Raw genomic sequence first — 112,539 nt, forward strand, 5'->3', positions numbered from 1 at the left:
GTTGCTCCTGGTCAGCGCGCTGATGGTGGTGCCCGTGGCGACGAGCCAGCAGCTCACCCGGGGGTTCATGAGCACGATGTTCCTGTCCATGGTCTTCGGGATGATCGCCACCGTCGGCGGCCTGACCTCCTCCTTCTACGTCGAGGTCCCGCCGGGTGCGATCATTGTGGTCGTCGCCCTGGTGGGATTCGTCCTCGCCCTCGGGCTCGGTAGATTCGTACGGCGAAGCCGACCTCAGGAGTCCAGCCCATGAGCAACAGACGTGATGCCGTCCACGCGGTCCTCCGCCAGAGCGAGGGTTTCCGTAGCGCGCAGGACGTCTACGCGGAGATGCGCGCGGAAGGCGCCAAGATCGGACTGACCACCGTCTACCGGGCGTTGCAGGCGCTCGCCGACACCGGCCGCGTGGACACGCTGAGGACCGACGACGGTGAGTCGGTCTACCGGGCCTGCGCCAGCGGTGACCACCATCACCACCTGGTCTGCCGCGTCTGCGGCCGTACGGTCGAGGTGGCCGGGCCCGCGGTGGAGCGGTGGGCCGAGACGATCGGCTCCGAGCACGGCTTCACCGACGTCACCCACACCGTGGAGATCTTCGGCACCTGCGCCTCGTGCTCGGCCGCCACCGCCGGGCAGGCCCGGACCCCGAGCCGCGCCTGAGGGCCCCGCTCCCGCCCGGGATCGCGCGAGGCGTGGGACGGGCGTGGGCGGGAGGTGGACGGGGGGTGACGCGCGAGAGGGCGCCACGGGTCCGCCGGGGATATACGCTTCCGACACGGCGAGCCGCCGTACGCGTCCTCACGTCGCGCCCGTCCTCTACTGGAGGCAACATGCCATTCGGACATGACATGGTGCACTCACTCGCCACCGCGGTCGACCTGGTCAACACCTCCCCCTCCACCGGGGGCCGGGACACCCTGACCGACCTGCGAGAACTCGGTGACTTCGTGGCACGCTGGGAGATCAGCGGGGTCGGTGAGGTGAGCGCCGCCGACCTCGGCGAGGTGTGCGCCCTGCGCGAGGCCTTCCACAAGGTCTTCACCGCCCCCGACCAGCCCACCGCGGTCGTCCGGCTGAACAGCCTGCTCAGCCGGACCCGCATCACCCCGCGCCTGACCGAGCACGACGGCCATCCCCTGCACGTCCACTACTTCGCTCCGGACGCCTCGCTCCACGACCACCTGGCGGCCGACATCGGGGTCGCCCTGGCCCACCTGCTGGTCGAGAACGAGTGGGAACGCCTGCGCACCTGCTCGGCCCCCGACTGCGAGCACGTCTTCGTGGACGAGTCCCGCAACCGCTCGCGGGTCTACTGCGACAGCCGCACCTGCGGCAACCGGATGCACGTCGCCGCCTACCGGGCGCGACGGCGGGTCTGAGCCCGCCCGCGGGAAGAACCGGCCCCGCGGTCCCCGGCGCCGGGACACGGGGCCCCGCAGGATCACGGGCCCGCAGGACCGGCGGGACCCGGCGGGTCACCGGTCTCCACGGGTTCTTCGGGTTCCACGGGTCCTTACGGGGCCGCCGGGCCCGGCAGGTCACGGGGCCCGTCGTCGGGCAGCGTGTTGGGCACGGCGCCGCCGTACCTGCGGTCGCGCTTGGCGAAGGTCTCGCAGGCCTCCCACAGGTCACGGCGGTCGAAGTCGGGCCAGAGGCGGTTGAGGAAGACCATCTCGGCGTACGCCGTCTGCCAGATCAGGAAGTTGGAGATGCGCTGCTCCCCCGAGGAGCGCACGAACAGGTCCACGTCGGGGATCTGCGGCTCGTCCAGGTAGCGGGCGAAGGTCTCCTCGCGGACCCGTCCCGGCTTGACCCGCCCGTCGGCGATGTCCTGGGCCAGGCGCAGGGCGGCGTCGACGATCTCGGCGCGGCCGCCGTAGTTGACGCAGAACTGCAGGGTCAGCGTGGAGTTGCGCTCGGTCATCTCCTCGGCGTCGCGCAGCTCCTGGATGACGCTCCGCCACAGCCGCCCGGGGCGGCCCGCCCAGCGCACCCGTACGCCCATCGCGTGCAGCTCGTCCCTGCGGCGGCGGATCACGTCGCGGTTGAAGCCCATCAGGAAGCGGACCTCGTCCGGGGAGCGCTTCCAGTTCTCGGTGGAGAAGGCGTAGGCCGACAGGTAGGGGATGCCCAGCTCGATCGCGCCCTCGATCACGTCGAACAGCGACGCCTCGCCCGCCTTGTGGCCCTCGGTGCGGGGCAGGCCGCGCTGCTTGGCCCACCTGCCGTTGCCGTCCATCACGATCGCCACGTGCCGGGGCACGAGATCCCTCGGGATCGGGGGTGGGACGGCGCCGGAGGGGTGCGGGGCGGGCGGGCGGACGTTCACGTTACGGGCTCCCTTTCTACGTGTCGAAGAGAGCGTATGCCGTGTTCGAGGTGCCACTGGAGATAGGCGGCGACCAGGCCGCTGCACTCGGCGCGGTGCCGGCCGCGGGAGGCGTCGGCGGTGGCCCAGTCGCCCCGCAGCAGCGCCGCCATCAGGGCCAGGGTCTCCCCCTCGGGCACGGCCGCGCCCGCGGGACGGCACGTCCCGCACACCACGCCGCCGGCCACGATGGCGAAGGCCCGTACCGAGACGGCCCTGCACCGGGCGCACGCCTCCAGGGCGGGGGCGTAGCCGGCCACGGCCAGGGAGCGCAGGAAGTAGGCGTCCAGCACGAGCCTGGCCTCGTGCTCCCCCGAGCCGAGGGTGCGCAGGCCGCCGACGAGCAGCAGGAACTGGCGCAGCGCCGGCTCCTTCTCCCCCATGATCAGGCGGTCGGCGGTCTCCAGCATCGCGGTGCCGGCCGTGTAGCGCGGGTAGTCGGTCACCAGCGGCCCGCCGTAGGACCGGATGGTCTCGGCCTGGGTGATCACGTCGAGCGTGCGGCCGGTGTGCAGCTGGAGGTCGACGTGGGTGAACGGTTCGAGACGGGCACCGAATCGTGACATGGTGCGCCGGACGCCCTTGGCGACACCACGGATCTTTCCCGTCCGCCGGGTCAGCACGGTGACGATGCGATCGGCCTCTCCCAGCTTGTGGGTGCGCAGCACGATGCCGTCATCACGGTACAGACTCACCCGCACAGTGTAGTGGGGTCGCCGGGCCGGCAGAGGTGGAAGCATGGTCGAACGACACGGTCGGATCACCGGTGCGTGTTGTTCACCCAAAACTCACTAAACTTTGGCCTCTGGCGAAATGCCACCCCCGGTACACCGCCTCACACCCGTCTCCGCACGAAAGGGTGCCATGCCCCGCGTGGTCCTGCTGGGCTCTTCGCCCGGCCCCGATACCGCTCCCGGTCAGGCGACGCCGCCCGCCGCGTCGACCCTGCCCGCGCTGCCCGGCTGCCCCACGGTGATCGGCAGGCTGCACGGCCAGCTCGCCTCACTCGACCCCGAGCCGGTGACGATCGTCCGCGCCGGCGACGCCCCCGCCCACCGGGGATTCCCCGGTCTCCTGGTGGAGACCGCCGACCTGGCGGGCGACCTGCGCGCCATCGCCGACGCGGTCGAGGGCGCCACCGAGAACCTGCTGTTCCTGCCGACGAACTCGCTGATCCACGACGAGCTGATCTACCAGATCACCAAGTCGAAGCGCGGCGCCCTGGCCCTGATCACCAAGGAGCCCCGGGAGGAGGACGAGAACGGCGACGTCATCGTGGCCGACGTCCCGATCGAGGAGGCTCAGCCGGAGATCGGCGACCGCTGGCTGGAGGGCCTGCCCGTCCGGGTCCGCGCCCGCAGGTCCCGGGTCATCTCGGTGGGCTCGGCCTTCCACGCGGTGACCCGGCCCAACGCGGTCCTGCTCGGCCCGCTGCACCTGCACCACAGGCACGCGCCGGTCCTCGCCGAGGCCGCCCGCGAGCTGGCCGACATGGCCCACCTGCTGGGGCCCGAGGACGACCTGGTCCAGCTGCTGGTCCTGGGCCTGGTTCGCAAGGGCGTCTCGGTCGGCATCCGAGGCCGCCGCGACCTGTTCTTCCGCCGGGTGTACGAGCCCGCGCAGGCCGCCGAGGCCGTGGCCGAGATGTCCACCTTCGACGAGGACCGGGCCCGGCTGAACAACGCGGTCAAGGGCGCCGACGGCTTCTTCACCACCTACTTCGTCAGCACCTACTCCCGGTTCATCGCCCGCTGGGCGGCCCGCAGGGGGCTGACCCCCAACCAGGTCACGCTGATCTCGATCGCGCTGGGCGTGGCGGCGGCGCTCTGCTTCGCCACCGGCGAGCGGGTCTGGATGGTCGCGGGCGGTGTGCTGATCTACTTCGCGTTCGTGTTCGACTGCGTGGACGGCCAGGTCGCGCGGTACGCCCGCAAGTTCGGCGTGCTCGGGGCGTGGCTGGACGCCACCTTCGACCGCTTCAAGGAGTACGTGGTCTTCGCCGGCCTCGCGGTCGGCGCGGCGGTCTCCGGGGTGGGCGACGTCTGGACGCTGGCGTTGATCGCGATCGGCCTGCAGTCCATCAAGCACCTGCTGGACTTCTCCTACGGCGCGGCCAACCGGCGGAAGGCCCCGTCCCCGCTGCCCTCGGTGTCGCTGTCGGTCAGCGCCGACACCGGCCTGCGCCAGGCGCTGGAGCAGCGCAAGAGCGCCCCGGTCGGCGCGGTCCGCAGCCTGCTGAGGATGTGGGGCAGGGCCGGCAGGTACCGGGCCGTGCACTGGGCCCGGAAGATGATCGTGTTCCCCATCGGTGAGCGGTTCGCCGCCATCGCGATCGTCAGCGCCCTGTTCGACGCCAGGATCACCTTCCTGACCCTGATCATCTGGGGCGGCATCGGCGCCGCCTACTCGCTCACCGGACGCCTGATGAGGTCTTTCGCATGATCACCCAGCCACAGACCGTCCCCGCTCCGGACCCGTACGAGGAGCGGCTGCGCATGCAGACCGCGCGGCTGCTCGCCTACCGCGACGACGGCCCGCTGGTGACGCTGCTGCGCGGCAGGGTCGGGCCCGGCCTGCCCGCGGTGCCCGCCTCGCTCGCCGCGCTGGTCGCGGTCGTCGCCATGGCGGTGACCGGGATGCTCGACGACGGGCCGATCCTGCTCGCCCCGGTGCTGGTCATGATCGTCCTGGTGCTGCCCACCGCCGCCCGCGACCACCTGGGCAGGCTCGACTGGCTGGTGCCGCCGCTGATCCGCGGGACCGAGTTCCTCACGATCATCCTGATCGGCCTGGCGGCCGAGGCGCCCAAGTGGCTGCTGTACGTGCTGATCTACGTGATCGGCTACCACACCTACGACACGGTGTACCGGACGCGGCAGAGCATCTGGCCGGCCGCCTGGGTGTTCCGGGCGGGCCTGGGCTGGGAGCTGAGGCTCCTGATCATCGGTGCGGGTGCCGCGCTGGGCGTGCTCACGTGGGTGCTGGCCGCGCTCACGCTCTACCTGGGCGTGCTGTTCGCGGTCGAGAGCATCACGAGCTGGGTCGGCCTGGACAAGCAGACCGCGCTCGCCCAGGCGGGCGACGACCTGGAGGCCTCCCCCGAGGAGGCGCAGGAGCAGGCCACCGGCGAGGCCGAGCGGACCTGATCCCCGCTCCCCCGAGCCCGTGAAGGCCGCCGGACGGATCATCCGTCCGGCGGCCTTCGCCGTCCCGGGCCGGTGACCGCACGGTCCGGAGCCCGTTGGCTGTATACAGGTCTGCGTGGAACTGGACAGGCTTGATCGCGACATCATCGGGGCACTCGTCGAGGACGCCCGCGCCACGTACGCGGAGATCGGGCAGCGGGTGGGTCTGTCGGCGTCGGCGGTGAAACGCCGGGTGGACCGGTTGCGCGAGACCGGGGCCATCACCGGTTTCACCGCCCGGGTGGAGCCCGCGGCGCTCGGCTGGACCACCGAGGCGTACGTGGAGCTGTTCTGCGCGGGCAAGACGTCCCCTTCGGAGATAGGGGTCGCGATCGGCCGTCATCCCGAGGTGGTGTCGGCGTGCACGATCACCGGGGAGGCCGACGCCCTGCTGCACATCAGGGCGACCGACGTGCGGCACGTGGAGCGGGTGATCGAGCGCATCGCGGCCGAGCCGTTCGTGGTGCGGACCAAGAGCTCCATCGTGCTCTCCCGGCTGATCGAGGCGCCGCTGGTGACCTCCCGCGGTGAGCCGTTCGTCGCCCCGCACAACGAATCGCCGTTCTTCGCCTGACAGACGCGGCAATCCTGTGGTGTGACGCAAGAACGCCCCCTTGGCCTGCGGTAACGCCGTTCCTAGGCTGATGACGCCGCCGCCGGGGATCCGGCGGCGCCCGCCACCACGACCTTTCGTAACGGGGTTATCGATGACGAGGCATTACCTGATGTGCCGGCCCGACCACTTCGCGGTCGAGTACGCGATCAATCCGTGGATGCACCCGGAGGCCGGTGCCGACCGCGCGACGGCGATCAGGCAGTGGGAGACGCTCAGGGACGTCTACCTCGACCTCGGGCACCGCGTCAGCCTGATCGAGCCGCTCGAAGGCCTGCCGGACATGGTCTTCTCCGCCAACGGCGCGCTGGTCGTGGACGGGCGGGTCTACGGCGCGCGGTTCGCCTATCCCCAGCGCGAGGCCGAGGGACCCGCGTACCTGAGGTGGTTCACCGAAAACGGCTACGAGCGGGTGCACGAGGCGGCCTTCGTCAACGAGGGCGAGGGCGACTTCCTCACCCTGGACCACCTGGTGCTGGCCGGGACCGGTTTCCGTACCAACATCACCGCCCACAAGGAGGCGCAGGAGTTCCTGGGCCGGCCGGTGGTGACGCTGCAGCTGGTGGACCCGCGGTTCTACCACCTGGACACGGCACTCTTCCCGCTGAACGGACATAACGTGGCATACTTCCCGGAGGCGTTCTCCCCGGGGAGCCGGGAGGTCCTGCGGAACCTCTTCCCCGACGCCGTCCTGGCGAGCGAGGAGGACGCGGTCACGTTCGGCCTCAACTCGGTCAGCGACGGCGTCAACGTGGTGATCAGCGCCGAGGCCGGGGGCCTGCAGCTGGAGCTCAAGCGCCGCGGCTTCGAGGTCGTCCCGGTGGACCTGTCGGAACTGCGCAAGGCCGGCGGCGGACCCAAGTGCTGCACGCTGGAGATCAGGGAGCGCGTCGCGGGCGCGACGGTCCCGGGCCCGGAAGGGGTGGACGCATGACCGGCACGAACGAGTTCATCGAGCTGAGCGAGCGCCGGAGCGCGCACAACTACCACCCCCTGCCCGTCGTGATCAGCGAGGCGCAGGGCGCCTGGGTGGTCGACGTGGAGGGCCGGCGGTTCCTGGACTGCCTGTCGGGCTACTCGTCGCTGAACTTCGGGCACGGCAACCCCCAGATCGTCGCCGCCGCGCAGGAGCAGCTCTCCCGGCTCACCCTCACCAGCCGCGCCTTCTTCCACGACCGCTTCGCCGACTTCGCCGCCAGGCTGGGCGACCTCACCGGCAAGGACATGGTCCTGCCGATGAACACCGGTGCCGAGGCCGTGGAGACCGCGATCAAGGTGGCCCGCAAGTGGGGGTACGACGTCAAGGGCGTGACCCCCGGCCGGGCCAACATCGTCGTGATGGAGGACAACTTCCACGGCCGGACCACCACGATCGTCGGCTTCTCCACCGACCCCGACGCCCGCGGCGGCTTCGGCCCGTACACCCCCGGCTTCCGGATCGTGAAGTACGGGTCGGCCGAGGCGGTCCGCGAGGCGATCGACGCCGACACGGTCGCGGTGCTGCTGGAGCCCATCCAGGGGGAGGCCGGGGTGCTGGTCCCGCCGGACGGCTACCTCACCCAGGTCCGCGAGCTGTGCACCGCGGAGAACGTGCTGATGATCGCCGACGAGATCCAGTCGGGCCTCGGCCGTACCGGCGAGACCTTCGCGTGCGACCACGAGGGCGTCGTCCCCGACGTCTACGTGCTGGGCAAGGCGCTGGGCGGCGGCGTGGTGCCGGTCTCGGCGATCACCGCGAACGCGGACGTGCTCGGCGTGATCGGTCCGGGCCAGCACGGCTCCACCTTCGGCGGCAACCCGCTGGCCTGCGCGGTCGCGAGCACGGTCGTCGGGATGCTCGCCACCGGCGAGTACCAGGCCCGCGCCAGGGAGCTCGGCGCGGTCATGCACGAGGAGCTGCGGGCCCTGATCGGCCACGGCGTGGTGGCCGTGCGCGGGCGCGGCCTGTGGGCCGGTGTCGACATCGACCCGTCCCTGGCGAGCGGGCGGGAGATCTCCGAGGCGCTGATGGCCCACGGCGTGCTGGCCAAGGACACCCACGGCTCGACCGTCCGTCTCGCCCCGCCGCTGGTCGTCTCCGAGGACGACCTGCGGTGGGCGATCGGCAGGCTCGGCGCCGTCCTGGAGGAGCTCGCGCGGTGATCCCGCAGGCGCCCGGCCGATCCGGGACCGGGCGCGCCGGCCCGGGGCCGGGTGCCGGAGAGCGAGCGCCCGCCGGGCGGCGGGCGGCCGCCGTCCGCCGGGGACGGTGCTCCCCGGCGGGTGCCGGGGAGCTCTAGCTCGCGACGCGCCCGGCCTCACGGGGCCGCGCCCGGTGGGCCGGGGTGTCGTCCTCCAGCTCCACCGTGGTGATCTCGGTGATCTCGGTGCCGGTGGCGGTGTCCCACCGGACCGAGACCGGGGAGGTGTCCAGGCACAGGACGGCCACCGCGTTGGAGAACCACGGGCCGTTGGTGATGCGCCACTTGAAGGGCGGCCTGGGGATCTTCACCGTCCGGGAGAGCAGGCGGCCGACCAGGCTGGCGATGCCGAACTGGGCGAAGATGTTGGCCAGCCGGAGGGTACGGCTCAGCGGGTTGCGGATCGGGGAGCAGACCAGCTGGTGGATGGGCAGCTCACGGGCCTTGGCGACGTAGGAGTAGTGCACGTCGCCGGAGAGCACGATCACCGGCTTGCCCAGCCCGGCCAGCAGCCTGGAAAGGTCCTCGAAGGAGCGGCGGAAGGCCGCCCAGTGCTCCAGGTCGACGGCCTGGCGCAGCATCTCCGACACGCGCGCCACGCCCTTGCCCCAGGCCCCCTGGGCCAGCGCCTCGTTCCAGTTCTGGATGTGGTGGATGCCCGCGGGCAGCAGGAACGGCACCGACGAGCCGATCACGAAACGTTCCGCGCCCTCCCTGCGCAGCTGCTCGGTGAGCCACTCCCACTCCACCGGGTCGAGCATGCGCCGGTCGCCCGGGTCGAGCTGCCGGGAGCACCGGGAGTCGAGCATGATCAGGCGGGTGGACCCGAGGTCGCGGGCGTAGCTCCACCGGCTGTCGGCGGGCACGTCGTAGGCGTGCTCGGCGAACGCGTCCAGGATCTCGGCCCCGTCCCCCTCGGCCGCGCACACCTTGCTCAGCACCTCGTCCACGGCGCGGTCCTGCGGCGACATGTTGCCCAGGTGCTGGTAGACCCAGTAGGCGCCGAGCCCGGAGATCACCCGGTGCCGCCACCACGGGACCTTCTCCATCGCCGTACGCCAGGAGATGGAGGTGTTGAAGTCGTCGCGCAGGTCGTGGTCATCGAAGATCATCGCGGTGGGCACGGTGGAGAGGATCCAGCGGATCTCCGGGTCGGTCCACGCGATCCGGTACAGCTCGGCGTACTCCTCGAAGTCGGCGATCTCCTTCTTGGGGTCGCTGTCCCTGCGGTTCGCGATGAACTCCAGCATCTCCGAGGACGGCTCGTCGGCGTAGACCTGGTCGCCCAGGAGCAGCACCATGTCGGGCCAGCGCTCCTCGGGGGCCTCCATCAGCGTGCAGCCGTACGCGCGCAGCACGTCCACCCCGTGGGAGATCGTGTGCAGGGTGTCGTGCGGCACGCTGGTGCGGCAGGAGCTGAACATCACCTTCTGCGGCCCGTCGGGGCCGAGCAGGCGGATCCGGCTCGGCGGGTGGTCCGGCAGCGGCCAGACCGTCGTGCCGTCCAGGCGTACCTCGTAGGTCCCGCCGTCGCGGACGTCCACGATCGCGTAGTGGTGACCGTGGACGGTGAACGTCCGGGCCTCCGAACGCACGCCGGCGACCTCGACCGTCACCTCGCACGGCTCGCTCGTCTCCATCCACACCGACGCGCTCACCTCGTCGACGTAGCGCAGCATCGGTCCGACCACAAGTTCCGGCACGTTCATCCCCTCAGTCACTACGGGACGGCAGGCGTCCCTCGTCGGACCCTGCCAGATCTGCGCGTTCCTCCACGATTGCCCGAAGACGCCGGTCGATAACAACGTATCTCCCGGTAGGGGGGTCGCGACGCGCCAGAGAATCGGTCATGAGCATGTGACACCGGCCGTCACGGGGAGCCTCCTCACGGGCGGGGGAACCGCTTCCGGGCCGATCACGCCCGCTCCCGGTCCGATCACACCCGTTCTCGCGGCCGACCGGCCGGACCGTGGCCCGCGTGCCATGCCCACCACTCCTCGCCGTTCGCCGGCTCGGCCCCGGCCCGCCGGGGGGCGGCCGGATGGACGCCGTCCAGGGTTTCCGGGTGCACCACAACACTACCCGCGACCTGGCGAAGCGTGACATCCGCACTCGTCTCCCCGCACTCCCTCCCACGCCCGTACGAACCCCTCCAAGGTCACCCGCCGGGTGTCCGCGGGACCCACCGGCCGCGTCCCCGGCTCGGCGGACGGCTCCGCCTCCCGCCGATGATCCATGTCGGCTTTAAGGTATTTTAGGGCTTTTGCCCCTTTGATTCGTTTCTTCCGTGTTTTTAGAGGTATGGCAGTGAGGGAGCCAACAGGGGGAGAAAACGAATGATTACCCAAGAGCAGATCCCGATGGTGATCGACCACCAGCTGTACGACTCGGCAGGCCAGAAGGTCGGCGAGATCAAGCACGTCTACCTCGACGACAGCACCGGCAAGCCCGAGTGGCTGTGCGTGAAGACCGGACTGTTCGGGATGAAGGAGACCTTCGTCCCCATCCAGCGGGCGTCCGTCGTCGGCGACCACGTGGAGGTCGAGTACGACAAGGCCCACATCAAGGACGCTCCCAACGTCGACGTCGAGTCCGGCGGGCACCTGTCCCAGGACGAGGAGCACAGGCTCTACGAGTACTACGGCGTCAGCTGGGGCGGGAACGACAGACCCGGCCAGGGCGACCGCACCCACGCGGGCATGCAGGGGAACACCGGACGCGCGCCGGCTCCCGGCCCGGGTCCGCGCCCGGGGCCCCGTCCGGGGGCCGACCGTCCGATGACCGGCTCGCAGGGACACACCCGGCACGACGACGACGCGATGACCCGTTCCGAGGAGAGGCTCAACGTCGACACCCGCTCCCAGGAGACGGGCCGGGCACGGCTGCGCAAGTACGTGGTCACCGAGGAGGAGCAGGTCACCGTACCCGTCACCCGCGAGGAGGTGCGCATCGAGCGTGAGCCCATCACCGACGCCAACCGCGCCGACGCGATGAGCGGCCCCGACATCACCGAGGCCGAGCACGAGGTCATCCTGCACGCGGAGCGGCCGGTCGTCACCACCGAGGCGGTGCCGGTCGAGCAGATCCGCATGAGCAAGGAGCAGGTGACCGAGCAGGAGAGGGTCTCCGGCAAGGTCCGCAAGGAGCACGTGGAGGTCGACCTCGACGACGAGGGCGACGGCCGGCCGGGCCGCGACCACTGACGGAAGCCGCCGTCCCGGACCTGGAGACCGGGACGGCGTGACCCGGACCGTCGCGGCCGGCCGCGACGCCTCGCCCCGCCCGTCCGTCAGGTCGCGGCGGCGACGACATCCTCGCAGATCGCGTGGGTGACCAGCGCGTCACCGGCGTCCACGACGGTGCCGGAACCGACCGCGTCGAGGAACTCCCGGCAGACCTGCTCGATGCCCCGCTGCCGGGAGACCGGGGTCCAGTCGCCCCGCCGGGTCAGGGTCTCGCCTCCGGAGTGGTCGAGCACCTCCGCCAGGTTGACCACCCGGCGCCTGGTGCCGCCTCCGGTCACCTCCACGGTCTCCTCGGCCGAGCCGCTCATCCTGCTCATGATGCCGAAGGCGGTGAAGCCGTCCCCGGAGAGTTCCAGCGTCACGTGCTCCAGCAGCCCGTCCACGACCCGGACGCGGATGCCGGTCTCCTCGACCTCGCCGGGCACCAGGAACCTGAGCGTGTCCACGACATGGATGAAGTCGTCGTAGACGACGGTCCGCGGGTCGGCCGGGTGGCGGGCCCGGTGTTTCTGCATCACCACCAGATCGCGGGGAAGGTCCCGCAGGGCGGCGTAGCCCGGTGCCCTGCGCCGGTTGAAACCGACGAGCAGCGACCGCCCGTTCTCCCGGGCCAGCCCCACCAGCCGTTCGGACTCGGCGAGGGTGTGGGCGATCGGCTTGTCCAGGTAGACGTGGACGCCCGCGCGCAGCAGTGGCTCGACGACCTCCGGGTGTGCCGCGGTCGCCACGTGCACGAAGGCCGCCTCGACGCCCGCGTCGATCACCTCCCCCACCGAGGAGAACCGCCGCCCGATCCGGTAGGCGTCGCCGAGCCGGTCGAGCCTGGCGCGGTCGCGGGTGCACAGGTGCAGGTCGAGGCCCGGGGTCGCGCCGAGGACGGGCAGGTACGCCTTCTCCGCGATGTCCCCGAGGCCGATGACGGCGATCTTCATGCTCAGAGGGTACGGGGTGCGCCTTCCGGCACCGCGGCGGCCGGTCACGCGCTCCCGCGTCACCGCGGCCGCTCACGCGCGGGCCCACGTCACGGCGGCCGGTCACGCGCCGTCCTACGCCGCGGCGGCCAGGCGCGCGCGCCACCACGCCAGCGTCGCGGTCAACGCCTCGTCCATCGGGGTCGGCTCGATCCCGAACGCCTCCCGGGTCGCGGTGGAGTCGAGGACGAACGGGCGGACGAACTGGTAGCGCAGCTCCTCCAGCTCCCTGAGCATCGGCGAGAAGACCCCGGCGGCGCGCAGGAGCAGGTGGGGCATGGCCCTGACCCCCGGGTCGGGGACCCCGGCGAGCGCGCACAGGCGCGCGGCGACCTCGCGTGCCGTCATCGGCTCGTTCGTCGGGACGTGCCACGCGCGGCCCCAGGCACGGTCGCCCTCGCCCGCCGCGATCAGCGTCCGCGCGACGTCGGGCACGTAGGTCCAGCTGTGCGGCTGGGAGGGGTCCCCGGCGAAGCGGACGGGCCTGCCGGACAGCAGGGCGGGGACGAACCTCTCCCCCAGGTGCGACTGGTCGAGGCAGCCGGGGCCGAAGTAGTCGGAGCCGCGCACCTCGGTGACCCTGGAACGGCCCGCCTCGTGCGAGGCCAGGGCCTGTCGCCACACCCGGGCCCGGATCACGCCCTTGGCGCTGGGTGCCTCCAGCGGGTCGTCCTCGCGCATCGGCCGGTCGGGGGCCGCGTAGACGTAGAGGTTGCCGAGGATGACGTACCCGGCACCGGTGGTCTCGGCGGCTCCCAGCAGCGACGCGGCGAGCGGCGGCCAGTCGCGCGCCCACTCGTGGTAACGCGGGTTGACGCAGTTGTAGAGGACCATGGCGCCCTGAGTCAGGGCGGTCAGCCGCTCGCGGTCGCTCACGTCGGCGGCGACCCTGCAGACGCCCGGAAGGTCGGGACCCGAACCCGAGCGGCTGAGAAGGACGACCTCGTGTCCCTGCCCGGCCAGCAGCCGGGCGACCTCCGAGCCGACCTGACCGGCTCCGGCGATGACGTGCTTGGCCATGATGCCTCTTTCCTCACTGATGATCGGCGGTGCGGGCCCACCGGGTCCGGACGAGCCGGGGACGGCTTCTTCAGAGATTGGTGTTCCGTTCTGTGAGCAATGCTCTCCCAAAAGAGCATGGTTCGTCAAGAGCACTGCTCTCGTTTCTTTCGGGTGCTCTGATATGGTCGGGGCATGAGTTCGAGTCGCACCGCGCGAGAGAGGGTCAGGGCCGAGCTGACCCGCGAGATCGCCGACGTCGCCCGCAGGCACCTGGCCGTCGACGGCGCGAGCGGCCTGTCGCTGCGCGCCGTCGCCCGCGAGATGGGCATGGCCTCCTCGGCGATCTACCGCTACTTCCCCTCACGGGACGACCTGCTCACGGCCCTGATCATCGACGGCTACAACGCCCTCGGCGAGGCCGTGGAGAACGCCGACGCGGCCGTGCCGCGCGAGGACCACGCCGGCAGGTGGACGGCGGTCTGTCACGCCGTACGGGACTGGGCGCTGGCCCGTCCGCACGAGTACGCCCTGCTGTACGGCTCCCCCGTCCCCGGCTACAAGGCGCCGCAGGACACCGTCTCCGCCGCGATCCGCGACACCGTCGTCTACGGTCGGATCGTCTCCGACGCCCATCGGGCCGGGGCCCTGAACCCCCCGGACGAAGACCAGCCGCCCGTTCCCGCGTCCTTCCACGACGACGCGGCACGCGTGCGCGAGCTCATGCCCGGCGTGCCCGACGACGTGATCGTCCGCAGCCTGATCGCCTGGACCGGGCTCTTCGGCTGGGTCAGCTTCGAGATGTTCGGCCAGTTCGACAACACGATCCTCGACCGGTCGGCCGCCTTCGACCACGTCATGCGCCTCCAGGCGCGCACGCTGGGACTGCCCGCCTGATACGTCACGATGTCGTCGCGACGGGCAGCACGTACGCGTCCGCCGTGACACATGAGACGGGCGGCTCCCGGACGAGCCGTCCTTCCGGCCCGCGACCGAACGCTTCTGGCCCGCCGCTGGGGGCGCGGCTGGCGGCCCTGGCGGCCGTGGTGGCGGCACCGCTCGGGCTCAGCGCGCCGACCTGGCGTCTCGTGGAGGCTCCCGCGCAACGACTGGGCAGGCGCCTGGCGTCGCGTACGGACGAGACGGGCAGGCCCGTCCCCGATCGTCGTCCGTGACCCGGGACGCCCGGGCGGGCATGGCCCTCCCCTGTCCGGGAGAGCCATGCCGTTCCGATCGAGGGTGGCCCGGTACGGCCGGGTGTCCGCCCGCGGCCCCTCGCCCTACTTGGTGAACGTCTTGCGTATGACACCCCGGAGGACCTCGCCGGGCCGCTGCTGCTCCCCGTGCAGGGAGGTCAGGACGAGAAGCGTCCCCGTGACGGCCGGGATGACCCACTGCATGACGCGCAGCTGCTGCTGTGCCTTGGCGACGTCCTGCGGGGTCTCCTTCTCGGGCTTGACCCCGCTCTCCGCCGGTACGTCGCCCGCGTTCTCCAGCTTGGTGCCGAGCGCCCCGCTGTAGGCGGTCGCGGCCAGCGCCGCGACGGTCAGTGCCCCCTTGACCGCGGTGCTCGCCCCCACCCCCTTCTGGTGCGCCACCCGGCTGCTGTTGGCCCCGAGCAGGCCGACGGCGCCGACCAGGTGCAGGCCGATTCCCAGTGCGTTCACCGGCTTCCACCGCATCCAGCCGGAGTTCGCCACCCGCAGCCGCTCGTTCCTGTCGCTGACCACACCGGAGGCGCCGTTGAGGCCCACCGCGCCCATCAGCGAGCCTCCGAACCAGGCGGCCAGTCCGACGTCGTGCATCGCCCGCACGACGGTATTGCGTTTCATGCGTTTCCCCCTCGTCACACGTGTTCGTTCGCGATCTCTATGGTGGATATCGCGCTGTTACCACCGTGATGGGAGTTAGCTACCCGAATCTGCTCATGCGATCCGCTGATGCGCCGATGCGCAGATCAAGGTTGTGGCTGTGACCGGTCAGGAACCGGTGAACCCGGTCGCCGGTCGACGGCTGCCGACCGGGGTGCCGGGCCGATCCCGCGGGGATCACCGCCTCCCGGCACCCTCCCTCAGGAGGGGACGTCCCCCGCGAAGAGGTGATCGTTCAGGAACGGGTTGCGGAACTTGCCCGCGGGGTCGAGGTCGGCGGCCAGCTTCCGGAAGTCGGGCAGCCGCTCGTACAGGGAGGCCAGACGGCCGGGGGGCGTGAGGAAGAGCTTGCCCCAGTGCGGGCGGGCCTCGAACGGCTCCAGCGCCTCCTCGACGACGGCGAGCACCCGGCGCACCGCGGGCCAGTCCTGCTTCCAGGTGAAGTGGACGGCGACGACCTCCCGTCCGTACGAGGGGCTCAGCCAGAGATCGTCGGCGGCGACGGTGCGGATCTCCGAGATCTGCAGGACGGGGGCCACCGTCTCCCTGATCCCGTCCAGCGCGCGCAGCGCGGCGAGCGCGTACCGGCGCGGCAGGAGGTACTCCGACTGGAGCTCCTCCCCGCTGCTCGGCGTGAACCCCAGGCGGAAGTGCGGCAGCCGGTCGTACCAGGGGCCGGGCACGCCCATCTGCGCGGTGCAGTTGACCGCGGACATGTCCGGCAGGGGGTGCCGGTCGGCCGGGGCGGCCACGGCGCCGAGCCAGCGCGGCGAGGGCTCCCACGACCCCGTCCCGCCGTCGCGCCGCTTCACCCAGACCTGGTCGATCACGCGGTCGTTCCACCCGGTGAACATGCTCACGCTGTACGCGGCCGAGGTGATCTCCTCGAAGTGCTCCTCCAGGGAGGCCCAGGGCAGGTTCTCGTAGACGTACTGCCGCACCTCGAAGGCGGGGACGACGTCGAGGACCACCCGGGTGACGACGCCCAGGGCGCCGAGCCCGACGACCGCGCCGGCGAAGCGGTCGCCGTCCCGCCGCCGGTCCAGAACGGTGATCTCACCGTCCGCGGTGACCAGTTCCAGGCCGGACACCGCCGTGGCCAGGTTGCCGTTGGCGTCACCGGAGCCGTGCGTGGCCGTGGCGCAGGCGCCGGCGACCGAGATGTGCGGCAGGGAGCCGAGGTTGTGCAGCGCGTACCCCTCGCCGTGCAGCCACCGGCTCAGCTCCCCGTACCGCACGCCGGCGCCGACCGTGACCGTGCCGCGTGCCGGGTCGAGTTCCGGGGTGCCGGGCAGGTCCTCCAGGGAGACGAGGTCCCCGCCGGGACGGTCGGCGATCTCGTTGAAGGAGTGCCGGGTGCCGAGCGCCCGGATCGCGTCGCTCGAGGCGACCAGCTCCTGGAGCCGCTCGACGGTCGCCGGGCGGTGGAACCGCGCCGCCCCGTAGGTGATGTTGCCCGCCCAGTTCGTCGGCCGCCCGGTCAAGATGTGCCCTCCCTACGACTCAGGCAAGGCTATGCGCCCCCGGCCGGTGCCGCGAGCGCGGGGGGGTGCCCCGGGAGGTGGTCCGGGAGTCCCCGGGACCCCGCGGCCCGCCTGACGTGCACGGGGCCCCCGGGCGCGTCTGCGAGGGGCCGGTCAGCGTCCGCGTCCCGCGCACCGGATGCAGGTGCGCGCGACCGGGCGGGCCCGCAGGCGCTCCGGCGCGATGGGCCGCCCGCAGCCGTCGCACACGCCGTAGGTGCCGCGGCGGAGCCGCTCGGTCATCTCGTCGAGCTCGCCGAGGTGGGCGTGGGCCCGGTCGAGCAGGGCCTGCAGGTGGGAGCGCTCGAAGGCTATCGTCGCCCCCTCGGGGTCGTGCTCGTCGTCGTTGGCCACCATCGCCGACGCGGCGACGAGATCGTCCCAGTCGCGGGTCAGCGCCGCGATCTGGGAGAGCGTGCTCTCCCGCTCGGCGGCCAGCAGCTCGCCCATGGCGGCCTGTTCCGCGGGCGACAGCGCGGCTTCGAAAGGAGGTTCGCCCATCGCCGTCCCGTCCCGTCCGATCCCGATGCGGATCCGATTCCCTGGGGAACCGGCCCGGCTCCGATGAAAAGCCGCTGACCTGCGGCTCCCTGCAGTTTACGAGGTTTCGAGGGACATCGCGGTCCACGGAACCGACATGGTCCGGGATCATCCGGGACCGAGCAGGCGGTCGAAGACGGCCCGCTGCTCGTCGAGGTAGGCGGCGTCCGCGAGGTACTGGACGTGGTGCCCGTCGGCCAGGTGGTCCGCGAAGGCCGCGTCACCGGCGTCGGCCCGGGCCCGCATGAAGTCCACCAGGGCGTGCAGGCGGGCGATGACGGTGTCGACCAGGCCGCCCCGGCCGGCCGCGTCGAGCCCGTAGCGGTCGCAGAACAGGCGTGCGCGGCGGGCCTGTTCCACCGCGGTGCCGAAGCCGTCGGTGTTGGCGGGCGCGGTGACGGGGGCCCAGCGGTAGACGGCGTAGGCGACGTCCCAGAGCCGGGGGCCGGGGTGGGCGGTGTCGAAGTCGATGATCCCGACCACCCTGTCGCCGTCGAGGACGCAGTTGTGCGGGGCGTAGTCGCCGTGGCAGACGACCTCGACGGGCGCGCGGGCGGGCAGCATCCAGCCGCCGGTCACGTCGCGGGCGTGATCCACGGTGGCGTCGTGGTAGGAGCGCAGCAGCTCGGCGGCGCTCTCCAGTGCCTCGGTGGACGCGGCCGCGGGGGTGACCGGGTAGTTGCTGACCTCACCCGGCAGGAAGTCGAGGATCTCGAAGCCGTCGTCGGTCACCCCGTGGACCGCGGGCGACGCGGTGAAGCCCCGCGCCCGCAGGTGCCGCAGGAGACCGTGGACCGCGGGTGACCACGGCCCGGTCGGACGGCGCACGGTCGTGCCGATCCTCACCACCTCGTTGACGCCACCGCCGGTCAGAACCTCCCGATCGGACATCCGCCGCCTTCCCCCGTGTTTCCTCGCTTTTCGCGTACACGGATGATTCTGCAGCAACCAGACCGATCACGCCGGGCACCCGCGGGCGCACCGGGCACCCGCGGGACCGCACGCGGCCGGCCCTTCGCAAAGAAGGCCGTCGCGGAGAAGGCCGTCGCGGAGAAGGGGAGTCCCGCCACCGCGACGGCCCGATCACCGGCGAGCCGGTGTCAGAAGGCGAAGACCGGTCCGGTCGCGGCGTACAGCTCGCACCGGTTGCTGAACGTCCTGGAGTAACGGACGTGGCGGCCGTTCCAGACGCCGGTCGCGGTCGCCGTCACGGCGTCGTAGTACTGCGGGCATCCCCGCCAGGGAAGCCGGATGAGGGCCGGGTCACCCTGGGCACGGCTCAGCACCCCGCACGCGTCGGCCGCGCGGGGATGCGTGCCGTAGATCGGCGCGCACCCGAGCCTGGCGCGTCGCGTCCTGCCCATCTCCGAGACGGTGAGCGCGAGCTCCCTCCGGTACGGTCCCACGATCGGCAGGTCACCCGGCGGGACGACGATGGGCGGGACGACGATGGGCGGAACCGGGCGCGGGGGCCACGGGTCGCGCGGAGGCCACGGCGACCACGGCGGCCTCGGGCGGGGCGGGGGCGGCTGGCCCCACGGTGGCCCGGGGTCGGGACGGGGCGGCCACGGAGGCGGGCCCGAGGTCGGCGGGACCGGCCGCACCCACGGCGGCTCCGTCGGACGCTCGGGGTCAGGACGCGGTGGCCAGGTCGGTGGGACCGGCCGCACCCAGGGCGGCTCCGACGTCGGAGGGCCGGGGTCCGGACGGGGCGGGCGGGGCGGCCACGGCGGCCACGGAGGCGGGCCCGAGGTCGGCGGGGTCGGCCGCACCCACGACGGCTCCGTCGGCCGCTCGGGGTCGGAAGGGGGCTGCCAGGACCGGTCGGGGGGCGGGGTCGGCCGGCCCCGGGACGGTTCGGACGGCGGCGGTTCGGGGGCGGGGCGTGGCGGCCACGGCAGGGGCGGCGGTGGGATCCGGACGGCCGGCAGGGCGGTGGCCCGGGCGAGCGGCGCGTCGCTCCCGTCGTCCGGTGGCCGCATGTCCGCGACGGCCGTACCGCCGGAGAGAAGGAGCCCGGCCGCGGCGGCCAGGCCAAGGATACGGTGCATAAGTTTCCCCGATAGATAGAAATATCGTAAATAACCGAAAATAAGGATTTCGGATTATTCGAGGGGAGTGACTTATGTCCTGAACTGCAATGATGCTATGACCGGGACCGGGGAATGTCCCGCAGCGACTCACCACGGGATGCCACGGCCGGTCGGCCCTCGGGGGCGCGGACGATTCACCGGGGAAAGGCCTCGCCGACGGTCTCCGGCCGGCCGTCCTTTCGGCGGGGAGAACCCTCGCAGGCCCCCGCCCTCGCACCGCGGGAGGGACCCGCCGCACGGGTGGGACCGTGAACGCGGGGCGTGTGACCGCCCCGCGCCCGGATCACACGGATCGGCGCCCGGTGCCCCCGCCCCGTGCCCGGATCACACGGATCGGCCGGTGACCTCGCCCCGCCCGCGACCGGCGCGGTTGACCGCGGAGATGACGGCCTTGAGCGCGGCGGCCGTGGTGTTCACGTCGATGCCGGCGCCCCAGAGGGTCTGGCCGCCGATCTCGCACTCGACGTAGGAGGCGGCCTTGGCGTCGGTGCCGGAGCTCATGGCGTGCTCGGCGTAGTCCAGGACGCGTACGCCGATGCCGATCGTGGACAACGCGTCGCAGAACGCGGAGATCGGGCCGTTGCCGACCCCCTCGATCTCGAGGATCTCACCGTCCACGCGCAGGTCGGCGCCGATGGCGTCCTTCCCGTCGCCCCGGGAGGCGGTGCGGTGGGCCAGCAGGCCCAGACGACCCCAGGAGGCGGCCGGGTTGGGCAGGTACTCGTCGGTGAAGACCTCCCACATCTGCGCCGCGTTCACCTCGCCGCCGAGCGCGTCGGTGCGGGCCTGCACGGCGCGGGAGAACTCGATCTGCAGGCGGCGCGGCAGGTCCAGGTGGTGGTCGGCCTTCATGATGTAGGCGACCCCGCCCTTGCCCGACTGGCTGTTGACCCGGATGACCGCCTCGTAGGTGCGGCCGATGTCCTTGGGGTCGATCGGCAGGTACGGGACGGCCCAGGCGAACTCCTCGACCGGCACCCCCGCCGCGGCCGCGTCGCGCTCCAGGTGCTCGAAGCCCTTCTTGATGGCGTCCTGGTGGGAGCCGGAGAAGGCGGTGTAGACCAGCTCGCCGCCCCAGGGGTGGCGCGGGTGGACCGGCAGCTGGTTGCAGTACTCGGTGACCCGGCGGACCTCGTCGATGTCGGAGAGGTCGATCTCCGGGTCCACGCCCTGGGAGAACAGGTTCATGCCCAGCGTGACCAGGCAGACGTTGCCGGTGCGCTCGCCGTTGCCGAACAGGCAGCCCTCGATCCGGTCGGCCCCGGCCATGTAGCCCAGCTCGGCGGCGGCGACGGCGGTGCCGCGGTCGTTGTGGGGGTGCAGGGAGAGCACGATCGAGTCGCGGTAGGCCAGGTTGCGGTGCATCCACTCGATCTGGTCGGCGTAGACGTTGGGCGTGGCCATCTCGACGGTCGCGGGCAGGTTGACGATCACCTTGCGGTCGGGCGTGGGCTGCCAGACGTCGTTGACCGCGTCGCAGACCTCCACGGCGTACTCCAGCTCGGTGCCGGTGAAGGACTCCGGGGAGTACTGGAAGTAGATCTCCGTGTCCTCCATGTCGTCGGCCAGCTTCTTGCAGAGCCTGGCGCCCTCGACCGCGATCGCGGTGATGCCCTCGCGGTCCTGGCCGAAGACGACCCGGCGCTGCAGGGTGGAGGTGGAGTTGTACAGGTGGACGATGGCCTGCCGGGCCCCGCGTACCGACTCGAAGGTCCGCTCGATCAGCTCGGGCCTGGCCTGGGTCAGGACCTGGATCACCACGTCGTCGGGGATCAGGTCCTCTTCGATGATCTGCCGTACGAAGTCGAAGTCGGTCTGGGAGGCGGCGGGGAAGCCGACCTCGATCTCCTTGTAGCCCATCTTCACCAGCAGCTGGAACATCTTGAGCTTGCGCTGGGGGTCCATGGGGTCGATCAGCGCCTGGTTGCCGTCACGCAGGTCGACGGCGCACCAGCGCGGGGCCCGGTCGATGACCTTGTCGGGCCAGGTGCGGTCGGTCAACCGGATCGGTTCGAAAGGCCGGTAGCGACCGAACGGCATGGGACTGGGCTGCTGCTGCGGGTACATGCAAGGCTCCTCGACTGGGAAAACAATCGTGGCCGACGCGCATGGCTCGCTCCGCGACGAGGGAGCCGGCCCCTACAGGCCCTCGTCGCGGCAGCTAAGAAGCAGGCCGCGCAGCATGCACAGCACGTTAGCAGACTGTCCGGAATGCGGGGGCCTTGGTCTCAGCAGGCGGGACGCCGGATTCCGCTCGCACCGCCGTACCCGCCGGGACCTGCGACGATACGGCCTTTTCCTGATCGGATACAGTCCGAAGGGACGTCGACAGGGACAGTACGGGGGTACGGCCATGAAGGACGGCGACATTCTCGCCCACATCAACGAGCTCATCGCCGAGGAGAAGGAGCTTCGCGAGAGGCTCTCCGCGCACTCGATCTCCTCGGGCGAGGAGAACACCCGGATCAGGCACCTGGAGGAGGCCCTCGACCAGGCGTGGGACCTGCTCAGACAGCGCCGGGCGCGCCGCGAGTTCGGCGAGGACCCCGACTCCGCGGCCCCCCGCCCGATCGACGAGGTCGAGGACTACCGTCAGTGACCCGACCGCGGCCCGCGGACGGCCTGATCACGGACTGCGGACCACCGGCCCGCGAGCCGATCACGACCGACGGACGCCCGGCACGCGGTGGCCGGCCCGGCCCCGGCCGGGCCGGAGCGGCCCTGTACGGTTCCGCGGTGTGGAACGAGAACTGGCGGGCCGGGGACGGACGTGCTCATCCTTGGGGATGAGCGACCCTTTGCACGAGCGTGACCAGGCGGCGGCCGCGCTGGAGGCGGTGGCCCTGGCCGCCGGACCCTATCTCGACTCCCTGGACGACCGTCCCGTCCACGACCACGGGGCCGACGATCTCATAGAGCTGCTCGACCATCCCCTCCCCGAGCACGGCGAGGGCACCATGGACACCGTCCGGCGGCTGCTGCACGTCGGCACCGGCGCGGCCACGCATTCCTCGGGCCCGCGGTTCTTCCACTTCATCGTCGGAGGCTCGACCCCGGCGGCCCAGGCGGGCGACTGGACGACCTCGCTGCTGGACCAGGCCGGGGGGCTCTGGCTGACCTCGCCGTTCGCCACCCGCGCGGAGACCGTCGTCCTGGGATGGCTGAAGGACCTGTTCGGGCTGCCCGCCTCGTACGGCGGGGTGCTGACCCCCAGCGCCACGTTCGCCAACCTCACCGGCCTGGCCTGCGCCCGGCAGTGGTGGGGGGAGCGGCACGGCGCCGACGTGGGGGCCGACGGGCTGGCGGGGCTGCCGAGGATGCCCGTGCTGGCCGGGGGGTACCTGCACCCCAGCAGCCGCAAGGCGCTGCAGATCCTCGGCTGCGGGCGCGACGCCGCGCGGATCCTGGCCGCGGACGAGACGGGACGGGTCGACCTGGCGGCCATGGACCGGGCGCTCGGCGAGATCGACGGCCCCGCGGTGATCATCGCGAACGCGGGCGAGGTGAACGCCGGGGACTTCGACCCCATCGACGACATGGCCGACCTGGCCGAGCGGCACGGCGCCTGGCTGCACGTGGACGGGGCCTTCGGGCTGTTCGCCGCGGCCTCCCCGCGCCTGTCGCACCTGGTCAGGGGGGTGGAGCGGGCCCACTCGGTCACCTCGGACGGGCACAAGTGGCTGAACGTGCCCTACGAGAGCGGCTTCGCCTTCGTCCGCGAGCCGGAGCTGATGGCCAGGTCGTTCGGCGCGTGGGGCGCCGCCTACCTGCCCCCCGGTGACGATCCGCACGTCAACTACAACGTGCTGGGCCCGGAGTCCTCCCGGCGGGCGAGGGCGCTGCCCATCTGGGCGACCCTGCGGGCGTACGGCAGGCAGGGGTACCGGCAGATGGTCGAGCGCCATCACGACCTGGCCCTGCGCCTCGGTGACGTCGTGGAGAAGGCCGACGATCTCGAACTGCTGGCTCCGGTACGGCTGAGCGTGGTCTGCTTCCGCTACCGGCCGCCGGGCGTCGGCGAGGAGGAGCTGGACGCGCTGAACGCGTGGATCGGCGCGGAACTGCTCGCCGACGGCCGCGTCTACGCCGGGACCACCACCTACCGGGGGGTCAAGGCGCTGCGACCGGCCATCTTCAACTGGCGGACCACCGAGGCCGACGTGGACCTGCTGGCCTCGATCGTCCGGGAGATCATCGAGCGCCGCCCGGCCTGATCCTCTCGCCGTCCGGGGCCGGGCGGCCCTGGCAGCGCGGGTCGTCCGGGGTCCGGACGGAGGCCGGGGCCAGCCAGGAGATCATGCTCTGCTCGACGTACCAGCCGTACAGGTTCACCCACGTCCTGGGCACCTCCCCCGGGTCGGGGCAGAGCACCTTCGAGCGCAGCCGGTCGTTGCGGATGAAACTGACCGCGCCGTCGCGGCCCAGCACGGTGGACATCTGGTCGTCGGTGGCGACCAGATGTCCCACCACCACCTCGGTGGTGCCGCCCTCGTCGAACTGCACGGCGACCAGCGGGAGGATCGGCGCCCGCATCACGACCACCCCGACCAGGAGCGGCGTGAACACCGCCGTCGCGATCGCGATGCCGTGGGTCAGCACCCTGGCGGGCGCCGCGGGCACCGGGCCGGTCAGCAGCGCCGCCAGCCCCGGCGGGAGCGTCAGCAGCAGCGCGGTCGCCACGTCCCGCTGGGCGAACGCGGCGACGATGGCCGGCCAGAGCAGCACGTACGACAGCACGCCCGCGATCACCGGGAGGCCGTAGCAGACCGCGGTGCGCAGCCCGTCGTGGCCGGGGAGGCGGTCGCGCACGGTCACGCCCGCGAGGGCGAGCGAGAGCATCATCAGGGTCGGCAGGAAACGCAGCTGCCAGGTGCACACGCCCACCACGACGGTCAGGACCACCACCCAGCCGGGCAGCCGCCGCGCCGCGTGCACCAGCCACGAGGAGCGGCCCGTGCTGATCCAGTAGAGGGTGCCGAGCAACCGGCCGCCGACGCAGGCGACGGGCAGCACCCACAGCGTGGTCAGCAGGACCGCGCTCAGCAGTCCCAGCGGGCTGATGGTCTGCACGAGCAGCAGCAGCGTCTGGGTGTCCTGCCTGCTGGCGTACCAGAGCCGCATCACCAGCAGGACGATCGGGAAGACCGGCAGCAGCGTGAGGAACCACTCCTGGTTCCTCGGCGCGTCCCCGACCCGTGCCTCGTTCTTCAACGGGACGGGCAGTCCTGGACGGGCAGGGACCGCTCCCAGGGCCAGCGGCGCACCGGCGGGGGCAGCGCGCACGGCTGCTCGGCCTGGGCCACGTTCACCCGGGGGCTGGCCGACAGCAGCGGGTCGATGTGGTCGCGGTACGCGTTCTCCCAGCGGTGGTCCTGCGGGTCGGCGTAGGAGCGGTACAGCGCGAGATCGACCAGGGTGCGCAGGGCCGCGTTGGACCCGGCGTTGACCGCCCACATCTCGGTCTTCTCCAGCGCGATGTCGTGGTGGCGCAGCTTCCCGCCGGAGCGGGCGACGAACCCGGCCAGCAGGGCCGCGTCGGTGGTCACCGCGTCGAAGTCGCCGTCCAGCAGGCCGCTCACGCAGTCGCTGATCAGGTTCTTGCCGGTGACGTCGGCCCTCGTCGCCCTGGCCAGCTCGCTCTCGGAGGTCGAGGTGCCGAGCGTGCAGACCTTCTTGCCCCCCAGCTGGCCCAGGGAGGTGATCGAGCCGGGGTACTCGGTCCTGGTCACCACCGACTGCTCGGTGAACAGGTACGGGGTGGAGAAGCCGACCGAGGGGTCGGCCTTGCGGGAGGGGGTCACGCTGAAGGTCGCGACCACCAGGTCGACCTTGACGAACCGGCCGTCGTCGTCCAGGGCCTGCATGCGCGCCCTGTCCTCGGTCTCGATCGCCAGGAACTCGACCTGGGCCGGCAGGTAGCCCAGGTCGGCCGCGATCATGTAGGCGATGTCGATGTCGAAGCCCTTGAAGGTGCGCCTTCCGGTCTGCTCCTGCAGGGCGATGCCGGGGGTGTCGACCTTCACGCCGACCCGGAGCCTGTCCCGGTCGAACAGGCCCGCCTTCTCGCGCAGCTCGGCCTCGGTGGGAGGGCCGTTCACCCAGGCGACGGACGCGGCGACCACGGCGGCGGCGAGCACCACCGCGATCCAGGCGATCATGCGGAAACGCCGGAACCGCCGGACCCGGGGAGGTCCCGGCGGAGGCCCGGCGTACCCCTCCGCGGAGGCGCCGGGGTCGTCCGGATCGCCGGGGCCACCGGGCCCGCCGGAGGCCGCGTGATCATCGGGGTCACCGGGCCCGCCGGGGACGCCCCCGGCGAGACGGTCGTCGTCACCGGCGTGAACGGCGCCGTCCCGGTCGTGCCGCTCCGCGGGGGGCCGCATCCCCCGCGGCCGCTCTCCCCCGTCCGCAGGTCTCTCCGCCATCACACCCCCGGACTCCCTTTTTCCGAGTAGGTTATGCCGCCGTCATGCGCGGCGGGCGTACCTTCACCAAGAAGAGATCAAACGCCTTTCTTCCGGAAGGGGGCCCGGCGGGAAATCCCCGGTGGGGCCGGGGAAATCCCCGGCCGGGGGTCATGGGGAAAAGGACGGGGTTCAGACGGCGAGAAGGCGGTGAATTCCCTCCTCGCGCAGATCCGCGGCCGCTCCGGAATGGACGACGTGCCCGGCGTCGAGAATGACGAACCGGTCGGCCAGCCGCAGCGCCAGGTCCAGGTACTGCTCGACCAGCAGCACCGACAGCCCCGTCGCGTGCAGCCGTTCGATCGCCTCCTCGATCTCGATGACGATCGACGGCTGGATGCCCTCGGTGGGCTCGTCCAGGATGAGCAGCTTCGGCCGGGTGACCAGGGCCCTGGCGATGGCGAGCTGCTGCTGCTGGCCGCCGGACAGGAACCCGGCGCGCCGCTTGAGCAGCGGCTTGAGCCGGGGGAAGGTCTCCAGTGCCTCCTCCAGCGCCTCCCTGGGCCCCCTGGCGGCCTCCAGCGTCACCTGGAGGTTCCCGAGCACGCTGAGCTGCGGGAAGGTCTCGTGGCCCTGGGGGACGTACGCCATGCCCAGGCGCACCCGCTCGTGCGGCGGCAGGCGCGTCACGTCGCGGCCGTCGAGGACGACCGTGCCCGCGGTGGCGGGCAGCACGCCCGTCACGGTGTTGAGCAGGGTGGTCTTGCCCACCCCGTTGCGGCCCATCACGCACATCAGCTGCCCGGGTTCGACCTCCAGGGACACCCCGAACAGCACCCGGGCCCTGCCGTACCCGGCGTCAAGTTCCCGTACCGACAGCATCGCTCCGCCTCCTTCCGAGGTAGACCTCCTGCACGCGCGGATCGTCGCGGACCTGGTCCACCGACCCCTCGATCAGCACCCTGCCCTCGTGCAGGACCGTGACCTGCGAGGCGTACCTGCGCAGGAACTCCATGTCGTGCTCGATCACGATCACCGTGTGGTCGCGCGCCACGGACGTCAGGAGCTCGCCGGTGCGCTCCCGCTCGTCCTTGGACATCCCGGCCACCGGCTCGTCCAGCAGCAGCAGCTTGGGCCGCTGGGTGAGCAGCATGCCGATCTCCAGCCACTGCCGCTGCCCGTGGGATAGCACCCCGGCCGGGCGTCCGGCCAGGTCCTTCAGCCCGGTGGTCTCCAGCGCCTCGGCGACGGCGTCGGAGGTGCCGCGCCTGCGGCGGGCCAGCGACCACAGCGGGCGGCGGAAGGAGGCGGCCAGGTCGAGGTTCTCCTCCACGGTGAGCTCCTCGAAGACCACCGAGGTCTGGAAGGTCCGCCCGACGCCGAGCCGGACGATCCTGTGCTCGCGCAGGCCGGCCAGGTCGCGGCCGTCGAAGAGGACCTCGCCGGTGGTGGGACGGGTCAGGCCGGTGATCACGTCGATGAGCGTGGTCTTGCCGGCCCCGTTGGGACCGATCAGGAAGCGCAGCTCGCCCTCCCGCACGGTCAGGTCGACGCCGTCGACGGCCCGGAAGCCGTCGAAGACCACGCTCAGCCCGCGTACTTCTAACATCGGGCTCATCGGACCTCCTCCATGACCCTGTCACCGGAGGCGTCCACGGGCGGGACCTCCGGGGACGGCGGGCGCTTCGACCGGCGGGCCAGGGCGTCGCGGGCCGAGGACGCCAGGCCCCAGATCCCCCTCGGCGCCAGCGTCATGACCAGGATGAACAGCGCGCCCTGCAGGTAGAGCCAGCCGTCGGCGAACTGCTCGCTGAAGGTCGTCTTGGCGTACCCCATGACGACCGCGCCGAGGACCGCCCCGGCCAGCGCGTACCTGCCGCCCACCGCGACGGCGACGACGAGCTCCAGGGAGGGCACCACGCCCAGCAGCGCGGGCGAGATGATCCCGACGACCGGCACGAACAGGGCCCCGGCGAGCCCGGCCATGCCCGCCGACAGCGCGAAGACGACGGTCTTGACCCGGGCCGGGTCGTAGCCGAGGAACCTGACGCGGTCCTCGCCGTCCCTGATCGCGACGAGCAGCCGCCCGAAGCGGCTGTTGGTCAGGTGGCGGGCGCCCAGGTAGAGCAGGCCGGTGACGACCGCGACCACGATGTACAGCCCGCGCTGGGTGGAGTCGGCGGCCAGGTCCTGGCCGAACAGGTCGTAGAAGTTGGTCAGGCCGTTGGTGCCGCCGGTCAGGCCCTGCCGGCCGATGAGCAGGATGACGAACGCGGCGGCGAGCGCCTGGGTGAGGATCGCGAAGTAGGCGCCGCGCACCCGCTGGCGGAAGACCAGCAGGCCCAGCACGGTGGCGATCAGCATGGGCCCGAGCACGACCATGGCCAGCGCGAACACCGGGTTCGTGAACGGCCTCCACAGGGCGGGGAGCTGCTCGACGCCGCTCCAGACCATGAAGTCGGGCAGGTCGCCCCGGGCGTCCACGAGCTTCAGGTGCATGCCCATGGCGTAGCCGCCGAGGCCGAAGAACACGCCCTGGCCCAGGACGAGCATGCCGCCCTGTCCCCAGGCCAGGCCGATGCCCAGGGCGACGATCGCGAAGCAGAGGTACTTGGCCAGCAGGCCGAGGCGGAAGGGTTCCAGCAGGAGCGGCGCGACGACCAGGGCGGCCACGGCCACCGCCGCGAAGACCCCCGGCCCCCTGAGGCGTGCGAGATTCACGTGAGTGCCCTCGATCGGAGTACGAACAGGCCCTGCGGCCTGAACTGGAGGAAGGCGATGACGGCGGCGAACACGATGACCTTCGCCAGGCTGGCGTCGGTCCAGAACTCGGCGTAGGAGTTGAGCAGCCCGAGCCCGGCGGCGGCGATCACGGCGCCGCGGAGCCGGCCGAGCCCTCCGGCGACGACCACCAGGAAGGCGTCGACGATGTAGTAGGTGCCCAGGGCGGGCCCGACCGGGCCGATGAGCGTGAGGGCCACCCCGGCGACCCCGGCCAGGCCGGAGCCGATGAAGAACGTGCGCTGGTCCACGTGGGCGGTGTCGATGCCGCTGACCGCGGCGAGCTGCCGGTTCTGCATCACGGCCTGCATCCGGCGGCCCTGGCCGGTGCGGCTCATGTACGCCCAGACGCCGACCACGGTGGCGATCGCCAGGCCGAAGATGAACAGCCGGTTGTAGGGCAGGGAGGCGATGCCGCCCTGCAGCCAGGCGGGCGCCTGGACCTGCACGTTGGGCGCCCCGAACAGGTCGCGGGCGAGTTGCTGGAGCACCAGGCTGACGCCCCAGGTGAGCAGCAGGGTGTCGAGCGGGCGGCCGTAGAAGTGCCGGATCGCGAGCCGCTCCAGGAGGAGTCCCATCAGCCCGGCCACCAGGAAGGCGACGGGCAGTGCGACGATCACGGCCATCCGGCCGGTGAGGTCCTGGAGCAGGTAGGCGGTGTACGCCCCGGCCATGATGAACTCGCCGTGGGCCATGTTGATCACGCCCATCTGGCCGAACGTGAACGTCAGGCCGATGGCGATGAGGAGCAGCACGGCGCCGATGGACAGGCCGATCGGGAGCTGGTTGAGAAACGCCTCCACCGGAGGTCCCCTTCCTGCGGGTCTCTGGCTCCGGGCCGGGCCGCGCCGCGGTGTGGGCGCGTCACGGTGCCGTCCGTGATCTGGTCACGGCCCGGTCCGGAGCCGGTCTGTGGGGATCAGCCGTCGGCCAGGCCGCTCGCCCAGGGGTAGCCCTTGAGGTAGGGGTCGGGCTTGATCGGCTCACCGGAGTTCCAGACCTCCTTGATGAGGCCGTCGGGCTGGATCACCCCGATGCGGGCGGTCTTGTACATGTGCTGGTTCTCGCCGTCGATGGTGACCAGGCCCTCGGGGCGCTCCAGGGCGATGCCCCCGGCGGCCTTCCTGACGGCCTCGACCTCGACGGTCCCGGCCTTCTTCGCGGCCTCGGCCCACAGGTAGACGGCGTTGTAGCCGGCCTCCATCGGGTCGGAGGTGACCTTGTCGGCGCCGTACTTGGCCTTGAAGGCGGCGACGAACTTCTCGTTCGCCGGGGTCTCGGTGGTCTGGTAGTAGTTCCAGGCGACCGGGTGGCCGGCGATGTTGTCGACGCCGATGCCCTTGACCTCCTCCTCGGCGACGCTCACCGAGAGCACGGGCATGTCCTTCGCGGTGACCCCGGCGCTGGCGAGCTGCTTGAAGAAGGCGACGTTGCTGTCGCCGTTGAGGGTGTTGAAGACGGCGTCGGGCCTGGCCTGGACGACCTTGTTGGTCAGCGTGCTGTACTCGGTGTGGCCCAGCGGGGTGTACTCCTCGCCGAGGACCTCCATGCCGTTCGCGGCCGCGTACGCCTTGATGATCTTGTTGGCGGTGCGCGGGAAGACGTAGTCGCTGCCGACCAGGAAGATCTTCTTCTTGCCCTGCTCCTTGAGGTAGTCCAGGCCCGGGATGATCTGCTGGTTGGTGGTGGCCCCGGTGTAGAAGATGTAGGGCGAGCTCTCCAGGCCCTCGTACTGCACCGGGTACCACAGCAGGGCCTTGCTCCGCTCGAAGACCGGGAGCATCGCCTTGCGGCTGGCCGAGGTCCACCCGCCGAAGGTGGTGGCGACCTTGTCCTGGCGGATGAGCTTGGTGGCCTTCTCCGCGAAGGTGGGCCAGTCGGAGGCGCCGTCCTCCACCACCGGGATCAGCTTCTTGCCGAGCACTCCCCCGGCGGCGTTGATCTCCTCGACGGCGAGCAGCTCGGCGTCCCTGACCGTCACCTCGCTGATGGCCATGGTGCCGCTCAGCGAGTGCAGGATGCCGACCTTGATGCCGTCCGCGTCGCCGCCTCCGACGGAGGCGGCGTTCCTGTCCGCGGGGGCCTCACCGCCGCAGGCGGTCAGGGCTGTGGCCAGCGCGGCGACGAGCGCCGCGGAACGCCATGCTGTGTTCCTCATTGACTTTCCTCCTTGGCCGGTACGGCCCCCGCACCGATCTATCTGCCGCCAAGGTGACGGAGTGAGGTTTCCCGGTGAGTTCGCGGTTGTTAATTGCGGATGGCCGGGATTTCACCGGCGTGACAGGAGATGGCGGCGCGGAATTCACCCCGCCCGTTCCGCCGGTTCCGCCGTTTCGTGATATCTACGTCGACAGATGCGGCGAGCCCTTCCGCGGAGGGGTCCCGGAAGGCGGTTCCCCCCGGTTCGGGAGGGTCGCGGCACCTGGAAACCGGCACGACATCGACGTGCAACACCATGGAAACCGCCGGTTCCTATGGTCCGGGAATGCGGCTCACACCACACGAGCAGGAACGCCTGCTCATCCACGTCGCCGCCGGGGTCGCCCGCGACCGCAGGTCACGTGGTCTCCGGCTCAACCATCCCGAGGCCACGGCGATCATCGCGTCCTTCCTGATGGAGGGGGCGAGGGACGGGCGCAGCGTCGCCGAGCTGATGGAGGCGGGACGCACGGTGCTCTCCCGTGACGACGTCATGGAGGGGGTGCCCGAGATGCTGCCGTCGGTGCAGATCGAGGCCACCTTCCCCGACGGCACCAAGCTCGTCACCGTCCACCGGCCGATCCCGTGAACACCGGCCGTCCCGCGGACGCGGGCCACCCGGTGGACGCGGCCGTGAACGCCGGCGATCACCCGAGCGCCGGCCGACCCCGCGACCCGAGGAGCGGTGAGCCCCGATGACACCCGGCGAGATCCTGTACGGCGACGCGCCCGTCCCGCTCAACCCGGGACGCGAGCGGATCGTCGTCCGCGTCGTCAACACCGCCGACCGGCCCGTCCAGGTCGGCTCGCACTACCACTTCGCCGCGTGCAACCCCGGCCTGGAGTTCGACCGCCGGGCGGCCTGGGGCACCCGGCTGGACGTACCGGCCGGGACCGCGGTGCGTTTCGAGCCCGGCGTGGAGCGCGACGTGACCCTGGTGCCGATCGGCGGGTCGCGGATCGTCCCCGGCCTCCGCCCCGAGTGGGCCGGACCTCTCGACGGGAGCCCCCGTGTTCATTGACCGATCCCGCTACGCCGCGCTCTACGGCCCCACCGTCGGGGACCGGATCAGGCTGGCCGACACCGACCTGCTCGTCGAGGTCACCGAGGACCTGTCGACGGGCCCGGCCGGGGCGGGCGACGAGGCCGTCTTCGGCGGCGGCAAGGTGATCCGGGAGTCGATGGGACAGGCCAGGACCACCAGGGCGGAGGGCTCCCCCGACCTGGTGATCACCGGCGCGGTGATCCTGGACCACTGGGGCGTGGTCAAGGCCGACATCGGGATCAGGGACGGGCGGATCGTCGCCCTCGGCAAGGCCGGGAACCCCGACACCATGGACGGCGTCCACCCCGACCTGGTCATCGGCCCCTCGACGGAGATCCTCGCGGGCAACGGGAAGATCGTGACCGCCGGGGCGATCGACTCCCACGTCCACCTGATCTGCCCGCAGATCCTCGACGAGGCCCTCGCCGCGGGGGTCACGACCATCGTGGGCGGCGGCACCGGACCCGCCGAGGGCACCAAGGCCACCACCGTCACCGGCACCTGGTACCTGGCCCGGATGCTGGAGTCGCTCGACTCCTACCCGATCAACGTCGCGCTCCTGGGCAAGGGCAACACGGTCAGCGGCGAGGGACTGCTCGAACAGCTCCGCGCCGGGGCGTCGGGCTTCAAGCTGCACGAGGACTGGGGCACCACCCCGGCCGCCATCGACGCCTGCCTGTCGGTCGCCGACGCCACCGGCACCCAGGTCACGATCCACACCGACACCCTCAACGAGGCCGGGTTCGTGGAGTCGACGCTGGCCGCCATCGGGGACCGGACGATCCACGCGTACCACACCGAGGGCGCCGGGGGCGGTCACGCGCCGGACATCATCCGGGTCGCCTCCTACGGCAACATCCTGCCGTCCTCGACGAACCCGACCCGCCCGCACACCGTCAACACGCTCGACGAGCACCTCGACATGCTGATGGTCTGCCACCACCTCAACCCGTCCATCCCCGAGGACCTGGCCTTCGCCGAGTCCCGGATCCGGCCCTCCACGATGGCCGCCGAGGACGTCCTGCACGACATGGGCGCGATCTCGATGATCGGCTCGGACTCGCAGGCGATGGGCCGGGTGGGCGAGACGATCATCCGGACCTGGCAGACCGCGCACGTGATGAAGCGCCGCCGGGGCGCGCTGCCCGGCGACGGCCCCGCCGACAACCTCCGCGCCCGCCGCTACGTGGCCAAGTACACGATCTGCCCGGCCGTGGCCCACGGCCTGGACGACGAGGTCGGCTCGGTGGAGCCGGGCAAGCTGGCCGACCTGGTGCTGTGGGACGCGGCGTTCTTCGGCGTCAAGCCGGACCTGGTGGTCAAGGGCGGGGTCATCGCCTACGCGCAGATGGGCGACGCCAACGCCTCCATCCCGACCCCGCAGCCGGTGATGCCGCGCCCGATGTTCGGCGCGGCCCCGGTCACCGCAGCGGCCACGTCGGTCCACTTCGTCGCCCCGCTGGCCATCGAGGACGGCCTCGCCGACCGCCTGGCCGTGCGCAGGCGCCTGCTGCCGGTGGCCGACGTGCGCCGCCGGGGCAAGGAGAGCATGCCGCTCAACGACGCCATGCCCAGGATCGAGGTGGACCCCGACACCTTCGCGGTCAGCGTCGACGGGGACCTGGTCGAACCCGCCCCGGCGGAGACCCTGCCGATGACCCAGCGCTACTTCCTGTTCTGACCGCACCACCCGTCACGTCGAAGGAGGACCCGGAGCATGAACGCCGCCCTGCTGCTCCTGGCCGACTCCCGGCTGCCCGCGGGAGGTCACGGGCACTCGGGAGGGGTGGAGGAGGCGGTCAGGATCGGCGCGGTCGGGGACCTGCCCGGCCTGGCCGCCTTCCTGCGGGGCCGCCTGGCCACCGCGGGCCTGGTGACGGCCGCCCTGGCCGCCGCGGCCTGCGAGTTCGCCGCCCACCTGGCCTCGGGCCCCGCGGACGCCGCGCGTCCGGACGGCGTTCCTCCCGATGCCGCGCACCTCCCTCCCGACGCCGCGCACCTCGCCGCCGATCCCCCGGGCGCCGCTTCCGGCGCGCCCGCGGCGGACGGTGCCGGGTGGACGCGGCTGGACGCCGAGGCCGACGCCAGGATCTCCTCGCCCGCCCAGCGGGAGGCGAGCCGCACCCAGGGCAGGCTGCTGCTGCGGACCTCCCGGAGGATCTGGCCGTCACCGGTGCTCGACGCGCAGGCCGGGGCCGTACCCCGGGGCGTCCACCACCCCCTCGCGCTCGGCGCGGTGGCGGCGGTGGCCGGATGCTCCCCGGCCGAGGCCGCCCTGGCGGCGGCGTACACCTCGGTCACCGCGCCCGCCACCGCGGCGGTCCGGCTGCTGGGCCTCGACCCGGTGGCCGTCCACCGGCTGCTCGCCGACCTCGCCCCCGCCCTGGAACGGGTCGCGGCCACCGTCACCCCGGGTCCCCGCAACCCCTGTGACCCCTGTGACCCCCGCGACCCCCGTGCCCGCCACGGCCCGGAGGGCTGGGAGGCGTTGCCCGCGCACGCCGCCCCGGTCCTCGACCTGCTCGCCGAACGCCATGTCCGCGCGGATCTACGGCTTTTCGTCTCCTGACGACCATCTGGAAGGACGGTGACCCCCGTGGGCGCCAACCATGACGACCATCACCACGCGGCCGACCCGCACGGCCGCGCCCTGCGCCTGGGGATCGGGGGCCCGGTCGGCAGCGGCAAGACCGCGCTGACCGCGGCGCTGTGCCGCACCCTCGGCCCGGCCATGCGCCTGGGCGTGGTGACCAACGACATCTACACCACCGAGGACGCCGACTTCCTGCGCAGGGCCGGGGTGCTCGACCCGGAACGGATCGCCGCCGTGCAGACGGGCTGCTGCCCGCACACCGCGATCCGCGACGACATCGCGGCCAACCTCGACGCGGTGGAGACCCTGGAGGAGCGCTTCGGCCCGCTGGACCTGGTGATCGTGGAGAGCGGCGGCGACAACCTCACGGCCACCTTCAGCCGGGGCCTGGCCGACCGGCAGATCTTCGTGCTGGACGTGTCCGGTGGCGACAAGGTCCCCCGCAAGGGCGGTCCCGGCGTGACCACGGCCGACCTGCTGGTGGTCAACAAGACCGATCTGGCCCCCATGGTCGGCGCCGACCTCACGGTCATGTCACGCGACGCGGCGGCCGTACGGGAGGGCAGGCCCGTACTGTTCACCTCGATCCGGGAGGATCCGAACGCGTACGCGGTCTCCGAGTGGGTCAGCGGCCTCGTCGAGTCCTGGGCCCACGAGCACTCGCACGCCTGATCCCGTGTCCGCCCTCGACCCCGGCTCCCTCACCTTCCGCGTCCCGTCCTCCGCGACGCTCCCCACGCCCGGCCGCACCCCCGGCCGGGTCCCCGACCCCGGCCCCGGCCGCGCCCCCGCCCCGCAGAGCCCCGCCGCGCAAACCCCTCCCGCGCAAGGTCCTCTTTCGCAGGGTCTTCTTTCGCAGGGTCCCCCTTCGCCGGGTCCTGCCGCGCAGGGCCCTCACCCTCCGGTGGCCGGGCGGCCGGGACGGCGGTCGATGAGGGCGCGCGCGGCGATCGTCACCGCCCGGGACACCGGCGGCCGGACCGTCCTTGCGACCATGCGGTCCAGCCCGCCGATCACGGTACGGAGCACCGCGCCGGGCCGGGTCCACCTGGTCTCCACCGCGGCGGGCCCGCTGGGCGGGGACGACCTGGCCCTCGACATCGAGGTCGCGCCGGGCACCGCGCTGGAGGTGCGGTCGGTGGCGAGCACGCTGGTGCTGCCCGGCTCCACGGACGCCGAGTCCGTGACGACGGTCACCGCCCGGGTCGGCGCCGGTGCCCGCCTGCTGTTCGCGCCCGAGCCGACGGTTCTCGCCGCGGGCTGCCGGCACCGCCTGGTCGTCCGGCTGGAGCTGGCCGAGGACGCCCGGGTGCACTGGCGCGAGGAGATCGTCTTCGGCCGGTACGGCGAGCGGCCCGGCCGCTGTCACTCGCGCTTCGACGCCGTCCTCGGCGGGGTTCCGCTGCTCCGGCAGGAGTTCGTGGTGGGCGACCCGGAGATCGACGGCAGTTCCGCCGTCTACGGCGACGCCCGGTGCGTGGGGAGCACCCTGATCACCGGCAGGGCACCGGAGGCCGTGACCGGGGACGGCTGGGCCGTCCTCCCGCTGGCCGGTCCCGGCACCCTGGTCTCCGCCCTGGGCCGGGACGCGGTCGAGCTGCGACGGCGGCTGGAGGAGGGAGAGGGGAAGGTCAACGGCCACGGCTGAGCGTGGCGGCCCGCGCCTCGAAACGACGTTCGGGGACGGCACCCGGCGTACGGCACGACGGCCCGGCGCCCGGAGACCGCGGCCCGCGCCGTGAGACGGCGGCCGGTGCCCGCCGGGACGGCGCCCGGGGACGATGCCCGGTCCGTCAGTCGTAGAAGCCCAGGCGGCGGAGCTGCTTGGGGTCGCGCTGCCAGTCCTTGGCGACGCTGATCCGCAGGTCGAGGTAGACGCGGGTGCCCAGAAGCGCCTCGATCTGCGTCCGGGCACGGCTGCCGACGTCCTTGAGCCGTGACCCCTTGTGCCCGATCACGATGGCCTTCTGGGACGGCCGCTCGACGAACATGTGGGCGTAGATGTCCAGCAGGTCGTCACGCCCCTCCCTGGGCAGCATCTCGTCGACGACGACCGCGATCGAGTGCGGCAGCTCGTCGCGGACGCCCTCCAGCGCCGCCTCCCGGATCAGCTCGCCCACCAGGACCTGCTCGGGTTCGTCGGTGAGCTGCCCGCCCTCGTACAGGGGCGGGCTCTGCGGCAGACGCCGGACCAGCACGTCGGCCAGCACGTCGAGCTGCTCGCCGGAGCGCCCGGAGACCGGGACGATGTCGTCGAAGTCGGCGAGCCCGGAGACCGCGAGCAGCTGCTCGGCGATCTGTTCCCGGGTCGCCAGGTCGCACTTGGTGACCACGGCGACCACCGGGGTCTTCTTGATGCCCGCGAGCTTCTCCGCGATGAACCGGTCCCCCTTGCCGACGGGCTCGTTGGCGGGCACGCAGAAGCCGATCACGTCGACCTCGGTGAGGGTGGACAGCACCAGGCTGTCCAGCCGCTCGCCCAGGAGCGTGCGGGGCCGGTGCAGGCCCGGCGTGTCGACGATGATGAGCTGGGAGTCGGGGCGGTGCACGATGCCGCGGATGGCCCGGCGGGTCGTCTGGGGCTTGGAGGAGGTGATCGCCACCTTCGTGCCGACCAACGCGTTCATCAGCGTGGACTTGCCGACGTTGGGCCGGCCGACGAAGCAGGCGAAACCGGCATGGAAATCAACAGCTGAGGAACTCACGTCAACCATTGTCCCCGATGCCGGACTCAGCTCTGACGCGGCGTTCCGTCCAGGCCGGCCACCAGCACGGTCCGGCCGCCGAGCTCGCGGACCACCCGGCCGTCGGCCTCGGAGGGCCCCTCGCCCGCGGTGACCAGGGCTGCGGCCTCCAGCGACTCCGCCCCGCTGGACACCGCCATCGCCACGGCGACCTGGAGCGCCGACAGCGTCAGCGACGGCAGCGCCACGTTGGTCGCCGCGTAGGTCCTGCCGGTCTCGTCCCGTACGGCCGCGCCCTCGGCGGCGCCGTTACGGGCGCGGGCGGAACGGGCCAGCACGATGATCTTGTTGTCCTCGGGGTCGAGGGTCGCGTCGCTCACGGCACAAGGGTATTCAGCCCCCGGCGTCCGGGCGACACGGGACCGCCCCGGCCCCGTCGCGACCACCGGGATCAGGCGGCGACCTCGTCGACCAGCAGGCCGGCCAGCTCGCGGGTGCGCGCGGCGTCGACGTCCCGGACCCCGGCGTGCACCAGGGAGACCAGCGTGCGACCGCTGACCGCGAAGACCAGGTGGATCTCGTACGGGTAACCGTTCAGCCTGCCGCTCAGCCTCCTGGCCTGGATCTCGCCGTCGACCCCCTCCAGGTCCAGGCCGGAGACGCGCAGGGCGGTGCTCCTGCCCGCCATCCGGGCGCGCGCCACCGGGCAGCCGGCCAGCGCGTCGGTGAGCGCGTCGAAGTGGCTCGCGGCGTCGTCGCCCCCGTAGGAGGCCAGCGCGAACCCGGCCAGCTCCCCGAGCCCGTCCCCCTGGTAGGCCACGGCCGCACGCGCCCCGAGCGCCCGCTCCGGCGGCCTTCCCGCGGCGGCGTCGAGGACGAGGCGGCAGTCCTCGTCGAGCGGCCGGAACGGGGCCTGCCAGCCGTCACGCGGGCGGGTCGAGAACCCCTCCGGCAGGTCCCTGGCCTCGTCGAGCAGCGCCCGCAGCCGCCTCAGCTCCACGGCGCCGTCCGCGGCGCCCTCCTGTGATCCGGCGCAGCCGGCCGTCACCCCGCCGACGAGCCCGTACAGGACCGCGAAAACCGCGATGCGCATCCCCCGCGTCATGACCGTTCCCCCGAATGTCATGTGCGGAGTGTCTCCGTCCCCGCCGACTGGCTTCCTTCCCCGTCGGCAAAAGCGGCAATCCTTAGGAAACACCTAAGGGTGTCCTCAACCGTATTTCACGGTCGAGAACACCCTCAAGCGAGCCGCGCAGAGCAGCCTCGGAGCACTGCGCGACTCTTCTCCCCCGGGGCCGTCCTCGACGCCGCGAACCCCTCCGGGCACCGGGACGTCCCCCCGCCGACTCCCGCGCGACCGGGTGCCGTGTGAGAAGCATCCCGCGCGCGACTTGCAGAACGGTTGTCGGTGACTTGAGAGTGCGGCCGGCGCGCGGACCGTCACTGGTCGGCGGGTGCCGGGACCGCCTCGTCCTCCGCGGGCACGAACCTGGTCACCAGGACCGTGCCGATCCGGTTGCGCCGTCCGGCCAGGCTCTCGGCCGTCAGGCTGAGCCCCCCGACCACGGCCTGGGAACCGGCGATCGGCACCCTGCCCAGGGCGTGGGCCAGCAGGCCGCCGACGGTCTCGACGTCGTCGACCTCCAGCTCGATGCCGAACAGGTCCTCCAGGTCGCCGACCGGGAGCCTGGCGGTCACCCGCACCGCCCCGTCCTCCAGCGGCTCGACCCGGGGGGCCTCCTGGTCGTACTCGTCGGCGATCTCCCCGACGATCTCCTCCAGGATGTCCTCGATGGTGACCAGACCGGCCGTGCCGCCGTACTCGTCGATGACGATGGCCTGGTGGATCTGCCGCGCCTGCATCTCGCGCAGCAGCTGGTCGATCGGCTTGCTCTCCGGCACGTAGGTGGCCGGGCGCATCAGCGACTCCACCGGTTCGGCGCGGCCCTCGTCGCCGGTGTCCTGCACCCGGCGCGCGATGTCCTTGAGGTAGGCGATGCCGATGACGTCGTCCTCGTTCTCGCCGACCACCGGGATCCGGGAGAAGCCGCTGCGCAGGGCGAGCGAGAGCGCCTGGTTCAGCGTCTTGCCGCGCTCGATGAACACCATGTCGGTACGGGGCACCATGACCTCGCGGACCAGGGTGTCCCCGAGCTCGAAGACCGAGTGGATCATCTCCCGCTCGTCGGGCTCGATGACCCTGCGCTCCTCGGCCAGGTCGACCAGGTCGCGCAGCTCGGCCTCGGAGGTGAAGGGCCCCTCGCGGAAGCCCTTGCCGGGCGTCACCGCGTTGCCGAGCAGGATCAGCAGCTTGGGCAGGGGACCGAAGATCCGGGTCAGCCCGTACACCAGGGGCGCGCTGGCGAGCGCGATCGGCTCGGCGTGCTGGCGGCCCAGCGTGCGGGGCGAGACCCCGACGATCACGTAGCTGACGACGATCATGACGGCCGCGGCCGCGGTGTAGGCCCAGCCCTGGTCGCCGAGCCAGTCGATGAAGAGCAGCGTGGCGATCACCGTGGCGATCAGCTCGCAGCTCAGCCGGAGCAGCAGCAGCAGGTTCAGGTAGCGCGGCGGGTCGGCGACGATGGCCTGCAGGCGCACCGCGCCCCGCCGGCCCTCGCGGACGAACTCCTCCGCGCGGACCCGTGAGATGCGGGTCAGGGCCGTCTCCGCGCTGGCGATCAGCCCGCCGACCACGACGAGCAGGATCGCCGAGAACAACCACCCGTTGGCGAGGTTCACCGCTGGGTGCGCACCTCCCGCCATGACTCCAGAAGCTCTCCCTGCAGGGAGAACATCTCCTTGTGCTCCTCGGGCTCGGCGTGGTCGTAACCGAGCAGGTGCAGGATGCCGTGCGTGCACAGCAGCTCCAGCTCGGCCTCGGTACCGTGACCGGCCTCGGCCGCCTGCTTGGCGGCCACCTGCGGGCAGAGCACCACGTCGCCCAGGAGCGCCGGGTCGGTGGGCGCGTCGCCCTCCTGCCGGGCGCCCGCGCCCGGGCCGGGGCGCAGCTCGTCCATCGGGAAGGCGAGCACGTCCGTGGGCCCCGGCTCGCCCATCCACTGCTCGTGCAGCACGGACATGGCCTCCTCGTCGACCACCAGGATCGACAGCTCGGCCAGCGGGTTGATGCCCATCCGCTCCAGCACGTACCCGGCCAGCGAGACGATGCCGCCCTCGTCGATCTCGACGCCGGACTCGTTGTTGACCTCGACGCTCATCGGCCGTCTCCCGCTGCCCGGCCGCCGCGCCCCCCGGGGACGGGCGCGAGCGCCCTCATGTCCTCTCCCGGGGACGCTGCTTGCCGGCCATTCCCTTGATCTGCGGCGCGCTCTGGCGCTGCGCCTCGTCGTAGCGCCCGTAGGCGTCCACGATGTCGCCCACCAGCTTGTGCCGCACCACGTCGGCGCTGGTCAGGCGGGAGAAGTGGATGTCGTGGACGCCGTCGAGGATGTCCTGGACGACCCGCAGGCCGCTCTGCGTGCCCCCGGGAAGGTCGACCTGGGTGACGTCGCCGGTGACGACGATCTTCGAGTTGAAGCCGAGCCGGGTCAGGAACATCTTCATCTGCTCCGGCGAGGTGTTCTGCGCCTCGTCCAGGATGATGTAGGCGTCGTTGAGCGTACGGCCGCGCATGTAGGCCAGGGGCGCGACCTCGATCGTGCCCGCGGCCATCAGCCGGGGGATCGAGTCGGGGTCGAGCATGTCGTGCAGCGCGTCGTACAGCGGCCGGAGGTAGGGGTCGATCTTCTCGTAGAGCGTGCCGGGCAGGAAGCCCAGCCGCTCGCCCGCCTCCACCGCGGGACGGGTGAGGATGATCCGGTTGACCTTCTTCTCCTGGAGGGCCCTCACGGCCTTCGCCATGGCGAGGTAGGTCTTGCCGGTGCCCGCCGGGCCGATCCCGAAGACGATGGTGTACTTGTCGATCGCGTCGACGTAGCGCTTCTGGTTCACGGTCTTCGGGCGGATGGTCCGGCCCCGCGAGGAGATGATGTCCAGCGAGAGCACCTCGGCGGGACGGTCGGAGGTCATCCGCAGCATGGCGATGCTGCGCTCGACCGCGTCCGCCGTCAGCTGCGCGCCTCCCCGGACGAGCTCGGACATCTCCTCGAAGAGCCGCACCACGGTGCTGCTCTCCTCGGGGCTTCCGGTGATCGTGATCTCGTTGCCCCGGACGTGGACGTCGGCGCGGAAGGCGCCCTCGATGACGCGCAACAGCTCGTCGCGCGAGCCCAGCAGGCTGACCATCGACTGATCGTCCGGAATCACCACCTTCGCCTGGGTGCGGCCGGAGCCCCTGGACTTGGACGGCGTTCTGCTGGAATCGTTTGTCTCGGACATGAGCGGGCCTTACGGCCTGTTCGCCTCCAGATATAGGCGCGGAACTTCACCGCCATGGTATCCGCCATCGCGGCGATCGCGCCTATCGGTTTTCAGCCGGGCGGCCAGTTCAGCCCGCGCCCGCCGATCACGTGTCCGTGCACGTGGAAGACGGTCTGACCGGCCTCGGGACCGGTGTTGAACACCAGCCGGTAGCCCGTCTCGGCGACGCCCTCCAGCCGGGCGACCTCGTGCGCGGCGGCGAGGACCTCCTCGGCCAGGCCGCCACCGGCGGCGGCCAGGGCCGCGACGGTCGGATGGTGGTCCCTGGGGATCACCAGCACGTGGGTCGGCGCCTGGGGATCGACGTCACGGAAGGCCACGGTGCGGTCGGTCTCGTGGACGATCTTCGCGGGGATCTCCCCGGCCACGATCCGGCAGAACAGGCAGTCGGCTTCGCTCACCATGCAGGCACCTTACCGCCGAGGACGTTGCGAATCGGTGATGGTTCCGGTCGGCAAACAAAGATCCACCCGGATATGGTGGATGTGCAAAACTTCAACCACGACAGCCCTTTGCGCGCAGCACCATATGGCCGCCTGGCGAGGACACGACTGGGTCATGCCCCCTAATGAACCGGAAGAGCGTAAACCCTCTGGGAAGGCCAAGCGTCCCACTGATGTGACCACCGAGACCCTCGTGGCCGACAGGTCGCTCGGGGCGGTGCCCGTCGGATGGGATGCCGACATGGCCGTTACCGCGCTCTACAGCGCGCACTACCGGTCTCTTGTCCGGCTCGCCGTCCTGCTCGTCCGCGACATGGCAACCGCGGAGGAGGTCGTGCAGGACGCGTTCGTCGCCATCCATGGCGCCTGGCGCCGACTGCGCGACACCGACAAGGCACTGGCCTACCTGCGACAGTCGGTCGTGAACCGATCACGTTCGGTGCTTCGGCACCGGGCGGTCGTCGAGAAGTACGCGCCCAAGGGCATGCCCGACGCGCCGAGCGCGGAGAACGGCGCGATCGGCGAGTTCGAACGATCCGCCGTCATCGAGGCGCTGCGCGGGCTGCCCGCACGCCAGCGGGAGGCCCTGGTCCTGCGTTACTACGGAGATCTGTCCGAGGCTCAGATCGCCCACGCGATGGGCATCAGCAAGGGCGCGGTCAAGAGCCACACGGCTCGCGGCATGGCCGCCCTACGAACCTCACTGGAGCAACTGTCATGACCGACTCCCCGGATGAGTACGGCGAGCTCCTTCGCCGTGCGCTCAACGCGGAGGCGAACTCGGTCGTTCCCTCCCCGGACGGGCTGGAGATCATCCGCGCCCGTATCGAACGGCGCGGGATCCGCGGGCTGATGTGGTGGCGCGCCGGGGTGTCCGTCGCGGGCGCCGTCCTCGTCGCGTCCACCGTCGTCATGGTGGTGCCCGAGCTCCGCGAGCGGGTGATCCCCTCGGTGGACGCCGGGCAGGTCAACTTCACCGAGTCGACCCCTCCCGACGGGTCGGCCACCTCGCGTCCCCCGGCCCCCTCGACACCGGCCGCCTCGAACCCGGCCCCGCTCCCGATCGTCTCCCGGTCGGCGACCCCGCCCGCGCCGGAGCCCACGTCCTCCAGGAGCGCCACCGCGAGCCCGAAACCGTCCGCCAGGCCGACCTCGACGACGGCGAAGCCCCGGCCCACGCCGACGCCCCCCTGCCCCACCCCGCTGGACGGCGAGCCCGTCGAGGGCGGAGAGGGCGGAGAGCCCCCCGAGTGGTGCGAGGAGGCCTCGGCGACGGCCACGCCGACGCCCACGCAGAGCCCTTGCTCGACGGAGGACTGCTCGCCGGGCAACGAGGTGTCGCCCCCGACGCCGACCGAGCCGGCCACCCCCGTCCCGACCCCGTCCGGCACCTAGCCGTCGTCACCGGGCCGGTCCTGGCCGTCCCTTCCGACCGCTTCACCGGCCGGCCGGTGAAGCGGCGAGCCGGTGTCGTCGGCGGGCCGGTGAAGCGGCGGGTGCCGTCCGGCGTGCGTCGCGGGGCGGCGGCCCGGGTCACCAGCGGCCGGTGCGGGCCTGGAGCACCGCCGCCGCGACGACCCCGGCCGTCGAGGTGCGCAGCACCGTCGGGCCGAGCAGCACCGGGGACGCCTCGGCCTCCCGGAACGCGGCGATCTCCTCCGGGGAGATCCCGCCCTCCGGGCCGACCACCACGACGATGTCGCCCCCCGCGGGGAGCGCGAGGCCGGACAGCGCAAGGGCCGCCTCCTCGTGCAGGACGACGCCCAGCGCCGCGGCCGAGAGCAGACCGGCGACCTTCGCTGTGGTCGCGAGCTCCGTCACCTCCGGCAGGTGGAAGCGGCGGGACTGCTTGCCCGCCTCGCGGGCGGTGGAGCGCCAGCGGGCCAGCGCCTTGGCCGCGCGCTCGCCCTTCCACTGGGTGACGCACCTGGCGGCGGCCCAGGGGACGATCACGTCGACCCCGGCCTCCGTCATCATCTCCACGGCCAGCTCGCCCCTGTCGCCCTTGGGCAGCCCCTGGACCACGACCAGCCGCGGGGAGGGCGCCGGCAGGTCGTGGCGGCGCAGCACCTCGACCCGGAGCGAGTCCTTGCCGGCCTCGACCACCACGCATTCGGCGACGAGGCCCGCCCCGTCGGTCAGGTCGAGCCGCTCCCCGGCCCGCAGCCGCCGTACGGCCGCCGCGTGGCGCCCCTCGGGGCCGCCGAGCACGAACTCCGTCCCGGCCGCCCCGGCGAGGTCGGCGCGCTCGGCCAGGAAGACCGGAACGCTCACGACGCGCCGGGCCGGGCCCGCCCGGCCGGTCCGGCCGGCCGGACCGGCCACCGAGGGGACAGGGTCCGGGTCGGTGGGAGCGGTGGGAGCGGTGGGAGCGGTGGGAGCGGTGGGAGCGCTGTCCGGGTCATCTCGTCAGCGGCCGTTGAAGGCGTCCCGCAGGCGGGAGAAGAAGCTCTGCTGGCCGGGCGCGAACTTGCCCGGCGGGCGCTCCTCGCCGCGGAGCCTGGCGAGCTCCTTCAGGAGCTCCTCCTGGGCCGCGTCCAGGCGGGTGGGGGTCTCCACGTTGACGTGGATCAGCAGGTCGCCGCGGCCGGTCTCGTTCAGGCGCTGCACCCCGCGGCCGTAGAGCGGGATCGTCTGCCCCGACTGCGTGCCGGGTCGGATGTCCAGCTCCTCGGCGCCGTCCAGCGTCTCCATGGTCAGGATGGTGCCGAGCGCCGCCGCGGCCATCGGGATCTGCACGGTGCAGTGCAGGTCGTCGCCACGCCGCTCGAAGGTCTCGTGGGGGCGCTCGACGATCTCCAGGAACAGGTCGCCGGGGGGGCCGCCACCGGGACCGACCTCGCCCTCACCGGCGAGCTGGATGTGGGTGCCGTCCTCGACGCCGGCCGGGATGCGGACCTTGATGGTCCGCCGGGTGCGGACCCGGCCGTCGCCCGAGCACTCCTGGCAGGGGTTGCGGATGATCGAGCCGAAGCCGCCGCACTGGGGGCAGGGACGCGACGTCATGACCTGGCCGAGGAAGGACCGGGTGACCTGGGAGACCTCACCGCGTCCGTGACACATGTCACAGGTGTCGGGGTGGGTCCCGGCGGCGGCACCGGAGCCGGTGCAGACCTTGCAGACCACCGCGGTGTCGACGACCAGCTCGCGGGTCGTGCCGAAGCCCGACTCCTGCAGGTCCAGCTCGACCCGGATGGTGGCGTTACGTCCGCGGCGGGCGCGCGAACGGGGCCCCCGGCCGCCTCCGGCACCGGCGGCGCCGAAGAAGGCGTCCATGATGTCGCTGAACGGGAACCCCGCGCCGAAGCCTCCGGCCCCCGGGCCGCCCGAGGAGAACGGGTCGCCGCCCATGTCGTACATCTGGCGCTTACCGGAGTCGGAGAGGACCTCGTAGGCCTGCGTGATCTCCTTGAACCGCTCCTGGGTCTCAGGGTCGGGGTTGACGTCGGGATGCAGCTCTCGCGCCAGGCGGCGATACGCCTTCTTGATCTCTTCCGCACTGGCGTCACGGCGCACCCCGAGGGTGCCGTAGTAGTCGCTCTTAGCCACTTTTCGTTGACCTCTTAGGATGCAGCCAGAATCTGGCTGACGTAGCGTGCCACCGCGCGCACCGCGCCCATCGTGACCGGGTAGTCCATACGCGTCGGGCCCAGCACACCGAGCCGGGCCAGTTGCTTGTCCCCAGAACCGTATCCGGCGGCGACGATGGACGTGCCCTGGAGTCCGGTATAGGGGTTCTCCGAGCCGATCCGCACGGTCAGCGCCGACAGGTCGGAGGTCTCACCGAGCAGCCGCATGAGCACGACCTGCTCCTCCAGGGCCTCCAGCACGTCGCGGAGGCCGACCGTGAAGTCGGCTCCCGCCAGGTTGGCGGCCCCGGCAAAAACGATCTTCTCATCGTGCTTCTCCACCAGCGACTCCAGCAGCACCGACAGGATCGTGGCCGCGAGCGGCCGATCCTCGGGCGACAGCCGCTCGGGCAGGTCGGCGACCCTGTCGGGGACGCCGCTGAGCCCGCACCCGTCCAGGGAGGTGTTGAGCACCGCGCGCAGGTGGGCCACCCGCTGCTCGTCGGCGACCTCGGGCAGCTCGACCACCCGCTGCTCGACCCGGCCGGTGTTGGTGATCAGCACGAACATCAGCCGATGCTCGCTCAGCGGCACCAGCTCGACGTGGCGGACCGCCGAGTTGGTCAGCGTCGGGTACTGCACCACGGCGACCTGGCGGGTCAGCTGGGCCAGCAGCCGCACCGTCCGCATGACCACGTCGTCGATGTCCACGGCCCCGGCCAGGAAGCTCTCGATGGCCTTGCGCTCGGCACTGGAGAGCGGTTTCACCTGGGACAGCCGGTCGACGAAGAGCCGGTACCCCTTGTCGGTGGGCACCCGGCCGGCGCTGGTGTGGGGCTGGGCGATGTACCCCTGTTCCTCCAGCACGGCCATGTCGTTACGGATCGTCGCCGGTGAGACCCCCAGGTTGTGCCGGTCCGCCAGCGCCTTGGAACCCACCGGCTCGTTGGTGGACACGTAGTCCTCGACGATGGCGCGTAGCACCGCGAGCTTCCGGTCGTCGACCAACGTGGTCACCTCCCTGCCTGCGTCCGAGGGAAACACGAGGTCTGGCACTCTGTGTTCCCGAGTGCCAAGTGTACGGCCCCGGCGCGAAAGGCGCGATAAGCAAGAGCTGCGGATGGTCCCGCCAAGCCGTTGTTAAGTCAACTGCTATCGCGATCCAAGGCGAAGCCACCACAATCCGTATATGTCCAAAGATTTTGGTTCTTTCCCGGGGGGCGCGGCCGGTGACCCCGGTCACGGTGCCTCCCAGCAGCCATATGTCCCACCCGGCGGGCAACCGTACGGACAGCCCGGCTACGGGGGCGGGCCCGGCCGGCCGGGCCCGCAGCCGTACGGCCAGCCGGGCCAGCCGGGCCAGCCGGGACAGCAGCCCTACGGCCAGCCCGGGCAGCCGGGTCAGCCCGGGCAGCAGCCCTACTACCAGGGCGGGCAGGGCCACCCGTCGTACCCGGGCGGGCAGCAGCCCTACCAGGGGGACCCCTCCTACGGTCACGCGCCTCCCGGGTACGGCGCCCCGCAGGGACCGTCGTCCACCGGGAAGATCAAGCCCGGCATCGGGTGGATCGTCGGGGCCTGGCTGGTCGCCGCGCTCAGCGTCATCGTCGGCATCGCCGGGTTCGCCGGTGGTCTCTCCGACGCGGCCGAGTCCGCCCCCAAGACGTCGTTCGTCCCCGGCCAGGAGACGACGGTCAGGCTCGACCCCGCCGACAGGCCCGCCCTCTACGTCTCCACCGCGGGCCCCACCCGGTTCGAGTGCTCCCTCAGGGGCGGCACCGGCACCCCGCGGCTGCAGAAGCCGGCCGGGCGGACGACCGTCTCCGGGGCGAACGGCATCTCCTGGGAGCTGGGCCTGCGGATCGGCGTGGACCGGGCGGGCGACTACCGGATGACCTGCACCGCCGACCCGGACGAGGGCACCAGGTTCGGCGTGGGCCAGGAGTTCGCCACCGGAGCGCTGGTGGGCGGGGTGGTCGCCCTGTTCGCGGTGCCCGGCGTCGGCATCCTGCTGGCCATCCTCGTGACGATCGTCGTCCTGGTGAAGCGGGGCAACGCCCGCAAGCGCCAGGCGTCCGCCGCGGCGTCGGCGGCGGCGGGACAGTGGGCGGCATCGGGACCGTACGGCAGGTGACGGTGGCTTTTGCTAGCGTCCCACGTGATCCCGGCGAGAGAGGGTGGACGGTCGTTGATGTACGAGCGTGACGTTCTGGCGGAAGACTGGCGGCGCCCCCGCCGGGGGACGATCCCCCAGGTCCCCGCCGAGCTCGACCTGGTCGTCGAGGACGCCGACGGCGGCTTCTGCGGCGCCGTGGTGGCCTGCGACAAGGAGGCCGTCACCCTGGAGGACCGGTTCGGGCGCCGGCGGGTCTTCCCGCTGGAACCGGCCGCGTTCCTGCTGGAGGGCAAGGTGGTGACCCTGGTGCGGCCGGCCACCGCGCCGCGCGGCCCGCGGCGGAGCGCCTCGGGGTCCATCGCGGTGGAGGGGCTGCGGGCCCAGGTCGCCCGGGAGAGCCGGATCTACGTCGAGGGCGTGCACGACGCCGCCCTCGTGGAGAAGGTCTGGGGGCACGACCTGCGGGTCGAGGGCGTGGTCGTGGAGTACCTGGAGGGGGTCGACCACCTGCCCTCCATCGTCGAGGAGTTCGCTCCGGGGCCCGGCCGCCGGCTGGGGGTGCTCGTCGACCACCTGGTCCCCGGCTCCAAGGAGAGCCGGATCGCCGCCCAGGTCTCCTCACCGCACGTGCTGGTCGTCGGGCATCCCTTCGTGGACGTCTGGCAGGCGGTCAGGCCGCAGGTGCTGCGGATCCCCGCCTGGCCCTCGGTGCCGCGCGGCGTGCCCTGGAAGGAGGGCGTCGTGGCCGCGCTGGGCTGGAACGTCGAGACCGGCGAGGCGTGGCGCCGTATCCTCGGATCGGTCACGACCTACGCCGACCTGGAACCCGACCTGCTGGGGCCGGTCGAGGAACTCATCGACTTCGTGACGGTTCCCGGCGAGGATGGGCAGGCCGTCGACCCCCGGGAGGGGACATGAACGAGAACGCCGAGGATCGGCCCGGCGACGACCGGACGCGGCGCATGGACGACCCCGCGGCATGGACCGGTGGATCCGGTGGGGTCGGTGGGCCCGGTGGATCCGGCGGGCCTGGTGGAACCGGTGGGCCCGGCCGGGACGCGCCGCACCAGGGGTACGGGCCGGACGACCGGGACCGCACCGGGCCGGGGCGCGGCCACGAGCCGACGGAACCGGGGTACGGATGGCCCCAGGGGCACGACCGGGGACCGGGATACGGCCAGGAGTACGGCCTGGGATACGGCGGAGGACAGGGATACGAGCAGGGATACGGCCAGGGGTACGGTCACCCGTCCGGCTCCCCGTACCGGCCCGCCCCTCCCCCGTACGGCACCGGTGCTCCGGGCATGCCGGGCGGTCCCGGTGACGCGTACCGGCCGGGCCACCCGTACGACGGGTACACCCCGCCCGGCTACGGCCACCAGGCACCGCCCGGGACGTACGGGCCGCGGCCGGGCAGCGACGACACCACCATGGCCCTGCTGGCCCACCTGCTGGGGCTGCTGACCTCCTTCATCGGCCCGCTGGTGCTCTACCTGGCCAAGCGGGACGGCTCGCCCTATGTGCGCGACCAGGCCGCCGAGGCGCTCAACTTCCAGCTCACGGTGCTGATCGCCTACGTGGTCTGCTGCGTCCTGGCGTTCGTGCTCGTCGGGTTCGTGCTGATGCTCCTGCTCTGGATCGGGTCGCTGATCATGGCGATCGTCGCCACGGTGGCGGCGAGCCGGGGCGAGAGGTACCGCTATCCGATGACCATCCGGTTCGTGAGCTGACCCGGGCGGATCGCCAGGAGCCAGGACGGGCCGAAACGCGGCCGTTCCGCGACGGGCCGCCACCGTACGTCACGAGCCGTCACGGACACGGCCTCAACAGCCTCAGGTGAGGTCGCGGACCAGCGCGTCGGCCAGCAGGCGGCCGCGCAGCGTGAGCACCGCCCGTCCCGCCTTGAACGGCTCGGTCTCCAGCAGGCCGTCGGCCAGGGCCCGGGCGACCACGGGGGGACGTTCCAGCTCGACGAGCGGGAACCCGCGGGAGAGCCGCAGCTCCAGCATCAGCCGCTCCACCGCCCGGTCCTGCGGGCCCAGTACCTCGCGCGCGTGCGCCGGGGAGTCCCCCGAGGCCAGGCGCCGCGCGTAGGCGGCGGGGTGCTTGACGTTCCACCAGCGGGTGCCGCCGACGTGGCTGTGCGCCCCGGGCCCGACCCCCCACCAGTCGCCGCCGGTCCAGTAGAGCAGGTTGTGCCGGCAGCGCCCCGCCTCGGAGGTCGCCCAGTTGGACACCTCGTACCACTCGAACCCCGCCTCGGCCAGCATGGCGTCGGCGATCAGATAGCGGTCGGCGGCCACGTCGTCGTCGGGCATCGGGAGCTCGCCGCGCCTGATCCTGGCCGCCAGCCTGGTCCCGTCCTCGACGATCAGCGAGTACGCCGAGACGTGGTCGGGCCCGGCCTCGATCGCCGCGGCCAGCGACGCGCGCCAGTCGTCGTCGCTCTCCCCGGGGGTGCCGTAGATCAGGTCGAGGTTGACGTGCTCGAACCCCGCCTGCCTGGCCTCCCGTACGGCGTGCGCGGCACGGCCGGGGGTGTGGCGGCGGTCCAGCACCTGGAGCACGTGCTCGCGGGCGCTCTGCATCCCGAAGCTCATCCGGTTGAACCCACCGGCGCGCAGCACGGCCAGGTAGGCGGGGTCCACCGACTCGGGGTTGGCCTCGGTGCTCACCTCGGCCCCGGGGGCGAGCCCGAACTCCTCCTCGATCGCCTCCAGGATCCGCACCAGGTCCCCGGCCGGCAGGAGGGTGGGGGTGCCCCCGCCGAAGAACACGGTCTCGACCGGCAGGGGCGTGGTCCCGAGGACGGCCCGTGCCCGCCGTACCTCCTCGACGGCGGTGTCCGCGTAGTCCCTCTGCGAGGCGCCGGGGCCGAGCTCGGACGCCGTGTAGGTGTTGAAGTCGCAGTAACCGCACCGGGTCACGCAGAAGGGCACGTGGACGTAGAAGCCGAAGGGCCGCTCGCCGAGCCCGGCGAGCGCGCTCCGCGGCAGCTCGCCCGAGGCGGGCACCGGGTCCCCGTCGGGAAGTGTGGATGGCACGCCCCAAGTCTGCCGCCCCCGTCGTGATGCCCGGTACATCCTCCCGGTCCGGCCGCCGTACCCACCCCGGTCGCCGCCCGGCCGGTGCCCCGAGGCCGCGCCGTCCGGGAGCCCCGACAGCGCGTCGCCCGGGTGAGGTCCCCGACGCCGTGCCGCCTCGGTGGGCCCCCTGGTGACGCGCCGCCCGGGTGGGGCCGTTCCCCGGTGCGGCCCACTGCCGGGGGCCTTCGTGACGTCCGGCACCCCGCCCCGGGAGTCAGATCTCGTGGTCGTCGCGTTCCGGCAGTCCGTACCGGCGGGCGAGGGGGTTCCACAGCCGCAGGAAACCGCGCTTGGCCGTGGTCGCCTCCTCGGAGAAGGCCAGGCCGCGCCGGTAGTCGTCGTCCTCGCTCAGGTCGCGGTCGCAGCCGGTGTTCCGGCGGGCGGCCCAGGCGAGGAAGGCCTCGTCGGCCTCGAAGGAGGCGGTCAGGGCCCGGGTGAGACGTTCCTTGACCGCGTCCCCGTCGTCGAGCGCGCCGGTGCCCAGCGCGTTCGCCTGGATCACCTGCTCGCGCCGGGCGTCCGTGATCCGCTGGAGCACGGCGAGCGCGCCCGCGGTGTCCTCGCAGGAGCGGAGCCGCTCCAGGGCGTCGCCGAGGCCGGATCGGGAGCCGCCGCTGTCGGCGAGCAGCGCGTCCAGGACCCTGGCCTGCGACTCGGCGTCCTCGGGGCCACCGGGAGGCCGTCCCGCCACGGGCGTGCCCATCTCGGCCTCGGCGCGGGCGCCGGTCGCCACGATCGGCACGCCACCCGTCGCGGTCGGGCCGGCGCCGCGCGGGGCGAACCAGGCGGTGCCCGCCGCGACCAGCGCCGTCGTGACCAGCGCGGCGATCGTGACCACGGGCCAGACCCGGCGGTCGGCCGGGGGCCGCCTGCGCCCGTACCGCCCGTCGTCGCCGTCCCGTCCCTGGCGGGGTGCCCGGCCTCCGGATTCGGGCGCCCGGTCCCGCCCGTCCGTGTGCAGGTGCCGCTCCTCCCGGGGGAGGTGCTGCTGCCAGTCGGCCGGGTCCTGCCGCCACTCCTCCGGAGGGACCCGCCCGCCCCCTGTCAGGTCCCCTGTCGAGTCCCCCGACGAGCCGCCGGATGCGGGCCGGCCGGGAGAAGGCCGTTCGGCGGAGGGCCGTTCGGCAAGGGGCCGATCGATGAAAGGCCGATCGGTGAAGGACCGGTCGGGGAAGGGATGGTCGGCGGCGGACCGGCCGGGGAGGGAGTGCCCGGGAAGGGGCCGGTCGACAAGGGGCTGCGCCGGCGGGTGCGGGGCCGTCGGCGCCCCGCATCGGGGACACTGCCGCCGCCCTTCCATGGGGGCGCCACATCGGTTGCAGAACGCCTGCTGCTCCATGCCTTACAACGGTAGTCGAGAGCTTCGCCTTCCACCTGTCAAAACGCCGTCCACCGTTGACGCCCCGATCACCCAGGTCTACGATCCGGGAAAACTTAAAGGAAAGTTTCCTATAAGTTACTTCCCGAGCAGTGGAGAAGCCCGTGCAGAGACTCCTCCGGCACATGATCGCGGCGGTTCTCGCCGCGGGTCTCGCGGCGGTCGCCGTACCCGCCCCGGCCCAGGCGTACGACCAGGCCCTTCAGGATCGCGGTGACCGCTTCAAGCGGGTCGCGTACTTCATCCAGTGGGGCATCTACGGCCGCAACTACCACGTCAAGGACATGGACACCAGCGGCGCCGCCGCCAAGCTGACCCATATCAACTACGCCTTCGGCTTCGTCAACCCCGAGGGTGACTGCTACTCCGCCGACCCGTGGGCCGACTGGCAGCGCCCGGTGCCCGCCGAGCAGAGCGTGGACGGCGTCGCCGACGCCGAGGGGCAGGCGCTGAGCGGCAACCTGAACCAGCTCAAGAAGCTCAAGGCCAAGCACCCCGGCCTCAAGACGCTGATCTCCCTCGGCGGCTGGACCGGCTCGAAGTACTTCTCCGACGCCGTGCTGACCCCCGAGGGCCGTGCCCGGCTGGCCTCCTCCTGCATCGACCTGTGGCTGAAGGGCAACCTGCCCGGCACCGCCCCCGGCAGCGGCGCGGGCGTGTTCGACGGCATCGACCTGGACTGGGAGTGGCCCGGCTCCTCCGGCAACGACGGCAACATCATCCGTCCCGAGGACAAGCGGAACTTCACCCTGTTCGTCACCGAGCTGCGCCGCCAGATGAACGAGTTCGACCGGCGTAGCGAGCTGACCGCCTTCCTGCCCGCCGCGGCCGCGAAGATCGACGCCGGCTTCGAGGTGCGCGAGGTCTTCAAGCAGCTCGACTTCGCCACCGTCCAGGGCTATGACCTGCACGGTTCCTGGGAGACCGTCACCGGCCACAACGGCAACCTGTTCAACGACCGGCGCGACCCGAACCCGGTGAAGTACAGCGTGGACCAGACCGTCCGCGACTACCTGACCCGCGGCGCTCCGGCCAGGAAGATCGTGGTGGGCGTGCCCGCGTACGGCCAGGGCTGGACCGGGGTCACCGGCGGCAGGAACGGCCTGTACGGCACCGCCACCGGACCGGCCCCCGGCACCTTCGCGGCCGGCAACGAGGACTACAAGATCCTCGTGAACAAGCCGGGCAAGCGCTACCGCGACCTGCTGACCGGGGCCGTGTGGCTCTACGACGGCAACGAGTTCTGGTCCTACGACGACCCGGCCTCGCTGACGCAGAAGGCGGCCTACATCCGCCTGAAGGGCCTGGGCGGATCGATGATGTGGTCCATCGACCAGGACGACGCCAAGGCGTCGCTCACCACCGCGCTCTACCGCGTCCTGCGCTGAGCGACCCTCACCCACGGGCGGGGCCGCATCGGATCCGGGTCACCGGATCCCGGCGGTCCCGCCCTCCGCGTTCCGGGCACGGGCCTGTCCGCCCGCCGCCTTCCGGACGCGGGGGCCACCGCCGGCTTCCCGGACTTACCGGACAACGACGGTCCTGCCGCTCACTTCTTGGGCGTGGAGGACTCGGTGGAGAGCGCGGCCACGAACGCCTCCTGGGGGACCTCGACGCGGCCGACCATCTTCATCCGCTTCTTGCCCTCCTTCTGCTTCTCCAGCAGCTTGCGCTTACGGGAGATGTCGCCGCCGTAGCACTTGGCGAGGACGTCCTTGCGGATGGCGCGGATGTTCTCCCGGGCGATGACCCGGGCACCGATGGCCGCCTGGATGGGCACCTCGAACTGCTGCCTGGGGATGAGCTCGCGCAGCTTCTTGGCCATCTCGACCCCGTACGCGTAGGACTTGTCCCGGTGCACGATGGCGCTGAAGGCGTCGACGGCCTCGCCCTGGAGCAGGATGTCGACCTTGACCAGGTCGGACTCCTGCTCGCCCGAGGGCTCGTAGTCCAGCGAGGCGTACCCGCGGGTGCGAGACTTGAGCTGGTCGAAGAAGTCGAAGATGATCTCGCCGAGCGGCATGGTGTAGCGGATCTCGACCCTGTCCTCGGAGAGGTAGTCCATCCCCTGCAGGTTGCCGCGGCGGTTCTGGCAGAGCTCCATGATCGCGCCGATGAACTCCGAGGGGACCAGCACGGTCGTCTTCACCATCGGCTCGTAGACCTTCTCCACCTTGCCGGTGGGGAACTCCGAGGGGTTGGTGACGACGACCTCCTTGCCGTCCTCCATGATCACCCGGTAGACCACGTTGGGCGCGGTGGAGATGAGCGAGAGGTTGAACTCGCGCTCCAGCCGCTCGCGGACGATCTCCATGTGGAGCAGCCCGAGGAAGCCGCAGCGGAAGCCGAAGCCCAGCGCCGCGGAGGTCTCCGGCTCGTAGTCCAGGGCGGCGTCGTTGAGCTGGAGCTTGTCCAGGGCCTCGCGGAGCTCGGGGTAGTCGTCCCCGTCGATCGGGTACAGGCCGGAGAAGACCATGGGCTTGGGGTGCTCGTAGCCGCTGAGCGCCTTCAGGGCCGGCCGCGTCACCGAGGTCACCGTGTCGCCGACCCGGGACTGGCGGACGTCCTTCACCCCGGTGATCAGGTAACCCACCTCGCCGACGCCCAGCCCCTGATCGGCGATCTTCGGCTCGGGCGAGATGACGCCGATCTCCAGCGTCTCGTGGGCCGCGGTGGTGGACATCATCAGGATGCGCTCGCGCTTGCCCAGGTGGCCGTCCATGACCCGGACGTAGGTGATCACACCGCGGTAGGTGTCGTACACCGAGTCGAAGATCAGCGCGCGGGCGGGCGCGTCGGCGTCGCCGACCGGCGCCGGGACCTTGTCGACCACGTGGTCCAGCAACTCGCGGACGCCCACGCCGGTCTTGCCGGAGACCCGCAGCACGTCCTCGGGCTCGCAGCCGATGAGGTGGCAGATCTCCGCGGCGTACTTCTCCGGCTGGGCCGCGGGAAGGTCGATCTTGTTGAGCACCGGGATGATCGTCATGTCGTTGTTCATGGCCAGGTACAGGTTGGCCAGGGTCTGCGCCTCGATCCCCTGCGCGGCGTCGACCAGCAGGATCGCGCCCTCGCACGCCTGCAGCGACCGGGAGACCTCGTAGGTGAAGTCGACGTGCCCGGGAGTGTCGATCATGTTGAGCACGTAGTCGGTCTCACCGACCTTCCACGGCAGCCTGACCGCCTGCGACTTGATCGTGATGCCGCGCTCGCGCTCGATGTCCATCCGGTCGAGGTACTGGGCCCGCATGGAACGGGCGTCGACCACCCCGGTGATCTGCAGCATGCGATCGGCCAGGGTCGACTTGCCATGGTCGATATGGGCGATGATGCAGAAGTTGCGGAGCACAGCGGGGTCGGTCTGGCCAGGCTGAATGCGCACCGGGGTCCGTTTCAACAGATTGATGACGATCATACGGCTGGCATGCCAGCCGTCTTCCATGGTGACATGTCCGGGTGATTGCCCGGACCAGAGCACGGCGCGGCCTGCGGTTCCTCGCTACGGTGGCGGCCCTGCTCCTTGCGCTTCCCGGGGTGGCCGTGGCCACCCTCACCCTGCAGTTTACCGGGACCCCGGCCCGCTGGGCCAAGACCACCGGTCACGACGCCCTCTGGCTCGGCCACGCCTGGGTCGACGGCCGCAAGACGGCCGAGGACGTGCGGGCGCTCGCCGGCAGGCTCCGCAGGACCGGCATCAAGGACGTGTACGTCCACTCCGGCCCGTTCGACGGTGACGGGACGCTCCCGGCCTCCAAGCACCCGAAGGCGGCCGACTTCCTCAAATGGTGGCGCCAGGAGTCGCCCAAGGTCAGGGTGTCGGCCTGGCTGGGACAGAAGGTCGACGGCGTCCTGGACCTCGACGACGCCGCCACCAGGCAGCGCGTGCTGGACGGCACGCGGGCGATCATGGCGCTCGGTTTCGACGGCGTCCACTACAACTTCGAGCCGATCGGCGACGGAGACACCGAGTTCCTCGACCTGCTGACCAGGACCCGCCCGATCGTGGGCGACGGCCTGCTGTCCACCTCGACTCCGCAGATCGAGCCGTTCCCGCTCGTCCGCCCGGCCGCGCGGGCCGTCACGGGCCGCGACAAGTACTGGTCCCCCGACTACTTCGGGCAGGTGACCAGGCTCGTCGACCAGGTGGCGATCATGACCTACGACTCCTACCTCCCCTACCCGGCCGTCTACGGCGGCTACGTCGTCCGGCAGACCTCGCTGGCACTGGGGCTCGTCCCCGCGGACAGGACGCTGCTGATCGGCGCCCCGGCCTACCACGACCACGGCGTCCCCTGGGCCGACGCCGCCGAGAGCGTCGAGAAGGCGGCCAGGGGCGCCCGGCTGGGGCTGACCGCGCACGGGAAGCCGCGCGAGCGGTTCGGGCTGGCGCTCTACGTGGACTTCGCGGCCACCAAGGAGGACTGGTCGGAGTACGACAGGTTCTGGTTCAGACCGTAAGGATCATGGAGATCGTGGTCCGAGCCGCCATGACCACACGCTAAACTGATCAGGCATCCTTCTGCCTGGCCTGTCGATTTGAGCGGCGACCTCGGCAGTTGGTAGCCTAGTCAACTGCGTGTGGCGCGCCCTCTCTGCCCGCGCGCCCCATCCGACGACATTCACCGAGGCTTCTTCGTGGCGAACATCAAGTCCCAGATCAAGCGCAACCGGCAGAACGAGAAGGCCCGGCTGCGTAACAAGGCTGTCAAGTCTTCCCTGAAGACGGCCATCCGCAAGTTCCGCGAGGCCGCCGACCAGGGCAACATCGACGAGGCGGTCACGCTTCAGCGCGCCGCCGCCCGCCAGCTGGACAAGGCCGCCAGCAAGGGCGTCATCCACAAGAACCAGGCCGCCAACCGCAAGTCGGCGATCGCCCAGCGCGCCGCCGCCCTGTCGACGGCCGCCAAGTAGTTCCAGGATCCGCGGACGCCGCACCCCGCCCGGGGTGTGGCGTTTTTGCGTTCCCGCGAGAACTCGGTTCCCGCGCAGGGACGACGCCTAGCGTCCGGTGCGGTTGGCGACCACGGTCTGGATCATGTGCTCCAGCGCGTACGCGGGGTCGGCGCCGCCGCCCTTCACCTGCGCGTCGGCGGTGGTGGCGGCCTGGATCGCGCGGGCGAGCCCTTCCGGCCCCCAGCCGTTCAGCTGCCGCTGGACCCGCTCGATCTTCCAGGGCGGCATGCCGAGGCGACCGGCGAGCTGGGCGCCCCGGAGGTTGCGGGGGGCGCCTCCCACCTTCGCCAGCGAACGCAGCCCTCCGGCGAGCGCGCTCACCAGCAGCACCGGGGCCGTCCCGGTCGACAGCGCCCAGCGCAGCTGCTCCAGGGCGTCGCCCAGGCGTCCCTCGACCGCCGAGTCGGCCACGGTGAACCCGCTGACCTCGGCCCTGCCCCGGTGGTAGCGGGCGACGGCGGCCTCGTCGATCGTCTTGCCGGGGGTGTCGAAGGCGAGCTGGCTACAGGCGGCGGCGAGCTCGCGCAGGTCGTTGCCGACCGCGTCGAGGAGCGCGGCGGCGGCGTCGGCCCCGATCGTGCGCCCGGCCCGCTTCAGCTCCGCCTTGACGAACGCCAGCCGCTCGGCCGGCTTGGTCATCTTGGTGACCGGAACCACCCGGGCCCCGGCCTTCTTGACCCCGTCGACCAGCGCCTTCCCCTTGACCCCGCCGGGGTGGACGAGGACCAGCACGGTCTCCTCGGCCGGGCGGGCCGCATAGGAGACGACCTCGGTGACGACGTCCTTGACGAGGTCCTGGGCCGAGCGGATGACCACCACGGACCTGTCGCCGAACAGCGAGGGCGACGTCATCCGGGTCAGCTCTCCGGGCTCCACCTTGGCGCCGGGCAGGTCGTGCACCTCGGCGGTCGGATCGGCCGCGCGGGCCGCCGAGGTCACCTCGGCGACCGCGCGGTCGGCCAGCAGTTCCTCGTCGCCGAGTATCAGGATCACGGGTGCCGGATCGGTTGCCGCCATGTCGAGCAGCATGCCATGTATTCGTGGCGACCGGTCATCGCGTCAAGCCGTTCGCAATCGGAATGCAGGTGTCCCGGGGCAACCTGAGAACACCGAAGGAGGTGAGAACGATGACAAACTCCACTGTTCGCCGCCACGCCTGCCCCCGCTGCGGAACGACCCTCGACGAGGGCCCGATCATGTACCGCTGCGCGCGCTGCAGCAGGTCGGTCTACGCCGCCGACGTGGACACCGAGTTCCGCCGCCCGGCCGGGCCCCGGGCCTGATCCGCACTCCCCCGCCCGGCCGGGCCCGGATCTGATCCGCACTCCCCCGCCCGGCCGCACCGGGGCCCGACCCGCACCACCCCGGCCAGGCGCCCCGCCGCCCCGGCCAGGCGCCCCGGCCAGAAACCCTCGCCCTGGCCAGGGCTCCTTCGCTCGGATTCGAGGGTCATGACGGCCGGGGCCCCTTCCGCTCAGCCTCGAAGACCGCGCCGGCCGGCGCCGATCAGGCGCTCGCCGGTGTCTCCTTCCAGGCGTCGGCCCATCCGCCCTGCACCATGGTCTGGAAGACCCACTGACCGCCCGACTTCACCAGCAGGTCCGCGTAGCGCATTCCGTGCGTCTCACCGTTCATCGTCACCGTCGCATCGGTGATCACGACGACCAGGTTCGCGGTCAGGAAGTGGGGCGTGCGGACCGACCGCATCTCGAGGTCGCCCTGCTCTCCCCCTCCCATCACCTCGGCCATCGTGCTCGTGAACCGCTCCCTCGTCCACCGAGCGGCCAGGCCGTCACCGTCGGGGCCGTCGGTCACCACGTTGAGCGGGAACATCGCCATGTCCGCCATCCGCTCGACGTCGACCTTGGCACTGTGCGCGTCGTACACGGCGAACCACGCCTCGACGCTCTCCCGGTCTTCGGTGGTCGGGGTGTAGGCACCGCCGCCGAACGGGGATTGCTGGGTTTCCGCCATCGTCTGCTCCTTCGTCGAGAACGCCCCGCCGGGCCTTTGCGTCCGCTACCGCTCCGCAAGGCGGCGTCCGGTGACACGCCATGAATCGTACGACATACCGTACATCGTACGGATAGGCTGTCAAACGGTTCGCCGCGTGATCGGCGGCCGATGACGCGCGTCCTCACGGCACCGGCGGGGACGGCGGGCTCAGAAGCCCTCACGGGAGCAGGAAGAACCGCAGGAGCCAAGGGAGCCGAGGGAGCCGGAGGACCCGGAGCCGCCCCCAGGGCTCGGGCCCCTGCCGGGTGAGCCTCCCGGCCTCGGGCGACGACGGCCAGCGCCCCGTCGCGGACCACCACCGCCAGATCTCCCGACAGGTCCGTCCGGTAGACGCGCATGCCGAGCCGGAGCAGCGCGGCCAGCGTCGAGGGGGCCGGATGTCCGTAGTCGTTGCCCTCCCCCACGCTGATCAGCGCGGCACGGGCCCCGGCTGCGGCGAAGAAGGCGGGGTCGTACCTGCCCGACCCGTGGTGCGGGACCTTGAAGATCTCGGCGGGCGGCAGGCCGCGCCGGAGCAGCTCCGCCTGGGCCTCGGTCTCGATGTCACCGCTGAGCAGGGCCGCCCCCGCGGCCCAGCGGACGTACACCACGACGCTCGCGTTGTTGACGGCCGATCCCTCTCCCCCGCCGGGCGAGGCCCCCTCGGCGGCCGGGCCGATGACGGTGAGCTCGGAGGGCCCGAACCGCCAGCTCGCGCCCGGCCGGGCCGCCCACTCCGGCACGCGGCGACGGGCGAGCCCGTCGCTCAATCTCGTCTCCTCCCCCTCCGCGGTACCGTGCGGGGTCACCACCACCGCCCCCACCCGGCGTCCGCGGAAGACGCCGTCGAGCCCTCCCACGTGATCGAGGTGCGGATGGGTGAGGATCACCAGGGGCACCTGCCCGACCCCCATGGAACGAAGGCAGCGGTCCATTCCCACCGCGTCGGGCCCCGCGTCCACCACCACGGCCCGCCCGGGCCCGGCGGCCACCAGCAGGGCGTCCCCCTGACCGACGTCGCAGGCCACCAGCAACCAGTCACGAGGCGGCCAGGGTGCCACGATCGGCGTGACCACGGTCACGGTGAGGACCAGCCCGGTGACGGCCGCGAGGGCGATCCGGCGGGACCTCCTGCCCCGGAGGACCGGTACGGCGAGCGGGACGGCGACCGCCAGCAGGAGCAGCCCGGTGATCCCGCCCGGCCACGGGATCGCGCCCAGCGGGAGGGCGGCGGCGCGCTCCGCCACCTCGATGATCCATCCGGTGGCGAGCCCGGCGGGCCGTACCAGCAGCCTGGCCGTCTCCAGGTGCAGGGGGGCGACCAGGGCGACCACGAAGCCGATCAGGGTGGCCGGGGCGACGGCGGGACCGGCGAGCAGGTTGGCCGGCACGGCCACCGGCGAGAGCTGCCCCGACATCAGGACCAGCACGGGGGTGACGGCCACCTGCGCCGCCGCGGCCACCGCGGTCGCCTCGGCGAGCCATCGGGGCATTCGGGCCGAGAGCCGGTCACGCCAGCGCGGTGCCAGGACCAGGATGCCCGCCGTTGCGAGGACCGACAGGGCGAAGCCGTAGGACCGGGCCAGATCGGGCACGAAGAAGACCAGGGCGAGGACCGTCGCCGACAGGGCGGCGACACCGTCGCGGGAACGTCCCGTCCCCAGGGCGACGGCGGCGACCCCGCCCATCAGGAGCGCCCTGAGCACGCTGGGCGAGGGCCGGGCGACGACCGCGAAGGCGACCATGGCCGTCAGCGCCAGCACCGCCCGCGCCGCGAGGGGCAGCCCGGCGACCCTGGCCAGCGCGACCGCCGCACCGGCCACGACGGCGAGGTTCGCCCCGGAGACGGCCAGCAGGTGGCTGAGGCCGGCCGTCCTGAAGTCGGCCTTGACCTGCTCCTCCATCCGGGACACGTCACCGACCACCAGACCGGGCAGCAGCCCTCGCTGCGCCGGTGGCAGCACGTCGGCCGCCTCCCGCAGCCCCGCCCTGAGCGCCCCGGCGGCGCGCTGCTCCCACGACGGCCCGGCCAAAGTGCGTGGCGCTCCCCTGACCAGCACCACCGCGGCGAGCAGCTCTCCGGGATCGGCCGGGGCGAAGCGCCCCCTGAGTTCGACCCGCTGACCGGGCAGCAGCGACCGCCATTCGGCGCCGGAGACGAACAGCAGCACCGAGGCCCTCAGCCTCACCCTGCGTTCACCCGTCCCGACCGCCTCGACCCGGGCCGGCACCACGAAGCTCTCCCGCCGGAACGGGCCCGCGGCCCTGGGCAGCTCCCGGGGGTCGTCGGTCGTCACCACCTCCGCGACGGCCGACGCGTGCCGCCCGGCGAGCTCGGCCACCGGCCCCGTACCGGCCGCGTGCACCCGGAAGGCCACCGATCCCGCCACCGCGGCAGCGCATCCCAGGACCGCGATCAGCGCGTTCCGCGAGCCCGCCGTCCTGCCGGTTCGGGTCAGGACGGCCACGGCCAGGGCTCCCCCGGCCAGCAGAACCGCCACCGCGGCTCCGGCCGAGGCCGAAAGGCCCAGCAGGACGAGGGCGATCCCCCAGGAGGCCGCGGCGGGCAGGACCAGGTGCACGCCGTACGGGAAGCACGTTCGCCCCTCGCCCGATCCCCCGGCGGTGGCGGTCGGGGTGGTCGCGCCCGTCGCGGCGGCCATGGCGGTCGCGGACCAGGGCTCCGGCCGAGGCGCCGACCGAGGAACGAGCCGGAGGACGGAACGGGGCGTCGACCGGGGCACCAACGCGGGTACCGACCGGAGCAGGGCCGCCGTACGGGATCGGCGGCTCATACCCGGACCCTGTCCCGCATCTCCGCGTACTTGCGGTCGCCGATGCCGCTCACGTCGCGGAGCTCCTCGACGGTCCGGAAGCCCCCGTGGGCGTCCCGGTACTCGGTGATGCGCCGGGCGAGCACCTCGCCCACACCCGGCAGCAGCTCGAGCTGCTCGGGCGTGGCCGCGTTCAGGTCGATCACGGCGGAGGAGGGGTCCATCGGGGTCGCGGGAGGCGGCCCGGTCACCGGGGCCGCGGGGCCGGGGGCGCCGACGACGATCTGCTCGCCGTCCACGAGCCTGCGCGCCAGGTTGAGCGAGCCCGTGGTCGCCGACCCGCGGACGCCTCCGGCCTCCCGGACCGCGTCGGCGACCCGGGAGCCTGCGGGCAGTGTGATCACACCGGGACGGCGGACCTTGCCGGTCACGTGGACGGTCAGCTCCGCGACCGGGGCGGACGGTGCCCGCGGCGCGGTGGGGGGCCGCAGCGGGGCGCCCGAGACCGGCACCGGTGGCGCCAGGGGTTCGGGCGCCGGCCGGGACCACCAGGCATGGACACCGCCCGCGAGGGCGGCCACCGCCGCGACGAGGAGCAGCAATCGCAACCCCGCCCGGCCGGGACCGAGTGCCGGCGCCTGGGTGGCGACGGCCTTCCTGAGCGCTTCGAAGGAGGGCGGGACGGGTGCCCAGCTCGTCCGGGCCGCGGGCGGGATCTCGGGAGCGGGCCGGGACGCGTCCGCCCTGAGTGCCGTCCCGCTCGCGAGGGGCTGCCTGTCAGGGACGTCCTCGTACGGCATCCGGCGTGAGGGACCGGGGCCGGGCGGAACGGCCGGCCGGGAGAACGGCTCGACCGGCCGGAAGGGCGGGGACGGCTCGGCGCGCGGAGCCGGTTGAAGCCGATCGACCGGCCGGGGCGGAGTGGACGAGGGGTCGGGGATGTGGCGTGGGAGAGCGGGGCCGGGTGATCCCCGTCCCGTCAGTGTCCGCAGCCGCGACTCGGCCCGGGACCGCTCGATGTTCTGGCCTGTGGTCCGCACCCGCAGGACGCTACGGCGACGGTGCGGGAGGCCGCCGTACCGAACTGAATTCTGTGGATAACCGGCGAACGGCCTCGGGACGACGGGGCAGGCCGGCAGAGCCGACGGCCCGATGCCGCCGACGGGGACCGGTACGGGGAGCAGGACGGCGAGGTCTGCGGCAGGGACCTGGACGGGGCCCGGGACCGGACCGGGTCGTGGGCCAGGGCAGGGGCCGGGGCAGAGACCAAGGCGCGGAGCAGGGCAGGGACCAGGACGGGAGCCAGGACCGGGACTAAGACGGTGAGACGGTGATGCCGAGCATCCCGGGGCCCACGTGGGCGCCGATGACCGGCCCGACCTCGACGACGGTGAGGCCGGTCAGGGCGGGCAGGCGGCGGGACAGGCGCGCGGCCAGCGTCTCGGCCCGGGACGCGGCGCCGAGGTGCTGGACGGCGATCGCCACCGGGGCGTCACCGGCCGCCGCGGCCGCCAGGTCCTCGAGGCGGCCGATGGCGCGGGCCGAGGTACGGACCTTCTCCAGGGGGACGATCGTGCCGTCGGAGATGTGCAGGATCGGCTTGATCATCAGCGCCGACCCCAGGAGCGTGGCCGCCGCCCCGATCCGGCCTCCCCTGCGCAGGTGTTCCAGGGTGTCGACGTAGAAGAAGCTGCGGGCCGACTCCGCGGTGCGGCGGGCGACGTCCACGACCTCCTGGCGTGTCGCGCCCGCGGCGGCGGCACCGGCCGCGGCCAGTACGGGGAACCCCAGGCCCATGGCGATGGAGCGGCTGTCGACGACGTCGACCGGGATCGGGGAGTCCTCGGCCGCGGCGCGGGCGGCCTCGGCCGTACCCGACATCTCCGCCGAGAGGTGGACGGAGACGACGGCGGTCGCCCCCCGGGCCGCCGCCTCGCCGTAGGCCTCCGCGAAGCGGTGCGGCGCGGGCCTGGAGGTCGTCACCGGCACCCACTGGCCGAGCGCCTCGGCCACGCTCACGCCGTCGATCTGCGCCATGTCGTCGAACGGCCTGCCGCCCACCACCACCTGCAGGGGCACCACCGTGATCCCCAGGCGGGAGGTCTCCTGGCTCGGGAGGTAGGCGGTGGAATCCGTGACGATGGCGACAGATGGTGACATGTCCCGACGTTACCGGGAAGCGGTCACGCCGGGGAGAACGGGGGCCGGGTGCGGCCCCCGGGACGGGGAAGGGAGGACTACTGGACGGGGATGCCGCCGCGCCAGACCTTGCGGGGCTTGAGGCCGAAGGCCCAGGCGAAGGCGCCCTCGTGGTCGGCGTCCCACTGGACGATGTCGGCCAGGCGGCCGGGGGCGAGGACACCGCGGTCCGGGGCGCCGAGGACGGTGGCGCCTCCGAGCGTCGCGGCGCGCAGGGCGTCGCCGACGCTCATGCCGAAGGCCGCCACGGCGAGGCTGATGACCAGCGACATCGAGGTGATGCCGCAGTGGCCCGGGTTGTGGTCGCTGCCCAGGGCCACGGTGACCCCCTGGGCGAGCATTCGGCGGACCGGGGGCAGGCTGCCACGCTGCAGGGCCGTTCCCGGGCACACCACGGCGGGGACACCGTAGCGGGCCAGCATGGCGATGTCCTCGTCGGTGGTGTGGTGGAGCAGGTCGGCGGAGGCGCAGCCGAGCTCCGCCGCGAGCTGCACGGCACCCCGGCGGGAGTAGGCACCGGCGTGCACGCGGGGCAGCAGTCCGACGTTGCGCCCGGAGGCCAGGACCCAGCGGGCCTCCTCGGCGGTGAAGTGGCCCTCGTCGCAGTAGACGTCGACGCCGTTGGCACCGGCCGCGGCGGCGTCGGCGCACCAGGCGCCCACGGCCTCGACGTAGTCGCGCTGGCGTCCGAAGTACTCGGGCGGGACGACGTGCGCGGCCATGAAGGTCACGTGCACCCGCGGCATCATCGGCTCCTTCTCCAGCTCGCGCAGGAGCCGGACGTCGGCCAGCTCTCCGTCGCGGGTGAGGTGGTAGCCGGTCTTGGCCTCGACGGTGGTGGTGCCGTTGAGCAGCCATTCGCGGAGCCGCTCGCGGACGCCGTTGCAGAGCGTCCAGGGGTCGGTCCCCCGGGTGACCGTGACGGTGGAACCGATGCCGCCGCCCGCCGCGGTGATCGCGGAGGGGGTGGAACCACCGGAGCGCATCGCCATCTCGGCGTAGCGGTTGCCCGCGTAGACCGGGTGGGTGTGCGCGTCGATCAGGCCCGGGGTGACCAGGGCGCCGCCCAGGTTCTCGACGTGGTCGACGTCGACGATGTCGTCGACGACACCGGGCACGCTCTGCGGAAGCTCCGCGGCGCGGCCGATCCAGGCGATCCGGTCGTTGTGCACCAGGATCGCCGCGTTGCTGAACACATCGTTCCCGGTCCAGAGCCGGCCGATGTTGGTCAGAAGGCGGACGGTCATCGCATCACCGCCTTGTCTTCGGGGGAGGACACCCGGTGCTGGGCCGCACCCGGGCGGGGCTGACCACCCCGGACGCTGCCGGGCACCGTACCCTTCGAGCCCGCTGTGAATCCGGACGGCATCGGGGGTCTCCTGCTCTCATCCGCATACCTTGTGGTGCGGCGACAGTATCGCCAGGATCATGATCGGGCGATTTCAGTTCAGTTACGTTATTTCACAAGTCAGCCCGCTGTACAGGCTAATTGGGAAGAACGCCACCTCGCCGCGACCGCGCCTCACCCGCGAGCATGGCGACCGGACCCGGCGTCGAGCACCTTTCCACAGCTCAGACTACTTCCTGATCCTGCGTAACAGTAGTCACCGGAGCAACTTGCGTCATAACATCTCGCGGGATTTGCCTTATGGTAGCAATCCAGACCTGAGCCGACCACTGTCGCCTTTGCGAAGTTTGTACGTTTTACGGCTCCACAGTGCAGCCCAGATCCCCCCTCCGGCGCAAGTTCGGCCGTTGAAACGCCCGCGCCGATCTCCCTAGGCTGGGTGTCGCCGCGAGGGTCCGGCCGGCCCCTCCGCACCGCCCCGGAGGCGGCCGGACCAGTACGGGACGAGGACGCCGGGCGGCACCGATGCGCCGCGGATGTGATACGGGCCCGGCGAAGGTCCGAGCCCCCTCCCGGCCCCTCCGGAGGCGACCATCCACGGAACGCTCCCTGTAGCCTTCGAACGAGTTGTCTACAGGTCACCCAGGCAGGGAGTTGTCGTGTCCGTCCCCGCGGACGCCGGACGGCGTCGCATCGAAGAACTTTTCCAGGAGCACCAGGAGCGCGTCTTCACGCGCTGGCTCGAGATCGCCGGTTCGTCGATGGGGAGCCAGGCGGATCGCGGTGAACTGACCGACCAGCTCCGCGAGCTCTACGAGGCGGTGCGTCGTTCGTTCGCGGACTCGGGCGACCTCAGCGACCTGCGCGGCCTGCTGGCCGAACTCTCCCGTACGCGCGCCCGTCAGGGGTTCACCCCGACCGAGACCGCGGTCATGGTGTTCGGCCTCAAGGAGGCGCTCTACGAGAGCGTCGAGGAGGACGGCTCCCCCGAGAGCATGCGAGGTTTCATCTGGTTCTCCCGGGTAATCGACGACCTCGGGCTCTTCACCATGGAGAGCTACGCGTCGGCCAGGGAGAAGATCATCATCGACCAGGCGGAGCAGCTGCTGGAGCTCTCCACCCCGGTGGTCAAACTGTGGGAGGGCATCGTCGCGGTGCCGCTGGTCGGCACGCTCGACTCGGCCAGGACCCAGGTCGTCATGGAGAAGCTGCTGCAGACGCTCGTCGACACCGGTTCCGAGCACGCGGTGATCGACATCACCGGCGTGCCCGCCGTGGACACCGAGGTCGCCCAGCACCTGCTCAAGACCGTGGTCGCGGCCCGGCTGATGGGCGCCGAGTGCGTCATCTCCGGCATCCGCCCCCAGATCGCCCACACCATCGTCACGCTGGGGATCGAGTTCGGCGACATCGTGACCAAGGCCACCCTCGCCGACGCGCTGGCCCACACGCTGCGCGCGAGCGGCGTCACGTTCGCCAAGAAGGGCGGCACGGCCCGCATCGCCGTACGGACGGTGGAGGACTGATGGACCGCGTTCCCGTTCTCAAGCTCGGCGACATCCTGATCGTCTCCATCCAGATCGACCTGCAGGACATGAGCGTGCTCGCGCTCCAGGAGGACCTGTCGGAGAAGGTCGTCGAGACCGGCGCGCGCGGAGTGATCATCGACATCACCGCCGTGGAGATCGTCGACTCCTTCATCGGCAGGATGCTGGCCACGATCGCGGCGATCTCCCGGATGCTCGACGCCGAGACGATCGTCGTGGGCATGCGGCCGGCGGTGGCGATCACCCTCGTCGAGCTCGGCCTCTCCCTCGGCGGGGTGCGTACCGCGCTGAACCTGGAGAAGGGTGTCGCCCTGCTGAACCAGATCGAGGGCTCCCAGACCTCGGCGGCCTCCCTGTGACGAGCGCGGAGAACCTCCCCATCAACGTCAACGGCGACGTCGTGCTGGTCCGCCAGCACGTCAGGACCGTCGCCGTGAAGGTGGGGCTCTCGCTGGTCGACCAGACCAAGGTGGTGACCGCGGCCAGCGAGCTGGCCCGCAACGCCCTCGTCTACGCCGGGGGCGGCCAGGTACGGGTCGAGGTCGTCCACAAGGGGATGCGCCAGGGGCTGCGGATGACCTTCAGTGACAACGGGCCCGGCATCCCGGACATCGAGCAGGCGCTGACCGACGGCTGGACCACCGGTGGCGGCCTGGGCCTGGGCCTGAGCGGGTCGCGCCGCCTGGTGGACGAGTTCGAGCTGGAATCGGCTCCCGGCGAGGGCACGTTGATCACGGTGACGAAATGGGCACGCTGATCCGTTCGCGGCACGACGTCTGGGTCCGGGCCGAGGACGCCAGCGCGATCGGCGCGCTCCGCCGCAGCGCGGTGGCGCTCGCCGAGAGCAGGGGGTTCGGCGAGGAGGACACCGGGCGGGTGGCGGTCGCGGTCAGCGAGGCCGCCTCCAACCTGGTCAAGCACGCCGTCGAGGGGGTCATGCTGGTGCGCCCGCACCTGGAGCTGGACTCGGCTGTCGAGGTCCTGGCGATCGACCGCGGGCCCGGTATGCGCGACGTCTCGCGGGCCCTGCGCGACGGCTACTCCACGACGGGCACCCTGGGCATCGGGCTGGGCGGCATCGCCCGGATGGCCAGCGGGTACGAGGTGCACTCCATGCTCGGCCGCGGCACCGTGCTCGGCATGTACTTCACCGCCCAGGGCGCCGGGCAGCCCCCGTCCCGGGTGAGCGGCCTGACCCGCCCGATCGGCGAGGAGACCGTCTGCGGCGACGCCTTCGTGATCACCGAGGAGGGGCCGGTGACGACCGTGATGCTCTGCGACGGCCTCGGTCACGGCCCCGCGGCCGCCCAGGCCTCCGCCGAGGCGGTACGGCTCTTCCTGCTGCACTCCGGCCTGCCCCCGGTCACCGTCCTGGAACGCATCCACCTCGGCCTCGGCCACACCAGGGGCGGCGCGGTCGCCGTGGCCCGCGTCGACGGGGCCGCGGGCACGGTGAGCTTCGCAGGCCTGGGCAACGTCTCCGCGTGGATCGTCCACGGCGACGGCCGGCAGGGCATGATCTCGGTGCCGGGCATCGCCGGTCACAAGGCCAGGACGCTGCGCCAGTACGAGTACGCCGTGCCCGGCCGCGGGGTGGTCGTGCTGCACTCCGACGGCCTGTCCGAGCGCTGGGACATCACCTCCCTTCCCGGGCTGGTCACGCGGTTGCCCTCCGTCGTGGCGGGGACGCTGCTGCGCGAGGCCGGGACCCGCAGGGACGACGCCTGCGTGGTCGCCGTCAGGCCCGGCGTATGAACGGGGACGAGTTGATACGCATCCTTGTCAAGGACGATCAGGACGTCTTCGCCATGCGCAAGCTCGGCCGCGAGGTGGCCGAGAGCGTCGGCCTGGAGGCCCAGGACCAGATCCGGGTGGCCACCGCGCTGAGCGAGATCGGCAGGGAGCTGCTGGAGGCCGGTACCGGAGCCTCCTTCGCCTTCCGGCTGGGACAGGACGCCCTGACCGTCACGATCGAGTTCTCCGCCACCGCCGGGTTCCGTCCCGCCGACGGCGTCACGCTCGCGGGGCGCCTGGTCGACCTCATCGAGCTCGACCCGGCCCAGGGAAGGATAAGCATGGTCAAGCGGCTTCCCCAGGGCCGGAAGCCGAAGCGGTCGGCGGAGGAGATACGCGCCGGCCTCGCCACCGGGACGCCCACCACGGCCCTGGAGGAGCTGCGCCGGCAGAACCACGAGCTCGCCGAGACCCTGCAGGAGGTCCTGCAGCTCAACACCGAGCTGCAGGAGACCAACCAGGGCGTGCTGGCGCTGTACAACCAGCTCTCGGAGGAGCTGGAGGAGACCAACCGCGGCGTCGTGGCACTGTACGCCGAGCTGGACGAGAAGTCCGCCCAGCTGCGGGCCGCGGGCGAGGCGAGGAACAGGTTCTGGGCCACGGTCAGCCACGAGCTGCGCACCCCGCTCAACTCGATCATCGGCCTGGTCCGCCTGCTGGTGGGTCCCGGCGGGGAGCCCCTGGCCGAGGAGCAGCTCCACCAGATCGGCCTGATCGGCTCCTCCGCGCAGACCCTGCTGGCGCTGGTCAGCGAGCTGCTCGACATGGCCAAGGCCGAGGCCGGCAGGCTCGTCCCCCAGCCGTCCCTGGTCGACCTGATGGCGCTGGCCGAGCGGCTGCGGATGACCCTGCACCCCACCACCGGCAACGACGCGGTGGAGCTCACCGTGGAGGTCTCGCGGGCGCCCCGGGAGATGCTGGTGGACGAGGTGATGCTCACCCGCATCCTGCGCAACCTGCTCTCCAACGCGCTGAAGTTCACCGAACGGGGCGAGGTCAGGCTGGAGGCCGTGCTCGACGCCGCGACCCACAACGTGGTCTTCACCGTGACCGACACCGGGATCGGCGTGCCCGAGGAGCACCTGGAGCGCATCTTCGAGGAGTTCTTCCAGGTCCCCGGGCCGATCCAGGTGCGCAGCAAGGGCACCGGGCTGGGCCTGCCGTACGCCCGGCGGCTGGCCGAGGCGCTCGGCGGCACGCTGCACCTGACCAGCGTCCCCGGTTCCGGGACCACGGCCACGCTCAGGCTGCCCTACCGGCACGGCGGCACGCCCGTGGTCGGCCGGGTGCTCGTCGTGGACGACGACGAGGAGTTCCGCGCCACGGTGCGGCGGATGCTCACCGGCGTCGCCGAGCACATCGACGAGGCCGCCGACGGGCTGGCGGCCCTGGAGGTGATGGCCGAGCACCCGCCCGACCTCGCGCTGGTCGACCTGCTGATGCCCCGGCTGGACGGCAGCGCGCTGATGGCGCGGATGTGCGACGACGAGCGGCTGAGCAGGGTGCCGGTCATCATCGTGACCGTCGCCACGTCGTACCAGGTGCCCGAGGGGACGCGCATGGTGGTCTCCAAGCAGGGGCTCCGCCGTGACATCCTGCTGGAGGCGATCGAGGGCGTTCTGGGGCGGGCCGGTGGCTGAGGACGGGGCGACGGTGCTGGTCGTGGACGACACGCCGACCAAGCTGTACATCCTGTCCAGCTGGCTGCGCCGTTCGGGGCACCGGGTCGTGCAGGCGACCGGCGGCATGGAGGCGCTCGTCAAGGTCAGGGAGCTCCAGCCGGACCTGGTCGTGCTGGACGTGCGGCTCCCCGACATCAGCGGGTACGAGGTCTGCGAGCAGATCAAGGCGGACGCGTCCACCTCGTCGATACCGGTCATCCAGATCTCCGGGGCCGCGATCACCGCCGCCGACCGGGCCCAGGGGCTCGAACGCGGCGCCGACGCCTACCTGGCCGAACCGGTCGAGCCGGACGAGTTCGCCGCCACGGTCGCGGCGACGCTGCGCTACTACCGCGCCCGCAAGCGCGCCGAGACGATGGCCGAGCGGCTGGCCGCCCTCACCGAGGTGACGCTCTCGATGAACTCCGCCGAGACGTTCGACGAGCTGCTGACCACGGCCGTCGAGGGGACCGCCCGCATCCTGGGGCGGCAGGCGGGCACGCTCGCCCTGCCGCCGGACGGCCGGACCCGCAGGTTCGCCGCCCTGCCCCCGGACGGCCGCGTCGTGACGAAGGTCGCGGCACCGGACACGCTGTCCCGGCTGAGCGCGATGTCCCTGGGCAACGCCGCGGGGACCGAGGTCTTCACCGTCCCCGCCGACGAGTGGCTGGAGCTGATGCCGGACGCGAGGATCGGCGGCGACGTCTCGGCCGTGGTGTGCCGGACCAAGCTGGGCAGGCCGCCGGTCTACCTGGGCGCGGAGGGGGTGCCGCCGCTGGACTCCGACGAGGCCAACGTGCTGCGCCAGCTCGGCCAGGCCCTCGCCCTGGCCGTGGACGCGCTGCGGGCCTACGCCGAGGAGCACGCCATCGCCCTCACCCTGCAGCGGAGCCTGCTGCCGGCCCGCATCCCCGAGATCGGCGGGCTCGCCATCGGCTGGCGCTACCAGCCCGCGGTCGACAACGTCGAGGTGGGCGGTGACTTCTACGAGGTCCTGCGGATGGGCCACCGGGTGCTCATCGCCATCGGCGACGTCCAGGGGCACTCCCTGCTGGCCGCCACCGTCATGGCGGAGCTACGCCACGCGCTGCGCGCCTCGGTCATCGGCACCTCGGACCTGGGCGCGTCGATGGCGCTGCTCAACGAGGTGCTGCGGCGCTACCACCCCGGCATGACCGCCACGGTGTGCCTGCTCCTGCTCGACCCGGCGACCGGGGAGATGGAGATCTCCAACGCCGGTCACATCCCGCCCCTGTTCATCGACGGCGGCCGTGCCCACTACCACCGCCTGGGCAACCTGCTGCTGGGCGTGGCCCAGGAGACCTACCGGGTCGACCGGGTCCGGGTGCCCGCGGGCGGCTCGGTGCTGATGTTCACCGACGGGCTCATCGAGGACCGCGACAAGCTGCTCGACGAGAGCCTGGAGATCGTACGAAGGCTGGCAGAAGACCTCCAGGAGGACCTGGAGGTCTTCTGCGACCGCCTGATCGAGCGCTTCGGCGCCCGGGAGGACGACGTGGCGCTGGTGATGTTCCAGCGCGTCGTTTGATGTCGGAACAGGTTCCGGCATCGGTCCGCGCGGTGGTGCGGTGAGGCACGGCGAAGGCCGGCCGTAAGGCCGCACCCGGCCTGCCGACGGCATCGGACCCGCCGCCGATCACCGGGCGCGGCCCGCTGCGCCGGCACGCCGGGGACACGCGGCCCCCGGCGCGGTCAGGCGACGGTCTCCACCGGCTTGGCGATCTTCTCCAGCTCGGCGAAGAGGCCGGGCAGCACCCTGGCGTGCAGGACGGTGCCGTCCCCGGTGTGCTGGACGTCGAGCACCTCGCCCTCCTGGTGCGCCCGGGAGATCAGGTCGCCGCGGTCGTACGGCACCAGCAGCGTGACCTCCTGGTCGAACCTGGGCAGCTCGCGCTCGATCACGGCCCGCAGCTCCTCGATCCCGGCGCCGGTGCGCGCCGAGACCACCACGGTGTGCTTCTCCCGCGCGGTCAGCCGGGCCAGCACCACCGGGTCGGCGGCGTCGGCCTTGTTGATGACCACGATCTCCGGGATGTCGCCCGCGCCCTCGATGTCACCGACCACCTCGCGTACCGCGGCGAGCTGCGACTCGGGGTCGGGGTGCGAGCCGTCGACCACGTGCAGGATCAGGTCGGCGTCGCCGACCTCCTCCAGGGTCGAGCGGAACGCCTCCACGAGCTGGTGCGGCAGGTGCCGGACGAATCCGACGGTGTCGGCCAGCGTGAACAGGCGGCCGTCGGGCGTGTGCGCCCGGCGGACCGTCGGGTCCAGGGTGGCGAACAGGGCGTCCTCCACCAGCACCCCGGCGCCGGTCAGCCGGTTCAGCAGCGAGGACTTCCCGGCGTTGGTGTACCCGGCGATGGCCACGGCCGGGACCTCGCGCTGTGTGCGCCTCGACCGCTTGGTCTCGCGGGCGGTGGTCATGCCGCCGATCTGGCGGCGCAGCTTGGCCATCCGCTCGCGGATCCGCCGGCGGTCCAGCTCGATCTTGGTCTCACCGGGACCACGACCGCCCATGCCGACGCCGCCGGCCGCACGGCCGCCGACCTGACGGGACAGGTTGCCACCCCAGCCCCGCAGGCGCGGCAGCAGGTAGTTGAGCTGCGCGAGCTCGACCTGCGCCTTGCCCTCGCGGCTCTTGGCGTGCTGGGCGAAGATGTCGAGGATCAGCATGGTCCGGTCGATGACCTTGACCTTGACGATCTCCTCGAGCTGACGGAGCTGGCCGGGGCTCAGCTCCCCGTCGCACACCACCGTGTCGGCGCCGGTGGCGGAGACGATGTCGGCGAGTTCCTGGGCCTTGCCGGAACCGATGTAGGTCGCAGTGTCGGGCTTCTGGCGGCGCTGGATGACGCCCTCCAGAACCTCTGAACCCGCGGTCTCGGCCAGAAGCTTGAGCTCCAGGAGGGAGTTCTCGGCGTCGATCGCCGTACCGGAGGTCCAGACGCCGACCAGGACGACCCGCTCAAGCCTCAGCTGGCGGTACTCGACCTCGGTGACGTCTTCCAGTTCCGTGGAAAGGCCCGCCACCCGGCGCAGAGCCTGGCGGTCGGCCAGGTCCAGCTCTCCGGTGTCGAGGAGATCGTCGAATCGGTCGATGTCCAGCGGCTCACGAGTGTCTATGTCGTCGCTCCGTTCATATGGTCGTTCCGTGGGCGTTCTTCCCTGTGAGGAACGCCCATATGAGTGAACGCCCGAACACCCCGGGTCTCTTCCCCAGGATGGTGCCACGAGAACCTCTCCGTCATCACCTGGTTATACGCCGGCTCGTCCCGGCCGGTGGGAGGCCCGGGTGCGGCGGGGGCGGGTGCGCCCGCTCTCAGGGGAGCAGGACCTGGGCGTCACCCGAGCCGGTCTTGATCGTGATCTTCCGGGGTGAGGAGGGGTCCCTGGTCACCTCGACGGTCCTGTCGCCCGAGCCGGTCTCGGTGGTCACGTCGTAGCCACCGGCGGGGACGCGGGTCACGACGTCGCCCGAGCCGCTCTCGATCTCCACCAGGTCGGGCGCGACGGTGAACCCCGTCTCGATCTCCCCGGATCCGGCCTCGACGGTGAGGCGCTTGGAGCCCAGGCCCACCGCCTCGATGTCGCCGGAGCCGGTCACCGCCTTCACCTGCCCGGCCAGCCCGCGCAGCGTGATGGTGCCCGAACCGGTGTCGAGGTCGGCGGACACGGCGCGCGGGACCTCGACCTTGTAGTCGACCGAGCAGTTGTGCCCGTCGCACCGGTAGCGCAGGCTGAGCGTGCCGTCGTTCACGGGGTGCTCGGTGACCGGTCTGTCACCGCGCCAGTGGAGGGTCTCGGTCACCCGGACCCCGGAGCGGTCCGAGGCGGTCACCACGATGTCGCCGGAGCCGGAGTCGACGTTCAGGGCCTTCACCCCGTCCGCCACGTCGTAGGAGACGACGTCCTGCCCGCGCTCGCGGAAGTCCAGGGCGAACTCGCATCCGGAGAGCATGAACACCGACCCCAGGAGCGCTCCGGCGACGAGCGTGTTCCTCTTCATGGGCTCAATCCTCGACTTTCCGGGAGGTCTTCGCCTCCCCCTCGCGCCGTCCGCCCCCTCGTTCCGCCGAGGGCGCCGATCCGACCGGCCCAACTCTGCCGGGACCGGACGCCCGTGAACATCGGGGTATCCCCGGGCTCTGCCCTGAGGCCGCCCCCGCCTTTGACCGGCTCACGAGCGGTCACGTACCCTGGTTTCCACGTTTCAGAATTGCTTTTCCGCGATGTGGAAAATAAGGAAGACACGGAAAGAGGGTTCATGAACGGCGTTGAGATCGGCGCTCCCCTGCGGGACCGCTTCGACGAGATCCTCACACCGGAGGCGCTGGCCTTCCTGGCCACGCTCCAGCGCGAGTTCGACGGCCGGCGGCTGGAGCTGCTCGAGGCCCGCCGGGTCAGGCAGGCCGAGCTCTCGGCGGGCGCCACCCTCGACTTCCTGCCCTCGACCCGGCACGTGCGCGAGTCCGAGTGGCGCGTCGCCCCGCCCGCGCCCGGCCTGGTGGACCGCCGCGTGGAGATCACCGGTCCGGTCGACCGGAAGATGACGATCAACGCGCTGAACTCCGGCGCCAAGGTCTGGCTGGCCGACTTCGAGGACGCCAACTCCCCCACCTGGGAGAACACCATCGGCGGCCAGCTCAACCTGCGCGACGCGCTCGACCGGACCATCGACTTCACCGCCGGGGAGAAGAGCTACGCCCTCAGGCCGGACGCCGAGCTGGCCACCATCGTGGTCCGTCCCCGCGGGTGGCACCTGGACGAGAAGCACCTCACCCTGGACGGCGCCCCGCTGTCGGCCTCCCTGGTCGACTTCGGCCTCTACTTCTTCCACTCGGCGCAGCGGCAGATGGCCAAGGGCAAGGGCCCCTACTTCTACCTGCCCAAGATCGAGTCGCACCTGGAGGCCCGTCTCTGGAACGACGTCTTCGTCCGCGCGCAGGACCTGCTGGGCATCCCCCAGGGCACCATCCGGGCGACGGTGCTCATCGAGACCTACCCGGCCGCGTTCGAGATGGAGGAGATCCTCTACGAGCTGCGCGACCACTCCGCGGGCCTGAACGCGGGCCGCTGGGACTACCTGTTCAGCGTGATCAAGAAGTTCCGCACCCGCGGCCGGGAGTTCCTGCTGCCCGAGCGGAACGCGGTGACGATGACCGCCCCGTTCATGCGCGCCTACACCGAGCTGCTGGTCAGCACCTGTCACCGGCGCGGCGCCCACGCCATCGGCGGGATGGCCGCCTTCATCCCCTCGCGCCGCGACCCCGAGGTCAACCGGGTCGCGCTGGAGAAGGTCACCGCGGACAAGACCCGCGAGTCCGGCGACGGCTTCGACGGCTCCTGGGTGGCCCACCCCGACCTGGTGCCCGTCTGCCGCGACGTGTTCGACGCGGTCCTGGGGGACCGGCCCAACCAGCTCGACCGGCTGCGCGAGGACGTCAGCGTCTCCGCCGCCGACCTGCTCGCGGTCTCCAAGACCCCCGGCGACATCACCGAGGCCGGGCTGCGCAACAACGTGGACGTGGCGCTGCGCTACCTGGCCGCCTGGATGGGCGGGCTGGGCGCGGTGGCGATCCACAACCTTATGGAGGACGCCGCCACCGCCGAGATCTCCCGCTCCCAGATCTGGCAGTGGATCCACAACGGCATCGAGCTGTCCGACACCGGGGCCGTGGTGACCAGGGAGCTGGTGGAGCGGATCATCGACGAGGAGCTCGCCGGGATCGCGGCCGAGCCCGGCTACGACGAGGTCCGCTACGGCCAGGCCACCGCCCTGTTCAAGGAGGTCGCGCTCGACGACGAGTTCGCCGAGTTCCTCACCCTCCCTGCTTATGCGCGTATGCCGTGACATGACCGATCCGACGGTGAGGAATCCTCATCCCCGGGGCGGGATTCCTCACTCCGGGCGACCGGCGACCACGGGTGCGGCACCCCGGACCAGTGGATACTTTGCGTGCATGACCGATGACAGGAACGGCGAGGAAACGGACCGCGGCGACTACGGAGCGTTGCTCGACGCCGTCAAGCGCGAGATCGCCGGCAGCCGGGGGCGGGTGGCGCTGCTCACCACCGACGCGGAGCTGATCCGGCAGTACTGGCGGATCGGGCGCCACCTCCTCGACCGGCAGCCGGACGAGGAGTGGGGCAGGCGGATCGCGCCCCGCCTCTCGGCCGACCTGCGCGCCGCGTTCCCGGAGGCCATGGGGTACTCGCGGACCAACCTGCTCTACATGAGGGCCTTCGCGGCGGCCTGGCCGGACTCGGTGCCCAGGACCGGGCGGCCGATCCCGTGGGGTCACCACATCGTCCTGCTCGACATGCTGGACACCCGGTCGACGCGGGAGTTCTACGCCCGCAGGACCGCGGAGGAGGGCTGGGCCAGGGGCGTCCTCATCACGATGATCAAGGGCCGGTTGCACCTGCGCCTGGGCCGCTCCCCCCGCGGCGCCGGGCGGAGCGCGCCGTCGGCCGACTGCCGGTCCCTGCAGCGGGCCCCCTCCGAGCCCGCGGAGCCCGGGGAGCCCGCGGAGCTCGCGGAGCTCGCGGAACTCGCGGAACTCGGGGAGCCCGGCCGGAGTGCGGGCGCGCACGCGCCGCGCGAGAATTCGAGACGGGGATGAGCGCCCCGGTCGTCCGGTGGGGACCGGGCGGCGACCGCGACGGTCCCGCTCCCGGGTCCCGCCCCATGCCGGAGGAGAGACGATGCCGACGACACCCGCGACACCCGCGACGCCCACGACACCGACGGCGCGGCCCATGACCCCGGCGGCCCTGGACGAGCCGGTCCGCAGGTTCACCGAGCTCCTCGGCACCACTTCGGTGATCACCGACCCGGTGCGGCTGCGCACCTACGAGTGCGACGGGCTGACCCACCACCGGGTCACCCCGGGCGTCGTGGTGCTCCCCGGCAGCGCCGAGCAGGTGGCCGCCGTGGTGCGGATCTGCAACGAGTACGGCCTGCCGTTCGTGGCCAGGGGCGCCGGGACCGGCCTGTCGGGCGGGGCGCTGCCCCGGGCCGACGGGGTGCTGGTCGTGACCTCGAAGATGCGGCGGATCCTCTCCGTCGACCTGCCGAACCGACGGGCCACGGTGGAGCCGGGGGTCACCAACCTGGCGATCACCGAGGCGGTCCGCGACCTGGGCCGCTACTACGCGCCCGACCCCTCCAGCCAGCAGGTCTGCACGATCGGCGGGAACGTGGCGGAGAACTCCGGGGGCGCGCACTGCCTGAAGTACGGCTTCACCGTCAACCACGTGATCGGCCTGGAGATCGTCACCCCCGACGGCGACCTCGTCGAGCTCTCCGACGCCGACCCCGGCTACGACCTGCTGGGCGCGTTCGTCGGCTCCGAGGGCACCCTCGGCATCGCGACCAAGGTCGTGGTGCGGCTGAGCCGCCTCCCGGAGGCCGTCACGACGCTGCTCGCGGCGTTCAGCGACATCGAGGGGGGCGGACGGGCGGTGTCGGCGATCATCGGCGGCGGCATCGTACCGGCCGCGATCGAGATGATGGACGCGCTCGCCGTCGAGGCCGCCGAGGCGGCCGTGGCGTGCGCCTACCCCGAGGGCGCCGGTGCGGTGCTCATCGTGGAGCTGGACGGTCCCGCCGAGGAGGTCGCCCACCAGTTCGCCGAGGTCGTGCGGATCTGCCGGGACAGCGGCGCGTTCGAGCTGCGGGTGGCCGACGACGCGGTGGAACGGGCCGCGATCTGGCGGGGCCGCAAGTCGGCGTTCGCCGCGGTGGGCCGGATCAGCCCCGCCTACATCGTGCAGGACGGCGTCGTCCCCCGCACCGCGCTGCCCGGCGTGCTGGCCGGTATCGACGCCCTCTCGGCCGAGTACGGCATCCGGGTGGCGAACGTCTTCCACGCCGGTGACGGGAACCTGCACCCGCTGGTGCTCTTCGACGACGCCGAGCCCGGCGCGGCCGAGCGGGCCGAGGCCGTCTCGGGGCGGATCCTCGACCTGTGCATCGAGCACGGCGGTTCCATCACCGGCGAGCACGGCGTCGGCGTGGACAAGGCCCGGTACATGACGAAGATGTTCTCGGAGGACGACCTCGACACCATGCAGCGGGTGCGCTGCGCCTTCGACCCGCGCGGCCTGTCGAACCCGGGCAAGATCTTCCCGACCCCCCGGCTCTGCGGCGAGGTCCCCGGGGTCCGCAAGGGCGTGCACCCGCTGGTGGAGTCCGGACGGGCGGAGCAGTTCTGATGGGATCACCGCGAAGGACACCCGCGGGGACGTCCCCGGAGGCCCCGCACGCCCCGGAGACCCCGGAGACCTCGGAGGCGCCGGACGCGCTGGACGCGCTGGAGGCGACGGGCGTGACGATCAGGAGGGCGGGCCCGGACGACGCGGTGGGCGGCGTACGGCCGCGCTGGGTGGCCCTGCCGGAGAGCACCGCCGAGGTCGCCGCGCTGATGCGCGTCTCGGCCGCGCACGACCTGGCCGTGGTACCGGCGGGTGAGGGCACCCGGCTCGACCGGGGCGCTCCCCCGGAACGCTGCGACCTGCTGCTCGACACCTGCTGCCTGCTGCTCGGCGACGGGTCCGGCGTCGCGCACTCCTTCGGCGACCTGGTGGCCCGGACCGGCGCGGGGCTGTCGCTGGACGCGCTGGCCACCGCGCTCTCGCGCGCCGGGCAGGAACTGGCCCTGGACGGCGTCCGGCGCGACGGCGTCGTCGGCGGGACGGTGGGCGGCACGCTCGCCACCGCGGACGCCGGTCCTCGCAGGTTCCGCCACGGCACCGCCCGCGACCTGCTGATCGGCGTCACCGTCGTGCTCGCCGACGGCACGGTCGCCGTCTCGGGCGGCACCGTCGTCAAGAACGTCGCCGGCTACGACCTCGGCAAGCTCTTCACCGGCTCCTACGGCACGCTCGGCGTCATCACCGAGGCGGTCTTCCGCCTCCATCCGCTCCCGGCGGACCGGCGCTGGGCCGGTGTCGCCCCGCCCGCCGCCGCGCTGCCCGCGCTGGTGGCCGAGCTCGCGGCCTCGCAGGCCGAGCCGAGCGCGATCGAGCTGGACTGGCCGGACGCCGGTGGTGACGCCGGTGGCGGGCCGGTCGTCTGCGCGCTGGTCGAGGGGGTCGCCGCCGGTGCCCGCGCCGAGGCGCTGCGCGCGTCGATGGAGGCGTACGGGAGCGCCTGGGTCACCTCCGACGTCCCGGCCTGGTGGGCGGAGCCGCCGGGCGAGGAGGTGCTCGTCGAGCTGCGGGTGCCGCCCGCGGCCGCCTATCCGGCGCTGCACGCGGTCGCCGCGCGCGGGCTGCCGGTGAGCGTGCGCGGCTCGGTGGCCTCGGCGGTCCTGCAGGCCGCCCTCCCCCCGGAGACGGGCGAGGCGGAGTTCGCCGGGTTCGTCACGGGCGTGCGCGAGGACCTGGGGCGGCTCGGCGGCGGGCTCACCGTGCTGGCCGCGCCGCCGGAGATCGCCCGGGGGGTCGACCGGTGGGGTCCCTCGGGCGCGCTGCCGCTGATGCGCAGGGTCAAGGAACGGTTCGACCCCGGCCGGAGGATGTCCCCCGGCCGGTTCGTGGGAGGGATCTGATGGACCCGGAGCTCATCAACGACTGCGTGCACTGCGGGTTCTGCCTGCCCTCGTGCCCGACGTACGTCCTGTGGGGCGAGGAGATGGACTCCCCGCGCGGCCGGATCCACCTGATGAGACAGCACGTGGAGGGCACGCCGCTGACGCCGGAGATGGCCGGGCACTTCGACGCGTGCCTGGGCTGCATGGCGTGCGTGCCGGCCTGCCCGTCCGGGGTCCGCTACGACCGGCTGATCGAGCAGACCAGGGCCGAGGTGGAGCGGACGCACGTGCGCGAGCCGGACGACCGGGCACTGCGGGCGCTGGTGTTCGGGCTCTTCCCCTATCCGCGGCGGCTGCGGGCGATGCGGCTGCCGCTGCGGCTCAGTGCCGGGCTGCGCCGCGCCGCGGCCCCCAGGCTCCGGAGGATCAACCCGTCGCTGGCGGCCATGGCCGAGCTGGCTCCCCCGCCCGCCTCCCGGGTACGGCTGCCGTCCAGGGTCGCGGCGCGGGGACGGCGCAGGGCCACGGTCGGCATGCTCACCGGGTGCGTACAGGGAGAGTTCTTCCCGCAGGTCAACGCGGCCACCGCGCGGGTGCTCGCGATGGAGGGCTGCGACGTGGTGATCCCCCGCTCCCAGGGGTGCTGCGGGGCGCTGTCGCTGCACTCGGGGCGGGACGGGCAGGCGCTGCGGCTGGCCAGGCGCACGATCGCCGCCTTCGAGCGGGCCGGCGTCGACACGATCGTGGTCAACGCCGCCGGTTGCGGATCGACGATGAAGGGCTACGCCGAGATCCTCCAGGAGGCGGCCGGGCCGGGCGGCGACGCGTGGGCCGATCGGGCGCGGGCGATCAGGACCGTGGACCTGGCCGAGTACCTGGCCGAGCTCGGGCCGGTGGCCGAGCGGCATCCGCTCCGGCTCACCGTGGCCTACCACGACGCCTGCCACCTGGCCCACGCCCAGGGGGTACGGTCCCAGCCGCGCGCCCTGCTGGCGGGCATCCCCGGCCTGGAGCTGAGGGAGATCGCCGAGTCGGCGATCTGCTGCGGGTCGGCCGGGACGTACAACATCTTCCGGCCGGAGACCGCAGAGGAGCTGGGCGACCGCAAGGCCGGGCGGGTGCTGGAGACCGGCGCCGACCTGCTGGTCTCGGCCAATCCCGGCTGCACCATGCAGATCGCCTCGGCGATCCGCCGCCGGGGGGCCGCCCCCGTCCCGACGGCGCACACCGCCCAGGTGCTCGACGCCTCCCTGCGCGGGCTCGCGGGGGTGCCGTGAGCGCGGTGCAGTCGGTCGATCGGGCCCTGGACGTGCTGGAGGCGCTGGCCGAGCGGGGCGGGGAGGCCGGGCTCTCGGAGATCGCGGCCAGGACCGGCCTGCCGTACGGGACGATCCACCGGTTGCTGCGCACGCTGCTGGCCCGGGGGTACGTGCGCCAGGAGTCGGACCGCCGCTACGCCCTGGGCGGGGCGCTGGTCCGGCTCGGCGGGGTGGCCGAGCGCATGGTCGCGGTGTGGGCGCAGCCGTACCTGGCGAAGCTGGTCGAGCTGTCGGGCGAGACGGCCAACCTGGCGGTGATGGAGGGCGACTTCGTGGTCTACGTCGCCCAGGTGCCCTCGCCGAGGAGGCTGCGGATGTTCGCCGAGGTCGGCAGGAGGGTGCTGCCGCACAGCACCGCGGTGGGCAAGGCGCTGATGGCCGACCGGCCCGACGCCGAGGTGGCGTCGCTCGTCGAGCGGACCGGCATGCCCCGCCGGACCGAGAACACGATCACCGACCTGCCCGGGATGCTCGCGGAGCTGAAGCGCGTGCGGGCGTGCGGGTACGCGATGGACCTGGGCGAGGAGGAGCTCGGCGTGCACTGCCTGGCGGTGGGCGTGCGGGACGGATCGCGGACGGTCGCCGCGCTGTCGGTGTCCGGGCCCGCCGAACGGATCTCCGCCCTCGACCTGGAGGGCCTCGCCGGGGACATGCGCGCGATGGCCGCCGAGTTCGGCGCGGAGCTGGGCCCCGCCGGTCCCGCCGCCCCCGTCGGCTCCCCCGGCTCCCCCGGCTCCCCCGGCTCCTCCGATGACGGCGGGACCGGCTGAGGCGCGGGAGGCCGGGTCCTCGATCTCCCCGCGCGGAGCCGGTGCCCCGTGTCCCCGACGGTCCCCGACGGTCCCCGACGGTCCCCGGTGCGGTCCCTAGCGTCCCTGCGGCGGGGTGATGTTGAGGTTGCTGCCCTGCGGCACCGGGACCACGCTGACCTGGCCCTTCTGGATGGCCTGCCAGAGCACGGCCCCCTGCGGGCCCAGGACCTTGACCAGGTCCTTGATCGACTCGATCTCGGTGCGGACCTTGGCGTTGCGCTGGGTCTGCGCGACGTTCTCGGCCTTGGCCGCCTGCTCGGAGGCCAGGGCGTCGACCAGCACGTCCGGCGGCTCGGGCTTCTGGATGGTCAGGGAGATGTCCCCGCACTGCCCGCTGCCCGCGTAGTTCTGGTTGCAGAAGTAGTCGCCACCGGAGGTCTCCTTGATGAACTCCCGGGCGAGCTCGCCCACCCGCGCCTCCCACGACTGCTTCACCTTGGGGTCGTTGAACAGTCCCCGCCACTCGAACTCCTGCGAGGCGGCGTCCATGGCGCGGTCCAGCGGCACCCGCAGGTAGATGTTGAGCATCCGCCGCCAGCCGGCGGACTCCCCGTCCTCGTGGTGGGCGCCGAACTTCAGGCCGATCTTCTCGTGGAAGGTCTGGAGCGTCCTGCAGTCGGTGTTCAGCGTGAACGTCGCCACCCCGGAGACCGTCATCTCGACGTTGTCCTTGGAGACCACGGACAGCGGCTTGGACTCGGCGTCGTCGGCCCCGGAGAAGTCGAAGGTCCGCTGGCCGAACGGGTAGGAGAAGCCCCGGTCGCCGGGGCCGAGCAGCGTGGCGCCGCTGGAGGGGTTGATGCACTTCTCGAACTTGATGGCCTCGAACGTGCCGCCGGCGTAGTGCAGGACGACCTCGTCGGGCTGGGTGCTCACCCGGGAGCACGAGCTGAGGAGGAACGCGGAGATCACCAGCAGGACGACCACGAGGATCGACCCCTTCAGCAGCGGCCTCCGGTTGCCCGCGGCCTTCTGAGCACTCATCGTCTCTCCCTTTGCGCCCGTTTTCTGAAGGGGGATCCTAGTGGTGCCGGGGCGGGGACGACGTACCGCTCCGAAGGGTGGAACCCGTCCGGGACGGTCGGCGGAGTAGGGGTGGGAGCGCGGACGCGCTCCGGAAGGGATTCCCGATGACGACCGTACGGAACGGGTGGTGACACTGAGCCTCCCGCAACGGGCGTGGGCGCCTCCCGAGCCACCGCCCTCCGAGTCCCCGCCCTCCACGCTCGCGCCTTCCGAGTTCGCGCCTTCCGAGTCCCCGGCCTCCGCGTTCGCGGTCTCCGGGTCCCCGCCCCCCGACGACGCGACGCTGATCGGGCAGTCGCTGTCGGACCCCGACAGGTTCGCCGGCCTCTTCGACCGGCACGCCGGCGAGATCCACCGGTACGTGGCACGGCGGCTCGGCGACGTGACCACGGCCGACGACGTGACCGCCGAGACGTTCCTGGTGGCCTTCCGCAAGCGCGGCCGGTACGACCCCGGCCGCCTCGACGCCAGGCCCTGGCTGTACGGGATCGCCTCCAACCTGGTCTCCGGCCACCGCAGGGCCGAGACCCGCAGGCTGCGGGCGCTCGCCCGGCAGATCCCCGAGCGCGCGGCCGAGTTCGAGGAGCGCAGCGCCGAACGCGTCACCGCCGACCGCCTGCGGCCCGCGCTGGCCGCCGCCCTGGCCCGGCTCGGTTCCGCCAAGCGGGACCTGCTGCTCCTGGTGGCCTGGGCCGACCTGAGCTACGAGGAGGCCGCGCAGGCGCTCGGCATCCCGATCGGGACCGTCAGGTCCCGTCTCTCCCGCACCCGGACCAAGGTCCGCCGCCTTCTGGAGTCGCAGTCATGAACGAGGACGAGATCGAGCTGGTGGCCGCCCTCCGGCCCGAGGTGGCGCCGTACGACACCGAGGCCAGGCTGAAGGCACGCGGTCGGCTGCTCGCCGCGGGACGGCGGGACGCGCGGGGACCGCGGGCTGGGCGCCCTCCGGTACGCCGGCCCGCCTGGCGCGGCCCGTACGCGAGGGTGCTGGCCGGGGCGCTCGCGGTGGCCGCGGGGGCGACCGTGATCGTCCTGACCGGGGCCCCGGTCGACGCCCCGGCACCGGACACGAGCGCGGGACGGGAGACCGTGACGGGCACGGGCGGGAGGACAGGCGGCGAGACGGTGGCGGCGATGCCCCGCTTCACCGTCGTCTCCGCGAGCGAGGTGCTCGACCGGGCCGCGCGGGCCGCGTCCAGGACCGACCTCGCGCCCCGCGACAACCAGTTCGTCAAGGTCGAGTCGCAGACGATGTACGGCGCGTTCGGCGAAGGGGCGGTGAACGTGGAGACGGGAAGGACCACCGGGCAGACCCGCTACCTCTACCGGACCAGGAGGACCATCTGGCTCTCCGCCGACGGGACGAGGGACGGGGTGCTGCGGGTCGAACACCTGGAGCCCAGGGCCTACCCGGGCTGGCCCGTTCCCCCGTCGGCCTACGAGGAGACCGGCGTGAAGACGATGCCGCTGGTGAGCTGCGGGGGCCTTCCCGACCACGCGCGTACCGACCACGCCGCGCTGAGGAGGCTGCCCACCGACCCCGAGGGGATGCGCGCCCACCTCTACACCGGGGACCGGGGCGGGGAGTCGAAGGACGAGGCGGCGTTCACCGCAGCGGGTGACATGCTCCGGGAGACCTACATGCCCCCGGCGCAGCGGGCGGCGCTGTTCAAGGCGGTGGGCACCATCCCCGGGGTCGAGGCCACCGGGCGGGCACCGGACGCGGCCGGACGGGAGGGCGTCGGCGTGGGCCGGGTCGGCCTGGACGGCGTCCGGCACGAGCTGATCTTCGACGCCGAGACGTACGAGCTGCTCGGCGAGCGCGGGATCGTGGTGGACGCCAAGGCCGCGGGATCTCCCGTGGGGAGCCTGGTCGCCTCGACCGCCCAGCTCTCGGTCGGCGTGGCCGACGAGGCGCCCGGTGTGGAGGAGGTGGGGGCGGAGGAGAAGAAGGCCGGCTGCGGTGGCGGCGGCTGACGCCCCTCACCGGCCGCGCCCGTCTCCCGGGGGTCTCGCGATCGGCCGATGACGGCCGGTCTCGTCGGAGGACGGACCCGGCGTCTCCGAGGGCGGGCGCGTCCGGAGGCCGGACAGGACCCGAGGCGGGTCAGCCGCGGACGTGGTGGGCGGGAGAGCCGTCGGCCGAGCAGTACACCTCGACCTTGAGCTCCCGCTCCTCCGACTCGAACTCGACGTGGGCCCGGCTCGCGGGGCCGCGTTCGACATCGTCGGCCTGGAACCCCTGGGCCGGGCTCCACGACCGGAGCGTGACCAGGCCGTCCTGGCACCGGGCGATGATCCGCCCGCCCACCGTGTCGATCACGCCGCTCTTCCCCGCGGGCGCGGGAGGCGCGGTGGAGGCGGCGGGCCCGGGGGTGACGGTCACCGTGACGGTCGGCGCGGGAACGGCCGGTGTGGGAACGCCCCGGGGGCCGGGGGTCGCGGTACGGGCGGACGGGGTCGCGGGAACCGTCCCCGAGGGCGTGCCGGAGGTCCCCGCCGGGGCGGGGAGGGCGTCGGGCCGGGAGGAGGCCAGGGCGAGCGCCTCGTCCACCTCGGCGGCCGACAGCGGTCGCAGGCCGGTGTCCGTCAGCGGTTCACCGAGCCGGTCGATCACGGCCACCCCCGCCCCGACGGCGAGGAGGCCGGTGACCAGCCAGCCGGTCACGGCCAGTAGGAGACGCCTGCGCATGCGCCCAGCCTGCCACCTCCCGCGATAAGAGGAGGTTAAGGGGCCGATAACCGGCTTCCGGTGCCGCCCGGAAGGGGACTAACGTGGCGGCAAATGTCGAACGTGCTGCTCATCGAGGACGACGCCGCGATCCGCACCTCCCTCACCCGGGGCCTGCGCGACCGCGGCCACGCCGTGTCGTCCGCCCCGGCCGCCCTCGACGGCCTGCGGCTGGCCGTCGAGGAACGTCCCGACCTGGTCGTGCTCGACCTCGGCCTGCCCGACCTGGACGGGGCCGACCTGCTGCGGATGCTGCGCGCGGTGAGCCGGGTCCCGGTGATCGTGGCGACCGCGCGCGACGGCGACGCGGAGATGGTCAGGCTGCTGGACGCGGGCGCCGACGACTACGTGGTCAAGCCGTTCAGCGCGGCCCAGCTCGACGCCCGGATCCGGGCGGTGCTGCGGCGGACCGCGGGCGAGGACCGGGCCGACAGCTCGGTCACCGTCGGGGGGCTGCGGATCGACCCGCGCTCCCGGGAGGCGACCCTGGACGGAACCGCGCTGGACCTCAGCCCGCGGGAGTTCGACCTGCTCCACTACCTGGCCGCCCGGCCCGGCGAGGTCGTCACCAAGCGGGAGCTGCTCACCCACGTCTGGCAGATCCCCTACGGGGGCGCCGACAAGACCGTGGACGTCCACCTGTCGTGGCTGCGCCGCAAGCTGGGCGAGACCTCCCAGGAGCCCCGCTACCTGCACACCGTCAGGGGTGTCGGCGTGCGGCTGGCCGCTCCGGCATGAGGCGCTGGCTGACCCTGCTGGTCGCGGCGACCACCTCCCTGGTGCTGATCGCGCTGCTGGTCCCGCTGGCGCTGCTGGTCCGCACGGTGGCGGCGGGCGCGGCGGTCGGCGAGGCCGAGAGCGAGGCCCAGTCGGTCGCGGTGGCGGTCGGCGCGGTGGACGCCGAGACCCTGTGGCTCACCGTCGAGCAGGCCGCGCACCCGGTCACCGTCTTCCTCCCCGACGGCCGGGTGGTCGGCGTGCCCGCGCCGCGCTCCGCCGCCGTGGAGCTGGCCTCGCTCGGCCGCAGCGTCACCGCCGCCGCGCCCGGCGGGCGGGAGATCCTGGTCGCCGTCCAGGGGGTCGCGCCCGGCGGTACGGCGGTGGTCCGCGTCTTCCTGGACGACGACCGGCTGACCAGGGGGGTGTTCCAGGTCTGGGCCGGGCTGGCCGCGCTCGGCCTGGCCCTGGTCGTGCTGGGCGTCCTGGTCGGCGACCGGCTGGCCCGCGCGGTGATCCGGCCGATCACCGCGCTGGCGGGGGTGTCGCACCGGCTCGCCTCCGGCGACCTGTCGGCCAGGACCGTGCCCGACGGCCCGCCCGAGGTGCACGCGGTCGGTGTCGCCCTCAACCACCTGGCCGAGCGGATCACCGGCCTGCTGGCCGAGGAGCGCGAGAGCGTCGCCGACCTGTCCCACCGGCTGCGGACCCCGCTGACCGGGCTGAGGCTGGAGGCCGAGTCGCTGGCCGATCCGGAGGAGTCGGCCAGGATCGAGGCCCGGGTGGACGCCCTGGAACGGGCCGTGACCTCGGTGATCACCGAGGCCAGGCGGCGGGCGCGGGGCCGGGCCGAGTGCGACGCGGCCGCGGTGACCGGCGCCAGGGTCGCGTTCTGGTCGGTGCTGGCCGAGGACCAGTCGCGGCACTTCACCCTCGACCTGGCGCCCGGACCGCTCCCGGTCGGGATCGCCGAGGACGAGCTGGCCGCCTGCGTGGACGCGCTGCTCGGCAACGTCTTCGCGCACACCCCGGAGGGGGTCTCGTTCTCCGTACGACTGGAGGCGGCCGGTGGTGGGGCGTTGCTGACCGTCTCCGACGCCGGTCCGGGCTTCGCCACGTCCGACCCGTCGAGGCGCGGCGAGAGCGGGGCCGACTCGACCGGGCTGGGCCTGGACATCGCCCGCCGTACGGCCGAGTCCGCGGGCGGATCGCTCTCGCTGCGCGCCTCCGCGCAGGGCGGGGCGGAGGTGGTGCTGTTCCTGCGGGCCTTGAACGCCGGGGAGCGGCCGGTCAGCCCGGCCCCTGCGGGAGGAGGTTCATCACCATGATCACGCCGTGCGGCGCCTGGTCGTCGGTGTGCAGCGGGGAGAGCGCGACGCCGATCCGGGTGGGCCTGCCCCTGCGGTTCACGCCGTCCAGGACGACGGTCTCGGGACGGCCGTTCCCGTTCCCCGGGACCGGCGTCTCCTCCAGGGTGCGCTGCATCCGGGAGAGGATCTCGTCGACCGGCAGGCCGATGTCCAGGCCGGCCAGCCGGCAGCCGATCGCCTCGTCGGTGCGCAGTCCCCACAGCTCCTCGGCCCCCGGGCTCCAGACCAGCACCCGCATCTCGGTGTCGACCACGGCCACGGCGTCGCCGAGGCTGCGCACCACCGAGGAGACCAGGACGGTGGCCCGCCTGAGCTCGTCACTGCGCGCGTTCAGGGTGTCGTTGATCTGCTGGAGCTCGTCGTTGGTCGACTGCAGCTCCTCGTTCATCGTCTCCAGTTCCTCGTTGGTGGACTGGAGCTCCTCATTGGTGGTCTCCAGTTCCTCGTTGGTGGACTGGAGCTCCTCGTTGGTGGTCTCCAGTTCCTCGTTGGTCGACTGCAGCTCCTCGTAGGCGTGCTCAAGCTCCCTGTTGGTCTGCTCCAGCCGGTCGCGGAGCTGCCGGTAGCGCGTCACGTCGTGGAAGTTGACGCCCACGCCCACCAGCTCGCCGCCCGGGTCCGTCAGGGGGACGACGGCGATGTCGAAGAAGCTGGTCTCGGGCGCGTTCGGCCGGTGCCAGACCACGTCCTGCAGCTCGGCGACGCGCAGGTCCTGCTCCACCTGCTCGATCACCGAGCGGAGCTCGACCGGCCGGTAGGACACCTCCAGGTCCTGGAAGGGACGGCCGATGTCGCGCGGGTTGAGGTTGAAGAGCAGCTCGGCGCGGGTGTTGGCCAGCGCGAGGTTGCGGGAGCGGTCGAGCGCGATCTGCGCGACCGGGCCGGTGGCCAGCGCCGCCGCCTGCAGCACCGTGTGCCGCACGTACGGGCGGGCCGACGGAGCCTCCTCGCCGGCCGCCCAGGTGGTGCGGCCGGCGGCCACGGGAGCGCCGACCTTCTTGAACAACCTCATCCTGAGGTTCACCGGCTCGAACCTGTCACCGTGGTTGAGCAGCATCTCGGCCTTGCCCAGGAAGAGGTAGCCGGGGTCGGCGAGCGCGAAGTGGAACCGGCGGACGATGCTGAGCTGGGTCTCGCCGTTGAAGTACATCAGCGTGTTGCGGGCCAGCAGCAGGTCCACCCGGGAGATCGGCGCGTCGCGGGTGAGGTCGTTGCGGCCGAAGATCAGCTGACGGCGCAGGTCGCGCCGGAACGCGAACCCGGCCTCCACCGGCTCGAAGTAGGTGTCGCGCATCCCGTCCGGCAGCTCGGCGAGCTGGCGCTCGGAGTAGACGGCCGCGCGCGCCGTCTGCAGGGCCTTCTCGTCCAGGTCGGTGGCGTAGATCTTCACCCGCTCGCGGAACTCGTCGACGCCGAGTGCCTCGGCCAGCACCATCGCCAGGCTGTACGCCTCCTCGCCGGTGGCGCAGCCCGCGCTCCACACCCGGATCCCCGCGCCCGGCCCCTTGCTCGCCAGCAGGGCCGGGATCACGCTCTCGCGGAGCGTCTGCCAGGCGGCCGGGTCGCGGAAGAAGGCGGTGACGTTGATCAGCAGGCTGTCGAAGAGCCGGTTGAACTCCTCGGGCTCCAGCTCTAGATAATCCCTGTATTCGCCATAATCGTGTAGTTTCAACGCCTCCAAACGCCTGCTGATACGGCGCATGAGGGTGGTGCGCTTGTATCCCGTGAAGTCGAAGCCGCGCGTTTCCTTGAGCATGGCGAGCAGATCGTCGAACTCACGTCGGTCATCGGGCATCACGGCGTCAGCCTAGGCCCGTCACACGCCGTGTGAAACAAGGTCGTCACCGGCGCTGTCGACGCGGCCCTGGAGCATCCGCATCGTCTCCAGCGCCCGTCCGGTCTCCTCGGCGTCCTGCCGCAGCCGCCGCACGGAGTGGTTCCTCCCCCGCGACTCGGCGCGTTCGACCATGCGGCCGAGCAGGCGCAGCCTCTCCTCCAGGCGCAGGATCGCCGTCCACAGGGCCCGTTCCACGGCCTCGGCCTGACCCGCCGCGAGCCCCTGCGAGGTCCAGGCGTGGCCCACCCGGCACCCGTAGTACGTCTCGGTTCCCGTCGCCGCCTCGTACACCGGGCCGCCGCACTCGGGGCAGCTCAGCGCGGTGAGATTCCCTTCGTGCGCCTCGTGCCCGGCGGTGAGCAGGTAGCGGGAGACCTCCTGCTCGACGCTTTCGTCCCTGTCGAAGTCCCCGGTGACGGGGGTGCGGCTCTGCCGCACGATCCATCCGGCGATCTCCCGTACGGGGAGGCTCTCCGCGTTCCCGGTCGCGGCCAGAGCCGCCCGGGGCATGCCGTCGAACGTGCTCTCCCCCGGGTCCTGGACGGCGACGGCGCCGCCGTGGCGCTCCACGACCGAACATCCCCTGGCCCCGTCGTCGAGCGTGCCGCTCAGCACGACGGCGAGCGTGCGGGGACCTCCCTCCAGCGCCGCGCTGAGGAAGAGCGGGTCGGCGGCCGGCCGGTGCCCGTTGTAACGGGGGCCGCGCACCAGCCTGATCGCCCCGTCCTTGACCAGAAGGTGGCGGTCGGGAGGCGCGACATGGACGCGGCCGTGCAGCAGCGCCTCCCCGTCCCGGGCCGCGGTGACGGGCAGCGGCCCGGTCCAGGATGCCGGCCAGCGCGCTCTCACCGCGCGCGGGCAGATGGAGCACCACCAGCACGGTGGCGGCGAGGTCGGCGGGAAGCTCCGCCATCAGGGCGCGCAACGCCTCCACGCCGCCTGCCGAGGCGGCGACGACCACCAGGTCACGTCCGTTCGAAGCTTCCACGTTCGGCCTCTATCCAGCCTGGGTCCATTCATACTGGGAACCACAAAATTATCGGCGGAGCCTGAAAACCCCGGTGAAGGGTATGGCCACCATATGGACATGTCGGTCTATGTCGTTCACCAGTACGGCGACACGGCCCTGATCGCCGTGCTGGGTGAGATGGACGCCTTCAATTATCCGCTCCTGGAGTCGGTGCTGGAGTCGCTGATGGCGGAGGGCGCCCGTCACATCCTGGTGGACGCCAGCGAGCTGATCTTCTGCGACGTCAGCGGCGCCCGGGCGCTGGAGCGGGCACACCGGTGCCTCCGCACGCTCGGAGGGGAGTTGTTCGTCGTCCCCTCCCCGGCCACCGGCCGGCTGTTCACCATCCTGTGGGGAGCGCAGGAGCCCGGCCATCCCGGCCTGGTGTCCGCCCTCGACCCGGGCGAGTTCTCCGACATCCCGTCACTTCCCTCGCGGCACGTCCCGAGCCTGCGCCGCGTCGGCACCGGACGCCGCGTCGGCACCGAGCGCCGCTTCCAGCGGAACTCCGTCCCGTCGGCCGCGTCCGTCTCACAGGAGACGCCCGGTGTCGGAACCGACCCTCCCGTCCCACCGGCCACCGTTTTCTCGCAGGATCGTGTCTCGGACGATCACGGCCCGGATCGCCCCGGCCCGAAGGGTCCCGCCACGTCCGGCACCTCCGCCCCGGTCACCCCGGCCCTCCCCGTCCCCCCTCCCCCTCCCGTCGCCGACGAGAGCACCGCTCCCTCCGGCGCATCGGTGTCCATGGACGAGATCTCGCGGATCGCGGAGATCCTGGGGATGGCGGAGGTCCCGAAGGACGCGTACACCGGCCGCGTGCCGCACCCGGCCCTGGAGAGAGCGGCGCGGCTGAGGCGGGAGGCGGCGGCGCGCCTGGAGACACTGCAGCACCGCACCCGGACGACCGGACTGAAGCTGGCCGAGATGCACGACCGCCGGCTCACCATGAAAGCCGAGCGGGAAGCCCATATCGCAGCGCGCGCCGCGGTACGGCTGGCGTGCGACGACCTGACTCCCGTGAAATGAGGCGGTCCGGTCGCGAGTTCACCGCCTCGGCCGTCGCCGGAGGCCCGGAAGGGCCCGGAGGCGGGCCGGGACGAGCCGGGACAGGGCAGGACATGGCGTGACGTGACGGGGATCGACGCCCGCCGGGCCGTGGCCTGTCCTCGCGGTCCGGCACGGTGTCCGGGTCCTCCCGGCGCGGGTCGCCGCAGGGGTCGATGTCGCCGGGCATGACGGGCCGTGCGGCCCGGTCCGGCAGTGGACCCCGGTCCGGCAGTGGGCCCCCCGGCGCGGGTTACCGGAGGCCGGAACGGAAAGCATGAGGGCATGGCCAGTGGTCCCGAGCCCCGTGACAGTCCCGACCCCCTCTCCCGTGACGAGCCGGCCGGCGGCTCCGGCGGGCAGCGTGACCGGGTGGAACGGAGCGAGCGCGCCCGCGAGCGCGTCGAACAGGCCGCCGAGCGGGGCGAGCAGGCCGCCCGGCGCCGGGACGAGCTCTTCGACGACGCGTCCGCTCCCGCGCCCGGTTCCGATGAACGGCTGGCCCACGCCGACGCCCGGCTGCGACAGGCGCGCTCTCGCGCCGACCAGGCCGGAGAGCGCGCGGTGGCCGGTTACCGGTCCGCCGCGCGAGCGCACAGGGACGCGGCCGAGGGTCACGAGCTGGCCGCGGCGTCGGGGAGCGGCGACGTGGAGGATCACCGGCTCCGGGCCGTCGACCACCTGTACAAGGCCGCAGCCGACGAGCACCGGGCGACCATGGCCGAGCAGACCGGCACGACCGGACGCACCCGGCGTGCCGAACGCGCCGAAGAGACGGGGCGCACGGGAGAGGCCGAGCGGGCCGAAGAAACCGGACGGGCTGAGGACACCGAGCGGACCGAGGACGCAGAACGGCCCCAAGAGGCCGAGCGGGCCGAAGAAGCCGGGCGTCCGGAGGGATCGGGCCGGGCCCCGGGGCGGGATCCGGGACGGGCCGCCCCCTGAACGCGCCGGCCCGGTCGCGGGCGGTCCGGCCCGTCCGCCTCAGCAGGACTTGAGCACGCCCTCCATGGCGTCCCTCTCCGCGGACGTCACCCAGAGGTCGTACTTGATCTTCACCCGGATCTGGCGCTCGACATAGGGGCACCGGTAGGCGCGGCGCGGCGGCAGCCAGGTGGCCGCGTCCCCCGCGCCCTTCTGGCCGTTCAGCGGACCGTCCACGGCCATCAGGTTCAGCGGGTCGTTGGCCAGTTCCCTGCGCTTGGACGCGCTCAGCTGCTGGGCGCCCTTCTGCCAGGCGTCGGCGAGCGCGATCACGTGGTCGATCTGCACCGCCATGCTGCTCCTGGTCCCGCGTTCGAACTTTATGGTCTTGCCGCTGTAGGGGTCCTCCAGGACGCCGGACTGCACGACGCAGCCGTCCTCACCCTTCCTGAAGGTCTCCTCCTTCAGGTCCCGGATGAGGATGTCGTTGCGGGTGTCGCAGCCGTTCCCGTCGACGTCCGACCACGCCGGCCCGAACTTGTCGCGGTCGTATCCGGTCATCGGGGCACGGCCCTTGACCTGGAGCTTCTTCAGATCCTTGAGGGTGGCGGACGCGGTCTTCCCGTCTCCGGAGGAGCCCGCCCCACCGTCCGACCCACCGGGTGCCGGGCCGCAGCCCGCGATCACGAACCCTACCGTCGCGACGGCCACACCCCGTGCCAGCGCAGCCCGCACCATGCCACCCCTCACCGCGTTCACCATCTCTGAAGTGGCAAATTATCCCAGATTCCAGCTCTTAATCGTAAAAGCCTCAAGCGCTCTTCCAAAGCGCCGAAGCCATTCTCCACCCCATTCATCTCTTTCCAGCATCTTCGTCCTGACCTGCCGTTATACCGATGGTGCGCCGGGAACCGAAGACGCCGACGCATGGAGTTTCACGCAGCGCCCCTATCGACCGCCCAAAGCGAGGGTGCTCTAATGACAAAGAACACTCACCGTCGGTGAGTGATCGGACACGGAGAGGATTCACATGCGTGAGATCTCGGCGCGTCGTCCCCGTCTCGCACGTGCCACGGCCGGGCTCGCCGTCGCCGCGAGCGCCCTGCTGTGCACCGGTACGGGCGCCTTCGCGGCGGTGACCTCGGGCCGGGCGGCCGACGCCCGGCAGCCGGGGGTGGCCTGGCTCCCCGAAGGCTCGGCCTGCCCGTTCAACAGCCTCTGCCTCTACCGCGACCACGGTTTCGGCGGACCCGCGTACAGCGTCCCGGCCGGTCACCCGGTCGAGCTGATCGACCTGTGGATGCCGGGCGGGACCGCCGTCGACGCCGTCTCGTCCTGGTTCAACAACACCGGCTACACCGTCTCGCTGATCGACCGCGACAGCACGAACCGCGCGCTCCCACCCGGCCACCCGCTGGAGGAACCGCCCGAGACCGACGACACCGCCGACGCCGTCGACTGGCTCTCCTGAACGGCCACCGGCACCGTCCGCCCTCCCGCCGCCCCGGTGGTGGCGGGAGGTTTCCGGGCGTCCGGTCAGGTGATCAGGATCCCGCCGTCGACCGGGATCACCGCACCGGTGACGTACGAGGCGGCGTCCGAGGCGAGGAAGATCGCGGCGGCGACGAGCTCGGCCGGGTCGCCGGCGCGCTTCATCAGCACCCGGTGCTCCAGCTGCAGGGCCAGGTACCCCTCGGCGTACTGCTCGGTCATCTCCGAGGCGAAGAACCCGGGCTCGACGCAGTTGACCCGGATGCCCCGGCGGCCCGTCCACTGCTGGGCGAGGTCGCGGGTGAGGCCGACCACCCCCGCCTTGGAGGCGCTGTAGGCGGCCTGCGGCAGGCCCGCGGTCGTCTCCCCCAGGACGCTGCCGACGTTGACGATCGAGGAGCCCGGCCTCATGACCCGGGCGCAGGCCTGAGCCATCCAGTAGGTGCCGTGCAGGTTGACCTCCACGACCTGGCGGAACTGCTCGGGGGTCTCCCTGAGCGCCGGGACCGCGGTGCCCACACCGGCGTTGTTGATCAGGATGTCCACCGCGCCCAGCTCGGAGACCGCCGCGGAGACCAGGGCCTCGCAGTCCTGCGGGCTGGTCACGTCGGTGACGACGGCCACGCACCGCCTGCCGGTCTCCTCCACCAGGGCGCGGGTCTCCTCCAGCCGGTCCTTGCGGCGCGCGCCGATCGCGATGTCCGCGCCCGCCTCGGCCAGCCCCCTCGCGAACGCCACCCCCAGGCCCGAGGAGGCGCCGGTGACGATCGCGACCTTGCCGTCCAGCCGGAACCGTTCCAGCATTCCGTTCCTCCCTCGTCCACCCGATGTGCAGAACGAGATTCTAGAGGTCTACGGCGAACCGCCCGTGAGGGGATCCCTCACGGGCGGTTCGGACACCGGCCGGACACACGGGCGCGCGTCGCGGCTCGGAGCCGGGACGCGTCGCGTCCTACAGCCCGTACTCCTTGGTGATCCGCTCGTGCCGCTCCACCTCGACGTCGACGGTCCTGGCCAGGTCGAGCCAGGCCAGCGGGTGCACCCAGCGCTCGGTCGCATCGTCCAGCAGCGCGTCGACCTCGACCGGGCTGACGTCCGGCGGCACCGCGATCCAGCCGAACACGCCGGGCAGCGGCTCGCCCGAGGTCGGGTGGGTGACGGTGTAGTCGTCGTCGCTGTAGACCCACATCGGCCAGCCGCGCTCGGCCAGGACCTCGTTGAACTCCGTCCAGTCGGCCTGGCTGGGGGCGGCGCCGTCGAAGAACCAGCTGGTGTAGCCACCGGGACGGAGCATGCTGACCGCGGCGAAGGGCGGGACGAAGTTCTCCTGCTCCTCGGGCGTCTCCGGGATCGGCTCCAGCAGCTGCGGCTCGAACACGACCAGGTCACCGGCGTTGTACTCCATGCCGGGAGGCTGCGGGATGGCCAGGCGCGCGGTCGCGGGACCGGTGCGCACGCTCAGCACCTGGCGCTGGCTGCCGTCGGGGGCGGGAAGGATGATGCGCACCAGGCCCATCTCCTCCTCGATCGGCCCCTCGGTGGACTGGATCGGCATGCCGATCTTGGCGGCGCCCAGGCGCACGGTCTCCCAGTCCTCGCCGGCCGAGGCCATGACGACCATCCGCCAGACGTCCTGCTGCTCGATGTCCTCGGAGTCGATGCGGTCGCGCAGGATGGCCGCGCCCTTGGCGTTGTCGCCGAGCTGCTGCACGGCCGCGGACCACAGGCGGGCCGCCTCGATGCCCATCCCCTCGGCCGCGGCGGCCTCGCCCTCGGCCGCGGCCTGCTCCCAGCGCTCCCGCGCGGTGTGCAGGCGGCCCAGGGCCATGTGGCGCTGCCCGGCCGGGAGCCGCTCGGCCATCTGCTCCAGGCGCTCGTCCTGGCGGGCCTCGATGAGCAGGCTGCTGAGGTACGTGGAGTCCTGCGGGTCGGCGTTCTCGATGTCGCCGGACTCGACCAGCATGGTCCAGTAGATGTCGGCGCCCCTGGCCGGGTAGCCGAGGAAGCCCAGCGTGGTGGTGTGGCGCCGGGTCGCCTCCAGGTCCCGGCCGGACAGCGGGGTCAGCCAGCCCACCCAGCGCTCGGGGTCGGCGTTGAAGCCGTCCGCGGCGTCGAAGTAGCCGACCAGCTCCGCCTCAGGTCCCGGGGCCGGGCGCGGGGTGGCCTCGTCGGCGGCGGCGCGCAGCGCGGCGATCCGCTCGGCCGTGTCACCGGGGCTCTTGAGCTCCCCGGCCGCCGAGTCGGCCAGGTCGGCCAGGAGGCGGGCCTGCCAGATCCCCTGGCGGGCGACGGCCAGGTGACCGGCGATGAGCGCCAGCTCGACCCTGGCCCGGTAGCCGCCCATCATGGCGAAGTAGTCGATCCACTGCTTGAGCACCCGGCCCAGCTGCCAGGTGTTGGTGATCTGGGCGGACCCGGCCAGCAGGCGGATGGCGTGCGACCACTCGACCCAGACGCGGGGGTGGTCGCCGACCACGTCGAGGTCGGGCAGCGCGTCGACGGCCTCCTGCACCCGGCCGAGGGTGGCGAGCACGAGCGCGCGGAGCACGCCTTCGCGGTGGGCCTTGGCCACCGGGTCGTCGGGCTTGAACCCGGCCGCGGCGTCGAGCGCGGTCAGCGCGTCCTCGGCGCGACCGGCGGCGAGCAGCGCGCGGGCCGAGGCCGCTCCCAGCTCCCAGCTCGCCTCGCGTCCCGCGCCGCCCAGCGTCTCCACGGCGGTCTCGGCGTGCAGGACGGCCTCCTGGGCGCGGCCCGCGTCGATCAGTGCCGCCACGTGGTGCTCGGCCACGGCGGAGAACGCCGGGGAGGCGGGCTCGACGTCCAGCGCCGACAGCGCGGTCAGCCGCTCGGTGGCGTACCCCGGCCCGTCGGTGTTCGCCTGGGCGACGGCCAGCGCCACGACGGCGCCGGGGGTGGCCGGGCACTCCCGGACGTCGTCACGCGCGGTGAACTCGACGAGCGTCTCGGCGTCGGCGAGCGCGACCGCCCCCTGCGCCCGGTCGCCCACGCGGCCGATCAGGTGCCAGTAGCGGGCGTAGAACTCCAGCCAGGGCAGTTGCAGGTTCTCCGCCTGCTGCGCGATCGCGGGCGCGAGCACGTCGAGCTGCGCGTACCGGCCCTCCAGGGCCTGCGCGGGAACATCTCCGATCGCCATGGCCAGACCGGTGTTACCTGCTTCGTGCAGTTGCCGCTGGGTGTCGCCCACCCAGGCCCAGATGTCCACGTCCATGGGACGTCAGTCTGCCAGGTCGGGGAGGATGCCCCAAACGACATGGCGTCCCGGGGAGCCGCGAGGACCCGCCGGGCGCGCGGCGCGGGCTCCCGCAGCGGTCGGTACGGCCGGTGCGCGTGGCCCGTGCGCGTGGGCCCGGGCGCGTCTCCGTGGGCCCCGGGTCGCGACCTCGCGACCACATCCGGCCACGCCCCGCGGTCACGGCCGGAGCGACCGGACCGGCCCGAGCGGCCCGAGCGGCGCGAAGGGTCCGAGGCGGCCCGGACGGTCCGGAGCGCGAGGCTCAGAGCGTGAGCTCGCCGGACGCGACCAGGACGGCGGGCCCGGCCAGGTAGCTGGTGTCCTCGTCGAGGGTGACGGTGACGGTGCCGCCGAGCACCTCGACCGCCCAGGTGCCGGTGGTCTCACCGGCCAGCCGCGCGGCCGCCACGGCCGAGGCGACGGCTCCGGTGCCGCAGGAGCGCGTCTCCCCCGACCCGCGTTCGAAGACCCGCATGACGACCCTGCGCGTCCCGACCGGGTTGAGCAGCTCGACGTTGACCCCGGCGGGGAACACCTCGGGGTCGAACGCGGGAGCGCCGCTCAGGTCGAGCTGCGCCACCGGGTCGCCGATGACGCACGCCAGGTGCGGGTTGCCCATGTCGACGTGGAGGCCCTCGTACCCGCGGCCGGCCACGGTCGCCCGGCTGGTGCCCAGCACGCGGGGCGGGCCCATGTCCACGGTCACGTCACCGGTCTCCGCCAGCCGCACGCGCCGGACCCCGCCCCGGGTGGCGACGGCGAACTCCCCGGGCGCGGCCAGCCCGGTGTCCACCAGGTAGCGGGCGAAGACCCGCGTCCCGTTGCCGCACATCTCGGCCATCCCGCCGTCGGCGTTGCGGTAGTCCATGAACCATTCGGCCTCGTCGGCCTGGGCGGCGACCTCCGGGCTGAGCTTCGTCCGCGTCACGCGGAGCACGCCGTCCGCGCCGATCCCGGCGCGGCGGTCGCACACCGCCGCCACGAACGCGGCGGACAACTCCAGCTCACCTTCCGGATCCGGGAGGATGACGAAGTCGTTCTCGGTGCCGTGCCCCTTCGCGAATCGCATGCCCCGACTCTATCGGGAGCCCTCCCCCGCACCGGAGACGCTCCACCCCACCGGGCTCCCCCGCCCTTCCGGGATCGGGCATCCCCGGCCCCGCCGGCCTCCCCGGTCCCAGCCGGCCTCCCCCGCCCCATCCCGACCCCCGTCACCGGACCTCCCGTGACCCGTCGGGCCTCCGCCCTACGGGGCCTTTCCGGCCCCGTCGCCCCGGTGGATCGCGGCGAGCGCGCGGCGCAGGAGATCGGGTTCGCGCTGGGGCAGCCAGATCACCCGGGGATCGCGGCGGAACCACGACTCCTGGCGGCGGACGAACCTGCGCGTGGCCCTGATCGTCTCCTGCATGGCCTCCTCCTCGGTGCACTCCCCGCCGAGGAAGCGCAGCACCTGCGCGTACCCCAGGGCCCGGCTGGCCGTACGCCCCTCGGCGAGCCCGCGCGCGGCGAGCTCCCTGACCTCGGCCACCAGCCCGTCCCGCCACATGCGCTCGACCCGCGCCTCGACCCGGGCGTCCAGCACGTCCCTGGGCACCTCCACGCCGAGCTGGACGCTGTCGTAGACGGCGTCGTACGACGGCATGGTGGCCGAGAACGGCCGGCCGGAGATCTCGATGACCTCCAGGGCGCGGACGATCCTGCGGCCGTTGCCGGGCAGGATCGTCCCGGCCGCCTTGGGGTCGCGTTCGCGGAGCCTCCGGTAGAGGGGGTCGGGGCCGTGCAGGGCCAGTTCCTCCTCCAGCCGGGCACGGACGCGCGGGTCGGTGCCGGGGAACTCCAGGTCGTCCAGGGCGGCCCGCACGTACAGCCCGGAACCGCCCACCAGGATCGGCACCGTCCCGGCGGCACGCAGCCCGTCGATCAGCGGGCGGACCAGCGCCTGGTACTCGGCCACGCTGGCCGTCGTGGTCACGTCCCAGACGTCCAGCAGATGGTGCGGCACGCCACGGCGCTCCGCCACGGAGAGCTTGGCCGTCCCGATGTCCATTCCCCGGTAGAGCTGCATGGAGTCGGTGTTGATCACCTCGCCCCCGAGTTCGAGGGCGAGGTCCACGGCCAGGTCGGATTTACCGGCCGCGGTCGGGCCGACGACGGCGATGACGGGTAGCTGAGGCACAGGGCAAGTGTGCCAACTCCCCGGACGCGCGGAGGGCGACGGGCCCCCGCCCCCGGGCCGCCGGGCCCGTACGGCCGCGTCGGCGACCGGGCCGGCGCGGAGGGGACGGCCCGGCCGCGGGCCGGGATCAGTCCCAGTCGAGCATCGGCTGCAGGTACCCCTCCAGGGTGAGCAGCCGGCGTTTGGACTCCACGCCCTCGCCCGCGCTGAACCCGCCGAGCCCGTTGCCCGCGACCACCCGGTGGCAGGGCACGATGAGGGGGATCGGGTTGGCACCCATGATCGACCCGATGGCCCGCGCCGGGACACCCGTCCCGCTGCGGGCGGCCAGCTCGCCGTAGGTCACCGCCCGGCCGTAGGGAACGGTCTCGTACAGGGTGCCGAGCACCCTGCGCTGCACCGGCGAGGTCAGCCGCCAGTCCAGCGGGACGTCGAAGACCCGCAGCCGCTCGGCGTAGTAGGCGCCCAGCTGGTCCAGGACGGCCGCGGTCCTGCCGGGGTCGTCCGTCTCCGCCAGCCCCAGGCGGTCCAGCAGGCCGGCCCTGAGACGGGACGGATCACCCCAGCCGGTGCCCGCCACCCCCTCCTCGGTCACGGCGACGACCATGTCCCCCAGCGGCGTGGGGAGGCTTCCGAACGCCACGGTCGACGCCACGGTTCCCGCCATCGCTCTCGTGTCCCTCCGTGTCACCCCGTGCCACCCCGTGTGCCGGTCGTGCCCGCCCCTGGCCACGCCCGCCACCGTAGCCGCGACGGACGACATTCTCCCCGCCCCCGGGGCCCTCCCGATCCGGTGATTCCCGCATCCGCGGACGACGCGGCCGGGCGCCTGCCCCCGAGGGTGCCCCGGCCCGTCCGCACGGATCCGGAGACGGACCGGCAGAAGATGGGAGGGGATGGACGCGAACACCGCGCCCATCCCCCGGCCGTATCACGCCGTCGCCGGAGAACGTGGCCGTGCATCCGTCCGGACCCCGCCGCTGACGACGGCGATGGCCGGGAACCCGTCGAATCCTGCTCTCCCCTGTCGTCGTCCCCGCGCTGGGGGCGGAGACGACGCTGCAGCAGGTTTCGACTTCCGGTGATGAAAGTTTCAGGATGGAATGCCGAGGCCGCCCCATCCCTCACGGGCCGGATGCTTTACACGGTCGGCCGGATCGCTCATTTTCAACGAGCGTGACCGGCCATTCTCCGCCGAACCCTTCTCCCGGTCGTGCGGTACGGTGTGGCATCAAGAATCCTGACCTGCCGGTCCCGTCGTCAAGACGGGACGCGGAGGTAGGGACGGCGGGATGAGAAAACACCCTCTGAACTGCGGTTGTGGCGGACTCGCGGGACGTTGTGGTGGGATGCCGCCGTGGGTAGACCGCCACAGGGGGCACTCGGTGACCGAACGTGATCTTGAGGAGTTCGCCGGTTATCTACGGGGCATGAAGGAGCGGACGGGGCGGAGCTATGAGGCGCTCGCGAAACGAGCGGGAATCAGCAGCTCGGCGATTCACCGTTACTGTTCCGGGAAAGGGTTGCCGGCCGACTTCGGCACGGTGGAGCGCATAGCCAAGGTGTGCGGGGCCCACTCCGACGAACTGCTCGAACTTCATCGCCGCTGGATCCGCGCGGAGGCGGCACAGGCGTGGGCCAAGGCCGAGGGCGCGCCGACCGTCCCGAGGGACGCGGCCGGCGCGGAGCCCACCGGTCCGTCCGCCGGTTCGTCCGCCGGTCCCTCCGCCGAGCAGGAACCGGCCGCCACGGGGGGCGAGCCGGTGGAGGACGATCCCCCGGCGCCCGCGCCGCCTTCCGAGGAGCCGGAGAAGCGGCCGGCCGGTCCGGCCCGTTTCTCGTCCATCCCCTTCGTCCGGCGCTGGCTCACCGTGGCGGTGGTCGCGCTGAGCTGTTCCGGCGCGGCCGCGGTCGGCACGGCGGCGCTCATGAGCACGACGGCCGCGGCGCCGGGCCCCACCACCCCGGCCCCCTCCGCGTCGCCGGAGGACGGGCGCCTGCTGCTCTCCCGGGCCTGCCCGCCGATCATGGCGCTGGGAGAGCACGACGAGTGCGTCCGGGAACTGCAGAGGATCCTGCTGAAGGCGGGCGGGCTGGTGCAGGTCGACGCCGACTTCGGGCCGGGGACCCTCCGGCATGTGGTGGCGTTCCAGGTGCTGGCGGGGATGGAGCCCAACGGCCTGGTCGACGACGCCACCAAGCGCATGCTGTACCAGAACACCGTGAAGATGATCCGGTGGTCGCCGGCGAAGGTCGAGGGCAGGATCAGGGAGGTCTTCCCCGAGGAGCCCGACCGCGCGGTCGGCATCGCCAAGTGCATGTCGTTCCTCGACCAGTACTACTCGCTGCCCAACGTCGACGGCACGCGCAACTGGGGCGTCTTCCAGATCTCCGACCGGAGGCTGGCCGAGCTCGGCGGCAGCCCGTTGCGGGCGTTCGACCCGGAGTGGAACATCCAGGCGGCCCGGCGGCTGTGGAGCCAGAACCGGGACTTCAGCCACTGGGAGAACTGCGACCAGACCTACCGCCGGTCGGAGAGCCCCGATCCCAAGGGCGGCTCCACGTCGAGCCCGGCCCCCGGGAAGAAGAAGCCGTCGCCGAGCCCGTCCCCCGGACGGGACGAGAACGGCCGCTGAGCCGGGATCACACCGTCCAGCGGGCGACGAAGTAGCCGACGCCGTACGGCGCGTCGTCGTAGAGGACCTCGGCGCGCAGGCCCTTCCCGAGGCCGCGGAGCACCTGCAGGGCCGCGCGGCCCTGCACCCAGAGCTCCGCGGCCTCGGCGGCGTCGAGCTCCGGCACCTCGGCGCGGGCGAGCGCCTCGACGATCATGCGGTCGTACGGCTCGGCCCGGGGGTCGAGGTGACCGGGGGACTTCTCGGTGAGGCGGGCCGAGCCGTCGGCCATGACGAGCAGCGCCGTCCGCCCGGCCTCGTCCGCGAGCCGCCGCCCCAGGGCCGCGCACTCCCGCGAGGGCGCGTCGAAGGCGATCGCCTGGAACCCCGTCGCCTCCACGCGCTCCCGCTCCAGGAGCCATCGGCCGATCGTCAGCGAGAGCGGCAGGACGGGCTCTCCCCCGCCGGTCCGGACGTCGGCGCCCCAGGGGGCGAGGCCGCCCGCGGCGTCCGCACCGTACGCTGCGGTCCCGTTCGCGCCGCCCACCACCGTGATCGCGTCGGCCCCGGCGTCGCGCAGCGACCCCACCGCGGCCGCGCAGGCCGCCCTGAGGTCGTCGAGTTCCGCGGCGGCGGCTCCGGCCAGCTCCGGGACGAGCAGCGGGGGATGCGGGCACACGGCCGCGGCGACGAGCATCCGGCCAGACTAACGGTGTCCGGCGGACGCCCGGCGCGCGCGGGCGCGTGCCCGGCGGGTGAACCGCGCGGGCCCGGTGTCACGGCCTTCGCGGGTGCGGGGCCGGGGGACGCCACGGCGTTCGCGGACCCGGGTCAGCGACCGGCGGGTCCCTGGGGGTGCACGTAGCCGGTGTCGCCGTCCGACCACGGGTTCTCCTGGGCGGGGGGTGACGCCGGGGCGTTCTGCCGCTGCCTGGCCGGAGCCTCCTTGGCCGGCCTCTCCCGCGACGGGGTGCCCGCGGCGGAGTCGGGATCGGTGTCGGAGCCCGGCTCGCCCGTGTCCGATCCGCCGGAGCCGGTGGACGTGTCGTCGCCCCCGGAAGCGGTGCCGGCGTCGTCGGCGCCGGTCGCGTCACCGGTGTCGTCGGTGTCGCCCGCGTCTCCGGGTTCCTGCTGCGCGGGTTCCCGGGCCTGTCCGGGCTCGCCCGCGGGGCTTCGGGACGCCTGCTGGGCGCTGTCGGGCGAGCGTCCCGGCGTGCCGCCGTCGTCGGTGCCGTTCAGCAGGGCGAAGGCGGCGCCCCCGCCCAGCAGGGCGACGGCGAGGACGGAGAAGACGGCGATGGCCGCGCCGCTTCTGCGGGGGGACTTCCGGGATCTCCGGGGCTTCTTCGGCTCGTCCGCGGGGCCGGTGAGGATCTCCGGCTCTCCGGGAGTGCCCGGGGAGTCCCCGTGCGGGCCGGACGATGGAGGGACGTGCATGGGAAAACTCCCTGCGGTTCTCGGGGGGAAACCTCCACGGCTTCCGAGGGTGCCGAACCACAGTAGCCACAGCAGAGAAATGCTCGCACATCAATCACTGATGAATCACGAAATATCATCTGTTACGACATGGGCGGCACCGCCGTGGACGTCCTCCCCCGCGGGAGCGGTGAGAGAGCCGGGATCGCCGTTCCCGTCGGCGGTCCCGGCCGCTTCGATCACGGGCGCGCCGGACCCTCCCGGGCCGGTACGCGACCCGGCGGGACCGTGCTGAAAAATCTCAGGAGACCGAGCAGCCCGAGGTCTGCGGGAGCGGGGCGGGACGGCCGATCGAGGGCATGCCGAGCATGACCCCGGGGCCGGAACCGGCCGGGGCTCCCTGCCGGGCCTGCCAGGCGTCGCCCGCCCGGGTGCGGCGCAGCCCCAGGACGGGACCGTCGGCGACCAGGTGGTGCGGGGCCGCGTACGTCACCCGGGTGCTCACCACGTCGCCGGGGCGCGGGATCTCGGCGCCCGGGGCGAAGTGCACGAGCCGGTTGTCCGGGGCCCGCCCGGACATGCGGTGGGTCGCCTCGTCCTTGCGGCCCTCGCCCTCGGCCACCAGCACCTCGAGCGTCCGGCCGACCTGCCTCTTGTTCTCCGCCCAGGAGATCTCGGTCTGCAGCGCCACGAGCCGCTCGTAGCGCTCCTGCACGACCTCCTTGGGGACCTGGTGGTCCATGGTGGCCGCCGGGGTGCCGGGACGGATCGAGTACTGGAAGGTGAAGGCGTTGGCGAAGCGGGAGGCGCGCACCACGTCCAGGGTGCCCTGGAAGTCCTCCTCGGTCTCGCCGGGGAAGCCGACGATGATGTCGGTGGAGATCGCCGCGTCCGGCATGGCGGCGCGGACCCGCTCGATGATGCCCAGGAAGCGCTCGGCCCGGTAGGAGCGGCGCATCGCCTTCAGGACACGGTCCGACCCCGACTGCAGCGGCATGTGGAGCTGGTGCATCACGTTGGGGGTCTCGGCCATGGCCGCGATCACGTCGTCGGTGAAGGCCGCCGGGTGCGGGCTGGTGAAGCGGACCCGCTCCAGGCCCTCGATGTCGCCGCAGGCCCGCAGCAGCTTGCCGAAGGCCAGCCGGTCGCCGAACTCCACACCGTAGGTGTTGACGTTCTGGCCCAGCAGGGTGATCTCCAGCACGCCCTGGTCGACCAGGGTGCGCACCTCATTGAGGACGTCGCCGGGACGGCGGTCCTTCTCCTTGCCGCGCAGGGCGGGCACGATGCAGAACGTGCAGGTGTTGTTGCACCCGACCGAGACCGACACCCAGGCGGCGTAGGCCGACTCGCGCTTGGTGGGCAGCGTGCTCGGGAAGGTCTCCAGGGATTCCCTGATCTCGACCTGGGCCTCCTGCTGCACGCGCGCCCGCTCCAGCAGCACCGGCAGGGAGCCGATGTTGTGGGTGCCGAACACCACGTCCACCCAGGGCGCCCTGCGGACGATCTCCCCCTGGTCCTTCTGCGCCAGGCAGCCGCCCACGGCGATCTGCATGCCGGGGTTGCCCACCTTCGAGGGGCGCAGGTGCCCGAGGTTGCCGTACAGCTTGTTGTCGGCGTTCTCCCGTACGGCACAGGTGTTGAACACGACCACGTCGGCCGTCTCGCCCTGCGGGGCCGGGACGTATCCGGCGTCCTCCAGCAGGCCCGAGAGGCGCTCGGAGTCGTGCACGTTCATCTGGCACCCGTAGGTACGGACCTCGTACGTGCGGGCGCTCTCCACGGTGGCAGTCATCTCACGACAAGGGTAGGCGCTCACCGGACCTTCGGGTACGCGCCTTCGCCCGTGTGACCGTGCGCGGGCGGCCGGTCGCGGTACGTGAGCGGTGTGACGCGTCACACATCCCGCTCCGGCGCGGGGCGACGGCGCCGGTGGGAGCGGCGCCGCACCGGGCGGTCCACCGCGTCGCGGCCCACAGGGCCGCAGGGACGGCCGATTCCCTACACCGTCGCTCTGGACCTCGCCACACTGGGCGGCGTACGCTGACCAAGGCGTGAGAAGGCCGTGATCTGATCGGTACCGCAGGGTTAGCCCGAGGTGCCCTTCACAGAATTACGTTGTCCCCCATGACGGAGAACGGGGACAAGACCCCCCTGGTCGTGCTCGAAGGCGTCAACAAGCACTTCGGCAGCCTGCACGTCCTTCGGGACATCAATCTGACGATCTCCCGCGGCGAGGTCCTCGTCGTCATCGGCCCCTCGGGCGGCGGCAAGTCGACGCTCTGCAGGACGATCAACAGACTGGAGAACATCGACGAGGGCACCATCACCTTCGACGGGCAGCCGCTCGCGGTGGAGGGGAAGACCCTGGCCAGGCTCAGGTCCGAGGTCGGCATGGTGTTCCAGTCCTTCAACCTGTTCGCCCACAAGACGATCCTCGAGAACGTCACGCTCGGGCCCATCAAGGTCCGCGGCATCCCCGCCGCCCAGGCCGAGCGGCGTGGCATGGAGCTGCTGGAGCGGGTCGGCATCGGCGCCCAGGCGTCGAAGTACCCGGCGCAGCTGTCCGGAGGCCAGCAGCAGCGCGTGGCCATCGCCCGCGCCCTGGCCATGGACCCCAAGATGATCCTGTTCGACGAGCCGACCTCGGCGCTGGACCCCGAGATGGTCCAGGAAGTGCTCGATGTCATGATCGGTCTTGCCCAGGAGGGCATGACGATGATGGTCGTCACCCACGAGATGGGCTTCGCCCGCCGCGCGGCGAACCGCGTGGTGTTCATGGCCGAGGGTCAGATCGTGGAGGAGAACACCCCCGAGGAGTTCTTCACCACCCCCCGGACCGACCGGGCGAAGGACTTCCTCTCCAAGATCCTCACCCACTGACGGCTCTGCTCAACCCTGATGAAAGACGAGGTAGCAAGAATGCGTGTACGGCGTATTGGAGCCGTGGTGATCGCAGCCGCTGCGGCGATGGCCGGTCTGACCGCGTGCGGCGACAGCGGCGGTGCCAGCGACAAGTTCGTGGTGGGAATCAAGGTCGACCAGCCCGGTCTCGGCCAGAAGCAGCCCGACGGCTCCTTCAAGGGTTTCGACGTCGACGTCGCCCGGTACATCGCCAAGGAACTCGGCTATGCGGCGGACAAGATCGAGTTCAAGGAGGCCATCTCGGCCAACCGTGAGTCCTTCATCCAGCAGGGCCAGGTCAACGCCGTGATCGCGACCTACTCGATCACCGACGACCGCAAGAAGAAGGTCTCCTTCGCCGGTCCGTACCTCGTCACCGGACAGGACATCCTGACCCGCGCCGACGACACCACGATCAACAGTGTCGAGGACCTCAAGGCCAAGAAGGTCTGCGGTGCCCAGGGCTCCTCCTCGCCGAAGCGCCTGGCCGACAAGTTCGGCGCCGAGTGGAAGGCCCAGTACCTCACCGAGCAGCAGGGCTACGGCGCCTGCCTGCCGCTGCTGGAGAACAAGCAGGTCGACGCGATCTCCACGGACGCGACGATCCTGGCCGGCTTCGCCGCCCAGTCCCCCGGCAAGTTCCGCCTCGTCGGCAAGCCCTTCTCCGAGGAGAAGTACGGCATCGGCCTGAAGGTGGACGACAAGGAGACCCGCGACAAGGTCAACACGGCCGTGGAGAAGATGTTCTCCGACGGCAGCTGGAAGAAGGCCGTCGAGGCCAACTTCGGCGAGTTCGGAAAGTTCTTCACCACCCCCCCGGCCGTCGAGCGTTACTGATCGGTCACGTTTCGGCCGGGGCGCGCGTCGCCCCGGCCTGTGGCACTGGAGGGATGAGTGCAGGCACTCTTCGATGAATTCCCGATGATCCGGGACGCTTTCTGGTTGACGATCCGCCTCGCCGTCGCCAGCGGGCTGGTGGCGCTCGTGCTCGGCACCGTCCTGGCCGGGATGCGGGTCAGCCCGCTGCCCATCCTGCGCGGGATCGGCACGGCGTACGTGAACGTCCTGCGCAACACCCCGCTGACCCTGGTCATCGTGTTCTGCGGGCTCGGCCTCGGCCTGGTCCTGAACGTCTCGTTCTCCGAGAGCCTGTCCACCAACTACATGTGGCTCTCCATCATCGGGCTGTCCGCCTACACGGCGGCGTTCGTCTGCGAGGCGATCCGGTCCGGCATCAACACGGTGCCGGTCGGCCAGGCGGAGGCGGCGCGGGCCATCGGGCTCACGTTCGGCCAGAACCTGAGATTGATCGTGCTGCCCCAGGCGTTCCGCGCCGTGATCGCCCCCCTGGGCAGCATCCTGATAGCACTGATCAAGAACACCACGATCGCCGCGGCGATCGGGGTGGGCGAGGCGTCCCTGACGATGAAGACGTTGTTCGAGGCGCACGGCGACGCGGTCGTGCAGATCTTCGCCGGGTTCGCGCTGGGCTTCCTGATCCTGACCCTGCCGACCGGGTTGCTGTTCGGGTGGCTCGCCAAGCGCCTGGCGGTGGTCCGATGACCGCGACCGCCACCGAGCGGCGCCAGGCGCGCAAGCAGGCCGCGAGCTCCGAGCGGGTCAGCGTCCTGTACGACATCCCCGGGCCCAAGGCCCGGACGCGCAACACCGCGCTCACGGTGCTGGTCATCGTGCTCGTGCTGCTCGCGCTGTACTGGATGGTGACCAAGCTCGGCGAGAAGAACCAGCTCAACGCCGACCTGTGGACGCCGTTCCTCCGCGGTGACGTGTGGATCAACCTGATCCTGCCGGGTCTGGTGAACACGCTCAGCGCGGCCCTGGTGGCCGCCGTGATCGCGGTGCCGTTCGGCTTCGTGTTCGGTATCGGCAGGCTCTCCGAGCACGCGTGGATCCGCATCGCGGCCGGTGCGGTGGTCGAGTTCTTCCGGGCCATCCCCCTGCTGATCATGATCTTCGCGGTGATGTTCGGCGGGAGCGCGGTCTTCGGGCTCACCGTGACGCCGTTCGCCGCCGTGGTGGTCGGCCTCGTCCTGTACAACGGCTCGGTGCTGGCGGAGATCGTACGCGCCGGCATCCTGTCCATCCCCCGGGGACAGAGCGAGGCCGCGCTGGCGATCGGCCTGCGCCGCAGCCAGGTGATGCGGATGATCCTGCTGCCGCAGGCGGTCACGGCCATGATGCCGGCGATCGTCGCCCAGCTGGTGGTGCTCCTGAAGGACACCGCCCTGGGCTTCATCGTGGCGTTCGAGGACCTGCTGAACGCGGGGGCGCGCGTGCTGCCCTCCAACTTCAACAACATCATCCCCGCGGTGATCGTCATCGCGATCATCTACATCATCATCAACGTGGCGGTGGGCGCCATCGCCACCTGGCTGGAGAAGCGGAGCCGGCGCAGCCGGAAGTCGATCGTCCAGCCGGTCGCGCCCCCCGACGCGTCCACCGTGGCCGAGCCGGTGAGGACCCCCGCCCCCTAGCGGGGCAGGGCTCCCTGGCGGAGCGGGAAGCACGACGCGAGGGGGCGGTCACCGGATCCGGGTGGCCGCCCCCTCGCGCATGAGGCGCTCACGCGTGTGACCGTCGTCGACGGTCGTGCATGAGGCGCTCGCGCATGTGACACGTCGTGTGGCGGTCGCGCGTGACGCCTCGCGATGCGACGGTCACGAGCGCGACGGTCACGCGTGGACGGTCGCCGCGCGTTCCGGGACGGGACGCGGCGGACCCGGTGGTTCCTCGGAACGCACACTTCCTGCCGGTGTACGGATGTTCCGGGCCGATCACCCCAACCCCTTCATCCCCGCCCATCTCTCCCGCGGCGCCGGTCATCGGCGACACCTGGGGCGGGACGCGGACGTGATACCGGCGACACGCGGCCGGTTATCGGGCAGGATGTCGCCATGTCCCCCGAGCAGGTCGTCCTGCCGTACGCCACCTGGCCCTCGCCGGTCTCCACCTCCGACGTCGCACGCTCCGGTCTGCGCCTCGGATTTCCGACGGTGCTCGGCGAGGAGGTCTGGTGGACCGAAGACCGTCCCGCCGAGGGCGGGCGGACCACCATCGTGCACCGGGACGCCGGCGGTGTGCGGCGCGAGCTGCTGAGCGCCCCGTGGAGCGCCAGGACCCGGGTCCACGAGTACGGCGGGCGGTCGTACGCGGTGGTGCCCGGCCAGGGCGTGGTGTTCGCGAACTTCACCGACCAGCGGCTCTACCTGCTGCCCACCGGCGGCGAGCCCCGGCCGCTCACCCCCGAGCCCGAGCGGCCCTCGGCGCTGCGCTACGCCGACCTGGTCGTCCACGACGGGCAGGTCTGGTGCGTCCGGGAGCGGCACGACGGCGACCGGGTGAGCCGGTCCATCGTTTCCGTCCCGCTGACCGGCCCGGCCGGCGGCTCGACCAGCGACCCGGCCGGCGGCTCACCGATCGGCTCGGGGACCGGTGGGGACGAGCCCCGCGAGTGGATCACCGGGCACGACTTCTACGCCTTCCCCACGCTCTCCCCCGACGGCGAGCACCTGGCCTTCGTCTGCTGGGACCATCCCCGGATGCCGTGGAACGGCACCGAGCTGCGGGTCTGCCGGCTGGCCGACGGCACCTGCTGGACGGTGACGGGTGGCCCCGAGGAGTCGGTGCTCGCCCCGTACTGGCGTGACGAGCGGAACCTCTACCTGATCTCCGACTCCTCGGGCTGGTGGAACCTCTACCTGGCCGAGATCCACGGTGGAAGGCCCCGGCCGCTCCACCGCGCCGACCAGGAGTTCGCGGGCCCGCTCTGGCAGCTCGGCGCCATGCCGTACGCGCCGCTGGCCGACGGGAGCCTCGCGATCCTGCACGGACGGGGTGACCTGCGGCTGGGCGTCCTGGACCCGGTCGGCGGGACGCTGACGGACTTGGACGTGCCCTACGACGGCTGGGACGCGGTGCTGGCCACCGACGGGCGGGCCGTGGTCGGCATCGGGTACGGCCCGGCGCTGCCCCGGGCGATCGTCCGGGTCGACACCTCGACCGGACAGACCCAGGAGCTCCGCCGCGACGCCGGTGAGACACCCGCTCCGGCCTACCTGCCCTCCGTCCGGGCCGTGGAGATCCCGGGCCGGTTCGGGCGGGAGGCGCACGCGTTCCTCTATCCTCCGGCCAACCCCCAGGCGCGCGGCGAGGGCCCCGCCCCGTACATCGTGTTCGTGCACGGCGGGCCGACCGGGCACAGCATGGGCGCGCTCGACCTGGAGAAGGTGTTCTTCACCAGCCGGGGCATCGGCGTGCTCGACCTCAACTACGGCGGTTCCACCGGTTACGGCCGCGCCTACCGCGAACGGCTGCGCGGGCAGTGGGGTGTGGTGGACGTCGAGGACTCGATCGCCGCGGCCGAGTGGCTGGCCGGTGAGGGACTGGCCGACCCGGCGCGGATCGCGATCCGGGGTGGCAGCGCGGGCGGCTGGACGGTGATGGCCGCCTGCTGCGGGTCCGACGCGTTCGCCGGCGGCGTCTCCTACTACGGGGTCAGCTCGCTCGCCGCGTTCAGCGCGACCACCCACGACTTCGAGTCGCGTTACGTCGACTGGCTCATCGGGCCGCAGGACCCGGTCCTGTACGCCTCGCGCGAGCCCCTCGCCCTGGTGGCCGGGGTGAGCTGCCCCATGCTGCTGATGCAGGGCCTGTCGGACCCGGTCGTCCCCCCGGAGCAGTCACAGGCCTTCGCCGACGCGCTGGCCGAGCGCGGTGTCCCGTGCACGTACCTGACGTTCGAGGGCGAGGCGCACGGTTTCCGCCGCGCCGAGACCCGCAGTGCGGCCCTGGCCACCGAGCTCGCCTTCTACCAGCAGATCTTCCACGTCTGAGGGCGACCGGGCACAGGCCCGCGGATCCCGGTACGGCGCCCCGCGCACCGCCCCCCGCACGGCGACCCACTTCCCCGCGCCCCCGCACGGCGACCCGTTCCCCGTGCACCCGACCCGTCGACCGGACGGTTCGCGGACGACCGTGACGCGGGCCCCGAAGCCGTACGCCACCGCCCGCCGGGTCGGCCCGGGCATCGCCCGGCCGGTCGGTCCCGGGGCGGGCGAGACGGGCGGCTCCCGGCCCGTACCCGAGGGAGGCTTGTTCCCGGCCCGCGCCCGGGAAAGGGCTGCTCGACCCGCACCCGGTGGAGAACTGCTCTCGGCTCGCGCCCGGTGGACGGCCGGGACACGGATCGGCGGTGTCGCGAAGGCGGTGTCGCGAAGGCCGGCCAGGCGGGGTCAGCGGGCGAACTCGGTGGCCCGTGACTCGCGGACGACCGTGATGCGGATCTGGCCGGGGTAGGTGAGCTCCTCCTCGACCTGCTTGGCGACGTCGCGGGCGATCACCTGGGCCTGGATGTCGTCGACCGCGTCGGGCTTCACCATGACCCTGATCTCACGACCGGCCTGCATCGCGAAGACCTTCTCGACGCCCTCGTAGGAGGTCGCGATCTCCTCCAGCCTCTCCAGCCGCTTGACGTAGGCCTCCAGCGACTCCCGGCGGGCGCCCGGCCTGCTCCCGCTGATCGCGTCGGCGGCCTGGGTGAGGACGGCCTCGACGGTCTTGACCTCGACCTCGTTGTGGTGGGCCTCGATGGCGTGCACGACGTCCTCGTGCTCCCCGTACCGCCTGGCGATCTCGGCGCCGATCAGGGCGTGGCTGCCCTCGACCTCGTGGGTGAGGGCCTTGCCGATGTCGTGCAGGAGGGTGCAGCGCTTGAGCAGCGTGGTGTCGAGCCGCAGCTCGGCCGCCATGATCCCGGCGATGTGCGCGGACTCGA

106 protein-coding genes and 1 pseudogene (2 of these 107 running past the window's edge) are annotated in these 112,539 nt (G+C 72.3%); 53 read left to right on the forward strand and 54 right to left on the reverse strand.

Going from position 1 to position 112,539, the window contains the following annotated elements; translation table 11 throughout:
- From ACZ6RT_RS16730 to ACZ6RT_RS16740, 3 genes are all read left to right on the forward strand, one after another.
- Window positions 1-253, forward strand: the end of a protein-coding gene (locus ACZ6RT_RS16730) for a metal ABC transporter permease (protein ID WP_399191205.1). The gene continues 581 nt to the left of window position 1, outside the view; the window shows 253 of its 834 coding nt (coding positions 582-834); the start codon falls outside the window, past its left edge; its stop codon occupies window positions 251-253.
- Window positions 250-660, forward strand: a complete 411-nt coding sequence (locus tag ACZ6RT_RS16735) for a Fur family transcriptional regulator (RefSeq protein ID WP_399191203.1) — start codon at window positions 250-252, stop codon at window positions 658-660. The genes ACZ6RT_RS16730 and ACZ6RT_RS16735 overlap by 4 nt, the downstream gene beginning before the upstream one ends.
- Before the next feature lie 170 nt (window positions 661-830).
- Complete coding sequence (locus tag ACZ6RT_RS16740; protein WP_399191201.1) at window positions 831-1,379, forward strand: CGNR zinc finger domain-containing protein; 549 nt, start codon at window positions 831-833, stop codon at window positions 1,377-1,379.
- A 134-nt stretch (window positions 1,380-1,513) separates the two neighbouring features.
- On the opposite strand, the gene ACZ6RT_RS16745 is transcribed toward ACZ6RT_RS16740, so the two are convergent.
- Both ACZ6RT_RS16745 and recO read right to left on the reverse strand, forming a co-directional pair.
- The gene (locus ACZ6RT_RS16745; RefSeq protein ID WP_399191199.1) at window positions 1,514-2,329 is read right to left on the reverse strand and encodes an isoprenyl transferase; all 816 of its coding nucleotides are present in this window, start codon (window positions 2,327-2,329) and stop codon (window positions 1,514-1,516) included.
- The gene (gene recO / locus ACZ6RT_RS16750; protein WP_399191197.1) at window positions 2,326-3,063 is read right to left on the reverse strand and encodes a DNA repair protein RecO; all 738 of its coding nucleotides are present in this window, start codon (window positions 3,061-3,063) and stop codon (window positions 2,326-2,328) included. The genes ACZ6RT_RS16745 and recO overlap by 4 nt, the downstream gene beginning before the upstream one ends.
- 169 nt (window positions 3,064-3,232) lie before the next feature.
- On the opposite strand from recO, the gene ACZ6RT_RS16755 reads away from it, so the two are divergent.
- The 5 genes from ACZ6RT_RS16755 (at window position 3,233) to rocD (ending at window position 8,308) form a co-directional block, all read left to right on the forward strand.
- A complete protein-coding gene (locus ACZ6RT_RS16755) occupies window positions 3,233-4,810 on the forward strand; it encodes a CDP-alcohol phosphatidyltransferase family protein (protein WP_399191195.1) in 1,578 nt (525 codons plus the stop codon).
- Window positions 4,807-5,514 carry a DUF5941 domain-containing protein gene (locus ACZ6RT_RS16760; RefSeq protein WP_399191193.1) on the forward strand — a complete coding sequence of 236 codons (708 nt, stop codon included), beginning with the start codon at window positions 4,807-4,809 and terminating at the stop codon, window positions 5,512-5,514. Before ACZ6RT_RS16755 ends, ACZ6RT_RS16760 begins: the two co-directional genes overlap by 4 nt.
- 115 nt (window positions 5,515-5,629) lie before the next feature.
- Window positions 5,630-6,127, forward strand: coding sequence for an Lrp/AsnC family transcriptional regulator (locus ACZ6RT_RS16765; protein ID WP_399191191.1), 498 nt, complete (start codon window positions 5,630-5,632; stop codon window positions 6,125-6,127).
- A 133-nt stretch (window positions 6,128-6,260) separates the two neighbouring features.
- Window positions 6,261-7,100 (forward strand): dimethylargininase, encoded by an 840-nt coding sequence (gene ddaH, locus ACZ6RT_RS16770; protein WP_470154503.1) that lies wholly within the window; start codon window positions 6,261-6,263, stop codon window positions 7,098-7,100.
- Complete coding sequence (gene rocD, locus ACZ6RT_RS16775) at window positions 7,097-8,308, forward strand: ornithine--oxo-acid transaminase (RefSeq protein ID WP_470154504.1); 1,212 nt, start codon at window positions 7,097-7,099, stop codon at window positions 8,306-8,308. Before ddaH ends, rocD begins: the two co-directional genes overlap by 4 nt.
- Before the next feature lie 133 nt (window positions 8,309-8,441).
- On the opposite strand, the gene ACZ6RT_RS16780 is transcribed toward rocD, so the two are convergent.
- On the reverse strand, window positions 8,442-10,049 hold the full coding sequence (locus ACZ6RT_RS16780) for an alkaline phosphatase D family protein (protein ID WP_470154506.1): 1,608 nt from the start codon (window positions 10,047-10,049) through the stop codon (window positions 8,442-8,444).
- 633 nt (window positions 10,050-10,682) lie between these two features.
- Between ACZ6RT_RS16780 and ACZ6RT_RS16785 the strand changes: the two genes are divergently transcribed.
- A complete protein-coding gene (locus ACZ6RT_RS16785) occupies window positions 10,683-11,549 on the forward strand; it encodes a DUF2382 domain-containing protein (RefSeq protein ID WP_470154508.1) in 867 nt (288 codons plus the stop codon).
- Window positions 11,550-11,635: 86 nt separating this feature from the next.
- On the opposite strand, the gene ACZ6RT_RS16790 is transcribed toward ACZ6RT_RS16785, so the two are convergent.
- The gene (locus ACZ6RT_RS16790; protein WP_399191181.1) at window positions 11,636-12,523 is read right to left on the reverse strand and encodes a Gfo/Idh/MocA family protein; all 888 of its coding nucleotides are present in this window, start codon (window positions 12,521-12,523) and stop codon (window positions 11,636-11,638) included.
- Window positions 12,524-12,637: 114 nt separating this feature from the next.
- Window positions 12,638-13,582 (reverse strand): NAD-dependent epimerase/dehydratase family protein, encoded by a 945-nt coding sequence (locus ACZ6RT_RS16795; RefSeq protein ID WP_470154510.1) that lies wholly within the window; start codon window positions 13,580-13,582, stop codon window positions 12,638-12,640.
- Window positions 13,583-13,756: 174 nt separating this feature from the next.
- Here ACZ6RT_RS16795 and ACZ6RT_RS16800 point away from each other — a divergent pair, with 174 nt between their 5' ends.
- Together ACZ6RT_RS16800 and ACZ6RT_RS16805 are read left to right on the forward strand one after the other, a co-directional pair.
- Window positions 13,757-14,458 (forward strand): TetR/AcrR family transcriptional regulator, encoded by a 702-nt coding sequence (locus ACZ6RT_RS16800; RefSeq protein WP_399191177.1) that lies wholly within the window; start codon window positions 13,757-13,759, stop codon window positions 14,456-14,458.
- Between the two features lie 44 nt (window positions 14,459-14,502).
- Window positions 14,503-14,736, forward strand: coding sequence for a hypothetical protein (locus ACZ6RT_RS16805; RefSeq protein WP_470154512.1), 234 nt, complete (start codon window positions 14,503-14,505; stop codon window positions 14,734-14,736).
- Between the two features lie 105 nt (window positions 14,737-14,841).
- Here ACZ6RT_RS16805 and ACZ6RT_RS16810 read toward each other — a convergent pair whose 3' ends face one another.
- The 7 genes from ACZ6RT_RS16810 to leuA all read right to left on the reverse strand — a co-directional run bounded on the left by ACZ6RT_RS16810 (window position 14,842) and on the right by leuA (window position 21,655).
- Window positions 14,842-15,393, reverse strand: a complete 552-nt coding sequence (locus ACZ6RT_RS16810; RefSeq protein WP_399191173.1) for a hypothetical protein — start codon at window positions 15,391-15,393, stop codon at window positions 14,842-14,844.
- Between the two features lie 239 nt (window positions 15,394-15,632).
- Window positions 15,633-16,916 carry an FAD-binding protein gene (locus tag ACZ6RT_RS16815; RefSeq protein WP_470154513.1) on the reverse strand — a complete coding sequence of 428 codons (1,284 nt, stop codon included), beginning with the start codon at window positions 16,914-16,916 and terminating at the stop codon, window positions 15,633-15,635.
- Window positions 16,917-17,069: 153 nt separating this feature from the next.
- Window positions 17,070-17,456: a TraR/DksA family transcriptional regulator gene (locus tag ACZ6RT_RS16820; RefSeq protein WP_399191169.1), complete on the reverse strand. Its 387-nt coding sequence runs from the start codon at window positions 17,454-17,456 to the stop codon at window positions 17,070-17,072.
- A gap of 147 nt (window positions 17,457-17,603) precedes the next feature.
- Window positions 17,604-18,386 carry a phosphotransferase enzyme family protein gene (locus ACZ6RT_RS16825; RefSeq protein WP_470154514.1) on the reverse strand — a complete coding sequence of 261 codons (783 nt, stop codon included), beginning with the start codon at window positions 18,384-18,386 and terminating at the stop codon, window positions 17,604-17,606.
- Window positions 18,387-18,595: 209 nt separating this feature from the next.
- Entirely contained in the window at window positions 18,596-18,901 is a 306-nt protein-coding gene (locus ACZ6RT_RS16830) for an SSI family serine proteinase inhibitor (protein ID WP_399191165.1), read from the reverse strand.
- Window positions 18,902-19,127: 226 nt separating this feature from the next.
- Entirely contained in the window at window positions 19,128-19,271 is a 144-nt protein-coding gene (locus ACZ6RT_RS16835; protein WP_470154517.1) for a hypothetical protein, read from the reverse strand.
- A 641-nt stretch (window positions 19,272-19,912) separates the two neighbouring features.
- Window positions 19,913-21,655 (reverse strand): 2-isopropylmalate synthase, encoded by a 1,743-nt coding sequence (gene leuA / locus ACZ6RT_RS16840; protein ID WP_470154519.1) that lies wholly within the window; start codon window positions 21,653-21,655, stop codon window positions 19,913-19,915.
- 286 nt (window positions 21,656-21,941) lie between these two features.
- On the opposite strand from leuA, the gene ACZ6RT_RS16845 reads away from it, so the two are divergent.
- Window positions 21,942-22,187 (forward strand): DUF2630 family protein, encoded by a 246-nt coding sequence (locus tag ACZ6RT_RS16845; RefSeq protein ID WP_399191160.1) that lies wholly within the window; start codon window positions 21,942-21,944, stop codon window positions 22,185-22,187.
- A gap of 187 nt (window positions 22,188-22,374) precedes the next feature.
- Window positions 22,375-23,802 carry a pyridoxal phosphate-dependent decarboxylase family protein gene (locus ACZ6RT_RS16850; protein ID WP_470154521.1) on the forward strand — a complete coding sequence of 476 codons (1,428 nt, stop codon included), beginning with the start codon at window positions 22,375-22,377 and terminating at the stop codon, window positions 23,800-23,802.
- Here the strand turns inward: ACZ6RT_RS16850 and ACZ6RT_RS16855 are convergent.
- The 7 genes from ACZ6RT_RS16855 to urtA all read right to left on the reverse strand — a co-directional run bounded on the left by ACZ6RT_RS16855 (window position 23,780) and on the right by urtA (window position 30,931).
- Entirely contained in the window at window positions 23,780-24,799 is a 1,020-nt protein-coding gene (locus ACZ6RT_RS16855; RefSeq protein WP_470154523.1) for a hypothetical protein, read from the reverse strand. The genes ACZ6RT_RS16850 and ACZ6RT_RS16855 overlap by 23 nt on opposite strands.
- Window positions 24,796-25,971 (reverse strand): transporter substrate-binding domain-containing protein, encoded by a 1,176-nt coding sequence (locus ACZ6RT_RS16860; protein WP_399191154.1) that lies wholly within the window; start codon window positions 25,969-25,971, stop codon window positions 24,796-24,798. Before ACZ6RT_RS16860 ends, ACZ6RT_RS16855 begins: the two co-directional genes overlap by 4 nt.
- 213 nt (window positions 25,972-26,184) lie before the next feature.
- Window positions 26,185-26,874: an urea ABC transporter ATP-binding subunit UrtE gene (gene urtE, locus ACZ6RT_RS16865; RefSeq protein ID WP_399191152.1), complete on the reverse strand. Its 690-nt coding sequence runs from the start codon at window positions 26,872-26,874 to the stop codon at window positions 26,185-26,187.
- The gene (gene urtD, locus ACZ6RT_RS16870) at window positions 26,852-27,601 is read right to left on the reverse strand and encodes an urea ABC transporter ATP-binding protein UrtD (protein ID WP_399191279.1); all 750 of its coding nucleotides are present in this window, start codon (window positions 27,599-27,601) and stop codon (window positions 26,852-26,854) included. Before urtD ends, urtE begins: the two co-directional genes overlap by 23 nt.
- Window positions 27,602-27,606: 5 nt before the next feature.
- Entirely contained in the window at window positions 27,607-28,713 is a 1,107-nt protein-coding gene (gene urtC / locus ACZ6RT_RS16875; protein ID WP_470154525.1) for an urea ABC transporter permease subunit UrtC, read from the reverse strand.
- The gene (gene urtB / locus ACZ6RT_RS16880; protein ID WP_470154526.1) at window positions 28,710-29,576 is read right to left on the reverse strand and encodes an urea ABC transporter permease subunit UrtB; all 867 of its coding nucleotides are present in this window, start codon (window positions 29,574-29,576) and stop codon (window positions 28,710-28,712) included. Before urtB ends, urtC begins: the two co-directional genes overlap by 4 nt.
- Before the next feature lie 116 nt (window positions 29,577-29,692).
- Window positions 29,693-30,931, reverse strand: coding sequence for an urea ABC transporter substrate-binding protein (urtA, locus tag ACZ6RT_RS16885; RefSeq protein WP_470154527.1), 1,239 nt, complete (start codon window positions 30,929-30,931; stop codon window positions 29,693-29,695).
- Window positions 30,932-31,258: 327 nt separating this feature from the next.
- On the opposite strand from urtA, the gene ACZ6RT_RS16890 reads away from it, so the two are divergent.
- The 6 genes from ACZ6RT_RS16890 (at window position 31,259) to ACZ6RT_RS16915 (ending at window position 36,259) form a co-directional block, all read left to right on the forward strand.
- Window positions 31,259-31,561, forward strand: a complete 303-nt coding sequence (locus ACZ6RT_RS16890; protein ID WP_399191142.1) for an urease subunit gamma — start codon at window positions 31,259-31,261, stop codon at window positions 31,559-31,561.
- Window positions 31,562-31,667: 106 nt separating this feature from the next.
- Window positions 31,668-31,994, forward strand: a complete 327-nt coding sequence (locus tag ACZ6RT_RS16895; RefSeq protein ID WP_399191140.1) for an urease subunit beta — start codon at window positions 31,668-31,670, stop codon at window positions 31,992-31,994.
- A complete protein-coding gene (locus ACZ6RT_RS16900) occupies window positions 31,984-33,699 on the forward strand; it encodes an urease subunit alpha (protein WP_470154530.1) in 1,716 nt (571 codons plus the stop codon). Before ACZ6RT_RS16895 ends, ACZ6RT_RS16900 begins: the two co-directional genes overlap by 11 nt.
- Before the next feature lie 36 nt (window positions 33,700-33,735).
- Complete coding sequence (locus tag ACZ6RT_RS16905; protein WP_470154531.1) at window positions 33,736-34,587, forward strand: urease accessory protein UreF; 852 nt, start codon at window positions 33,736-33,738, stop codon at window positions 34,585-34,587.
- A gap of 27 nt (window positions 34,588-34,614) precedes the next feature.
- The gene (ureG, locus tag ACZ6RT_RS16910; protein WP_344904875.1) at window positions 34,615-35,283 is read left to right on the forward strand and encodes an urease accessory protein UreG; all 669 of its coding nucleotides are present in this window, start codon (window positions 34,615-34,617) and stop codon (window positions 35,281-35,283) included.
- A gap of 259 nt (window positions 35,284-35,542) precedes the next feature.
- Window positions 35,543-36,259 (forward strand): urease accessory protein UreD, encoded by a 717-nt coding sequence (locus ACZ6RT_RS16915; RefSeq protein WP_399191134.1) that lies wholly within the window; start codon window positions 35,543-35,545, stop codon window positions 36,257-36,259.
- Window positions 36,260-36,404: 145 nt separating this feature from the next.
- On the opposite strand, the gene era is transcribed toward ACZ6RT_RS16915, so the two are convergent.
- From era to ACZ6RT_RS16950, 7 genes are all read right to left on the reverse strand, one after another.
- The gene (gene era, locus ACZ6RT_RS16920) at window positions 36,405-37,325 is read right to left on the reverse strand and encodes a GTPase Era (protein ID WP_399191132.1); all 921 of its coding nucleotides are present in this window, start codon (window positions 37,323-37,325) and stop codon (window positions 36,405-36,407) included.
- A gap of 17 nt (window positions 37,326-37,342) precedes the next feature.
- On the reverse strand, window positions 37,343-37,675 hold the full coding sequence (locus ACZ6RT_RS16925; RefSeq protein WP_399191130.1) for a cytidine deaminase: 333 nt from the start codon (window positions 37,673-37,675) through the stop codon (window positions 37,343-37,345).
- A 71-nt stretch (window positions 37,676-37,746) separates the two neighbouring features.
- A complete protein-coding gene (locus ACZ6RT_RS16930; protein ID WP_470154534.1) occupies window positions 37,747-38,388 on the reverse strand; it encodes a hypothetical protein in 642 nt (213 codons plus the stop codon).
- 347 nt (window positions 38,389-38,735) lie between these two features.
- The gene (locus ACZ6RT_RS16935; RefSeq protein WP_470154535.1) at window positions 38,736-40,037 is read right to left on the reverse strand and encodes a hemolysin family protein; all 1,302 of its coding nucleotides are present in this window, start codon (window positions 40,035-40,037) and stop codon (window positions 38,736-38,738) included.
- Window positions 40,034-40,516: an rRNA maturation RNase YbeY gene (ybeY, locus tag ACZ6RT_RS16940; protein ID WP_399191124.1), complete on the reverse strand. Its 483-nt coding sequence runs from the start codon at window positions 40,514-40,516 to the stop codon at window positions 40,034-40,036. Before ybeY ends, ACZ6RT_RS16935 begins: the two co-directional genes overlap by 4 nt.
- Before the next feature lie 55 nt (window positions 40,517-40,571).
- Complete coding sequence (locus ACZ6RT_RS16945; protein WP_399191122.1) at window positions 40,572-41,636, reverse strand: PhoH family protein; 1,065 nt, start codon at window positions 41,634-41,636, stop codon at window positions 40,572-40,574.
- Window positions 41,637-41,728: 92 nt separating this feature from the next.
- Window positions 41,729-42,079 carry a histidine triad nucleotide-binding protein gene (locus ACZ6RT_RS16950; protein WP_344905417.1) on the reverse strand — a complete coding sequence of 117 codons (351 nt, stop codon included), beginning with the start codon at window positions 42,077-42,079 and terminating at the stop codon, window positions 41,729-41,731.
- A 283-nt stretch (window positions 42,080-42,362) separates the two neighbouring features.
- Between ACZ6RT_RS16950 and ACZ6RT_RS16955 the strand changes: the two genes are divergently transcribed.
- Window positions 42,363-42,842, forward strand: coding sequence for a SigE family RNA polymerase sigma factor (locus ACZ6RT_RS16955; protein WP_043655278.1), 480 nt, complete (start codon window positions 42,363-42,365; stop codon window positions 42,840-42,842).
- On the forward strand, window positions 42,839-43,516 hold the full coding sequence (locus ACZ6RT_RS16960; protein ID WP_399191120.1) for a hypothetical protein: 678 nt from the start codon (window positions 42,839-42,841) through the stop codon (window positions 43,514-43,516). The genes ACZ6RT_RS16955 and ACZ6RT_RS16960 overlap by 4 nt, the downstream gene beginning before the upstream one ends.
- 138 nt (window positions 43,517-43,654) lie before the next feature.
- Here the strand turns inward: ACZ6RT_RS16960 and ACZ6RT_RS16965 are convergent, their stop codons facing one another.
- From ACZ6RT_RS16965 to hrcA, 3 genes are all read right to left on the reverse strand, one after another.
- On the reverse strand, window positions 43,655-44,395 hold the full coding sequence (locus tag ACZ6RT_RS16965; protein ID WP_470154538.1) for a 16S rRNA (uracil(1498)-N(3))-methyltransferase: 741 nt from the start codon (window positions 44,393-44,395) through the stop codon (window positions 43,655-43,657).
- Window positions 44,396-44,530: 135 nt separating this feature from the next.
- The gene (gene dnaJ / locus ACZ6RT_RS16970; RefSeq protein ID WP_399191116.1) at window positions 44,531-45,670 is read right to left on the reverse strand and encodes a molecular chaperone DnaJ; all 1,140 of its coding nucleotides are present in this window, start codon (window positions 45,668-45,670) and stop codon (window positions 44,531-44,533) included.
- A gap of 14 nt (window positions 45,671-45,684) precedes the next feature.
- Window positions 45,685-46,698 carry a heat-inducible transcriptional repressor HrcA gene (gene hrcA / locus ACZ6RT_RS16975; RefSeq protein WP_344905420.1) on the reverse strand — a complete coding sequence of 338 codons (1,014 nt, stop codon included), beginning with the start codon at window positions 46,696-46,698 and terminating at the stop codon, window positions 45,685-45,687.
- Window positions 46,699-46,879: 181 nt separating this feature from the next.
- Here hrcA and ACZ6RT_RS16980 point away from each other — a divergent pair, with 181 nt between their 5' ends.
- Genes ACZ6RT_RS16980 through ACZ6RT_RS16990 form a run of 3 tightly spaced genes read left to right on the forward strand, consistent with a single transcriptional unit; the run spans window position 46,880 to window position 49,536 of the window.
- A complete protein-coding gene (locus ACZ6RT_RS16980; RefSeq protein WP_470154540.1) occupies window positions 46,880-47,824 on the forward strand; it encodes a hypothetical protein in 945 nt (314 codons plus the stop codon).
- Between the two features lie 57 nt (window positions 47,825-47,881).
- On the forward strand, window positions 47,882-48,724 hold the full coding sequence (locus tag ACZ6RT_RS16985; RefSeq protein ID WP_399191112.1) for a DUF3097 domain-containing protein: 843 nt from the start codon (window positions 47,882-47,884) through the stop codon (window positions 48,722-48,724).
- A complete protein-coding gene (locus tag ACZ6RT_RS16990; protein ID WP_470154542.1) occupies window positions 48,721-49,536 on the forward strand; it encodes a DUF4870 domain-containing protein in 816 nt (271 codons plus the stop codon). The genes ACZ6RT_RS16985 and ACZ6RT_RS16990 overlap by 4 nt, the downstream gene beginning before the upstream one ends.
- Before the next feature lie 102 nt (window positions 49,537-49,638).
- Here ACZ6RT_RS16990 and hemW read toward each other — a convergent pair whose 3' ends face one another.
- Both hemW and ACZ6RT_RS17000 read right to left on the reverse strand, forming a co-directional pair.
- Window positions 49,639-50,850 carry a radical SAM family heme chaperone HemW gene (gene hemW, locus ACZ6RT_RS16995; protein WP_399191108.1) on the reverse strand — a complete coding sequence of 404 codons (1,212 nt, stop codon included), beginning with the start codon at window positions 50,848-50,850 and terminating at the stop codon, window positions 49,639-49,641.
- A 256-nt stretch (window positions 50,851-51,106) separates the two neighbouring features.
- Window positions 51,107-51,730 (reverse strand): hypothetical protein, encoded by a 624-nt coding sequence (locus tag ACZ6RT_RS17000; RefSeq protein WP_399191106.1) that lies wholly within the window; start codon window positions 51,728-51,730, stop codon window positions 51,107-51,109.
- A 644-nt stretch (window positions 51,731-52,374) separates the two neighbouring features.
- Here ACZ6RT_RS17000 and ACZ6RT_RS17005 point away from each other — a divergent pair.
- Entirely contained in the window at window positions 52,375-53,658 is a 1,284-nt protein-coding gene (locus tag ACZ6RT_RS17005) for a glycoside hydrolase family 18 protein (RefSeq protein ID WP_470154544.1), read from the forward strand.
- A 161-nt stretch (window positions 53,659-53,819) separates the two neighbouring features.
- Here ACZ6RT_RS17005 and lepA read toward each other — a convergent pair whose 3' ends face one another.
- Entirely contained in the window at window positions 53,820-55,652 is a 1,833-nt protein-coding gene (lepA, locus tag ACZ6RT_RS17010; protein ID WP_413224479.1) for a translation elongation factor 4, read from the reverse strand.
- A 74-nt stretch (window positions 55,653-55,726) separates the two neighbouring features.
- On the opposite strand from lepA, the gene ACZ6RT_RS17015 reads away from it, so the two are divergent.
- A complete protein-coding gene (locus ACZ6RT_RS17015; protein ID WP_470154546.1) occupies window positions 55,727-56,728 on the forward strand; it encodes a glycoside hydrolase family 18 protein in 1,002 nt (333 codons plus the stop codon).
- Window positions 56,729-56,905: 177 nt separating this feature from the next.
- Entirely contained in the window at window positions 56,906-57,181 is a 276-nt protein-coding gene (gene rpsT, locus ACZ6RT_RS17020; RefSeq protein WP_399191098.1) for a 30S ribosomal protein S20, read from the forward strand.
- A gap of 87 nt (window positions 57,182-57,268) precedes the next feature.
- Here the strand turns inward: rpsT and holA are convergent, their stop codons facing one another.
- A complete protein-coding gene (gene holA, locus ACZ6RT_RS17025; RefSeq protein ID WP_399191096.1) occupies window positions 57,269-58,240 on the reverse strand; it encodes a DNA polymerase III subunit delta in 972 nt (323 codons plus the stop codon).
- A 110-nt stretch (window positions 58,241-58,350) separates the two neighbouring features.
- Here holA and ACZ6RT_RS17030 point away from each other — a divergent pair, with 110 nt between their 5' ends.
- On the forward strand, window positions 58,351-58,506 hold the full coding sequence (locus tag ACZ6RT_RS17030; RefSeq protein ID WP_399191094.1) for a hypothetical protein: 156 nt from the start codon (window positions 58,351-58,353) through the stop codon (window positions 58,504-58,506).
- Between the two features lie 223 nt (window positions 58,507-58,729).
- Here the strand turns inward: ACZ6RT_RS17030 and ACZ6RT_RS17035 are convergent, their stop codons facing one another.
- The 5 genes from ACZ6RT_RS17035 to hutI all read right to left on the reverse strand — a co-directional run bounded on the left by ACZ6RT_RS17035 (window position 58,730) and on the right by hutI (window position 65,438).
- On the reverse strand, window positions 58,730-59,062 hold the full coding sequence (locus tag ACZ6RT_RS17035; RefSeq protein ID WP_399191092.1) for a nuclear transport factor 2 family protein: 333 nt from the start codon (window positions 59,060-59,062) through the stop codon (window positions 58,730-58,732).
- A complete protein-coding gene (locus tag ACZ6RT_RS17040) occupies window positions 59,035-61,881 on the reverse strand; it encodes a ComEC/Rec2 family competence protein (RefSeq protein ID WP_470154549.1) in 2,847 nt (948 codons plus the stop codon). Before ACZ6RT_RS17040 ends, ACZ6RT_RS17035 begins: the two co-directional genes overlap by 28 nt.
- 128 nt (window positions 61,882-62,009) lie before the next feature.
- Complete coding sequence (locus ACZ6RT_RS17045) at window positions 62,010-62,792, reverse strand: helix-hairpin-helix domain-containing protein (protein WP_399191088.1); 783 nt, start codon at window positions 62,790-62,792, stop codon at window positions 62,010-62,012.
- 514 nt (window positions 62,793-63,306) lie between these two features.
- Window positions 63,307-64,152, reverse strand: coding sequence for a DegV family protein (locus ACZ6RT_RS17050; protein ID WP_399191086.1), 846 nt, complete (start codon window positions 64,150-64,152; stop codon window positions 63,307-63,309).
- Between the two features lie 77 nt (window positions 64,153-64,229).
- Window positions 64,230-65,438: an imidazolonepropionase gene (gene hutI, locus ACZ6RT_RS17055; RefSeq protein ID WP_399191084.1), complete on the reverse strand. Its 1,209-nt coding sequence runs from the start codon at window positions 65,436-65,438 to the stop codon at window positions 64,230-64,232.
- Between the two features lie 760 nt (window positions 65,439-66,198).
- Here hutI and ACZ6RT_RS17060 point away from each other — a divergent pair.
- Genes ACZ6RT_RS17060 through ACZ6RT_RS17085 form a run of 6 tightly spaced genes read left to right on the forward strand, consistent with a single transcriptional unit; the run spans window position 66,199 to window position 72,090 of the window.
- Entirely contained in the window at window positions 66,199-67,065 is an 867-nt protein-coding gene (locus ACZ6RT_RS17060) for an STAS domain-containing protein (RefSeq protein WP_399191082.1), read from the forward strand.
- Window positions 67,065-67,445 carry an STAS domain-containing protein gene (locus ACZ6RT_RS17065; protein WP_470154550.1) on the forward strand — a complete coding sequence of 127 codons (381 nt, stop codon included), beginning with the start codon at window positions 67,065-67,067 and terminating at the stop codon, window positions 67,443-67,445. The genes ACZ6RT_RS17060 and ACZ6RT_RS17065 overlap by 1 nt, the downstream gene beginning before the upstream one ends.
- Window positions 67,442-67,843 (forward strand): anti-sigma regulatory factor, encoded by a 402-nt coding sequence (locus ACZ6RT_RS17070; protein WP_470154551.1) that lies wholly within the window; start codon window positions 67,442-67,444, stop codon window positions 67,841-67,843. The genes ACZ6RT_RS17065 and ACZ6RT_RS17070 overlap by 4 nt, the downstream gene beginning before the upstream one ends.
- Window positions 67,831-68,841, forward strand: coding sequence for an ATP-binding protein (locus ACZ6RT_RS17075; protein ID WP_470154553.1), 1,011 nt, complete (start codon window positions 67,831-67,833; stop codon window positions 68,839-68,841). The genes ACZ6RT_RS17070 and ACZ6RT_RS17075 overlap by 13 nt, the downstream gene beginning before the upstream one ends.
- Window positions 68,842-68,852: 11 nt before the next feature.
- Complete coding sequence (locus ACZ6RT_RS17080) at window positions 68,853-70,520, forward strand: ATP-binding response regulator (protein WP_470154555.1); 1,668 nt, start codon at window positions 68,853-68,855, stop codon at window positions 70,518-70,520.
- Window positions 70,513-72,090: a SpoIIE family protein phosphatase gene (locus ACZ6RT_RS17085; RefSeq protein WP_399191072.1), complete on the forward strand. Its 1,578-nt coding sequence runs from the start codon at window positions 70,513-70,515 to the stop codon at window positions 72,088-72,090. The genes ACZ6RT_RS17080 and ACZ6RT_RS17085 overlap by 8 nt, the downstream gene beginning before the upstream one ends.
- A gap of 164 nt (window positions 72,091-72,254) precedes the next feature.
- Here the strand turns inward: ACZ6RT_RS17085 and hflX are convergent, their stop codons facing one another.
- A complete protein-coding gene (gene hflX / locus ACZ6RT_RS17090; protein ID WP_399191274.1) occupies window positions 72,255-73,667 on the reverse strand; it encodes a GTPase HflX in 1,413 nt (470 codons plus the stop codon).
- 214 nt (window positions 73,668-73,881) lie between these two features.
- Window positions 73,882-74,568: a DUF4097 family beta strand repeat-containing protein gene (locus ACZ6RT_RS17095; RefSeq protein WP_470154557.1), complete on the reverse strand. Its 687-nt coding sequence runs from the start codon at window positions 74,566-74,568 to the stop codon at window positions 73,882-73,884.
- A 258-nt stretch (window positions 74,569-74,826) separates the two neighbouring features.
- On the opposite strand from ACZ6RT_RS17095, the gene aceB reads away from it, so the two are divergent.
- The 6 genes from aceB (at window position 74,827) to ACZ6RT_RS17125 (ending at window position 82,187) form a co-directional block, all read left to right on the forward strand.
- Entirely contained in the window at window positions 74,827-76,413 is a 1,587-nt protein-coding gene (gene aceB, locus ACZ6RT_RS17100; protein ID WP_399191068.1) for a malate synthase A, read from the forward strand.
- A 109-nt stretch (window positions 76,414-76,522) separates the two neighbouring features.
- On the forward strand, window positions 76,523-77,185 hold the full coding sequence (locus ACZ6RT_RS17105; RefSeq protein WP_470154559.1) for a DUF1016 N-terminal domain-containing protein: 663 nt from the start codon (window positions 76,523-76,525) through the stop codon (window positions 77,183-77,185).
- Window positions 77,186-77,321: 136 nt separating this feature from the next.
- Window positions 77,322-78,779 (forward strand): FAD-linked oxidase C-terminal domain-containing protein, encoded by a 1,458-nt coding sequence (locus ACZ6RT_RS17110; protein ID WP_470154638.1) that lies wholly within the window; start codon window positions 77,322-77,324, stop codon window positions 78,777-78,779.
- On the forward strand, window positions 78,779-80,116 hold the full coding sequence (locus ACZ6RT_RS17115) for an FAD-binding oxidoreductase (RefSeq protein WP_470154561.1): 1,338 nt from the start codon (window positions 78,779-78,781) through the stop codon (window positions 80,114-80,116). The genes ACZ6RT_RS17110 and ACZ6RT_RS17115 overlap by 1 nt, the downstream gene beginning before the upstream one ends.
- Window positions 80,116-81,375 carry a (Fe-S)-binding protein gene (locus ACZ6RT_RS17120; RefSeq protein ID WP_470154563.1) on the forward strand — a complete coding sequence of 420 codons (1,260 nt, stop codon included), beginning with the start codon at window positions 80,116-80,118 and terminating at the stop codon, window positions 81,373-81,375. Before ACZ6RT_RS17115 ends, ACZ6RT_RS17120 begins: the two co-directional genes overlap by 1 nt.
- A complete protein-coding gene (locus ACZ6RT_RS17125) occupies window positions 81,372-82,187 on the forward strand; it encodes an IclR family transcriptional regulator (protein WP_470154564.1) in 816 nt (271 codons plus the stop codon). Before ACZ6RT_RS17120 ends, ACZ6RT_RS17125 begins: the two co-directional genes overlap by 4 nt.
- Window positions 82,188-82,283: 96 nt before the next feature.
- On the opposite strand, the gene ACZ6RT_RS17130 is transcribed toward ACZ6RT_RS17125, so the two are convergent.
- Window positions 82,284-83,213, reverse strand: a complete 930-nt coding sequence (locus tag ACZ6RT_RS17130) for an SPFH domain-containing protein (protein ID WP_470154566.1) — start codon at window positions 83,211-83,213, stop codon at window positions 82,284-82,286.
- Between the two features lie 169 nt (window positions 83,214-83,382).
- On the opposite strand from ACZ6RT_RS17130, the gene ACZ6RT_RS17135 reads away from it, so the two are divergent.
- Window positions 83,383-84,063, forward strand: a complete 681-nt coding sequence (locus tag ACZ6RT_RS17135) for an RNA polymerase sigma factor (protein WP_470154568.1) — start codon at window positions 83,383-83,385, stop codon at window positions 84,061-84,063.
- Entirely contained in the window at window positions 84,060-85,232 is a 1,173-nt protein-coding gene (locus tag ACZ6RT_RS17140; RefSeq protein ID WP_470154570.1) for a CU044_5270 family protein, read from the forward strand. The genes ACZ6RT_RS17135 and ACZ6RT_RS17140 overlap by 4 nt, the downstream gene beginning before the upstream one ends.
- Window positions 85,233-85,362: 130 nt before the next feature.
- Here the strand turns inward: ACZ6RT_RS17140 and ACZ6RT_RS17145 are convergent, their stop codons facing one another.
- On the reverse strand, window positions 85,363-85,947 hold the full coding sequence (locus ACZ6RT_RS17145; RefSeq protein WP_470154571.1) for a hypothetical protein: 585 nt from the start codon (window positions 85,945-85,947) through the stop codon (window positions 85,363-85,365).
- A gap of 93 nt (window positions 85,948-86,040) precedes the next feature.
- On the opposite strand from ACZ6RT_RS17145, the gene ACZ6RT_RS17150 reads away from it, so the two are divergent.
- On the forward strand, window positions 86,041-86,724 hold the full coding sequence (locus ACZ6RT_RS17150) for a response regulator transcription factor (protein WP_399190747.1): 684 nt from the start codon (window positions 86,041-86,043) through the stop codon (window positions 86,722-86,724).
- The gene (locus ACZ6RT_RS17155; protein WP_470154574.1) at window positions 86,721-88,031 is read left to right on the forward strand and encodes a sensor histidine kinase; all 1,311 of its coding nucleotides are present in this window, start codon (window positions 86,721-86,723) and stop codon (window positions 88,029-88,031) included. Before ACZ6RT_RS17150 ends, ACZ6RT_RS17155 begins: the two co-directional genes overlap by 4 nt.
- On the opposite strand, the gene ACZ6RT_RS17160 is transcribed toward ACZ6RT_RS17155, so the two are convergent.
- Window positions 87,994-89,868, reverse strand: a complete 1,875-nt coding sequence (locus ACZ6RT_RS17160; protein WP_470154639.1) for a CheR family methyltransferase — start codon at window positions 89,866-89,868, stop codon at window positions 87,994-87,996. The genes ACZ6RT_RS17155 and ACZ6RT_RS17160 overlap by 38 nt on opposite strands.
- A gap of 21 nt (window positions 89,869-89,889) precedes the next feature.
- Window positions 89,890-90,823 (reverse strand): annotated as a pseudogene (locus tag ACZ6RT_RS17165) (chemotaxis protein CheB).
- 174 nt (window positions 90,824-90,997) lie between these two features.
- On the opposite strand from ACZ6RT_RS17165, the gene ACZ6RT_RS17170 reads away from it, so the two are divergent.
- On the forward strand, window positions 90,998-91,948 hold the full coding sequence (locus ACZ6RT_RS17170) for an STAS domain-containing protein (protein WP_470154575.1): 951 nt from the start codon (window positions 90,998-91,000) through the stop codon (window positions 91,946-91,948).
- Window positions 91,949-92,251: 303 nt separating this feature from the next.
- Window positions 92,252-92,911, forward strand: coding sequence for a hypothetical protein (locus tag ACZ6RT_RS17175; RefSeq protein ID WP_470154576.1), 660 nt, complete (start codon window positions 92,252-92,254; stop codon window positions 92,909-92,911).
- 39 nt (window positions 92,912-92,950) lie between these two features.
- Here ACZ6RT_RS17175 and ACZ6RT_RS17180 read toward each other — a convergent pair whose 3' ends face one another.
- Window positions 92,951-93,640: an HNH endonuclease family protein gene (locus ACZ6RT_RS17180; protein WP_470154578.1), complete on the reverse strand. Its 690-nt coding sequence runs from the start codon at window positions 93,638-93,640 to the stop codon at window positions 92,951-92,953.
- 280 nt (window positions 93,641-93,920) lie between these two features.
- Here ACZ6RT_RS17180 and ACZ6RT_RS17185 point away from each other — a divergent pair, with 280 nt between their 5' ends.
- Window positions 93,921-94,361 (forward strand): peptidase inhibitor family I36 protein, encoded by a 441-nt coding sequence (locus ACZ6RT_RS17185; RefSeq protein WP_470154580.1) that lies wholly within the window; start codon window positions 93,921-93,923, stop codon window positions 94,359-94,361.
- A 65-nt stretch (window positions 94,362-94,426) separates the two neighbouring features.
- Here ACZ6RT_RS17185 and ACZ6RT_RS17190 read toward each other — a convergent pair whose 3' ends face one another.
- The 5 genes from ACZ6RT_RS17190 to ACZ6RT_RS17210 all read right to left on the reverse strand — a co-directional run bounded on the left by ACZ6RT_RS17190 (window position 94,427) and on the right by ACZ6RT_RS17210 (window position 100,477).
- Window positions 94,427-95,185, reverse strand: coding sequence for an SDR family NAD(P)-dependent oxidoreductase (locus ACZ6RT_RS17190; protein WP_470154582.1), 759 nt, complete (start codon window positions 95,183-95,185; stop codon window positions 94,427-94,429).
- A gap of 148 nt (window positions 95,186-95,333) precedes the next feature.
- The gene (locus ACZ6RT_RS17195; RefSeq protein ID WP_470154584.1) at window positions 95,334-97,610 is read right to left on the reverse strand and encodes a tetratricopeptide repeat protein; all 2,277 of its coding nucleotides are present in this window, start codon (window positions 97,608-97,610) and stop codon (window positions 95,334-95,336) included.
- A gap of 286 nt (window positions 97,611-97,896) precedes the next feature.
- A complete protein-coding gene (gene dapF / locus ACZ6RT_RS17200) occupies window positions 97,897-98,703 on the reverse strand; it encodes a diaminopimelate epimerase (protein WP_470154586.1) in 807 nt (268 codons plus the stop codon).
- A 177-nt stretch (window positions 98,704-98,880) separates the two neighbouring features.
- Entirely contained in the window at window positions 98,881-99,810 is a 930-nt protein-coding gene (gene miaA / locus ACZ6RT_RS17205) for a tRNA (adenosine(37)-N6)-dimethylallyltransferase MiaA (protein WP_399190727.1), read from the reverse strand.
- Window positions 99,811-99,937: 127 nt separating this feature from the next.
- Complete coding sequence (locus ACZ6RT_RS17210) at window positions 99,938-100,477, reverse strand: methylated-DNA--[protein]-cysteine S-methyltransferase (protein WP_399190725.1); 540 nt, start codon at window positions 100,475-100,477, stop codon at window positions 99,938-99,940.
- A gap of 682 nt (window positions 100,478-101,159) precedes the next feature.
- Here ACZ6RT_RS17210 and ACZ6RT_RS17215 point away from each other — a divergent pair.
- Window positions 101,160-102,446, forward strand: coding sequence for a helix-turn-helix domain-containing protein (locus ACZ6RT_RS17215; protein WP_470154588.1), 1,287 nt, complete (start codon window positions 101,160-101,162; stop codon window positions 102,444-102,446).
- Window positions 102,447-102,453: 7 nt separating this feature from the next.
- Here the strand turns inward: ACZ6RT_RS17215 and ACZ6RT_RS17220 are convergent, their stop codons facing one another.
- The 3 genes from ACZ6RT_RS17220 to miaB all read right to left on the reverse strand — a co-directional run bounded on the left by ACZ6RT_RS17220 (window position 102,454) and on the right by miaB (window position 105,636).
- Window positions 102,454-103,122: a class III extradiol ring-cleavage dioxygenase family protein gene (locus ACZ6RT_RS17220; protein WP_470154590.1), complete on the reverse strand. Its 669-nt coding sequence runs from the start codon at window positions 103,120-103,122 to the stop codon at window positions 102,454-102,456.
- 134 nt (window positions 103,123-103,256) lie between these two features.
- The gene (locus ACZ6RT_RS17225) at window positions 103,257-103,862 is read right to left on the reverse strand and encodes a hypothetical protein (protein ID WP_470154592.1); all 606 of its coding nucleotides are present in this window, start codon (window positions 103,860-103,862) and stop codon (window positions 103,257-103,259) included.
- Window positions 103,863-104,142: 280 nt separating this feature from the next.
- Complete coding sequence (miaB, locus tag ACZ6RT_RS17230) at window positions 104,143-105,636, reverse strand: tRNA (N6-isopentenyl adenosine(37)-C2)-methylthiotransferase MiaB (protein ID WP_470154594.1); 1,494 nt, start codon at window positions 105,634-105,636, stop codon at window positions 104,143-104,145.
- A gap of 332 nt (window positions 105,637-105,968) precedes the next feature.
- Here miaB and ACZ6RT_RS17235 point away from each other — a divergent pair, with 332 nt between their 5' ends.
- From ACZ6RT_RS17235 to ACZ6RT_RS17255, 5 genes are all read left to right on the forward strand, one after another.
- Complete coding sequence (locus ACZ6RT_RS17235; RefSeq protein WP_399190715.1) at window positions 105,969-106,724, forward strand: amino acid ABC transporter ATP-binding protein; 756 nt, start codon at window positions 105,969-105,971, stop codon at window positions 106,722-106,724.
- 39 nt (window positions 106,725-106,763) lie between these two features.
- On the forward strand, window positions 106,764-107,582 hold the full coding sequence (locus tag ACZ6RT_RS17240) for a glutamate ABC transporter substrate-binding protein (RefSeq protein ID WP_399190713.1): 819 nt from the start codon (window positions 106,764-106,766) through the stop codon (window positions 107,580-107,582).
- Between the two features lie 57 nt (window positions 107,583-107,639).
- Entirely contained in the window at window positions 107,640-108,308 is a 669-nt protein-coding gene (locus ACZ6RT_RS17245; protein WP_399190711.1) for an amino acid ABC transporter permease, read from the forward strand.
- A complete protein-coding gene (locus tag ACZ6RT_RS17250; protein WP_470154596.1) occupies window positions 108,305-109,240 on the forward strand; it encodes an amino acid ABC transporter permease in 936 nt (311 codons plus the stop codon). Before ACZ6RT_RS17245 ends, ACZ6RT_RS17250 begins: the two co-directional genes overlap by 4 nt.
- Before the next feature lie 420 nt (window positions 109,241-109,660).
- Entirely contained in the window at window positions 109,661-111,598 is a 1,938-nt protein-coding gene (locus tag ACZ6RT_RS17255) for a S9 family peptidase (protein ID WP_470154598.1), read from the forward strand.
- Between the two features lie 399 nt (window positions 111,599-111,997).
- Here ACZ6RT_RS17255 and rny read toward each other — a convergent pair whose 3' ends face one another.
- Window positions 111,998-112,539 carry the 3' end of a ribonuclease Y gene (rny, locus tag ACZ6RT_RS17260; protein ID WP_470154599.1) on the reverse strand. The gene runs 1,021 nt beyond the window's last position, so the window shows 542 of its 1,563 coding nt (coding positions 1,022-1,563); its start codon lies off the right edge, out of view — the gene reads right to left on this strand; the stop codon is at window positions 111,998-112,000.

Source organism: Streptosporangium sp. NPDC050148, assembly GCF_055586505.1.

Bases quoted from the DNA above. Each gene is read 5' to 3' on its own strand.
- ACZ6RT_RS16735 (WP_399191203.1), top strand. From the start codon at position 250: ATGAGCAACAGACGTGATGCCGTCCACGCGGTCCTCCGCCAGAGCGAG.
- ACZ6RT_RS16740 (WP_399191201.1), top strand. From the start codon at position 831: ATGCCATTCGGACATGACATGGTGCACTCACTCGCCACCGCGGTCGAC.
- ACZ6RT_RS16755 (WP_399191195.1), top strand. From the start codon at position 3,233: ATGCCCCGCGTGGTCCTGCTGGGCTCTTCGCCCGGCCCCGATACCGCT.
- ACZ6RT_RS16760 (WP_399191193.1), top strand. From the start codon at position 4,807: ATGATCACCCAGCCACAGACCGTCCCCGCTCCGGACCCGTACGAGGAG.
- ddaH (WP_470154503.1), top strand. From the start codon at position 6,261: ATGACGAGGCATTACCTGATGTGCCGGCCCGACCACTTCGCGGTCGAG.
- rocD (WP_470154504.1), top strand. From the start codon at position 7,097: ATGACCGGCACGAACGAGTTCATCGAGCTGAGCGAGCGCCGGAGCGCG.
- ACZ6RT_RS16785 (WP_470154508.1), top strand. From the start codon at position 10,683: ATGATTACCCAAGAGCAGATCCCGATGGTGATCGACCACCAGCTGTAC.
- ACZ6RT_RS16790 (WP_399191181.1), bottom strand. From the start codon at position 12,523: ATGAAGATCGCCGTCATCGGCCTCGGGGACATCGCGGAGAAGGCGTAC.
- ACZ6RT_RS16795 (WP_470154510.1), bottom strand. From the start codon at position 13,582: ATGGCCAAGCACGTCATCGCCGGAGCCGGTCAGGTCGGCTCGGAGGTC.
- ACZ6RT_RS16800 (WP_399191177.1), top strand. From the start codon at position 13,757: ATGAGTTCGAGTCGCACCGCGCGAGAGAGGGTCAGGGCCGAGCTGACC.
- ACZ6RT_RS16810 (WP_399191173.1), bottom strand. From the start codon at position 15,393: ATGAAACGCAATACCGTCGTGCGGGCGATGCACGACGTCGGACTGGCC.
- ACZ6RT_RS16820 (WP_399191169.1), bottom strand. From the start codon at position 17,456: ATGGGCGAACCTCCTTTCGAAGCCGCGCTGTCGCCCGCGGAACAGGCC.
- ACZ6RT_RS16825 (WP_470154514.1), bottom strand. From the start codon at position 18,386: ATGTCCGATCGGGAGGTTCTGACCGGCGGTGGCGTCAACGAGGTGGTG.
- leuA (WP_470154519.1), bottom strand. From the start codon at position 21,655: ATGTACCCGCAGCAGCAGCCCAGTCCCATGCCGTTCGGTCGCTACCGG.
- ACZ6RT_RS16845 (WP_399191160.1), top strand. From the start codon at position 21,942: ATGAAGGACGGCGACATTCTCGCCCACATCAACGAGCTCATCGCCGAG.
- ACZ6RT_RS16850 (WP_470154521.1), top strand. From the start codon at position 22,375: ATGAGCGACCCTTTGCACGAGCGTGACCAGGCGGCGGCCGCGCTGGAG.
- ACZ6RT_RS16860 (WP_399191154.1), bottom strand. From the start codon at position 25,971: ATGCGGCCCCCCGCGGAGCGGCACGACCGGGACGGCGCCGTTCACGCC.
- urtE (WP_399191152.1), bottom strand. From the start codon at position 26,874: ATGCTGTCGGTACGGGAACTTGACGCCGGGTACGGCAGGGCCCGGGTG.
- urtD (WP_399191279.1), bottom strand. From the start codon at position 27,601: ATGTTAGAAGTACGCGGGCTGAGCGTGGTCTTCGACGGCTTCCGGGCC.
- urtA (WP_470154527.1), bottom strand. From the start codon at position 30,931: ATGAGGAACACAGCATGGCGTTCCGCGGCGCTCGTCGCCGCGCTGGCC.
- ACZ6RT_RS16890 (WP_399191142.1), top strand. From the start codon at position 31,259: ATGCGGCTCACACCACACGAGCAGGAACGCCTGCTCATCCACGTCGCC.
- ACZ6RT_RS16895 (WP_399191140.1), top strand. From the start codon at position 31,668: ATGACACCCGGCGAGATCCTGTACGGCGACGCGCCCGTCCCGCTCAAC.
- ACZ6RT_RS16905 (WP_470154531.1), top strand. From the start codon at position 33,736: ATGAACGCCGCCCTGCTGCTCCTGGCCGACTCCCGGCTGCCCGCGGGA.
- ACZ6RT_RS16915 (WP_399191134.1), top strand. From the start codon at position 35,543: ATGAGGGCGCGCGCGGCGATCGTCACCGCCCGGGACACCGGCGGCCGG.
- era (WP_399191132.1), bottom strand. From the start codon at position 37,325: ATGGTTGACGTGAGTTCCTCAGCTGTTGATTTCCATGCCGGTTTCGCC.
- ACZ6RT_RS16930 (WP_470154534.1), bottom strand. From the start codon at position 38,388: ATGCGCATCGCGGTTTTCGCGGTCCTGTACGGGCTCGTCGGCGGGGTG.
- ybeY (WP_399191124.1), bottom strand. From the start codon at position 40,516: ATGAGCGTCGAGGTCAACAACGAGTCCGGCGTCGAGATCGACGAGGGC.
- ACZ6RT_RS16945 (WP_399191122.1), bottom strand. From the start codon at position 41,636: ATGTCCGAGACAAACGATTCCAGCAGAACGCCGTCCAAGTCCAGGGGC.
- ACZ6RT_RS16955 (WP_043655278.1), top strand. From the start codon at position 42,363: ATGGCCGTTACCGCGCTCTACAGCGCGCACTACCGGTCTCTTGTCCGG.
- ACZ6RT_RS16960 (WP_399191120.1), top strand. From the start codon at position 42,839: ATGACCGACTCCCCGGATGAGTACGGCGAGCTCCTTCGCCGTGCGCTC.
- ACZ6RT_RS16980 (WP_470154540.1), top strand. From the start codon at position 46,880: ATGTCCAAAGATTTTGGTTCTTTCCCGGGGGGCGCGGCCGGTGACCCC.
- ACZ6RT_RS16985 (WP_399191112.1), top strand. From the start codon at position 47,882: ATGTACGAGCGTGACGTTCTGGCGGAAGACTGGCGGCGCCCCCGCCGG.
- ACZ6RT_RS16990 (WP_470154542.1), top strand. From the start codon at position 48,721: ATGAACGAGAACGCCGAGGATCGGCCCGGCGACGACCGGACGCGGCGC.
- holA (WP_399191096.1), bottom strand. From the start codon at position 58,240: ATGGCGGCAACCGATCCGGCACCCGTGATCCTGATACTCGGCGACGAG.
- ACZ6RT_RS17030 (WP_399191094.1), top strand. From the start codon at position 58,351: ATGACAAACTCCACTGTTCGCCGCCACGCCTGCCCCCGCTGCGGAACG.
- ACZ6RT_RS17035 (WP_399191092.1), bottom strand. From the start codon at position 59,062: ATGGCGATGTTCCCGCTCAACGTGGTGACCGACGGCCCCGACGGTGAC.
- ACZ6RT_RS17040 (WP_470154549.1), bottom strand. From the start codon at position 61,881: ATGGCCGCCGCGACGGGCGCGACCACCCCGACCGCCACCGCCGGGGGA.
- ACZ6RT_RS17045 (WP_399191088.1), bottom strand. From the start codon at position 62,792: ATGCCGTACGAGGACGTCCCTGACAGGCAGCCCCTCGCGAGCGGGACG.
- ACZ6RT_RS17050 (WP_399191086.1), bottom strand. From the start codon at position 64,152: ATGTCACCATCTGTCGCCATCGTCACGGATTCCACCGCCTACCTCCCG.
- hutI (WP_399191084.1), bottom strand. From the start codon at position 65,438: ATGACCGTCCGCCTTCTGACCAACATCGGCCGGCTCTGGACCGGGAAC.
- ACZ6RT_RS17065 (WP_470154550.1), top strand. From the start codon at position 67,065: ATGGACCGCGTTCCCGTTCTCAAGCTCGGCGACATCCTGATCGTCTCC.
- ACZ6RT_RS17075 (WP_470154553.1), top strand. From the start codon at position 67,831: ATGGGCACGCTGATCCGTTCGCGGCACGACGTCTGGGTCCGGGCCGAG.
- ACZ6RT_RS17095 (WP_470154557.1), bottom strand. From the start codon at position 74,568: ATGAAGAGGAACACGCTCGTCGCCGGAGCGCTCCTGGGGTCGGTGTTC.
- aceB (WP_399191068.1), top strand. From the start codon at position 74,827: ATGAACGGCGTTGAGATCGGCGCTCCCCTGCGGGACCGCTTCGACGAG.
- ACZ6RT_RS17105 (WP_470154559.1), top strand. From the start codon at position 76,523: ATGACCGATGACAGGAACGGCGAGGAAACGGACCGCGGCGACTACGGA.
- ACZ6RT_RS17110 (WP_470154638.1), top strand. From the start codon at position 77,322: ATGACCCCGGCGGCCCTGGACGAGCCGGTCCGCAGGTTCACCGAGCTC.
- ACZ6RT_RS17115 (WP_470154561.1), top strand. From the start codon at position 78,779: ATGGGATCACCGCGAAGGACACCCGCGGGGACGTCCCCGGAGGCCCCG.
- ACZ6RT_RS17120 (WP_470154563.1), top strand. From the start codon at position 80,116: ATGGACCCGGAGCTCATCAACGACTGCGTGCACTGCGGGTTCTGCCTG.
- ACZ6RT_RS17130 (WP_470154566.1), bottom strand. From the start codon at position 83,213: ATGAGTGCTCAGAAGGCCGCGGGCAACCGGAGGCCGCTGCTGAAGGGG.
- ACZ6RT_RS17140 (WP_470154570.1), top strand. From the start codon at position 84,060: ATGAACGAGGACGAGATCGAGCTGGTGGCCGCCCTCCGGCCCGAGGTG.
- ACZ6RT_RS17145 (WP_470154571.1), bottom strand. From the start codon at position 85,947: ATGCGCAGGCGTCTCCTACTGGCCGTGACCGGCTGGCTGGTCACCGGC.
- ACZ6RT_RS17150 (WP_399190747.1), top strand. From the start codon at position 86,041: ATGTCGAACGTGCTGCTCATCGAGGACGACGCCGCGATCCGCACCTCC.
- ACZ6RT_RS17155 (WP_470154574.1), top strand. From the start codon at position 86,721: ATGAGGCGCTGGCTGACCCTGCTGGTCGCGGCGACCACCTCCCTGGTG.
- ACZ6RT_RS17160 (WP_470154639.1), bottom strand. From the start codon at position 89,868: ATGCCCGATGACCGACGTGAGTTCGACGATCTGCTCGCCATGCTCAAG.
- ACZ6RT_RS17170 (WP_470154575.1), top strand. From the start codon at position 90,998: ATGTCGGTCTATGTCGTTCACCAGTACGGCGACACGGCCCTGATCGCC.
- ACZ6RT_RS17175 (WP_470154576.1), top strand. From the start codon at position 92,252: ATGGCCAGTGGTCCCGAGCCCCGTGACAGTCCCGACCCCCTCTCCCGT.
- ACZ6RT_RS17185 (WP_470154580.1), top strand. From the start codon at position 93,921: ATGCGTGAGATCTCGGCGCGTCGTCCCCGTCTCGCACGTGCCACGGCC.
- ACZ6RT_RS17190 (WP_470154582.1), bottom strand. From the start codon at position 95,185: ATGCTGGAACGGTTCCGGCTGGACGGCAAGGTCGCGATCGTCACCGGC.
- ACZ6RT_RS17195 (WP_470154584.1), bottom strand. From the start codon at position 97,610: ATGGACGTGGACATCTGGGCCTGGGTGGGCGACACCCAGCGGCAACTG.
- dapF (WP_470154586.1), bottom strand. From the start codon at position 98,703: ATGCGATTCGCGAAGGGGCACGGCACCGAGAACGACTTCGTCATCCTC.
- ACZ6RT_RS17210 (WP_399190725.1), bottom strand. From the start codon at position 100,477: ATGGCGGGAACCGTGGCGTCGACCGTGGCGTTCGGAAGCCTCCCCACG.
- ACZ6RT_RS17215 (WP_470154588.1), top strand. From the start codon at position 101,160: ATGCCGCCGTGGGTAGACCGCCACAGGGGGCACTCGGTGACCGAACGT.
- ACZ6RT_RS17220 (WP_470154590.1), bottom strand. From the start codon at position 103,122: ATGCTCGTCGCCGCGGCCGTGTGCCCGCATCCCCCGCTGCTCGTCCCG.
- ACZ6RT_RS17225 (WP_470154592.1), bottom strand. From the start codon at position 103,862: ATGCACGTCCCTCCATCGTCCGGCCCGCACGGGGACTCCCCGGGCACT.
- miaB (WP_470154594.1), bottom strand. From the start codon at position 105,636: ATGACTGCCACCGTGGAGAGCGCCCGCACGTACGAGGTCCGTACCTAC.
- ACZ6RT_RS17235 (WP_399190715.1), top strand. From the start codon at position 105,969: ATGACGGAGAACGGGGACAAGACCCCCCTGGTCGTGCTCGAAGGCGTC.
- ACZ6RT_RS17240 (WP_399190713.1), top strand. From the start codon at position 106,764: ATGCGTGTACGGCGTATTGGAGCCGTGGTGATCGCAGCCGCTGCGGCG.
- ACZ6RT_RS17250 (WP_470154596.1), top strand. From the start codon at position 108,305: ATGACCGCGACCGCCACCGAGCGGCGCCAGGCGCGCAAGCAGGCCGCG.
- ACZ6RT_RS17255 (WP_470154598.1), top strand. From the start codon at position 109,661: ATGTCCCCCGAGCAGGTCGTCCTGCCGTACGCCACCTGGCCCTCGCCG.